Below are 114115 nucleotides of genomic sequence, written 5' to 3' on the forward strand. Positions count from 1 at the left end.
AAGATTCGAGTGCGCGTTCAACGATATCGGCAATCGTGCGATTTTCGCGGCGCGCGAGCCGATGAGCAAGGTCACGCGCCTTGGCACTGCGGACGGACAATTGCGGTTCAGCCATGTTGATCTCCTATGGCAGCAATATAAGCCTCATCCAAGGAGCCATCAAGATGGCATTTGATGGCTTGATAGCAGAATTAATTCATTCTACGCAGTAGCACCATTGCCTTTTCGGCAATCGAAACATCGAAAATCGGCGCTTTTTCGCAACGCTATGCTTTGCCATACTCGCCTCAAGCCGAGATTGAGGTGCCGACGAATGGCCTATGTCATTACCGATCCCTGTATCGACGTTAAGGATGGCGATTGCACGGTCGCTTGTCCCGTCGACTGCATCTATGAGGGCGGGCGGATGTTCTACATACACCCTGGCGAATGCATCAATTGCGGCCTCTGCCTCTCGGTCTGTCCGGTCGATGCAATTTCCTGGGACGAGGAAATCCCGCAGGAGCGGATGCAGTTCAAGGCCGTCAATCAGGATTTCTTCGGCCCCGACGTCACCGACTGGGGCTCACCCGGCGGTTGGGACAAGAACTATACGACAAATCGAGATCACCCGCTTGTCGCCGCCTATGAAAGAGCCTGATCCAGACAGGCGCCAGCATCCAGAATGGATACCGACATGACAGCAGCAAAGATCGGTGGCGTCATCGCAGCCGTACCCACCCCCTTCACCGATAGCGGAACCGTCGATACGGACGCTTTCTTGGAACATGGTCGCTGGTGCCTGGCGAAAGGATGCGACCTTCTCAATGTTCTGGGAACGACGGGCGAAGCGAATTCGCTCTCCTTCCCACAAAGAAGCGCACTCATGGCGACCGCGGCAGCGGGCCTCGACGGCGACAGGATGATGGTCGGCACCGGTACGCCCGACCTCGGAACGACGATCGCGCTGACGCGGCAGGCATACGAGCTGGGCTACGCTGCCGCGCTGATCCTGCCGCCTTACTACTACAAGCCAGTTCCGGACGAAGGGCTTTTCGCCTGGTTCGCCAAAGTCATTCAAGAAACGGTTGAAACGCCCATTGCCGTTTATCTCTACAATTTCCCGCAGTTAACCGGCATAGAGTTCTCCCCCACCCTTGCAGGAAAACTCATCAAAAAATTTCACGAGCGCATTCGCGGGGCGAAGGATAGTTCCGGCAATCTGGACTATGCTCGTCAACTCGCCCAGATTCCCGGCTTTGCGGTCTTTCCGAGCAATGAGGCCGCACTTGCGAGCCCGGAAAAGGACAATTTCGCTGGCTGTATTTCCGCGACCGTCAATATCGACCCGCAATCCTCGGCGCGGCTTTGGAAGAACCGGAGCGATCCCGCGACACTCGATAAGGTCAGGCATCTCAGGCAGGCGATCACCGCTCACCCGCTCATTCCAGCGGTCAAATATCTCGTCGGCAAGCGGACGGGGAATGCGGTGTGGGACAATGTATTGCCGCCTCACCTGACGATCACTGAGGCCGCGCGTCTGGACACGCTGGATGCAATTGCAGCTGAGCTCGCGAGCGCGAGCTAGACAACCGACCTTCTCACCACTGAAAATAGTAACGGCGGATTGCTGCCGACAATATTCGGGCGAGCTGCCTTTCGCGCTGAACGCGGGGCAGATCGGCCCTCGCCTGCTCGCGCAGTTCCCGCCGCGCTTCCTCAAAATCGACGGAGGTCAGACGACCGTTGCGCATGATCTCGCGCCCGCCGACGAATAGCCCTTTGGCGTAGGACGATGTCATGCGGGTCAGCAGCACCTCCGCCTCGTCGATATCGTCGAACAGGCAATCCGCCGTCAGGGCCTCATAATCAATCACCACAAAATCCTGGGATGCCGGTGCGTTGACCACCCTGGCGCCAATATGAATGGCGGCATCGAAAATTTGATCTGCGGTAAACCGGCGCGTCAGCTCTCGCCCGCCATGCAGAAGATAGATGAGCCGCATCTCGCGCCAGAGATCCTGATCGTCGTCAAAGCCGGTGCCGTCGAGGCCGATGGCAAGGGCCGGCCCGTTGTCAGCCACGAGCGAGATCGGCGCAATGCCTGAGCGCAGGCGCAGATTGGCTGAGGGATTGCTGACGAGCTGCACGCCTCTCTCCGCTAGCAGCTCACATTCCGCCGGCTGCAACTGCACGCCATGGGCCACCGCTAGCCGCGGCGAAAGAAAGCCGATTTCATCGAGATAACGAACGACACCCTGCGGAAAGCGGCGATCCAGCCATTGCCGCTGCCGGGGGCTTTCCAGAAGATGCATGTGGATGCGCCGATTGTTGAGCGCGGACGCCTCGGCGATCGCCTCCAGCATGGCGTCGGAGCACCATTGCGGGCCAATCGGCCCGTATTGGACATCGACCATCGGATTGGAATTTGCCGCGGCCACAGCCTCGACGACGGCGATCTGTTCTGCAATCGGCGCATAGGCCGGAATGCTCGGCGACAAGGCCCGCCAATCGTCCTCGCTCAGCAACGGCTTCAATTTCTCCGGCCCGCCGCCATAGGCCCAGGGATCGAAATCAAGCAACGGACAGGACAAGCCCAAACGTATGCCGACATCCCCCGCAGCGCGGATGACAGCGGCGGCTTCATCGCCGAGCCGGTTGATATTCAGCGAGTTGTGGCAGTGCATCGTCGCGCCCACACCCGTTTGCGCAAGGCGCGCGAATGCCACCAACGCCTCCAGATAGGCATCAGTTCGCGGTCGCAGACGCATGCCGGGGATCCAGGCCTCCAGGGCGTCGTCGACGGCGCCGAAATCGAGCGTGCGGATGCCATATCCATGATCATGAGCGTTGACAGGCGCCGGCATCACCAGATCGCCCGGGCCAAGGGCGAGCGATCCGTCCGCGCCTGCGGGAAACCGTGTCGCACCGTCAAATCGCGCCGCAATCTCGTGGCCGGGACGAAGCAGCAGCCTGGCCGATGTCGTCATTTTCTTTACCTCTGGATCACGGCATGGATCTTGTCGCTGAACTTCTTCAGCTCGACGCTCATCGACTCGATCACCACTTCAGTCGCATGGGTAAGCTGGCGCTGACGCGGCACGACGATACCGACCTGCAAATTGTGCAATTGAGAACCGGCGATGTGCAAAGCAACCACTTCGCCGGCCTCGAGTTCTTGTAGAAGGCCAAGTGGCGTGAAGAAGGCAACGCCCTCACCTGACAGGATCAACGGTTTCAGCATCATCTGATTGTTCGTCGCGACCAGCGTGCGGCCAACGCGGTTGAGCGCACCGAGCTCGACGGCGATCATCGAGCTCATGACTTCATTGTCGAGCTGCAAAAGCAGCTTGAACTGCGCGCATTCCTGAAGCGTGGCCGATTTCTGCCGCGCCAGCGGATGATTGCGCGACACTATCGCCATTAGCGGCATCGGAACGCCGTAGACCAGCTTGATGTCGTGGGGCCGGGCAAGATCAAAGGTGACACCGATATCGACGTCGCCTTCCGCTATGAAACGGAAAATGCTGGTGTAATTGTCGTTGCGGATGCGGAAATCCACCGCCGGGTGCCGCTTGTGAAAGCCCATGACGAATTCCGGCAGGAACTGCACTGCGAGACTGTCGAGCGAGGCGATATGGACCCGGCCGGCGCATTTGCCCTGGAGATCCCCGAGATCGGATTTCATGATCTCGTATTTCAGCAGCGTATCCTTGGCATGCTTCAGGACGATCTCGCCAGCCGCCGTCAATCGCAGACCGTCGGAAAAACGTTCGAACAAGGGCGTTCCGAGCTCGTCCTCCAGCTTTTTGATTTGCCGGCTAACGGCCGAAGTCGCGACATGCAGCTCGTCCGACGCCTTGCGGATCGAGCCCGAACGCGCAACTTCTGCGAAGTATTTCAAGATGCTAGCGTGCATGGAAGCCCCTCGATCTGCCGGAAGCTATATCACGCTCATCGTCCCCGCCAAACGGGCGCCCGCTTCTGCTGGAAGGCGGCGACTCCCTCCAACGCGTCCTCGCTTTGCAGCGCCTTGATGAGCGCGGGCGTGCGCAACGCCTGTGCCTCTGCGGGGCTCAGATGACCGGTCCGGTTCACCGTCTGCTTGATCGCGCGCAGCGACAACGGCGCGCAGGCAACGATGTCCGCAACCCAGCGATCGACGGCCGCATCGAGTTCGACGACCGGAACCACCTCGTTGACGACCCCGAAGCCTGCCATTTCGGAGGCGCTGAACTGGCGCCCCGTCAGCATGACGGCCATCGCCCGATTGAAAGCGATCTTTCGCTGCAATAGCACCATGCCGCCATCCAGCGGCATGCGCCCGACGCGGGCTTCCGGCAGGCCAAAGCGCGCCGTCTCCGCCGCAATGACGATGTCGCAGCCGAGCACCATCTCGAAGCCGCCGCCAAGCGCGAAGCCGTTGACGCGGGCAATGATCGGCACATCGAGAGACCGGCGAAACGCCAACCCGCCGAAACCGTTCACCCGGCTCGCCGCCCAATAGTCGAGGCCGGAGCTACCGCTTCCGCCCTTCAGATCGGCGCCGGCGCAAAAGGCTTTTTCTCCCGCTCCGGTCAGGACGACGCAACTGATGTCGTCGCGCGCTTCGATCTCGCGCCAGATCGTCTCCAGCTCCTGCTCCGTCGCAGCGTCGACCGCATTCATGCGGTCGGGACGATCCAGCGTGACTCGCGCGACGCGATCTTCGACGGAAAACCCGACGCTCATGCCGCATCTCCCTGCAGCCTGCCGAGAGAGCCGAGGATTTCGTCATTATGCTGGCCGAGCTGCGGCGGTGCTATACGCACTTTCACCTGCGCCGCCGACATGTCGATCGGCGAGCCAATGAGGCGGATTGGTCCAGCTGCCGTTTCGCCAGCCTCGAGGATCATCTTGTTGATGATCGTCTGCTCGTCCCTTAGCGCCTCGGGAAGCGAACGCACCGGCGCGCAGAGGATATCGACGCCTTCCAGCCGCTCAAGCCAATGCGCCGTCGTGTTCTTCGCGAAATTCTCGCGGAAAATCGCCTGCAGCTCCGGCCGCCGCGCCATCTGTGAATCGAAATCCTTGTACTGCGACAATTGCGACAGATCCTCGATTTCCAGCGCGTTGCAAATATCCTGCAGCGGATTCTGCTTGAAGGCGCCGACCATGACGATAGCGCCGTCGGTGGTTTCAAACACGCCGGTCAACGGGAAGGCACCCCAGTTGAGGTCTCTCTGACGCATCAAATGCGTCGTCCCCTCCTGCATCTGCATGGCGAGCATGGAATTATACAGGCTGACGGCGACCTGCTGGCCCTCGCCGGTCTTGTCGCGCTGCAGCAGCGCCAGAAGAATGCCCTGAACCAGATGCATGCCGGCTGAATAATCGGCAAGTGGCGTGGCGTAGATCGAGGTCGGGTGGCTGCTGTCCGACTTGCGGCGCATGACGCCTGACACGGCCTGCGCCAACACGTCTTGGCCGCCCTTGTGCTGATAGGGGCCAGTCAGTCCGAAACCGGTGCCGACGGCGTAGATCAGCCGCTTGTTGATCTTCTTCAGGTCCTCGAATCCGAAGCCCATGCGCTCCATCACACCCGGACGGAAGTTGTTGACGACGACATCGGCCGTTTCCAGCAGCGTGAGCACGGTATCGCGCGCTTCCGGCTGCTTGAGGTCGAGCGCCAGGCTCTTCTTGTTGCGGTTCAACGAGCAGAAGACCGGGTTATTGAGGCCGTCCGGGTCGGAGCCGAGCGACCAGCGGGAGAGATCGCCGATACGTTCCTTCTCGACCTTAATGACTTCGGCGCCATAGTCGGCCAATACCTGCGTGCAGGACGGTCCCAGCATGACCTGGGTAAAATCGATGACACGAATGCCGTCGAGGGGAAGAGTGGTCATTCTGCGGCCTCCAAATAGGTAGCATTTTCGGACGGTACGTCGCCGGGATCGGCCCCCTGCGCCCGCATTTGTTTCTGAATTGCCTTGACGTCCGCCTCGCGTACGGTCGTCCCGGCATTGAGTGCGACAACGGCGGCAACGCCTGCAGCCTCGCCCATGGCCATGCAGGGCGGAATTTCGCGGCTGGATTTCTGCGCCTGCGGCGTTGCCGAATAATGCCGGCCGGCGACGATCAACTGGTCGATCTCCTTCGGCAGCATTGCCCGGTAAGGCGTGTAGTAGTCGCGGCCACGGCAGACGGTGTCGGCAAAATGCCGCCTGGTCATCACATCGTCTTTCGTCACGACATAGTCGCCTTCCAAAAGCCGGGTCTGGCGCACGCCGGTCTGCGGTGCGAAATCGACGACATAGGCATTCTCGAAGCCCGGTATCTTTTCACGCGCAAAGTCCAGCAGGCGCGCAATGCGGGCCCGTCCCTCCAGCTCCGCCTGGGTCAAATCCTCGACCTTGAGGCCGCTCAGCTTCGGCATATGCGGGCAGTTGAGCCAGACGACACCAGGCAGCGGCGTCTTCAACCACCAGAAAGACCAGCACCCACCGATCAGACGCTTGGCTTCATGATCGACCAGCTTGAAGGCTTCCGGGTCCTCACGCTCGAACCGCTCGGCAGCGTCGGTATCGACACCGCCCCACCGAGAAACCGTCGTCAGAATGAAGTTGGATTCGACATGCGAAGCGCCGGCGCTGGCGGCGACATCGAGGTCTCCTGTCGTGTCGATGACGACATCACCCAAGATCGCTTCCATGCCTGCCTTTGTCTGGCAGATGACGCCCTTGATCGTCTTGCCTTCAATGATCGCCGAAGAAAACCAGCTGTGAGTCCTGAGCTTGACGCCGGCAAGAGCCAGAATGTCGTAGGCGGCACGCTTGAAGCCGTCGGGGTCGAAAGCAGCGGAAAAGCAGATCGGATGCGGCATGGATGGCGTATGGAAGTCGAATAGCCCCCAGCGCGCCCAGCGCTGCCATGCTTCCGGAGTATCGCGGAATTCGATCAGGCGATCGCGATCCGTCGGCGTGACACACAGGCCCCAGGCCTTCATGCGCTCGATCATTTCCATGCAGATGCCGCGCACGGTGATTTCGAGCTCATTGATCATATCGTCGAGCACCAGCACCATGCCGCCGGCAGCGAGACCGCCGACATAGGGATAGCGTTCCAGCAAGGTGACGCTGGCGCCATTGCGGGCCGCCGATACTGCCGCCGAGATCCCGGCCGGCCCGCCGCCGACCACGACGACATCGGAGCGATCGACCACTTTGATGTCGCGCGCAGGCTGATGGATTGTCTCAATCATTGTCGTTTCCTCCTAGTTGCGCCTGCTCAATGAGATCCAGCCGGCTTCCAGCGCACCACCTTTGCCTCGACGGCCGAAACAAGGGCGAAGAGGATCACCGCCAGAAGGGCTGCGATCACAACGGTTGCGTAGAGAAGGGGCGAGCGGAAATTATAGGTGGCCTCGATGATCAGCGCGCCGAGGCCGAAACTCGAACCGATCCATTCAGCAACGATCGCGCCCATGACGCTGCTGGTTGCCGCGATCTTCAGAGCGGCGAACAGGAAGGGCAGCGAGCTCGGAAAGCGGACTTTCCAGAGGATCTCCGCATTGGTGGCCGACAGAACCCGCATCAGGTCGAGCATGGCAGGACTCGCAGCCCGCAATCCCTGGACCATGTTGACCAGCGTCGGGAAGAAGCAGATCAGGCCGGCAATGATGATCTTCGGCGCCAGACCATTGCCGAAGATCAGCACGAGGATCGGCGCAAGCGCGATGATCGGGATCGCCTTGATGAAGACGGCGATCGGATAAAATGCCTTTTCCGCCGTCGTGCTATGCACGAACCACACCGCCAGCAGGATGGCGACGAGATTGCCGAACAGGAACCCGAGGGCCGCCTCGAGTAGGGTCGGCAGGAAGTTCCGCCATAGCGTTGCGGCATTGTCGCGGAATGCGAACACGACATCGGCCGGGCTCGGTGCCATGAAGGTCGGGATCTTGAATATCCAGATCACCAATTGCCAGAGCACGACGAGGCCCAGTCCAGCCAGGATCGCCGGCAGGTTTTTCGACAGGGTGCCAACGGTGGCGTCAAGAATGACCACCTTGCGCGGCGTGGATGCGGGCTCGGAGCGGGCGCCGGAAGAGACCACATTGCTCATAGGCATTCCTCCAGCAGAGCGCGCAAATGCGCCGTCACCTGAATGAATTCCACCGTATCCCGCATGGCGAGCGACCGCGGATAGGGAAGATCGACCTTCATGAACTCCTTCACCCGCCCCGGATGCGCCTGGAGCATCAGCACATGCTGGCCAAGGAAAGCCGCTTCAGGGATGGAGTGAGTGACGAACACAATCGTCGTACCCGTTTCCTGCCAGAGCCGCAGCAGTTCCTCATTCAGCTTGTCGCGCGTGATCTCGTCCAGCGCGCCGAAGGGCTCGTCCATCAGCAGGATACGCGGGCGGGTGACCAACGCCCGGGCGATGGCGACGCGCTGGCGCATGCCGCCCGAAAGCTCGTGCGGCAAAGCGTTTTCGCGCCCCTTGAGACCGACCATCGCCAGCAGCTCCGCCGGGTCGGCGAAATCGCCAGCAGCATGCCTGCCGACCTCTGTCGGCAGGCGGACATTGTCGATGACGCTGCGCCAGGGCAGCAGGGTGGCGTCCTGGAACACGAAGGCGAAATCGCGGCCTTCGCGCGCCTCGCGCGGCGAGCGCCCGAGCACCGAGATCGAGCCGCTGCTGATATGCACGAGATCGGCAATGCAGCGCAGCAGCGTCGACTTTCCGCAGCCTGAGGGGCCGAGCATCGTCACGAACGCCCCCTCGGGGATATTCACCGACACGTTGGAGAGAGCGGTGATCTCGTTGTCCTTGTCGCCAAAGCGGATGTCCAGATTGGCGACGGATACGGCGAGCGGCGATCCGGCTGGCTGCGGATCGGGCCGTTTGATGGTGGCGGCGGCGGTCATGACCGTTCACCCGACCTGCTTGCGGATATCGGCCGTCGCATCGAGAATGGCAAAGCTCGCGACGTCGTCGACAGAAGGAACCGTACCGGTGAACTGCTTGAGATCGGCATAGGCCTTGATCTGTGCTGCCCAATTGTCCCTGTTCATCGCCCCCCAGCCGAATTGCTTGGTCGTGTCGCCGAAGGAGAATTTTGCGATCGGCCCGACAGCTTTTAGTTCGCTTGCTTTGTCGAGGTTGGGATAAGTCTCGACCAGCATGTCGACGGCTTCTTCCGGGTGGTCGCGGACATAGCCCCAGCCCTTGGCCGCTGCCGTGGTGAAGCGCACCAGCACATCGGCATGTTTGTCGAGCTGTTCGTCGGTAGTGTAGTAGACGTTGGCATAGAGCTGCAGCCCGGCGTCCCAGAGCATCATATCGACGCGGTCGTCGCCCAGGACCGAAAGGGCATTGGTGTTGGTGACCCAGCCGGTGACGGCGTCGGCCTGGCCGGTCAGGAGCTGGTTCATATCCGAACCCATATTGACCATCTTGACCTGATCCTCGGCGATGCCGTTCTTGGCAAGCAGCGCGCGAAGCAGGATGAAGGCCGTCGGCTGCGTGGCGATCGTCTTGCCGATCAAGTCCTTCGGCTCGCGGATCGGCGCTTTCTTCAGTGAAAAATAGGTGAAGGGGTGTTTCTGGAAGCCGGCGATAAAGGCTTTGACCGGAATGCCGGCCGAACGCGCCAGCATCACCGATGGGCTGGAAGAGATTTGTCCGAGCGTCGATTGACCCGCGGCGACACCGGCCACACCATCGACATTGGGGCCGCCCGGAACGATCTCCAACTCGACGCCCTGCTCCTTGAAGAAACCCTTCTTCTGCGCGACGACTTCGCCGATCACGCCGTTGGACACCAGCCAACCCAGTTGCATTTTCACCTGCGCGACGTCCTGGGCAAGGCCCGCGCGGACGCCGATCAAGGTTTGTGCTGCGGCCAGGCCGCCCACCGTTGCGACATTGGACATGAAGCGACGGCGATTCATCATGAAATGAGACATAATAGTTCCCCTATTTGTTCCCTCGGCCCGACTTTATCATCGTTTACCGCAGCTCTTTTGCCGAATGCCCAGGAGGATGAGCAATTTTCGCGTTCTAATAAAGAACAATTATTCGCTAGATGAGTTGCCGAAAAGGCAACAGTAGAACAAGAACCATTTGCCGGGCGAGCACAAGCGTTTAGTCCGCCAATGCGTTCGAAATCGGCGGATGAGCTCGTTTCCCGATCTCGGGCAGAAACGGACGCTTGCTTTCGTCCCTTCCTAGTCCGATGGTATCGTTGCCGGCCGTCGGCTGAAGGAAAAGGGCGTCGCATAAGGCACGACGATCATGGCCGCCTGAAAGAGCATAGTGATGAATTTGCGTAATAGGACGCTCAGCGCGTCGGGATTTCATTCACCAAAGCGCGGCATCATCGACGTTTTGGATGACGTGCTGATCGAGATCGATGCCGAGGGTGTGATTACCGCCCTTCACCGTCACGGCGATCCGAATTACCGGACCATTCGTGACGCCCGCGATGCATCCGGCGAACTCGTGACCCTTCCGGCCGGCTTTTATATCCTGCCCGGCTTTGTGGATCTGCACGTGCATGCGCCGCAATACCCGCAGCTCGGCGATGCGCTCGATGTACCTTTGGAAGTCTGGCTGCAGAAATATACTTTCCCACTGGAGGCACGTTATCAGGACGACGCCTTCGCACGCCGCATCTATCGTTTGCTGGTCGATGACCTTCTTGCCAACGGCACGACGACGGCGCTTTATTTCGCCACCATCCACCAGGAGGCGACGCGGGCGTTGGTCGATATCTGCGTGGAAAAGGGCCAGCGCGCCCTGATCGGCAAGGTGGCGATGGACAATACCGACGAGTGTCCGGACTACTACCGCGACCGATCGACGGAAGAGGCGCTCGACGGCACGCGCGCGTTGATCGACTACGTGCGTGGACATCCACAAAATGGCGAGGGACGCGTCCTGCCGGTCGTCACGCCGCGCTTCATTCCCTCCTGCACCGATGCGACGCTTGAAGGCCTCGGCGCTGTCGCCAGGGAATGCGGCTGCCATGTGCAGACCCATTGCTCGGAAAGCGACTGGGCGCAAGGCTATGTGCTTGCCCGGCATGGCATGACGGATACGAACAGCCTCGATCGCTTCGGCCTCCTCGGCCGCAAGACGGTCCTGGCGCATGCGAATTTCCTGACGGCGAAGGATATGGAAACAGTCCGCGCGCGCAAAGCCGCCGTCGCGCATTGCCCGCTTTCGAATGCGTATTTCGCCAATGCCGTCTTTCCGCTGCGCGCCGCGCTGGAAAAGGGGCTGCATGTCGGTCTCGGCACGGATATTTCCGGCGGCCCCAGCGCTTCGATGCTAGAGAACGCCCGAGGCGCTATCCTGGCATCGAGGATGCTGCAACGCGGTGTCGACCCGAACCTTCCGGCCACTGCACGCGCGACGTTCGGGCCCGCACAGATCGATTTCCGCGATGCCTTCCATATCGCGACGACAGGCGGCGGCGTTGCGCTCGATCTACCCGTCGGGCAATTCACGCCCGGCTATCAGTTCGACGCCGTGCTGATCGATGCCGATGCCGAGAAAGGCACAGTGCGGCTGTTCGAAGACCGCGACAAAGGCGAGCGCATTCTGCAGAAAATTATTTATACCGCATCGAGGCCAAACATCGCGGCCACCTGGGTCGGCGGCAGCAAAGTTTGAGGGCGGGCTAGGCCGCGTTGCTGGCGCACCGCTGCATCCCGCCGGGAGCCAAACGCTCAATTCTTGAACACAAGGCAAGCTCCGCCGTTCTGGCGGACTTGAGTGCAAACCGCATCCGCCTCGGCACGTGTCTGCCGGCCGATGCGCGCCGCATATCGGATGCGGAAACCGAAATCGGCGTTGCGCTGGCGCACGATAAGCGGCTTTTCTTCACTCAGCGGTGCTGGAAGCTTAGCGACGCTCTCGGAGAAAAGGTCGCGGACGGTACCGAGCTGGAGATTCTCTGCAAGTTGAGCGCCCCAGGGCGCCCAGGGCCGCTCTTGTTCCAAGGCGATTTGTTTCAGCTTGCGGCTGCCGGCAAGCGCCATACAGGCCTGTGCAAAAGGTTTGCCCTTGTCGAGTTCCAGCGCGACCGTATCAGGCGGGTCATCCTTCCATTGCTCGACCGTATGCGCCGTAATGGCAATCACGTAGCTGCGCGTCTCGTAGGGGAGGTTGCCGGAGCTGAGAAAATTTGCGAGGCCGTTTTCGCCGGCATTATAGGCCGCCGCCGCCAAGCCGAGATTGCCGAAACGGTTGCGCAACTCGTCCAGATAAGCTGCCGCTTTACCCAGCGCCTCCAGCAGGTCGTAGCTGTCCTGAACACCGCGGAGTCTTGCCGTTCCCGGCATGAATTGGGCAATGCCCTGCGCGCCCTTCGGGCTGACGGCATCGGGGCGAAACGTGCTCTCGCGCCAGATAAGCCTGGCAAGATAATCCGGCGGCAGATGATTGGCACGGGCGAAATAGTCGATCGCGTCACAGAGATCGCGATTGTAACTTTCCTTGCGAATACAAAGTGTTTTGCCGGTCTTGGTTACCAAAGGTCCGGAAATGCAGGCCGGCGGCGCAACGCTCCATTCGGGCTGGGCACTCGCGGGACAAGCGGCCACAACCACGAAGCCGAATGCAATGATGAAATTTGTGGCCTTTCCGACAAGGCTGGGCCGATGCTGGTTGCCTGCCATCCGTGCGAAACCCGTTGGACACCGTCAAATCGCTAGAGCATCTTATCCGCTTTCGGGTGGAACCACCCGAAAGCGGATAAGATGCTCTAGTTTCAAACGACTAGAGCAACCTTTGTGTGTTCAAGTGAACGCACGTCACTCTAGAGTGCCGCTCTTGATAGCATCTACGAGCGATCACGAAAACCACCAAGGCTGTGAGAGGCTTCCCAGCTCAATGATCGGAGCGCCTGGAGCAATCTCGGTAATCCGCTTCAGGGCGCAGCAAAAACGATGCTGGCATCACTGACAGTGGCGACATGCGAATAGGCGGCCTGACTTGCCGCTTGGGCATCGGCCTGCAGGATGGCGGCGACGATGACGTCGTGCTCCTCGAAGGATATGGAAAGCCGGCCCGGAAGCCGGAACTGCGCACGGCGAAACGGCGCAAGCCTGGCCCGGGTTTGCGTCACCAATTCGAAAATATGGTCGTTGTGAGCACCGCGATAGAGCTGGGTGTGAAACTCGGTGTTGTAGGCGGCATAATCCTCTGCGGCTCTGGCATGCACGAGCCGGAGGGAAGCGTGGTGCTCAAGCTCGAGGGCGCGACGCTCATCGACGGTCATTCGCTCTGCTGCCAGGCGCGCGCAGATGGCCTCGAGTTCCGCCATCGCTTCGAACATTGAATGCAGATAGGCACCGGTCACATTCGTCACGACAGCGCTGCGGTTGGGTTCGCGGCCGACGAGGCCCATGGCGCCAAGCTCACGCAGCGCCTCTCGCACCGGCGTCCGCGATACGTCGAAACGGCTTGCCAGCGATATTTCGTCGAGTCTCTCCCCGGGAACGAGCGCACCGGTCACGATCATATCGGCAATTGCCCGCACCATCTGTTCGACGGTCGTTCCGGCTCTGACGATTTCTCTGCGCTTGACCTGCTTCACCGCGATGCACTTGCCCCGATTTATAGCATACAGATCTATGCGCCGGCGCCGCAAAGTCAATTCTGGCGGCTGGCGCAGCTATGTAGCGGCAAAGGCTTAGCGTTAGGGCCTGTTACGCCCGGAAGGTTTTCCCGAGTTCGGTGTCGGACAAGTTGTAATAGTGACGGAAATTATAGACCAATGGTGACCATTTGTTCGGATCGATATGATCACTACCGTCCTTCAAGAACTCTTCCGAGGCATGCACTTGCAAGATCTCGACAACAGCAACGAGGCCGCCTCCAAGTTCCGCCAGTTTTTTTCCGCCCATTTCGTGGAGCGACAAGACGCGGGCTTCCATTTGAACGGGGCATTCTGCGGCCCGCACAGGGCGAACCGACTCGCTGTCGAGCCTGGAAAATCCCGCAGCAGCAAATTTGTCCTTCTCGGTCCTGAACTGCTTAGATTTCAGTTCGGGTACGGGGTCTCTACCCGTCAGCGGTGCGAGCTTTTCGACCATCTGCCACATTGAGGGAGAAGGAAGGTTTACGACGCATTCCGCGTGCCGCGCGAGATTCTCCGCGAGCTTGGCATCATTCAGCAGGCCAAGCGACATCGTCCAGCCAAGCGCCCAAAATGATGAAATCGGCGACAAATTCGTCGAGTTATCCTCATTCAAGCTACTGATCAGTGCGACAGGGGTCCCAAAATAGAGAATTTTTGGCTCAACGGTTCTCACTTCGTCCTCCTGAAACAGGATGCGTTGAGACCACCATAAGCGATTTTCGCTCGGCAATGGTTCGATTAGGATCGAAGTATGATTTCCGCTGAAGCTGGCCTATTCGGCGAGGCGTCCGCCGCACATCGGCGTCGGTACGCCTGTTGTTCCCGGGAAGCTGATCGGGAGGCCTCTCAAGACTCGCACGGCCAAAAACGCGAAGCATTCGGCTTCGACAGCGTCGCCACGCCAGCCAAGCGTTTCCGCCGAGATCGGCTCCACGCCGGCTCGGGTCTTGAGCATCGACATAATGGTCGGATTACGGCGGCCGCCGCCGCTGACCACCAGTTTTTTCGGGCGACGGGGCAGCAGGTCCAGCGCCTTGCCGACAGCGGACGCGGTGAAGGCGGACAGCGTCGCCGCGCCGTCTTCTGGGCCGAGCCCATCAGCCATGGAGGCGCCGAAGTCGAAACGATCCAGCGATTTCGGATAGGCTGCACTGAGATAGGGGTGTTGCAGCAGCCTCGCGAGCCTTGCCTCATCGACCGTGCCAGCCCGGCCGAGCGCACCGTCCCTGTCCATCTCGCCAAGGCCGTGGGATCCAACGAAATCATTGAGCGGCGCATTGGCCGGCCCGGTGTCGAAGGCGACGAAATTGCCTTCGCCGTCCGACCAGGTGATGTTGGCGACGCCGCCAAGATTGAGGATGGCGGTATCGTCTCCAGCTCCGGCGCGGCGCAGCAGGGCGGTATGATAAGCAGCCGCCAAGGGCGCGCCCTGACCGCCTGCGCGCACGTCGGCGGAACGGAAGTCATAGGCGACCTTGGTACCGAGGATGGAGCGCATCAATTCGCCGTCGCCAAGCTGGCGCGTATCGCCGAGGCGACCCTCCTGCGGTGCCCGATGCAGCACGGTCTGGCCGTGGAAACCGACTACCCCGATGTCGGCCATGGTCAGGCCATAGCTTTCGACAAGTTCCTTGACAGCGGCCGACTGCGCGCGCGTCAAGGCCTCCTCGGCTCGCTTGAAGATTTCCGGCTCAAGCCCGTTGAAATTCCAAATCCGGGCCTGCGCCAATGTCTCTTCCAGCAATGTCCTGATCCATTCCGGATAAGGCGCCAGCACATAAGGACCGAACTCCTCGACCCGCTCGCCATCCGTCTTCAGCAGGGCGACATCAATATTGCCGTCGAGAACGGTTCCGGTCATCAGACCGACTGCCCAGATTGGTTCCATGATCAAGCTCCTAAGCTCTATTGACGAGATCGCCGACGGTTTGGCGAAGCGCCGCGATCCCACTGTCGAAATGGCGGGTCGGATGAATGCGGTTGGTGAGCAAGGTCCAGGCCCTGCCCTGATCGAAATCGATCCAGAGACCAGTACCGGTGAAGCCCGTATGACCGATCGTACCTGGCGAGCAAAAGTTGCCTCCGGACCAGCCGTCATAGGGCCGCTCCCATCCATGGGTGCGTGTCGCCGACAACGGCGTGCGCATTAAAGCGATCGAGCGTTCGGCGGCGCCGGTCCCAGCGAGCAACCCCTCGGCAAAATCAAGGATCGAGCCGGCCGTTCCAAACAAACCGGCATGACCGGCGCCCTGCAGAGCCGAACAATTATCATCGTGGACTTCACCCGAGAGAACACGGTGACGCCAGGTGCAATCCTCCGTCGCGGCTGCCTGATCGGGCGCGGCAGAAAAGGCGAAGCCCGGTCCCGCATCCATGTCGCGGATCGTCTGACCCGTCAGGCGCTCCAGCGCAAAGCCGAGCAGAATGAAGTTGATGTCAGAATAAACAGGCGGACCGGCCCGCCACTCACGCTGCAGAATGAAGGCGCGCAGCAGGTCGGGATCGCGGCCGTAGGTATAAAGCGGCTCGACGGCGGGAAAGGGCGTCTGATGGCCGAGGCACTGGCGAAACGTCACCTTCCGCTCCCAGGCAGCCGCATCATATTGGCGCAGATCCGGCAGCAGCGAAATCAGCCGTGCATCGAGATCGATCGTACCCGCTTCCGCCAAAGCTAGAATGCGCGGCGTTGTGAAGATGACTTTGGTGAGGGAAGCCAAATCGAACCACGTATCGGCGAACATTGGCCGCGTGACCGGGATCTTCTGTGCCAAGCCAACCGCACGGACCATCCGGTTGCCGTCGCGATCGATCATGCCGAGCACGCCGCCGGGAATGCGTCCGGCCGCGACGGCGGCTTCAACCGGCGCGAACGCCTGATCGAAACGCTGTACGAATTCCATATTTCCCGCTGCCGTCATGCTCCCCTCCCCGTCGCGTCTCTCTCAAGCTTCCGCCTGGGCCATGTGATCCGGAGCAAACCGGCGCCATTCCGGCGCAGCCGGCTCGAAGCCGAGCGGGCGCACCAGTGAGGGGACCTGACGCGTATCCAGCGCAAAACTCTCCCGCCGGCGGTCGACCGTCGGAACCGCCGAGATCAGCCGCTTGGTGTAGGAATGCTTCGGCTGCGACAGCACCGACGCGGCATCGCCGATCTCGACGATCTGGCCGGCATAGATCACCGCGATCCTGTGTGCGATCCGCTCGACGACGGCCATGTCATGCGAGATGAAAAGGTAGGCAAGCCCATACTCGCGCTGCAATTCGATCAACAGGTCCAGGACTTGCGCCTGAACGGAGACGTCCAGCGCCGAGACGGCCTCGTCCAGCACAAGAACCGAGGGATTCAACATCAGCGCCCGCGCAATGCACAGCCTCTGGCGTTGTCCGCCCGAGAACTCATGTGGATAGCGCTCAAGGCTATTCTCGGGCAGGCCGACGCGCTTCAGCAACGTGACCATTCTGTTGCGCGTTTCGCCCGATGCACGGCCGCCGGCGGCGATAATGGGCTCGGCCAGGATGCTATCGACCCGAAGTCGTGGGTTGAGCGAGGCATAGGGATTCTGAAACACCATCTGCACGGCACTCGTGCGATCAGCCGTCTTCCCGGCACTCGCAGTAAACGTCCCGCGGGTCGACTTCACCAATCCGAGGATTGCCCGCGCCGTGGTGGATTTGCCCGAGCCGCTCTCGCCAACAATCGCCAGCGTTTCGCCTTCCAGCAGATCGAAACCGACGCCCTCGACCGCATGCACCTCGCCGGTCGGACGGCGGAAAAAGCTGCCCGATACCGGAAAGCGAACAGTCAACCCATCGACCTTTAACGCCGGCGTGGGTTTCTCGGAGTCGTCACGGCTGAAATCCGAGCGCGCCGCGCGGCCCGCCGAAAAATGGGGGACGGAATGGAGGAGATGCTGCGTATAAGGATGGCTGGGCTTATCGAGGATCTGGTTTAGCTCGCCTTGTTCGACTGCTCGGCCTGCCTGCATCACCATGACCTTATCAGCGATGCCTGCAACGAGGCCGATGTCGTGAGTGATGAAAATCATCGACATGCCGGTCTCGCGCTTCAGCTCGGCAAGAAGCGCCATGATCTGCGCCTGCACCGTCACATCCAGCGCCGTGGTCGGCTCGTCGGCGATCAGCAGGCGCGGATTGCAGGCGAGCGCTGTCGCGATCATCACACGCTGCAGCATGCCCCCGGAAAGCTGGTTCGGGCAATATTTCAGCCGCCGCGTGGCATCGGGGATTCGGACACGATCCAGCGCATCCTTTGCGGCGGCGGTCGCCTGACGGCCGGTCAAGCCGCGATGCAGGCGGAAACACTCTTCGATCTGTGTGCCGATGGTCAGCACAGGATTGAGCGAGGTCATCGGCTCCTGGAAGATCATGCCGATCTCGGCGCCACGGATTTTCGTCAATTCCGCTTCGGTTGCCGTCGTCAGGTCGAGAACGCTGTTATCGGTCCGCTTTAGCTTGATCGAGCCACCGATGATGCGGCCACCGCCGAAATCGACGAGACGGTTGATCGACAGCGCGGTCACCGATTTCCCCGAGCCGCTCTCGCCGACAATCGCCAGCGTCTCGCCGGCGGCAAGATCGAAGCTGACGCCGTGGACGATCCTGTTGGCCTCCGGATTGCGGCCAAAGCCCACTTGCAGATCGGAAACAGAAAGCAGAGGGCTCACGGATTGGACCTCCGCATCTTCGGATCGAGAATATCACGCAGCGCATCGCCGAGCAGATTGAAGCCGAGGATGCTAATCATGATGGTGAGGCCTGGGAAGATCAGCAGCCAAGGTGCGGTCTCCATCAGGTTGCGGCTGTCGCTGAGCATCAGTCCAAGCGAAGAGGCCGGCGGCTGCGTACCGAGGCCCAGGAAGCTCAAACCGGCCTCAGTTAGAAGCGACCAGGCGAGCGCCAGGGTAATCTGGACGGTCAGTGGTGCAACAAGGTTCAGCAGCAGATGCCGTGTCAGTATATAAGGCTTGCTGCTGCCGAAGGTGCGGGCCGCATCGACGAAATCGCGCGATTTCAATGATAGCGCCGGCCCGCGCACCACGCGGGTAAAGATCGGCGTGTAGACGATGGCGATAGCGGCAACGCTGGTCCATGTGCCGGGACCAATGATGGCGATGATCAATAGCGCAAGGAGGATGGCCGGGAATGCCAGCAGGACGTCCATAGTACGCATGATCAGCCCGTCCCATCGCTTTCCGAACCAGGCGGCCGTCAATCCGAGCACGGTGCCGATGAGGCTTGCGACCGCGACAGAGAGGAAGGCGACGATGAAGGATTCGCCAATGCCGCTCATGAGCCGGCTCATCACATCGCGCCCGAGCAGATCGGTGCCCATCCAAAATGCGAAACTTGGCGCATGAAGGCGGTTCAAGGGGCTCCGCATCACCGGATCGTGCGGCGTTAGCCCCAGAGTGCCGAGAATGGCGAGAATGACATAGACACCAACGATCACGCCACCGATGCGGCCGCTCGTATGCCCGAAAATGGCCTTTCCAATGCGCATCAACCCTCTCCCAGACGAACGCGCGGATCGACCGCGACATAGGCAAGGTCGACGAGAAGATTGACGATCATGAAATTGAAAGCGATGAACAGGACGCAGCCTTGGACCAGCGCATAGTCACGCTGTTGGATCGCATCCAGCACCAACCGTCCGAGACCGGGCAGCGCATAGATCTGCTCGACGAGCACGGCTCCGCCGAGAAGATAACCGAATTCCACGCCGCTCAGCGTCACGACCGGAATGAGCGCGTTGGGCAGCGCATGGCGCCAGATGACGCCGCGGGACGGCACGCCGCGACTGCGGGCGGTGCGGACATAGTCATCGCTCAGAACGTCCAGCATTGCCGAGCGTACGACGCGTGTGACCGAGGCTGCAAAGGCAAAGCCGAGCGTCAGCGCCGGCAGGATCATCTGGCCGAGATTGCCGAGCGGATCCTGCAGGAACGGAGTGAACGCGCCCATGGTCGGCAAGACGCCAAAACCCGCCGAAAGCGCATAGATGATAAGAAGGCCGAGGACGAAATTCGGTGTGGACTGCCCGACGATGGCGACGATGCGCACGGCAAGATCGGACAGCTTTTCGTTTCGTGTCGCAGCGAAGACGCCGGCAGGCAGGCCGATCAGCAGGGCGATCACCATGGAGAGCAGCGCAAGCTCGAGCGTCAGCGGAAATCGCTCGAGGATGATGTCGAGCACCGGCTTGCCGTAGGTGACGGAAATGCCGAGATTGCCCTGCAGTACGCCGAACAGCCAATGCCAGTACTGCACGAACCATGATTGGTCGATGCCGAAATAGACTGCGAGGGCCTGCCGCTGCTCGGGCGTCAGCAGGCCGGCATTGGTTCCCAGCATCGCTGTGATCGCGTCACCCGGCACCAGCCGGATGGCGACGAACACGAGGACGGACACTCCCAACATGATCAGTGGGAATGTCGTCAGCCGGCGTGTCAGGTAACCCATGGAACGTCCTCTAGAGCAATTCCAGGAAAAGTGCGAAGCGGTTTTCTGTCCGGAATTGCGTAAAAACAAAAGGTTAGAGCGGTTCTGCACTTCATGAAAAGTTGAACCGCTCTAGAACCTGGTATCCGTTACTTGATGGATACCTTGCTGAGACCGAAGAGAGAGCCCGTCGGCGTCGGCACGAAGCCCTCGACGTTCTTCTGCTCGGCCGTGTAGCCGTATGCCGTATAGAGCCAGATCCAGGGCGAGACTTCGGCAATATGCTTTTCGAAGTCGGCGAAAATGACCTTGCGCTTCGCCGGATCGGTTTCGACACGGCCCTTCTGCATCTGACCGTCCAGCGTATCGTCGATATAGTTGGCGACCTTCTGCAGGTTGCCCGTCTTCGTCCAGTAGCGGTTATACATGGAATAGGGATCGGCGCTTCCGCCGTTCAGCGCCACCGCCATGTCGAAATTGCCTTTCAGCCAAGCGTCGACATAGACGTTGAGTTCCATCACCTTGATATCGAGCTTGATGCCGATTTCGGCGAGCTGCGACTGGATGACCTGGGCTTCGGCGGTCGCCGTCGGCGGCTCGCCGGTGGCGGCGATCACGGTTGCGGAAAAGCCGTTAGCAAAGCCCGCGTCGGCCATCAGCTTCTTTGCCTTCTCGACATCGCGCTTGTAGCAGAAGAGCTGGCTCGGATCAGTCGCATAGAGGGGCATAGTCAGCGGGCCGGTCACCTTGCCTTCGCCGAGCGCTGCCGTGTCCAGCACGTCCTGCCGGTCGATGGCGCAGGAGATCGCCTGACGCACGGCAAGCTGATCCATTGGCTTGCGCGACGGGTTGAGCTGCAGGACGTTATAGGAAAGCACCGGCGTCCGGGTTAGTTGCAGCTTCGGCTCCTTGGGAACGAGCGTCGCCACCAGCGGGTCGTTCAGAAGCGCAAAATCGATCTGGCCAGTACGAAGCGATGCCAGGATTGCCGTTTCATCCGGGAGGACGCTGACGTCGATGCCATCGACGCCTACCGTGCCGCCGGCCCAGGCCTTGTTGGCGCTTAGGACTTCCTTGGAATTCGGAACCCAATTCTCGAGCTTGAAGGGACCGGAACCGATCGCCTTCGTACCGATCGAGCCGGCGGTGATTTCGCTTGCCGGAACGATGGCGGCGTTGAGGCTGGTCATCGACGTCAGGATCGGAACGTCAGGCTGCGACAGATGGAAGACCACGGTCGTCGCATCGGGCGTATCGATGCTGGCGATCGAAAGGAAATTGGCGCGGGCGGCGGCACCTGTCGCCTGATCGAGAATGCGCTGGAACGATGCCTTCACGTCAGCCGAAGTGACGGCAGCGCCGTTCTGGAACTTGGCATTCGGATTGAGCTTGAAGGTCAGCTCCTTGCCATCAGCCGAAAACTGCCAGCTGTCGGCAATGGCGGGCACGATCTGCAGATTGCTGTCGAGCCGGACGAGCGGCTCATAGATCAGCTCCAGCAGGCGAATCGAGGAAAAGGCAGTCTGCTTGTGCGGATCAAGCCCGGTCGCGTCCTGGGACCATGCAAGGCGCAGCGTTGCCGCGTATGCCTCCGTAGAAACCGACGCCATGCCGAGACCCGCCGCCACCGCGACACACGAAATCAACTTCCTTGCAAAATGCCTTTTCATTCTTTTCTCCCTCTGAGCGTCTTAACGCTTCCCCGGCCGGTTTTGGCCGCTTTCATTAAAACCGTTGCTGCCGCAACGTAAGTTCATGCGGTCTTCGCGCTGATTGCCCTCCGCAGAAATCCACCAGCGTTTTGCAATGCCGCGCGGGCTTCTTCAATGCCCATCCCGGTAATTTCCATGAGAATGGCGAGTTTGACATCATTGCCTGTCTGGTCGAGCGCTCGGCGTGCTTCTTCCAGCGTGCAGCCAGTCGCCTGCATGACGATCCTGGAAGCACGGGCGACCAGCTTCTTGTTACTCGCATGCACGTCAACCATCAGATTCTGATAGCTTTTGCCGATCCGGATCATGCTCGCCGTCGTCAGCATGTTGAGTATGAGTTTCTGCGCCGTACCCGACTTCAGCCGGGTCGACCCCGTCAGGATTTCCGGACCGACGACGGGAGAAATCGCAAGATCGGCAATTCCGGCTATAACGGAATTAGGGTTGCAGGACAGAGCGACGGTGACCGCACCGACGCTCTTCGCGTAGTTCAACCCACCGATGACGTAAGGCGTGCGACCGGAGACGGCAATGCCAACTACAACGTCCGCAGCGGTCAGAGCAATGTCCTGCAAGGCTTGCCGCCCCTGCTCCGGATCGTCCTCGGCTCCTTCGATTGAGCTTTGCAGCGCAGCCGGGCCGCCGGCGATCAGGCCGATCACCATGCTTGACGGCACGCTGAAGGTCGGCGGGCATTCGGATGCGTCGAGGACGCCAAGCCGGCCGCTGGTGCCGGCGCCCATGTAGATCAGGCGGCCGCCCTTCTGGAAGGCCGCAACGATCTGGTTCACGGCAGCGGCGATTGCCGGAATGACCTTCTCGACCGCAGTGGGGACGGTCTGATCCTCATAATTGATTTCGCGCAGGATATCGAAGGTCGACAACAGATCGATGTGCATCGTGTTCGGATTGCGACCCTCGGAAACCAACTGCTCCAGTTCGGATATCAACCTTTGTTCGCTCATGTGCCTGCTCTCGAAATTGTGCTTCGATACAACAAATCAGGGATGGCAAGCTCGATCGATGACGATCGGGCAGGCCGCAGCAGCTTTAATTTTCAACGCAACAGAAAGCTGGTCATCAGCCCACGCAGCCGGCCTTTGCGGCTCGTTCGCTGCGAGTTTCCCTGTTTACTTTTCTTAACATTATGTCCATTTATTCCGATCGTCAATCGCTGTAGGAATAAAATATTCCAAATTCGATGTGTCAAACCGGTGATGCGCGCGACCGCCATTTCAGCGGCTGCAGACCGACTTCCTTGCAAGGATGATGGCGCCCAAGACGGCATCCCCGTCGATGGGTTTCAGGCGGCGGCGGACGTCCGGTGCGAGCCACGGCTCGAGCGGACTCGACAAGCCGCCAAGCAGGGAAACGCGAGGTGCGCCCTTGTCAAAAAGCGTGCGGATCAGCGTATCAACGTGTTCGGCCGCGCTCTGGACGATGCGCCGCCCGGCCGCATCTCCCTGGTCTGCGTGGCGCATCACCATCGGCGCCAGAGCGGCGTAGTCCGTTGCAGAGGCACGGTCCATCCAGGCGACCGCTTCCATCGGATCATTCTGAAAGCGCTGCATGATTTCGGCCAGCAGGGCCGTCTTCTCCTGGCGACCGTCATGCGCGCGCAGTGCAAGCTGCACCGCCTTCAGTCCGAGATATGCGCCGCTGCCCTCGTCGGAGATCGGAAAGCCATATCCGCCGACCCGCAGGTGGCGCCCTTCGACAAAACCGAGCCCAATCGATCCCGTCCCGGCAATGACGATCGCGCCGTCACGACCCGAATGGGCGCCGAGACAGGCGCCCTCGCCGTCACTGACGAAATCGATGCTGGCAAAAGGATGATTTATGCCTCGCAATGCCTCAAGCGCGCCCTTCCGCCCGATCCCCGCGAGCCCAACGCCTGCGTGAATCCGCTTGACCTCGGGCGCGCTAAGACCGGCCTCCTCAATAGCCGCTCCGAAGGCCCTCGCAATGGAAGCCCAGGCTTCGTCTATTCCGAGACGGGTGGTTGCGGGGCCGGACAGTCCCTGACCCAATACTGTGCCGGCCGCATCCTCGATTCTTGCGCGACAACCAGTGCCTCCGCCGTCGATACCAAGAAAATAGCGCGCGCTCATGACGTCAGCCGCTCGATATCTGCGCCGCATAGGCGGAGCTTGCGATCCAGTTGCTCATAGCCACGGTCGAGGTGATAGACGCGGTTGATGATGGTTTCGCCCTCCGACACCAGCGCCGCGAGCACCAGAGAGACAGAGGCGCGCAGATCGGTCGCCATGACCTGTGCGCCTCGAAGAGGCGCGCCGCCCCGCACCAACGCCGTGGTGCCCTGCAGCTTGATGTTGGCGCCGAGACGCATCAATTCCGGCACATGCATGAAGCGGTTTTCGAACACCGTCTCGCGGATCAGCGAGGCGCCTTCAGCGCAGCAGGCGAGCGCCATGAACTGTGCCTGCAGGTCAGTCGGAAAACCGGGATAGGGTTCAGTAGTAATATCGGCGCCCTTGAGCGGACCATCCCTCGAAACAACCAGGCCGCGGTCGCTCGGCCAGACGCTGACGCCCATGGCCTCCAGCGCCTGCACAACCGAAGCCAGGTTCTCCAGTCTGGCGTGGATCAGTTCAAGCTGGCCGCCAGTGATCGCGGCTGCAACTGCGTAGGTACCGGCCTCGATCCGGTCGGAAATGCCATGATGCTTGGCGGGCTGCCACGTCGTGCTGCCTTCGATCAGGATGCGGTGCGTGCCGGCGCCCTCGATGCGGGCGCCCATGGCGCCGAGACAGGCAGCAAGATCGGCCACCTCCGGCTCGCGCGCCGCATTCAAGATCTCCGTCTCGCCCTTGGCCGCGCATGCCGCCATCATAGCCGTCTCGGTCGCGCCGACAGATGGGGAGCTTAGAACAACGCGCGCGCCCTTCAGCCCGCCAGGGGCCGATGCGACGATTAGGCCATTCTCGATCGCAACGTCAGCCCCGAGCGTCGCCAGCGCCTTGATGTGCATGTCGACCGGCCGGGCGCCGATGGCGCAGCCGCCGGGCAAGGAGACGCGGGCATGCCCGAAGCGCGCCAGCAGCGGTGCCAGCACCAGCACGGTCGCCCGCATACGCCTCACTGTGTCGTAGGAAGTTTCCTTCGAGACGATGGCGCTTGTATCGATGATCGTGCCGTGCGCCGCACGGTTCACGACGGCGCCATGAAGCGTGACGACACCGAGCATGTTCTCGACATCGGTTACAGCGGGCAGGTTCGTCAATTCCAGCGGATGGGGACTGAGCAGCGCCGCCGCGATTTGCGGCAAGGCGGCATTCTTTGCGCCGGAAATCGTCACAGCGCCCTGCAACCTGTTTCCGCCTGATATCCGCAATCTGTCCATGATGTGAAACCCGTCAAGGAGAGGGGTGAAGGAGCAGACGTCAGCCCTCTGCTTCTGGCTCAAGATTATTCGGTCATTCCGCCATGTCAACGTAAATTGGAATTTTTTATTCCAATCGTTCTCTGCTATAAGGTCCATGGCCGACGGAGCGAAAGCATGGTTGCCCAGTCTCGGCCGGATGATATCTTGTGGCTCGATTGTGTCGACGCGTGAACCGGCCTCCACGGCCTGAAGGGGCGGATGTCTATCTTAAAGAAAATCAGCGCGAAGCTCGAAGGCATGGCGCCTGCCGATCGTCAGATCGGGCAATTCATCGTCGAAAATCCCGACCAGATGCTGCGTCTGTCGTCCGCTGCGCTTGCCGCCGAGACCGGTCGCAGCCAGTCGAGCGTCGTCAAATTCAGCCAGAAACTCGGCTACGCCGGCTACCAGGAGCTGAAGCTCGCAGTCAGCGAGGCCAAAGCCCAGGAATGGCAGGCCCCAACGGGCATGATCCACGGGACTATCGAAGTGGACGACGGCTATCTGACCATCCTGCAAAAACTGCTTGGCAGCAAGCTGCAGGCCATGCAACAGACGATTGCCGTCAACAACGAACTCGATATCGACAAGGCGCTGAAGGCGCTTTACGAAGCGCGCCGCATTCATCTCGCCGGCGTCGGCGCCTCATCGCTGGTCGCTCGCGACTTTTCCTATAAGCTGATGAAGCTCGGGCGCAATGTGCTGCACGACAGCGACAGCCATGTGCAGATGGCCAATGCCTCGACACTTGGCGCCGACGACCTCCTGTTCGCTCTCTCCTATTCCGGCACCAGCATCGAAACGCTGCGAATCGCAGAACTTGCCAGCCAGCGAAACGCGACCGTCATCGCCGTGACCGGTCTTCAAGACAATCCGCTGGCCCATGTCGCCGATATCCGCCTCTATACTGTCGGCGATGAAGACCGCGTCCGCTCCTCGGCCATCACTGCGCGCGACGCCCAACTGATGCTGACCGACCTGCTGTTCATCCTTTTGATTCAGAGGCAGCCCGACGCCAACGATTACGTACATAATAGCGAAGCGGCCGTCTCGGTGCTGAAGGCCAAGCAACTGTCATAGAAAACCTCTATACGGCCAGGCAAGTTATCGGGCAGATCCCGTCGATTGAAATTTAAAATTGATACTTATTAAAATGCAACCATAACCTTGGTTGCAGTGACATTCCCGCAACATAGTCGATTGTTGCGCGCAATGATTGTCATTTTACTGTATCTATCATTGTTGCAAAATTGAGAATCTGTATATTCCAGGTCGCGGTTAGGGACCGCTACCCGAAAGGGTTTACGAAACGGGACCGGGGTGGGGACGTCGATTTTTCGGCGCGACAACCCGTGCCCAATCGAGAATAGATTGGACTTACTATGAACATTAGAACGCTTCTTCTCAGCTCCGCGGCGGCGCTCGCCGCCGCCTCCGGTGCGCATGCCGCCGACGCCATCGTTGCGGCCGAACCGGAGCCTCTTCAGTACGTTCGCATTTGCGATGCCTATGGCACGGGATATTTCTTTATTCCGGGTACCGAAACCTGCCTGAAGGTCGGCGGCGAAGTTCGCTCCGAAGGTGAATGGTATGACGCTTACAGCCCGACGAACCGCGTCGGCACGCTGTGGCATACCCGCGCCGAACTCAATCTCGATACCGCAACCGATACCGAATACGGCCCGCTGAAGACCAACATGGTCCTACGTTGGGACTGGCAGGAAGGCGGCACCACCGCCACGAAACTGCTGTTTGCCAATATCAGCCTGGGCGGCTTCACCGTCGGCAAGCTCGATTCGCAGTACAACCTCTATGCAGGCTACGCCGGCGACGTCATCAACGACGACGTGATCTGGGACGGCCCATACGAACTCAACCAGTTGACCTATAACTACGACGCCGGCAACGGCTTCACGGCGGTCATCTCGCTCGAAGATTCCAACTCGGCCGGCGACAGCGATGCCTTCGACGGCGCCTGGGTCACGTCCAAGGCCAACCACTATGCTCCGAACGTCGTTGCCGGTGCTGGCTACAAGTCGGGCATCTGGGGCGTCAAGGTTGTTGGCGGCTATGACTCGATCGTCGAAGAAGGTGCCATCAAGGCCCGCGTCGACGCCGACTTCGGCGCTTTCTCGGCATTCTTGATGGGCGGTTGGAACACCGACGGCGACAAGCTGAACCAGTATGCCGGCTCCAACCTGTCGGAAGATTCCTGCCCTCCGGGCCGAGGCGATCTTTGCGGCTGGGGTGACTGGGCTGCCTGGGGCGGCGTCTCGGTTCCCTTCAACGACAAGCTGAAGTGGAACCTGCAGGTCGCCTATACCGACTCCAAGATCTTCGCCGCAACCACGAACCTGAAGTTCAATCCGGTTAAGAACCTCCTGATCGAACCAGAAGTGTCTTACACCAACTGGGATTCGATCAACGAAGATCAGTGGGCCGGTATCCTGCGCTTCCAGCGTAGTTTCTGATCAGATTGACCTCCGATCAGTAAATGGGGATTGGTCCGGTTTCCCTGCCGGACCTTTCCTTGCCGCAGGTTGAGGGACACTTCAGCTTTGCAGTGTTTCGAGGCTCTTGGCAGCCTTGGGACAGAAATCGGCCGCATGCAATTCCTGCTGCTCGATTTCCTTCAATTGAGAAAGCGCGTCCGCGATCGTCAAGCCGTTGAGCGCTCCCATCACCGCAAATTCCGCCCGGCGCGCCACACTTTCGAATAGCACCGCGATATGTGTGCTCACAGGACAGCGGCACGGCACGTCATCGCGTGCGGCCCATAGCCGTTTGTCGAAAATGACTGAGCTATAGACGTCGTGAAGGGTGATTTCGTTCGCCGGTCGTCCTAGACGGATGCCGCCATTCTTCCCAGCCGACGAGATCAATATTCCGCTTTGGCTAAGCGGCACGAGCAATTTCCGAACAAAACTGGGATTGGAGCCGAGACCAGCGGCCAATTCAAAGCTTGTACACCGTAGGCCGTCCCGGTTGTGAACGGCTATAGTCAATACCATCTGAAATGCCGTCGGAAACCGAGTGTCTATCATTAAATTTTTGCAGCCTAGCCTCGCCTAACGATCCAGTGTCGCAGTTAAATGGCAAAATAGCCCGCTGTAAAGTAGAACAAATGCTCTTACAGACTTTGCCACCAAAACGAGAGATTACTGCACCGCACAGAATTAGGTGCGATGCACACAAAAATACTTTCAATCGGCGCAAAGCTCCGCGAAATCGATTTCAATCTCCGGAGTTATACGCAGGACAATTGCCGCTTACGGCTTGACGCCGTTGAGATGGCTTTCGAGGAAATGCAGATTGTCCTGTCCCCAATAGAGTTCGCCATCATGAAGGAATGACGGAAAGCCGAAGACGCCGTTCTTGATGGCAAACTCACGATCCGCCGCCCACTTGCCCCGCACATCGACGTCACCTTCCCGCTTCGAAAGCGCGTCGCCATCGAAGCCCGCAGCGGTGGCGATCGCCTTGCGCACTTCGGGATTGCCGATATCCTCGCCGCGGCCCCAGAACGCTTCCTGCAGGACCTTGGTCAAGTCGAGCCACGGCTCGCCGTCGAGATAGGCGGCGATGACCATAAACGCTGCCGGTGCCGGATCGGCAAGCGGCGGGCGATTTTCCAGAAGCAGATTCTTGCCGCGGAAACCGGCCCAGCGCTTGAGATCCCGCTGCCAATATTGCCGACGGGCTTCGGGTCTATTGCGTGAGAAGATGCCGCCATTCTCTTCGACGACGGTGGTGAGATAAGGCCTGATTTCCGCGCCCGCCTTTTCGACGAGATCGAGAAATGGCTCAAGGCCGATATACGACCAGGGCGAGCCGATGGAAAAAACATAATCGATAATTTTGGTCACTGTCTGCCGCGTCCCGTGAATGATGATGAAACCCCGTAGATTTTGACCAGCAAGGCGAAGGATACGCAAGCGCCACGGCGCAATTTCCATAACGATATCGTTACCCGGCTCGGGAAGATGCGGGCTGTACTCCGCGATCCCCAGGACATAGCCTCCGGCCCCGATTGCAACCTATCTGGAGAAATTCCCATGGACTTGGGTCTTGGCGACAAGGTCGTTCTGATTACCGGCGGGTCGAAGGGCATCGGTTATGCCTGCGCCAGCCTGTTCCAGTCCGAGGGCGCACATGTCGCCATTTGCTCGCGAGCGCAACCCAATATTGACGCAGCTCTCTCCCGTCTTCCTGGAGCCCATCCCATGGCTATGCCGCCGACCTAACTTCCGACCGACAGGCCCTGGAGGTCGTCGACAAGGTCGAAAACGACGTCGGTCCGATCGATATTCTCGTCAATAGCGCCGGTGCCGCCATGCGCACGCCGGCGCAGGACCTGACCCCATCCGCGTGGCGGGCGGCAATGGAGGCCAAGTATTTTTCCTACATCAACGTTCTGGACCCGGTCATCAAGCGCATGGCGACGCGCGGCTCGGGCACAATCGTCAATATCATCGGCAATGGCGGCAAAGTCGCCTCGCCGACCCATCTCGCCGGCGGTGCAGCCAATGCCGCGTTGATGCTCGCGAGTGTCGGCCTCGCCAATGCCTATGCCAGCCAGGGCGTGCGTGTCGTCGGCCTCAACCCCGGCCTCACCGAGACGGAACGCGTTGCCGAGGGCATAAAGGCCGAGGCCAAGCTCGCCGGCGCCACCCAGGAAGATGCCTTGGCCGCCGCCCTGCGCCGCATCCCTATCGGCCGCATGGCAAGTCCGGAAGACATCGCCAATGTCGTCGCCTTCCTGAGTTCGCCCAGGGCAAGCTATGTCACCGGCGTCGTGATCAGCATGGATGGGGCGCAGGTTCCGACTGTGGTCTGACAGCGGCTCCCTGTTACGCAGCTGATTTCCAATCAAGCCCGATATCAAGGGTCGGTGCGCTATGCGTCACCCAGCCGACGGAGATCAGATCGACGCCGGAGGCAGCAATTGCCGCAGCCATCGAAGGCGTGACACGGCCTGACGCCTCGGTGATTGCCCGTCCGGCAACGATTCTCACAGCCTCGTGCAGCTGATCGGGCGTCATGTTGTCGAGTAGCACGGCGTCGACGTTCTCATCCATGGCTTCGCGAAGCTGTTCGAGCGTATCCACCTCGACCTCGATCTTGACCATATGGCCGACGCCGGCCTTGGCGCGCCGGATCGCCTCTGCGACGCCACCGGCGATCGCGACATGATTGTCCTTGATCAGCACCGCGTCGTAGAGCGCAAAACGATGGTTCATGCCGCCGCCGGCCCGGACCGCATATTTCTCAAGGGCTCGCAGCTCTGGGGTCGTCTTGCGGGTGCAGACGATCGATGCCTTCGTGCCGCTGACGGCTTCGACGATACCGGCCGTCACCGTCGCAATGCCGGAGAGATGGCCAAGGAAGTTCAGCGCCGCGCGCTCGGCCGTCAACAGGCCACGGGACGGGCCTTCGATCGTTGCAATCAAGTCACCGGCATAGACCCTTGCACCATCGTGAAGGTGGCGGGTCATGACCGTTCCGGGATCGACAAGCTGGAAGGCGAGCTCCGAGACATCAAGTCCGGCAATCACCCCCGGCTGACGGGCCACCATGGCGACGCTGGAGCGATGATCCTCCGGGATGACGGCGGCAGACGTGATATCGCCGGCAAGGCCGAGATCTTCCAGCAGGGCATTGCGTACCAGCGGCTCGACAACGAGGCGCGGAAGGGGAATGAGGGTCATATCAGGCGCTCCTGGCGAAGGAATAGGGAATGACGGACCGGGCGATGTCCAACACGTCTGGGAGGCGCATCGTCCGGCGTTGCGTCTGCTGCAGCTTCAGCGGAAAATCCGTTCGCGCATGAGCACCGCGCGACTCCGTCCGCAGGCTGGCGAAAACAGCGATCAGCAACGCGACGATGGCGGGATCGGCGGCCGGCCCCTCGCTTTCGGCAAGCGGCAGAAGCGCAGCAATCGCTCCCTGAATGGCGCCGGCATTGCGAAGAACGCCGAGATGACGCGAGACGATCGGCCGAACAAGCGAGGCATCCGGAGCCGGCGAACGGGCGTGGTCCGAAGGCGCGTTTGCGGGGCTTGCCGGGACGCCGGCGATGTCCCGCGCCGCGCGTATGCCCATGACAGCAGCCTCCAGCAATGAATTGCTGGCGAGTCGATTGGCGCCGTGCAGGCCGGTTGATGCGGCCTCCCCCGCCACCCAGAGGCCGGAGACGGAGCTGCGGCCGTTCACATCAGTCGCCACGCCGCCCATGTGATAGTGAACAGCGGGGCGCACTGGTATGAGCTCGCGCGACGGATCAATGCCGGCCTCGCGGCAGAGCGCATCGATGACGGGAAAGCGGGCGGCAAAGCGGCTGCCGAGTGCTTCGCGGGCGTCGAGAAAAACACGGCCGCCGCGCGCGATTTCCGCACTGATCGCTCGGGCGACGACATCGCGCGGTGCCAGTTCCCCACGGGGAACCAACGCCATGAAGCGCTCGCCTTTCTCATTGACGAGCAAGGCGCCTTCGCCGCGCACGGCTTCGCTAACCAGTGCCAGCGGCCGGCGGCGGGAAGCAAGTGCCGTCGGGTGGAACTGCACGAATTCCATGTCGGCCAGAAGCGCCCCAGCTCTCGCCGCAAGTGCGATTCCCTGACCGAAATTGCCGACGGGATTGGTTGTCGCATCAAAGAGGCCGCCAATGCCACCGGTCGCGAGCAAGACGTGGGAGGTGGGCAGAACGGCCATCCCCTTCGGTGTCGCGCATAGCAGGCCGCTGATCCGCTCGCCATCCACGAGCAGCCGCCGCGCCTCATAGGCTTCAAGCACTGTAATGGACGGCGTGTTGGCGACGGCCAGCACCAGCGCCCGAACGATCGCCGCGCCGGAGCCGTCGCCTTCGGCATGAACGATACGGCGGCGCGAATGGGCGGCTTCGAGGCCAAGCGACAGCTCACCTGTGCCATTTCGATCAAAGCGGACACCCGCCCGCTCTAGAGCTGAAATCGCCGCCGGTGCTTCGGCGATGATGCTTGCGGCCACTGCCGGATGGCAGAGCCCGTCGCCGGCGGCGAGCGTGTCGGCCAGATGCAGCTCCGCGCTGTCATCCGCTCCCATGCCGGCGGCGATGCCGCCTTGCGCCCAGGCGCTCGACGTCTCGGCGCCGAGTGCAGCGCGGGTGACGACCACGGCCGGTTGCGGCGCCAGTGTCAGCGCTGCCATCAGCCCGGCGAGACCGCTGCCGACGATAACCACGCGATCTGCGAGTTCGTGAAGAACCTCGGTCATATCGCCAACATCCTTTCCACGGCGCGACGGGCCGCGACGGCAATTGTCGGATCGACGGTCACTTCGTGCTGGTTTTCCTCGAGTGCCTTGCGGATGTTGCCAAGCGTAATGCGCTTCATGTGCGGGCAGAGATTGCAGGGCCGGATGAACTCGACATCTGGATGATGGACGGCGACATTATCGCTCATTGAACATTCGGTCAGCAAAACAACGCGCGCCGGGTGCTTCTTGCCGACATAGTCAGACATGACGGCGGTGGAGCCTGCAAAATCCGCCTCCTTGACGACGTCCGGCGGGCACTCCGGATGAGCAAGCACCGTTACGCCGGGATAATTTTCGCGTAGCTGGCGCACATCGTCGGCGGTGAAAAGCTCATGGACCTCGCAATGTCCATGCCAGGCGATGATCTCGACATTGGTCTCGCGCGCCACGTTCTGCGCCAGATACTCGTCGGGGATCATCAGCACCTTGGGAACGCCGAGCGATTCCACCACCTGCTTGGCATTGCCTGAAGTGCAGCAAATATCTGATGCCGCCTTCACCGCAGCGGACGTGTTGACATAGGTGACGATGGGAACACCCGGATGCGCCTGGCGCAGCAGGGCAATGTCTTCCGGCGTGATCGACTCAGCCAGCGAGCAACCGGCGGCCATGTCGGGGATCAGCACGGTCTTTTCCGGATTGAGCAGCTTGGCGGTCTCGGCCATGAAATGCACGCCGGCGAGCACGATGATGTCGGCGTCCACGTCGATCGCCTTGCGGGCAAGCGCCAGGCTGTCGCCAACGATATCGGCGACGCCGTGGAAGATCTCCGGCGTCTGATAGTTATGCGCGAGGATGACGGCATTGCGGCGCCGTTTCAGCTCGAGAATTGCCTCGACATCATCCTGAAACGTCAGCCATTCGGCTTTCGGAATGACGCGGCTGACACGATCATAGAGGGAGGATGCGGATACGGGGTAGTTCATGACCGGCTCCTTATTATACTCAACTTGAGTATATCATACGCAAATAGATATTCTCGTTATGAGCATATGTCAATTGCGGGAGAGTGGCAATTTTGTTCCGGCGAGTTCACGCTCTTCAAGGACGGCGCGACGGAAGCGGAAGAGTTTGGCCGGGCGGCCGCCTGTCTCGCTTTCGGTTGCGCCGGTTTCCTCCACCAGCTCCTGCTGTTCAATCAGCCGGCGGAAATTCTGCTTGTGCAGTGTCAGGCCTGCCAGAGCCTCGACGGTGCGCTGCAGTTGAAGGAGCGTGAAACTCTCCGGCATCAATTCGAAAACGACAGGACGATATTTGATCTTCGCACGCAGCCGCGCCATACCGGTCGCAAGGATCCGCCGATGGTCGGCAAACATCGGCCGGCCGGTATTGCGCTCGTGTGTGCAGTGCGCCTCAAGGACAAACCCGGCCTCATAAAGAAGCTCATAGCGCTGCAGGACGAGGTCTTCGTTCCAGGCGGTACCGTTCAAACCAAAGGTAAAATCGGCGCGGCGCCGGCGCTGCTCATGCCGAGCTGGATCGCCGGCGATCCAGATATTCAGTCGCCCGACAATATCGTCGAGTACGGACGGCCGGCCGTGGCGATGGTCTTCCCAGGGGAAATATTCGTACCAACCATGCCATCCCGGCCTGCCGCCGCCGGGGGCCGCCTGCTCGCGCACCAGGCCGAGATAGCTGATCGAGATCGTTCTGCCGCCAAGAATCTCGTTGTTCCGGTCGCGATCGGCAAAAGTATAGAGCTGCTCCAGATATCCGACGGGATGCGCCGTCTGTTCCTGCACCCATTCGCGAAGACCGGTTTGTAATGTCCGATGCCCGAGCTCGAACGGTCCCGACGGCAATGCATCGCCGGACCGCACCGTCATAACCCTGGGATCGCCGCCGGTGACGGCCGTCAGAACCGCGATCAATTCGGCATGCGCAAGTCCGATGGTCACGGCGACTCCATGTCTTGTTTTCGAGCTGATCTTTTCTCGCATGAAGCGCCGCCGAAGCCAATGCAGAGTTCGGTCACCGGACGTCTCACGGCATCTTGGAGCCTGGAAAACCCCTTCAATGCCGGGATGCGCGCTCGCAAAAGACACTGGAAGCGCGCTATTGATATATTGATGCATTAGTGCTTTAGTGGGTGAATATTTGATGCCGGCCTTGCCGGACTTGGGAGGATATTATGAGCAATACCGCAATGCGGGAGCAGGCGAGCCCCGCCATGATGCGAAAGGTGGCGATCGCCTCCTGCATCGGCACCACTGTCGAGTGGTACGATTTCTTCATCTACGCCACGGCCTCGGCATTGGTTTTCAACAAGCTGTTTTTCCCGAGTTTCGATCCGCTCGTCGGCTCGCTTGTCGCGCTAGGCACCTATGCCGCCGGCTTCTTCGTGCGCCCGATCGGCGGCCTGTTGTTCGGCTATCTCGGCGACCGCTACGGCCGAAAGAGCGCGCTCGTGACCACGCTTTTGATCGTTGGTATCGCCACTTTCGTCATCGGCCTGATGCCGACGTATAACAGCATCGGCATCGCCGCCCCGTTGATCCTGCTTTTCATCCGCATGCTCCATGGCTTCGGCATTGGCGGCGAACAGGGCAACGCCATTCTCATCATGTGCGAGCATGCGCCCGCCAAAAGTCGTGGCTATTTCGGCTCGTGGGTACAGACGGGCGCGCCAGCCGGCTTCATTCTGCCGCTTGGCATCTTCGCGGTATTGACGACGACGCTGTCGGATGAGGCGTTCATCAGCTGGGGCTGGCGTATTCCCTTCCTGCTCAGCCTCGTGCTGATCGGCGTCGGCATGTATATCCGCCTGCAGCTGACGGAATCGCCGCTGTTTCTGGAAATGCGCAAGCGCCGCGCAGAAGACCCGCATCCGCTGGTCGAGATCGTCAGCAAATATCCGCGTTATCTCGCCCTCGGCTGCGGCACCAAGTTTGCCGAAAGCGTTGCCTTCACCAGCTTTGCCGTGCTGATCACCGCCTATGCGACCAGCCGCGGCGTGCCGCGGCCGGTGATGACAACCGCATCGCTCGTGGCAATCGTGCTGGAACTGGTCAGCATGCCGTTTTGGGGCGCCCTTTCCGATCGCATCGGCCGCAAACCCGTCTATATCATGGGTGCGGCGACCGTGCTTCTGGCAAGCTTTCCCACCTTCGCGCTGATTTACTATCGCGTCGACAACTACATCTGGGTCGCCCTGACGGCGGCGCTGGCGATCGGCCATAGTGCCATGTATGGGCCGCAGGCAGCCTACTTTGCCGAATTTTTCCCGACGCGAATCCGCGCCAGCGGCGTCTCCTTCATCCAGCAGATCGGGGCGCTGATCGGTTCGGTCGGGACGCTTGCCGCCGGTTGGCTGCTGGCGCTCCTGAACGGTGCGCCCTGGGCGCTCGCCGGCTTCATCGCGATCGGCTGTGTTATTACCATCGCCTGCACGGCGGCGCTGCCGGAAACGGCACCACGCCTCGGACGATGGAAAGACCTCATTGACGGTTTGACAGCGGGCGATCATGCAGAAGCTCGCGGCCAGCGCGCATAAGTAAGAGACAAAATGATATCAGCATTCGAAATATTCTCCGACCGATGGGGTTTTCTTGGCGAAAGCCCCATCTGGTCGGAGGATGGCAAGTGTCTCTGGTGGGTCGATACCGAAGGCTGCCGGCTGCTGCGGACGGACGCGGCATCGGGCAAAACCGAGGTTTGGGGTGCACCGGAAGCTGTCGGTTGCATCGCCCTGCGGCCGGATGGGATCCTGTTGGCAGGTCTTGCCAGCGGCATTTTTCTCTTCGATCCGGCAAACGGCCGTTTCGATCCGGCCTGTTCGCCGGAGAGCCGCACGGATGTTCGCTTCAACGACGGCGCGCTAGATCCGAGAGGCCGTTTCTGGGCAAGCACCATGCACCTGGAGCTCACGGAACCCGCAGGAGCCGTTTTCTGCATCGAAGCCGATCTTGCCCACCGCCGGCTTTTCGATGGCCTGTGGACGCCGAACGGGCTCGCTTTCGATCCCGTTCGGCACCGCATGTATTTCTCGGATTCTCATCCGACCGTGCAAACCATCTGGGTCTGCGACTATGATCTCGCCACGGGAACGCCAAGCAATCGCCGCGTCTTTGCGACGACGCATGATTTCGCAGGCCGGCCCGACGGTGCGTTCATCGATGATAACGGCATCTACTGGATTGCCGGCGTCGGTGGATCGCAACTTCTCCGCTTCGCACCATCAGGCGAAGCGCTGGAACCGGTATCCTTTCCAGTGACGCATCCAACCAAGATCGTCATGAACAGAGCCAATCCTCGCTCCGTTTTCGTGACGACCAGACGGACGGCCCCGGAGGAGGAAAAGCACGCCTCTGGGCATGTGCTGCGGGCGATGTTGCTGTGATCGCAATCAAGTAGCCGCTATCTGCTAACGTAATCCGGATATTTTTCGCAAATGAGATCGATGATCGACAGCGTGCCGGAAAGATGCTTGCGAAGCGCCGCCACCGCCTGTTCCATATCCCCTGACTGGACAGCATCGACGATGGCATGGTGATCGGCGATGACCTGCTGCTGTTTGCCCGGCATCGGCAGGTTCAGCATGCGAAGCCGGTCGAGATGGACGCTCTGGCGGCGGACGGTTGCCCAGAGTCCCAATATGCCCGCCCTTTCGAAGAGTACGCGGTGGAAATCCTTGTCGAGACCGTCGAATAGATCGTAGGTCTCCGGCGACATGACATGCTCCTGCCGCACCAAAACATGCCGCAAAGCCGCCGCCGTTTCCTCAGGCGATTCGGCCGTCAGCCGCCGGATGGCCTCCAGCTCGATCGACAAACGCAGGAAATGCGCCTCGACGGCGTTGCCGATATCGATCCTCGCCACGACAGTCGCATATTGCGGATAGACCTCGACCAGCCCCTCTTCCTCAAGCCTGATCAAGGCGTCGCGAACCGGCGTCTGGCTGACGTTGAATTCGCTCTGAAGCGAGATGCGCGACAGAACGGTAGTCGGCGGCAAACTCATTGAAAGAATACGCGATCGCAGGATTTCCAGGATCTGCGGCGCGACCTGGCGGGAGCGGTCCAAGGCGAATTCTTTGCGGTTTACTTTCACTGGCTACCTTCCTGATCGAGAGCATCAGCTCATAAAGCACAATTTAGGGCTTGATGCACTGATACATTAGTGCTTTAGTCAATTTGTGTAAACGCGATTTCACGGGTTTGCGTCATTTGGGAGGATTTAATGAGAGGATTTCTTCGTGGCATGACCGCGGTCGGCATGATGCTGGCCGGTGCGTTTTCGGCCAGCGCTGCTGAAAAAACCGATATTTCGATCACGCGTCAGCCAGGCATTCTTTATCTCGTCAGCCACGTCATGGAGACGCAGAAGCTGATCGAGAAACGCGCCGAGGCCGACGGCCTGCCGGGTGTGAAGGTCGAATGGCGCACCTTCAGCGGCGGTGGCGCGCAGACCGATGCGCTTCTCGCGGGCAGTGTCGACATCGTCAATACCGGTACCGGCAATCTGCTGCTGCTCTGGGATCGCACGAGAGGCAAGGTCAAGGGCATTGTCACAAATTCCGCCCAGCCGGTCATCATGGTCTCGCGCGATCCCCGCATCAAATCTCTGAAGGACATTCAGCCAAGCGACAAGATCGCCGTGCCGACGGTCGGAGTTTCGACGCAGGCAATACTGCTGCAGATGGCGGCCGCGCAGATGTATGGTGACGATCAGGTACACAAGTTCGATGCCAACACGGTACAGCTTGGTCATCCTGACGCGATGGCGGCGCTTGCAAACCAGAACCATGAGGTGAAGAGCCATTTCTCGGCCCCGCCTTTCCAATATCTGGAACTCAAGCAGCCGGGCGTTCATCAAGTTGTCGATTCGCGCGATATCATCGGCGGTGAACTGACCCAGGGCACCTTCTTCACGACGACACAATTCGCCGGCACAAACCCGACGATCATCAAGGCCGTGCGCGAAGCAACGGCCGACGCTATCGATGTGATCAAGAAGGACCCCAAGACCGCAGTCGAGGCCTACAAGACGGTGAGCGGCGACAAGACCAGTGTCGACGATCTGCTCGCGATCCTGAACCAGCCGCACATGATGGAGTTCCGCATGGATCCGCAGGGGACCATGAAATTTGCGGCGCACCTCTACAAGATCGGAACCTTGAAGACGATGCCCAAGGCCTGGACCGACTACTATCTGCCGGAAGCGGCGGATCTGAATGGCAATTGAAGCCGGAGGGCGGCGCGAATGCCGCCTCTCGATCTATCTCTTGGAGGAGCCGATGCTTCAGGCAAAAATCGCAACCGACACAATGACGACGGAAAGGGCAGCGACCGCCGCACCGCTCTTGAACGTCGACAAAGTGACGCTTCGCTACAAGACGCCGAACCTTTTGATCACTGCCACCGAAGAGGTCAGCTTTTCGGTCGCCCGGTCCGATCGCTTCGTACTCCTCGGACCATCCGGTTGCGGAAAATCGACGTTGCTGAAGGCCATCGGCGGCTATCTGACGCCGACGGCGGGCCGCATCGAAATCAAGGGGCAGCCAGTCAGGAAACCGGGCGCCGACCGGATGATGGTCTTTCAGGAATTCGACCAGCTCCTGCCTTGGAAGACCGTCCTGGAAAACGTCATGTTTCCGCTGACGACCGCCCGCCGCCTACCGCGCGCTGAAGCCGAAGCCATCGCCCGAGATTATATCGAGAAGGTGAAGCTCACCCGCGCCGTCGATACTTATCCGCACATGCTTTCGGGCGGCATGAAGCAGCGTGTGGCGATCGCGCGCGGCATGGCAATGCAACCCGATATCCTGCTGATGGACGAACCCTTTGCGGCGCTCGATGCGTTGACCCGCCGGCAGATGCAGGATGAGCTTCTGCAGCTCTGGGAGGATACGCGTTTTACCGTCATCTTCGTCACGCATTCGATCGCCGAGGCGATCAAGATCTCCAACCGAATCCTGCTGCTTTCGCCGCATCCTGGCCGTGTCAAGGCCGAGGTCCGCAATGTCGAAGCTGTCCGCGACGACACTGCCGCAGCGGCGAAGCTAGAGCAGGAAATCCATCACATGTTGTTTGCCGAAGCAGGACATAGGGAATAGGCCATGAGCGCACCGCAGATCATCCTCGGGGCCGAAAGGGCTGAACCCGCAGGCCACATTGCTGCTGTCGAGCAGAAGCTCGGCACCATCGAACTTCTTTGGCAATCGAGCCTCTTCCGCAAGTCGCTGCTGATCGTCGTCCTGGCCATCATCTGGGAGACCTATGCGCGCCATCTGGACAATCCACTGCTTTTCCCGACGCTCAGCGACACGCTGACGGCGCTCTATGATCGCTTCGCGGACGGTGTGCTGCCGGAACGCATCTGGACGACACTGAAGGTGCTCGTGACAGGCTACGTGACCGGGACGGTCCTGGCTGCTGTTTTGACCGTTGTCGCGATCAACACACGGATCGGCACCGATTTTCTCGAAACCATGACGGCGATGTTCAACCCGCTGCCGGCGATCTCGCTGCTGCCGCTCGCCCTCATCTGGTTCGGGCTAGGGCCGGCGAGCCTCGTTTTCGTGCTCGTGCATTCCGTTCTCTGGGCAGTTGCCCTCAACACGCATGCGGGCTTTCTCGGCGTTTCGCGCACCCTGCGCATGGTCGGGGCCAACTACGGGCTAACCGGACTTTCCTATGTAATTCGCATTCTCATCCCGGCTGCCTTTCCATCAATCCTGACGGGATTGAAAATCGGCTGGGCCTTCTCCTGGCGTACATTGATCGCCGCCGAACTCGTCTTCGGCGTTTCTTCCGGCCAAGGCGGGCTCGGATGGTTCATCTTCGAAAACCGCAACCTTCTCGACATACCGTCGGTCTTCGCCGGCCTGCTGACGGTCATCGTCATCGGCCTCATTGTTGAGAACCTGGTTTTCCAAACGATCGAGCGTCACACCCTGCAGAAATGGGGCATGAAGGAATGAAGTTTCATGCGGATTCGTCTCCTCGGCCAATAGTTGAATATAAGGTCATAAAATAATGAATGCCAAAAGGAAATCGGCAGAATTGCGCAGCGCCAAATGGTTTGCGCCCGACGACCTCAGAAGTTCCGGACATCGTTCGCGCACCATGCAGATGGGCTACGCGCCGGAAGAATGGGCGGGTAGGCCGGTCATCGCCATCCTCAACACCTGGTCGGATGCCAATCCCTGCCATGCTCATTTCAAGCATCGTGTTGAAGACGTGAAGCGCGGCATCTTTCAGGCCGGCGGCTTCCCTCTCGAACTGCCGACGCTGTCGCTGTCCGAAAGCTATGTCAAACCGACGACCATGCTCTATCGCAATATGCTGGCGATGGAAGCCGAAGAGCTGCTGCGCTCGCATCCGATCGATGGCGCCGTGCTGATGGGCGGTTGCGACAAGACCACGCCGGGTCTCGTCATGGGCGCGCTCAGCATGGGCCTGCCAATGATCTACCTGCCCGCCGGCCCGATGCTGCGCGGCAATTACCGCGGCGAATATCTGGGCTCCGGGTCTGATTCCTGGAAATTCTGGGACGAGCGCCGCGCCGGCACGATTTCGGAAAAAGAATGGGTGGAGGTCGAAGCCGGCATTGCCCGCTCCTACGGTCACTGCATGACGATGGGCACGGCGAGCACCATGACCGCAATCGCCGAGGCGTTGGGCCTGGCCTTGCCTGGCGCAAGCTCGATCCCGGCCGCCGACTCCAACCACATCCGCATGTCGTCAGCCGTCGGTCGCCGTATCGTCGAGATGGTCTGGGAAGACCTTATACCCTCGAAGATCGTCACGGCCGCCGCCGTTGGTAACGCCGTCGCTGTTGCGATGGCAACGGGCTGTTCCACCAACGCCGTCGTGCATCTGATCGCGATGGCGCGCCGCGCCGGTGTCGACCTCACGCTGGACGACCTCGACAAGGCTGGCCGCACCACGCCGGTGCTTGCCAATATCCGGCCGACCGGCAAGGCCTATCTGATGGAAGACTTCTACTATGCCGGCGGCCTGCGCGCGCTGATGGCGAAGCTCTCCTCCAAGCTTGATCTCTCCGCGTTGACCGTGTCCGGCGTTACCCTCGGCGAAACGCTGGAGGGCGCCAAGTGCTACAACGACGACGTCATCCGCTCGCTCGACAACCCCGTCTATCATGAAGGGTCGCTTGCGGTTCTGAAGGGCAATCTCGCGCCGACCGGTGCCGTCATCAAGCCGGCCGCCTGCGATCCGCGTTTCCACAAGCATCAGGGACCGGCGCTGGTGTTCGACAGCTATCCGGAGATGAAGGCGGCAGTCGATGATGAAAATCTCGACATCACCCCCGACCACGTCATGGTGCTGCGCGGCGCTGGCCCGCAGGGCGGCCCGGGCATGCCCGAATGGGGCATGCTGCCGATGCCGAAAGCGCTGCTCAAGAAGGGCCATCGCGACATGCTGCGCCTGTCCGACGCCCGCATGAGCGGGACGAGTTATGGCGCCTGCATCCTGCATGTCTCCCCGGAATCGCACATCGGCGGCCCGCTGGCGCTGTTGAGGAACGGTGACATCGTTCGCCTCGATCTCGAAGCGCGACGGATCGATATGTTGGTGGACGAAGATGAATTGCAGCGGCGGCGCGAAGCCTGGGTCAAGCCCGCGGAAAAATTCGGCCGCGGCTATGGCTGGATGTTCGCTCGTCATGTGGCGCAGGCCGACACCGGCTGCGACTTCGATTTTCTGGAAACCGGCTTCGGGCCGGCGCCCGGCGAACCCGATATTTATTGACCACAAGGGACGATATCATGAGCAATTACGTGTTGAGCAGCGAGACGCGCAACAAGTTGATGGGCGTGGCGACGCCGACGATCGCCACAGCGCTCTTCAAGCGAGGACTCCGCAATCAATTCATCCAGGATGTACACCCGCTGTCGCCGAAGAAGGCGAACATGGTGGGCCAAGCCTTTACGCTCCGCTACATCCCTGCGCGCGAAGACCTGAACACGCTCGACGTCTTCCGCAACCCGGAGCATCCGCAGCGCGCCGCTGTCGAAGCGTGCCCGCCCGGCGCGGTTCTGGTCATGGATAGCCGTAAGGATGCGCGCGCCGCGTCAGCGGGCTCGATCCTGATATCGCGGCTTCAGGTGCGCGGGGTGGCTGGCGTGGTGACCGATGGCGGCTTCCGCGACAGCCCGGAAATCGCCAATCTCGAAATCCCGGCCTATCACCACCGCCCGTCCGCTCCGACAAACTTGACGCTGCACCAAGCGATAGAAATAAATGGGCCGATCGGCTGCGGCGATGTCGCAGTTTTCCCCGGCGACGTTCTGGTCGGCGACAATGAAGGCGTCATTGTTATCCCGGCTCACCTCGCCGACGAAATAGCTGATGAGACCGTTGAGATGACGGCTTACGAGGACTTCGTCACCGAGCAAGTGCTGAACGGCGCCACCATCATCGGCCTCTATCCGGCAACCAGCGATGAGCCGAAGGCCAAGTTCGCCGAGTGGCGGAAGCAGAAAGGCCGCTGATCGGCGTTTTCAGCTTCGCTAAAGCGCTAAACACATCCCGCCGCCAATCGCAGCGGCGGGATCTATGATTCGAGAAATGATTGGATAAGAATGGCTTATCCCGCCCAGCTCATTCGATTCAGGAAGAAGCTTTCATTGGGCGTCGGCTGGAAATTCAGCGCCTTGGCTGCGCCGTAGATCGCGTCCATCTGATAGAGTGGCACCGTGGGCACCTGGTCTACGACAAACTGGCCGATCTTTTCATAATCCGCCAACCGCTTCTTTTCGTCCGACGAAGAACCTGCCTCGTCCAGCAGGGCGTCGATCTCCGGTTTGTCGACGATCGCCCAGGTGCTGCCCGAGTGGAACAAGTAATTCAAGACGCCATCTGCATCCTGGCACGCGCAGGAATTGGTGCTGATCGCCAAGGCCGGAGCACCTGCCGCGCCCTTCTGGATGAGCTGCAGGAAGGTCGGCGTGTCGACCTGCGAGATCTCGACGTCAAAGCCGACCTCCTGCAATTCCTGCAGAATGGCTTCGGCAACGCGTTGGTCGAAGAAGGCGCCGACGGTCAGCTGAAACTTCGCCGGCTTGCCGGCACTTGCGATCAGGGCCTTCGCCTTATCCGGATCATAGGGTAGCCCGGTAATCTTGTCGTTCCAGCCGAAATGCGCGGGCGTCATCATCTGACCGACCGGCTTGTCGAAGCCGCCAAGGATGCCCTGCGTAATGCCCTCCTTGTCGATGGCATAGGCGAGCGCTTGCCGCAACTCCAGTTTGTCGAAAGGCGGCTTGTTCGGATTGATGCGGATAAAGGCCATTCTTTCCGTCAGTACCGGCACAGCCTTGACGGTTTGCGATCCTTCCAACTGCGCCGCCTGGTCTGAAGACAGTGCACGGGCGAAATCGGCGACGCCCGCCTGCAGGTCCGCAAGCCGGGTCGAAGCATCCGGCACGGCGCGGAACACGGCCTGCTCGAACGGACCTTTGTTACCCCAGTAACCGCCGTAACGGACAAGCGTGACGGAAACACCGCGATCCCATTTGACGAACTTATAAGGACCGCTGCCGACCGGTGCCAGATTGAACGCCTGATTGCCGACCTTCTGCACCACATGCTCGGGAACGATGGAAAGCTTGGTCAACTGCGCCAGCAGCGCCGGATATGGCGTCTGCAATGTCAGCGTGACTTCATGATCACCGGAAACCTCGGCCTTTGCGATCTTGGCAAACTGGCTGAGCTGCGGGCTCGCCAGCTTCGGATCGATGATGCGATTGACGCTGAAGGCAACGTCCTCGGCGGTCAGCGGCGTGCCATCGTGAAAAGTCACGTCGCCGCGCAGAGTAAAGGCGACCTTCGTATCCGACAGGCTCTTCCAGGAGGTGGCGATCTCCGGAACGATCTTGCCGCTGTTGTCGCGTGTGACGAGATTGTCGAAAATGTTGCGATAGACGAAGTAACTGTCCGGGTTCCATTGAAGCTGCGGATCGAGCGTTGACGGCTCGTTGACGAGATCGACGACAATCTGCTGCTTTTCGGCAGCCTGGCTCGTTATCGCGGATGAGAGAAGGGCAAAGCCAAGAGCGGCTGTGAAAACAATAACCTTGCGTAGCATCATCATCTACTCCTTTAGGATTTTGGCGCTCTCACGTGGCATGCAGCGAAATGGCCGCCCTGCTGGAGGGCCTCAAGCTCGGGAGAGATCGTTCGGCAGATAGGCACGGCGATAGGGCATCGGGTCGAAAAGCGGCAGCCCGTCGGCGGATTGGCAGGGCTCGGCAAATCGCCTTGCAGGATGATGCGCTGCCGGTGGCGCTGCGCTTTCGGGTCAGGCAGCGGCACGGCGCTGAGCAACGCTTCGGTATAGGGATGAACCGGGTTCGCGAAAACCTCCGCCGTCGATCCGGTTTCGGCGATCCGGCCGAGATACATCACGGCAACGCGGTCGGCAAAGTGGCGCACGACCGAAAGGTCGTGCGAAATGAACAGATAAGAAAGACTCAGACGCTGCTGCAGTTCGAGCAGCAGGTTCAAGATCTGTGAGCGGATCGACACGTCGAGCGCCGAAACCGGTTCGTCGAGGATAAGCAGCTTGGGCTGCAGCGCGATGGCGCGGGCAATGACGATACGTTGCCGCTGACCGCCGGAAAAGGCGTTGGGCTTACGATCGGCATGGCTTGGATTGAGCCCGACAAGCTCCAGCAACTCCGCGACGCGTCGCCGGCGTTCTTCCCGCGTGCCGACGCCGTGGACGATCAGAGGTTCGGCAATGCTCTCACCAATGGTGAGCTTGGGATTGAGCGCCGAAACCGGATCCTGGAACACGATCTGGATATCCCTGGAAAGATCGGCGCGGCGCACCGAGGCGTCGCTGGTGACATCCTCCCCATTGAAGACGATCCTGCCCGATGTCGCAGGCTGCATCCCGAGGATTGCCGCGCCGAGCGTCGACTTGCCACAACCGGATTCACCGACCAAAGCCAGGCTTTCGCCGGCCGCAATATCGAGATCGACACCATCGACCGCCTTCAGCCAACCGACCGGCCGGCCGAGGAAACCACCGCGGACCGGAAAATGCACACGAAGATCGCGTACGGAAAGGAGCGGCGCAGTCATGCGAGCCTCCCGATCAGGTCCTGGTGCCAGCAGGCGGCGCGGCGATCCGTGCCGGCGGCCGCAAGCGGAGGCGTTTTCCGGCACTGCTCATCAGCCAATGGGCAGCGCGTCGAAAACCTGCATCCCTCCGGCCAGAAGCCGATATCCGGGACCGCTCCGCTGATGGTCGGCAACAGCGTCTTGGCCTCGCCATCGAGCCTTGGAATGGTCGATAGCAACATGCGCGTATAGGGGTGCCTCTGCTCGTCGAAGATTGCATCGACGGAAGCCTCTTCCACGATCCGGCCGGCATACATGACGGCGACTCGGTCGGCGATATCGGCAACCACGCCCATATCGTGAGTAATCAACAGGATCGCCGTGCCGGTCTCGGCGCGCAGCCGCTTCATCAGCTCCAGGATCTGCGCCTGGATCGTCACATCGAGCGCGGTCGTCGGCTCATCGGCGATCAGAAGCCGCGGCCGGGTGATCAAGGCCATGGCGATCATCGCCCTCTGGCACATACCGCCGGACAATTCGAAAGGAAACTGATGGAAACGCATCGCCGGCTCGGGAATGCCGACCTCACCGAGCATGGCGATCGCCTGCCGCTGCGCCTCCTTGCCTCCAAGCCCGCGGTGGACGACCAGGCTTTCGGCGATCTGTTTGCCGATCGGCATCAGCGGATTGAGCGATGCAACGGGCTCCTGAAAGATCATCGCCATCTCATCGCCGCGCAGGCGCTTCATAGCGGCGCTGTCGAGTTCGGTCAGTTCCTTGCCGTTCAGCCGGACCGAGCCCTTTTTTCGTGCGGCAACGCGCGGCAACAGGCCCATGACCGAAAACGCCGTCATCGATTTTCCGCAACCGGACTCACCGACCAGCGTGACGATTTCACCCGCACCGACCGAGAAGCCGACGCCATCGACGACAGGCTTGCCGCCGATTGAGATATGCAAATCTTCCACGGTCAGAACCGGCGCCGTCATCTCGGGTTCGCCTCCCGAACGGCAGCCCATGGATTCTTCGGGTGGACCATTCCGATATTGACGCCCTCCCGGCGCAGAACCGCCGAAGGGACAGCGAAATTGACGGGATAGAGGGTATCTTCGATAATATCGACGTTGAACTCGGACCCGACCGCGGCAGCAACATCGGATGCTGCAGCCCGGTTGACGCGGATCGTCCTGCCGCTGGCATCGATACGCGGGCTGTGCAGCGCCTTCTCCAACGACAAGCCGTAAGCCGCGACAAAGGCGAGGATCTGCGTCACGGCCGGAACGATCTGCCGGCCGCCGGCAGCACCCAGCGCCAATTCCGGCACGCCATCGCGCGTTGCAACGACAGGGCACATATTGGCAAGCGGTCTGCTTGCGGGCGCGATCGAATTGGGCTGGCCCGGACGCGGGTCGAACCACATCATGCCATTGTTGAGCGCAAAGCCCGCCTCCGGCACCACCACCTTCGAGCCGAAGCGCGACAGGAGCGTATTCGTCAGCGCAACCATGGTGCCATCGCCGTCGACGACGCTGATATGGCTAGTGCAGCTTTCGCCCGCGGCATGTCCGAGATGCTTGAGGCGATATTCACTGGCACCGCGGATCGCGCGGGCAAAGGCCAATGCCGCCGCCCCACCAAAGGGATCGTCCTTCGGCAGGCTGGCGTCCAGCTCTGCCAGTGCCGTGCAAAGCGTCGGACCGCCCGACAGGCCGGGGATTGCATGGACGATCAGGCCCTTATAGTCCTGCGTCAACGGCGCCAGCCAGCGCGGGGCATAGCCGGCAAACTCCTCTCTCGAAAGCACCGAACCGCCGCCGGCGAGGCCCGCAACCAGCAGTGCGGCGATCTCGCCCTCGTAAAAATCGCGCGGCCCGGCCGCTGCCAATTTTTCCAGTGTCCTTGCCTTTGCCTTCATCGGCAGAAAAGCCTTTCGCCCACCCTCCGGTACGCGCGGTGCGCGGCCGTTGTGCAAGAACAAGTCTGACGCCGCCGGAAACTGCGCCAAATTGGCGCCGTCGATCGCCAGCGCCAGCGCGGCATACCAATCGAGCTGTAAGCCTCGATGCGCCTGCTCAATGGCCGGGGCCAGAGCATCAGCCCAGGAAATGGTGCCGAAACGGGAAAGAGCTTCGGCAAAGCCGGCCACCGCTCCGGGCACACAGATCGACCCATAGCCGATCAGGTTACGGTCACCCTCGACCGACGGCCAATCGAACCAGTCGCCGTCGCGACCCGGTACGAGCGGATAACCGGCGGGATCGAGTGCTGCGGGCGAGATCACGTTGAAGTCGAGAACATCGACCGCACCGCTGCCGCCCTCGGCTCGAACCATGAAACCGCCACCGCCGATACCGGATAGCCATGGCACCACCACGCTCAAAACCAGTGCGGTGGTGACAGCCGCATCGACGGCATTGCCGCCTGCCGAAAGCACAGCTGCTCCTGCCTCCGCCGCAAGCCAATTCTGGCAGGCGACCATGCCGTGTTTGCTTCGCGTCTCGCGCTTGCCGATCTGCCAGGTCTCGTTCATTTGCGCAATCCAGAGTGATTGGGGCCAGATCGAGGACCAAACCGCAAAGGGCCGATTGCGGCGGGAATGGCAAGCTCGACCGCGAAGCGCCCCTTATTACGGGATGCTACATGGTGACGGGCGATGTCTGCGGCGGTGGCGACCCAGCTCGAGGGCTCGGCGGTGATCGCATCGAGCAGCTTTTCGAGCATGGCAATCCGTTGCGCCCGACCGGATATCCAGTCGTGAATGGTCAACGTGAACAGCCCGCCGAAGCGATGCAGCGTGCGCCATTCCGTCAGCCAATCGTCCAGCACCTGAGCGCCGGCATAGGGTGCCCAGCGCTCATTGCCGCTATTCTCGAACTTGAAGAAGATCGCGTCATCTATCGCCCACTGCACGGGAATCTCGACCACCCCGTCAATTTCATAGGGATGATCGAAGCCCATAAGAGACGAATCGTAAGCAAGGCCGTTGCGGCGGATTTCGGCCAACATGTGCGGTGTCATTTCCCAGGCAGGCGAGCGGAAACCCACCGGCTTTTGCCCGGTCTGCGCAACGAAGAGCGTCAGGCTGGCGTCCAGCGCAGCACTGAATTCCTCATCGCCGATGTCGCCGACGAGCTCGTGGAAATATCCATGCAGCCCGATCTCATGGCCGGCCTCGATCAGCGCCGGCAACAGATCGGGATCGGATTCGGCAATGACTGCAGGCACATAGAAGCTTGCCTTCACGTTGTATCGAGCAAAAAGATCGAGGATGCGCGTCATGCCCGTTCGGAGGCCGAAGCGGCGGATTTCCAATCGCGATAGGCGATTGGAGATACCGTCCCGCTGCTCCCACAGAAAGGGAGCGGTCGCATCGACGTCGACGCTCAAGAGCACAGCGCTTTTCTTGCCGACCGGCCATTCATAGGCCGGGAAAGGCGAAAAGCTGCTGCGAGGCTCGACCACATCCTGCGTCATGACGCTTTCCTCTCAAGAGCTTACAGCGGCTTCTTCTTATCTTGATAGACGGCGAGCGAACCGATGGAATTGCCGCCATCGGCCGCCAGCGTCGCTCCGGTGATGTAGGCGGCGGCATCCGAGGCAAGGAATAGCACCGCGTTCGCCGCATCGCTCGGCTGCGACGGACGGCCAAGCGGAATATTGCCGAGCACATTATCGATGTGTTCCTGCGTCAGATGGCTGACCTTACTGCCGGCCGCGAATCCGGGCTCGACGATGTTGACCCGGATACCGAACTCCGCGAGCTCGATGGCAAGGCCCTTGTTCAGCCGGTCGAGCGCCGTCTTGGAAACGCAATAGGGCACCACGCTGCGCCGCATCTTTCGCGATGCGCCGGAGGAGATGTTGACGATCGAACCCTTGACGCCCTGATCGATCATCTGGCGCGCAATTCCCTGCGACAGCAGGAAGGGAGCGCGCAGATTGATGCTGAAAATCTTGTCCCAATCGTCGGCGTTGATATCGAGGAGGAAGCCGGACGGATAGATGCCGGCATTGTTGACCAGAACATCAGTCGCACCCCAGTTTTCGGCAATGAAGGCGAGCAGCGCCTTGATGTCGCCATCGGAGGTCAGGTCTGCTGCGAATTGCAGATGATTACCCTCGCCGAGATGGGAGGCCGCAGCCGCAAGCCGCGCCGGGTCCTTGTCGGTCAGCAGGACACGGGCGCCGGCGCTTGCGAAAGCCTGCGCGATCCAACCGCCGAAAATGCCCGCCGCACCGGTGACGACAACGCGCTTACCTTCGAAGTCTGGTGAAAAATCAACCATGTGATTCAATTGCTCCGTGGGTCGAGGCGATCGCGTAGGTGATCGCCGATGAAATTGACGGAAAGGACGAGAAGAAAGAGCGCAAGGCCGGGCGTGACCGAAAGCCACCAGGCGGTCGCAACATAGTTGCGCCCTGTCGAAAGCATGGCGCCCCAGCTCGCCGTCGGTGGCTGCACCCCGAGGCCGAGGAAGGAAAGTCCTGCTTCGAACAGCACCATCAGCCCGAATTCAAGCGTCGCCACGACGATGAGCGCGCCGGCGATGTTGGGCAGCACATGCCGCCACAGCACCCGAAACCACCCTGCCCCCATGAATCGGGACAGGCGCAGATAGGGCATATTGGCGACCGTCAGGGTCTGTCCGTAGGCGACGCGCGCATAGCGCGGCCAGCGGGTCAGCGCCAGAACCAATACGACATTCAAAAGGCCCGGCCCAAGCACCGCAACCGTGATGATCGCCAGCAAAATAGCGGGCACCGACAGAACGATATCGACCAGACGCATGATGAATGTCTCGGTCCAGCCGCGATAGAAAGCCGCAAGCATGCCGATGACGCATCCCGAGACGCCCGAGAGCAGCACCGAAGCAACCGCAACGAACAGCGAGACCCGAGCGCCGTAGATCAGCCGGCTCAGCGTGTCGCGTCCCAGCTCATCCGAACCGAAGAGATAGAGCGTATTGCGCACCACCGTGCCAGGCGGCTTCAGCCGTCCCAGGAGGTTTTGCGTATTCGGGTCGTGCGGCGCAATCAACGGCGCGAAGATCGCCATCAGCACGATCAGGATCAGGATGACGACCGAGAGGACAACGCCAGCGGGCATGCTGCGCACGAGCCTCGCCGATCCGCCGAGAGACACCATACTCATGCCTGCCTCCCGGAAAGACGGATGCGCGGATCGATGACACTGTAGAGAATATCGGCGAGGAGATTGAGCAGAATGGCGGCGGCCGCGCCGATCAGCACGACACCTTGAACGATCGGAAAATCCCGCGCACTGATTGCCTGTATCGTCAACTGGCCGAGACCGGGCCAGGCGAACACGGTCTCGATAATGATCGCGCCGGTCAGCAGATTGGCGATCTCGAGCGCCGATATCGTCACCAGCGGCACGGCCGCATTACGCAGCAGATGGCGCAGGACGATGCGCGTCAGCGACAAGCCCTTGGCATGGCCGGTGCGAACATAGTCCTTCTCCAGCTCATCCAGAACGGAGGTGCGGGCAACACGGGCGAAAGTCGCCATCGACAAAAACCCGAGCGCGAAGGCAGGCATCAACAAGCTTGTTACGCCGCGTGCCCCAGAGGTCGGCAGCCACCGCAACAATACGCCGAATAGCATGATGAGAAGAATGGACGTCCAGAAGGTCGGCATCGACTGACCGATCAGCACGAAGCTCATTAGCCAGCGCGATTCCCAGGAATGGCGGCGCACCGCGATGACAATGCCGATCGGCACCCCAAGACCAAGCGCCACCACCAACGCTCCTGCCGCCAGCGACAATGTATAGGGCACGCGACTGCCGATGATATTCAGCACCGGAAGGTTCTGAACATAAGACTGGCCGAGATCGAACCGCAGCAGACCCGCCAGAAAATGCAGATATTGTAGATAAAGCGGCTGATCGAAGCCGAGCGCCGCACGCATGGTGTCGATATCCGCCTTGCTCGCGTCCGGCGGCACCAGCAGCAACACTGGATCGCCGGTCAGGCGCTGCAGGAAAAAGACGAGCGTCACCACACCGAACAGAGCGATCACGGCCTGCAACAGACGCTTGGCGATGAATGCAGGCACGTTTTACTCCCATCGGTTAGAAATCATAAGAAACCGGCGAGGCGAGCTAACTCGTCCGCTTCGGATTGGGCTCGTTTTTGGATAAAACTGTTGTGGGAAACTCAGCGCCCATCGGTGCCCTCGATTTTTTTGGCGCAGGCTCGACGGCCGCAACGTCCGATTCCAGAAACCGCGCTTGGGCGAACCTCGCAAAGCTTTCGCAGGCCTCGGCCAGAAATTCGCGTGCAGCTTCGATCCGGCCCACGCGCTTGGCCTCGACAAACGCACTCCAATCGATGAGCGGGAACTTCTGAGTGCCGCTCACTTCGAGGAACCCGATATATCTATCCGATTTATCCCACAGATTTTCGAGCCATCCGGCGATCAGCGGCGCCTTGAGGTGCATCGCCAGCAGGTGCTTCAATTGCCGTTCGTAACGCCGCGCCAGGACAATCTGTTCATCCAGGCCTGCGACATGCGCGGCCGTCAAAGCCGCCTGCATATCGCATAGCGTCTCCATGCGCATGAACTCTTCAGCCGGAAGTTCGACATCTGCCAGCAATGACTCCAGTTGACGGCGACCGAGGATCACCTCGCGCAAGCCGATGGCAGTTATCGGCGTAACCTTCCAACCGCTGCGCGGCTGAGAGACTACGAAGCCGGAATGGGTCAGCCGGACAAGTGCCGCGCGCACGATGCCGCGGCCCAGCCCATGCGCCCGGCAAATCTCTACTTCGGACAAGCGCTCACCGGCGGTAAGCGCTCCGGAGATGACGGCATGCTTCAACTTATTTTCGGCTATCGAAACCGAGTCAGGCATGCCGGTCGGCAAGAAAGGGCTTTGAACATCGAACATAGAAATGAAACTAACATCTCAGTTTTGTGAACTGAAGTGTCACATTTGCGCAAGCATGCCGTATTGCGGACTTTTTTATCGGGATCGACATCTCTTGGGGAAAAAATGATTGGGATGCGCAGTGGGAGGGCAATGAAGCCGAATTCCTAGCTGATCCGGCAGCTCATTCAGCATCGGCGCAAGTCGCACGATTTGATCGCTGACGCGGTATCGCTATGCTTTTGTCGATTAAATCTTGGTCGGCACGTTTTCAGAAAGGATGTGCATTCATGAATGGATTACCAGCCTTCAAGACCGGAAAACTGCGGGCCGAATTCGGCCATGTCAAACCCATCGAGGATCTCGAAATCCCGTTCGGCATCATCGAAGGCTCCGAGTCCGGCCCGACACTGCTGATCACCGCTGGCGTTCACGCTTCCGAATTCTGCTCGATCGAAGCCGCAGTTCGGCTCATGCAGACGAAACCGGAACAGATCAAAGGCACGCTCGTCGTCCTGCCGATCCTCAATATCGAAGGTTTCAGCAAGCGCAGCATCTACGTCATGCCTCAGGACGGAAGAAACCTGAACCGCATGTTTCCGGGCAATCCCGAGGGGACGACCGGCGAGCGGCTGGCGAACTGGCTCATGACGAGCGTCTATCCCCAGGTCAATGCCTATATGGATCTGCACGGTGGCGACCTGGACGAGAGCCTTGCGCCATTCACGATCTTTCCGGCAGGCTGCGAAAAATCCAAGGCGTTGGCCGAAGCTTTTGGTCTGCCGATCGCCGTCGCCTCCAGCCGGCCCGGCAACAGCGTCAACGGAGCCCGGCAAGTCGGCGTCCCCAGCATCCTGCCAGAAATCGGCGGCAATGGCCTATGGAATGAAGATACCGTCGGCCTGATGGTCGCGGGCATCCATCGTGTCATGCAGCATCTCGGCATGATCGCCGACGCGCCCAGGCCTGCCAAGCGGGAACCGATGAACATCTTCACCATGTGGGTTCCGACCGCCCCGGTCACCGGCTTGTGGTATGCGAAGAAGGAGCTTTCCGAGACTGTCGCCAAGGGCGAGACGCTAGGCGAAATCCGCGATGTTTTCGGCAAGGTCCTTGCAACCATCACCTCTGAAAATGACGGTTTCATCCTCTACCGAATGTCGAGTCTGTCGGTCAATCAGGGCGAAGCGCTGCTTGGTGTCGGCGTCGCCGTCTAATCAAGCCCTTCCTTGTGGAAGTCGCTATTGCGAACGACGACGGCAGAAGGCGGCTGACGATCGGTCAGCCTGGTTGACGTGAAAATGGAAGACTATACGATCGCCGGCGCAGCTCACCACAGCTCATCCCGCTCTGTCGAACAGTCCGTATCATTCGTCAGATTGACCGATGTCGTGCCTTACGAGCTGCTGAACCGGTAGGTCTACCGGCATTGCGGAGGAGCACTATGACCGAAGAATCGATCGCCATTTCCTACGGGCGGGGCCATCTGCCATTGACACTGCCGGAAAAGGCGAAGGCTACGCTGATCCGCAAACGGGCACTGCCGAAACTACCCGACTCGAAGGCCGCGATTGCGGCAGCCCTCAGTGCGCCAGTCGCTTCGCCGCCACTCACCGAGCTGGCAAAAAACCGGGCGAGCGCCTGCATCCTGATCTGCGACATCACGCGGCCCGTGCCGAACCGGCTGTTCCTGCGGCCGATGATCGAGACGATGGTCGCCGCCGGCATTCCGATCGGGGCCATCTCGGTGCTGGTCGCGACCGGCCTGCACCGGCCGAACCTCGCCGATGAACTCTCCGAACTCGTCGGCGATCCCTGGGTGCTCGAAAATGTCCGCGTCGAGAACCATTATGCCCGCGACGAGGCCGCCCACGTCGATCTCGGCTTTACGAAAACCCGGCACACACCGGTCAAGCTCGACCGGCTGTTCGTCGAGGCTGATCTCAGGATCGCCACCGGCTTGGTCGAGCCGCATTTCATGGCCGGCTGGTCGGGCGGCCGCAAGGTGATCGCGCCTGGCGTTGCCCATCACGAGACCATCCGCACCTTCCACTCGGCCCGCTTCATGGAGAACCCGTTAGCGGTCCAGTGCAATCTGATCGGCAATCCCCTGCATGAGGAGCAGCTGGAGATCGTCCGCATGCTCGGCGAGGTCTATGCGCTCAACACCGTGCTCGACGAGGACCGCGACCTCGTCTGCGTCACCTTCGGCGAGATCATCGCCAGCCACCAGGCTGCCGTCGATTTCGTCAGCGCCGCGACACAGGTGCCGCTTGCGCGGAAATATTCGACCGTCGTCACCTCGTCGGCCGGCTATCCGCTCGACAAGACCTATTACCAGACGATCAAGGGCATGGTGACGCCGCTCGACATCCTGAAACCGGGCGGCACGTTGATCATCGCCTCGGAATGTTCCGAAGGCTTTGGCTCGCCGGAGTTCCGCAAAGCGCAGGCGAGGCTTGTCGAACTCGGCCCCGAGCGCTTCCTGGCGACGCTGACCGCGAAAAGCCTTGCCGAGGTCGACGAATGGCAGACCGAGATGCAGCTGAAGCCGATGCGGCTCGGCAAGGTCGAACTCTACACCACAGGCCTTGCCGGCGAAGACCGAACCTTGACCGGCGTCGCGATGATCGACGACATCAAGGCGGCGATCGACCGCAGCATCGCAGCAAGCGGCGATCCCAATGTGGCGATCATCCCGGAGGGACCCTATGTCGTTCCCCGTTATGCCGCCTGAGTCTGCCATGATATCGGAATGTCTCGAACTGCATCTCGACCCTCTTGGTGGTATTGCGGGAGATATGTTTGCCGCTGCCCTGCTCGACCTGAGGCCCGACCTGGAGGCGGAGTTGAGGCGGGCGCTTGCGCTCTGCCCGCTGATGGAAGATGTGGAATTCGAATTTGCCGCTCACAATGATGATGTGCTGACCGGTCACCGCTTCCTCGTGCGTCGCGACGGCGACAGGCACCTCGCCGAAGGACGGCATCATCATCACCACGATCATCACCATTCACATGACCATGATCACGACCATGATGAACATGGTCACGCGCACGGCAGCCACCACCACACCCATTGGAGCCTGATCCGCGAAGCCCTGATTGCGTCCAAGCTCGACCGCGACACCGTAAAGCATGCCATCGGCATCTTCTCGCGGCTCGCTGAGGCGGAGGGGAAAGTGCACGGCGTCGAGCCCGATGCCGTTAGCTTCCACGAGGTGGGCGCCTGGGATTCGATTGCCGACATCGTTGCTGCCGCATGGCTGATATCGCAATTTGATGCCGTCCGTTGGACAGTCGGCCCGCTGCCGCTCGGTGGCGGCCGCATACGCACAGACCATGGCCTGCTCCCCGTTCCGGCGCCGGCGACAGCCCGCCTGCTTGAGGGCTTTTCCACGATCGACGATGGCATCGGCGGCGAGCGCGTCACGCCAACCGGAGCCGCCATTCTCGCTTATCTCTGCGACCGGACATCGCCGCCGCCAAAGCCCCGAACCCTGACGGGCTCCGGTTACGGTTTCGGCACGCGGCGGCTGCCGGGCATCAGCAATTGCCTGCGTGTCCTGGCTTTCAAAAGCGCTGAACCCGCCACCGGCCTGGAAAGCCAGATCGCCGTTCTGGAATGCGAAATCGACGATCAGACGGGTGAAGACTTGGCGCAGGCGGTCGAACGGCTGCGGAGTCAGAAAGGCGTTCTCGACATCATCCAGGCGCCGGTCTTCGGCAAAAAGGGCCGGATGATGACGCATTTGCGCGTTCTTGCCGAACCTGCGGCACGTGACGAAATCCTGGCAGGCATTTTCGACGAGACCACCACCATCGGTATCCGTCATTCGCTTGTGCAACGCAGCACCCTGCCCCGGCAGGCGATGACGGCCGCAGCCGACGGCCGGACGCTGCGGCTGAAAGTCGTTGACCGCCCCTCGGGCCGCACTGCCAAGGTGGAAGCCGACGATCTCACCGATGTAGCCGGAAGTGCGGCCCGCAATGCGCTGCGCCATATGGCTGACACTGCCCTCCAGAAAGATCAAAAGGAAGACTGATGCGCGCTGCCCTCGAAGCCGTTCTCACCTCGCTCGGGCCTTCCGCCGTCGCCGTCAGCGGCGGAGTCGATTCCATGACGCTTGCCGTCTTTGCCAACCGGCTTCTCGGCAATGAGCACATCACCATGATGCATGCCGTCTCGCCGGCTGTGCCGCCAGAAGCGACCGAACGCGTCAAGGACTGGGCCAAGCGTGAAGGTTGGACGCTGCGCATTCTCGATGCCGGCGAGTTCGGAGATAGCAACTATCTCAGCAACCCAGTCAATCGCTGCTTCTTCTGCAAGAGCAATCTCTATAGCGCGATTGCCAGCCTATCCGATCGGCAGATCCTCTCCGGCGCCAATACCGACGATCTCGGCGAATACCGCCCAGGCCTCGATGCCGCCCGTGATCACGGCGTACGTCATCCCTATCTCGAGGCGGGCATCGACAAGAAGACGGTTCGCGCGCTTGCCCGCGACTTCGGCCTCGGCGGCCTTGCCGAACTGCCGGCCTCTCCCTGCCTCTCTAGCCGTGTGGAGACAGCGATTGCAATCGATCCCGAGATGCTGAAGGCGATCCATGGCGTGGAACGTCTCGTCAATGAGAGGCTGGCGCCGAAGACGGTCCGTTGTCGCATCCGTCGTAGCGGCCTGGTCATCGAAATGGATCCCACGAGCCTCGCAAACGCCGATGGCGAGCAACGCGATACTCTATCGCGTTCCATCGCCGGTTTGCTGCCGGCTTCCCTTTCCGGCAAGCCTATCGGCTTCGAGCCATACCGCAACGGCAGCGCCTTCGTGGGAGTGAAATCGTGACCAGCGAGGATGTCGTTTTCGATTTTGGCCGCGCCGGCCGTATCGGTCTTGACGAGTCGGTGTTCTGCGCCGGCAAGAGTGCCGGGCAGATCGCCGGCATCCTCGAAAGCGCGAGAGAGCGCGACGCCGGGCTCCTGCTGACGCGGTTGGACGCGGACAGACTGACGCAACTGCCTGCCGAATTGCGGGAAGCGATCGACTATTGCGCTCTGTCCCGCACCGGCTTCTTCGGCCCGCTCCGGCCGGTCGCGATGTCAGGCAAGATAGCGATCGTCGCAGCCGGCACTTCGGATGCGCCCGTCGCCCGCGAAGCGGCGCGTACGCTGCGCCACGCAGGGATCGAAGCGACCATCGTTACCGATGTCGGTGTTGCCGGTCTCTGGCGGCTGATGGATCGGATCGAAGACATCCGCCGCCATCCAATCGTGATCGCCGTTGCCGGCATGGATGCGGCATTGGCAAGTGTGCTTGGCGGCCTCGTCTCCAGTGCACTGATCGCCGTCCCGACATCGGTCGGCTACGGTGCGGCGGAGGGTGGCCGCACCGCGTTAAACGCCATGCTCGCAAGCTGCGCAGCCGGCATCACGGTCTGTAACATCGATAATGGCTATGGCGCCGCCGCCGCCGCCATACGCATTCTGAACAGCTTCACCGCGCTGGCGGACGAATCCGTGCAGAGCTGACAGTCTTAGCTCTCGAGTTCTGCGGCGCTTCTGCCCAGCATGCAAAGAAAGTCGACATCGTCGCCGATCAAGGCGTCGATAAGCCCATCCTTGATGCAGCGACGGATCAGCGGCAGCCGGTCACGGCCACTTTGCCAGAACACAGCAAGCTTTTCAGGAAGGGGTAGGCTCAGACGTACCGCGATCCCAGCTTCCTGGAGAGCCTCCGCGTCGGCGCGGTAGAAATAATTGAGCTCAAGCGAAACGCCGTCGATGCCGCAGGTGCGCATTGAATTGACGAGATCCAATGGGCGATGATGGATAATGGCTTCCGTTTGCAAGCGCGGTTCGATTTCCTTCACTCGGCGCAGATCAAGATGATCGAAGGAGGAAATAGCAACATGGCCGAACGCATCCATTTCACGTAGCGTGGCGATCATGACATCGGCAAGGCGATCGGCGCGCTCCCGCTCCTTCATCTCGATAGCAAGGCGCGTGTCGGTCTGCTTGGCCCAGGCGACCACCTCGGCAAGTGTCGGTGCACGTGTACCGGCAAAGCGGGGATCGAATTTCGCACCCACGTCCAGGGCCAGAATATGATCGAGATCATGATCACCAACGAAACCCCAGCCATTTGTCGTCCGGTCCAAAGTGCGATCGTGCATGACGACGATCTTTTCGTCGCGGGTCAGCATCAGATCGATCTCGCATTCATTGGCACCGGCATCCACGCCCTTCTGATAGGCAAGGATCGTGTTCTCGGGAAAGTGCCGGCTGAAGCCGCGATGGGCGGCAATGCGGAGCGATCCTTGACGGGCGGCGTGAAGAGGCAAAGGCACGGGAAATCTCCTTAGGTTATGGGAAGGCTTTTTGAAACTCAGTGCAGCGTCGGATCGAAGGCGTCCCGCAGGTAGTCGCCGATGAGGCTAATCGAAAGAGACAGCAGGAAGATCGCGATCCCCGGCAAAGTCGATATCCACCATTCGGTCATCACGTAGTCGCGACCGGCGCCGACCATGCTGCCTAGGCTGACCATGGGCGGCTGGATACCGAGGCCGAGGAAGCTCAGCGCAGATTCCTGCATCAGAATGTCGGGCAGAACGACAGTCAAATTGACGAAAACCACCGAGAGGATGTTGGGCAGGACGTGCATGACGGCGATGCGTGCCGTGCTCGCGCCGTTGCGTTTCAGCGCCGCGACATAGCCTCGTTCCAGCTCCAGGCCAGTCATGGTGCGGACGAGCCGGGCATAGCGCTCCCATCCATAGAGGCCGAGCAGCGCCATGAAGAGCCAGAGATTGTCACCGAAGAAGGCGAGCACGGCGAGCGCGATGATGAGGAACGGCATCGAGGCCTGGAAATCCACTGCGACGCGGATCAGCATATCGGCAAGTCCGCGGCGAAACGCTGCGAGGAGGCCGAGCGTCGTGCCGAGCATCAAGCTGATTGCCGAGGCGCCGAGCGCGATCAGCAGGCTGGTGCGGACGCCATAAAAGACGCGGCTCAGAATATCGCGCCCGAGTTCGTCGGTGCCGAGAACATGCTTGATAGTACCTCCGAACAGGAAGGGCGGCGCCTTTCGAGCATGAAGATCAATCTGCGCAAAACCATAGGGCGCAAGCACATTGGCAAAAATCGCGAGCACGATGAAGGTGACGAGAACGACCAGGCAAATCGCGGTCGTCGCGTCCAGCCGCACGCTGCGCGGCAATCTATCGGCTTTCGTTTCGGTCAGACCGTCAATGCCGGTCGCTGCATTCGCCATGGTCATCCCTTTCGAAAACGCGGATCAGGCAGCCGTCCGATGCCGCAGGCGCGGATCGGCGAGAATATAGAGAAAGTCGATCAGCAGATTGGCGCTCACCATGGTGGCGGTAATGAGGATGACGATGGTCTGCACAATGTTGAGGTCGCGCTGTGCCACGGACGAAACCAGAAAGCGGCCGACGCCCGGCCAGGCATAAACCGTTTCGACGATCGCCGCGCCGCCGATCATCCCGCCGACCAGGAAACCGAGCATGGTCAGGAGCGGCAGAGCCGCGTTGGGCATCACATGCTGCAGCAACACGGCCCGCTCGCCGATCCGCTTGGCGCGGGCTGCCAGAATGTATCGCTGTCCCAATACCTCCAGCACGCTGGAGCGCACGAAGCGGGCGATGATGCCGGCGTTGGCAAGGCCTATGACCAGAACCGGCATGACGAGATGCGCCGGCGTCGATCCGCCGCCGCTCGGCAACAGACGCAGCGACACGGCAAAGAGCTGGATCAGAAGAATAGCGATCAGGAAATTCGGCAGGGAATGCGTCAGGACCGCCAACCCCATGACGAGGCGGTCGATCAGGCTGCCGCGGTTCTGCGCGGCCAGGATGCCGAGCGGTACGCCCGCGCCGAATGCCACCACCAGAGCAGCACCCATCAGTTCGAGCGTCGCCGGAACCTTGGAGAGCACCAGCACCAGCGCGTTCTGCCCATTCTGCAGCGATGTGCCGAAATCGCCACGCAGAAGATGGCCGAGATAGGAGAGATACTGAACGTAAAGCGGCTGATCGAGGCCCCATTGCTGACGCATGAGTGCCACCACCTCGGGCGGCGTCTCGATGGGCAGCAGCGAATGCAGGGGATCGCCGCTGACGCGCAGGATGATGAAGGTGAAAGTAATGGCGAGGAAAAGCGTGACAGCAGCCCTGAGGAGAGAGCGCATGACGGCCTGGAACATGGCGGATCTCCTTCAGAGCGTTTCGAGAATCGTGCTTGCCTGACGCAATTTCTGCCGCCTACCGCGCGGGACGGCGGACAGAAGTTTTGCGGTGTAGGGATGCTTTGGGTTTGAAAAGACCTCTTCCGTCGGACCAGTCTCGACGATCTGTCCCGCCTCCATGATCGCCACCCGATGCGAGACATGTCGGACGACCCGGACGTCATGGCTGATAAACAGCAATGACAGGCCGCGGGTACGCTGAAGTTCAAGCAGGAGATTGAGAACCTGGGCCTGCACCGACACATCGAGCGCTGAGACCGGCTCATCGCAGAGCAGAATTTGCGGTTCGACGACCAAGGCTCGGGCAATAGCGACGCGCTGGCGTTGGCCGCCGGAAAGCTGGTGAGGAAATTTTTGCAAGGCCGAAACCGGAAGGCTGACGGCCTTGAAGGTCTCGGCAGTGCGCTCGCGGCGGCTTGCGGCGTCGCCAATCGCATGGATCGCCAGCGTCTCCAGCATCTGATGCCCAACGGTGCGGCGCGGATCGAGCGCACCCAAGGTATCCTGCGAAATCACCTGCAGATGTTTTGCCAGCCCGCGCCGGTTCGGCTTCATAAGGTTGCCGAAGGACTGGCCGAAGAGTTCGATGTCCCCGGAAGCCGGAACCCGGTCGCCGCAGAGAAGCGAGGCAAGCGTGGACTTGCCGCAGCCCGATTCTCCGACCAGGCCCAGCGTCTCGCCTGACTTCAGCTCAAGGTTGACATCCCTGATCGCATGGAAGCCTTTGGTTCGCCGTGGCCATATCGTAAAGCCGGGCGAATAGGAAAATTGCAGGTTACGGGCAGCGAGAGCGGTATGCGTTCCACTCCCATTCAGCGGTGATCTTTCCTCAGATATCATGGACGCTCCATGGATTGAAGCAGGCGAGCGAGGCCGCGCCCGCGATCAAAGGCGGAACCGTCGTCGCGCACTGCGTTTCGGCGCGCGGACAGCGCGGCGCGAAGGCGCAAGCGGAAGGTGCTGCATCATGCAGTTTTAGCTCGCCCGGAATATCCGCCAGCTTTTCCAGCGGAGTTCCGTGTCCGGGCATCGCTTCCAGCAACAGCCGCGTATAGGGATGACGGGGGCTGTCGTAGATGTCTTCGGTGCCGTTGATCTCGACCAGCGATCCGGCATACATCACCGCGATGCGATCGCAGACCTCGGAGACGAGATCGAGATCATGGCTGATGAAGATCATGGGGATGCCGCGTTCGCGCACCGCCTTGACCAGCAGCGCCACCACTTGCGCCTGCACTGTGACGTCGAGCGCCGTGGTCGGCTCGTCGGCGATGATCAGCCGTGGCTGCATGGCCAGAGCGGTCGCGATCATCACACGCTGACACATGCCGCCGGAAAACTGCGCCGGATAGGCATTGTAGCGTGTCTCGGCCTGCGGGATGGCGACCTCCGCAAGGAGCCGCAGCGCCTCGGCCTTCGCTTCCGCCGCGGACATGCCGGCGCTCATTGCGGCCTCGGCGATCTGCGAACCTATGGTGCGCACCGGATCGAGGCAGGAGACCGGCTCCTGGAAGATCAGGCCTATGGAGGGGAGTTTCGAGCGCGCCATCCCGCCGAGCTCGCCGACATCGTACATGGCGTCTTCGAATGAGATGGCCCCCGTCGCACTCGCCGTTGGCCCTAGCAGGCCGGCAAGTGCAAGACAGGTCACGCTCTTGCCCGAGCCGCTTTCCCCGACGATGCCGAGGATTTCACCCTCGGCAAGGTCAAAGGAGACATTGTTGACCGGATAGGACCGGCCAGCCCTTGTCCGAAAGGTCACGCTCAGATTGTCGACCGAGACGATGGGAGTGGCCATCGCGGACGGCTCAGCTCTTCTGCTCTTCAAAGGATAGGCTGCCGGCGCCGAGATCCATCTGGAAGGCCGGCAACGGCTGCCACTTGATACCGTCACGGATGCCGTAGAAGACGGCGTTCTGATGCAGAACCGTCTCGCCCGGGTCGTTCCATTCGATCAGTTGCAGCATGTCGCGGAATATCTTGGCGCGTTCGGCCGGATCGACGGCTTTTTCCATCTTGGCGCCGAGAGCGTCGAAATCCGCATTCTGCCAGATCTTGAACGAGCTCAAAGAACCGGCCGAGCCAAACTGCGTGTAGAAGGAAATATAGGGATCCGGGATTTGCGCGGTGCTCGACCAGTTGCCGGTCGCGCGGCCGGGCGCATTTTCAAACAGCTTGCCGCCTTCGACGAACTTCATCTTGGCATTGACGCCGATCGCCTGCCACATCGCGACCACGGCCTGTGTGACCGGATTTTCCGCCGTGTAGTAATTGTTCTGCGAGCGAACTTCGATTTCCTCGCCGTTGTAGCCGGCGTCCTTGAGGAGCTTCGCGGCCTGGTCCGGATCATATTTATAAGCCGGATAGTCCTTGAGATAGACAGGGCCATAGAGCTCGAACTGCAGGCCGTTCGGCACCCGGGTGCGGCCGTTCCAGATCGAGTCGACGATGGCTTGCCGGTCGATGGCAAGGATGAGGGCCTGGCGGACGCGCGGATCCTTCAGCGCCGGGTTGGTCTTGTCGAAATAGAGGATGCGGTGGTTCGGAACCGGACCGCCGACGATCGAGTGACCAGGGCTGCCAGTGACCGCTGAAAGCTGATCCGGCGGCAGGTCGGTGGCGATGTCATAATCGCCGGCGAGAAGGCCAGCGATGCGCGAGGAGACTTCCGGCACGATGCGCAGGGTCACGCGCTTGGCGGCCGGCTTGCCCCGGAAAGCCTGATCGTGGGAGACGAGAACCACGTTTTCGTTCGTGGCAAAGCTCTCGACCTTGTAGGGACCGGCGCCGATCGGCTTCTGGCGCCATGTCGTCCAGTTGCCACCGTTCTTCTGCCAGGCATCCTTGCTGATGACGACGGCGGCATAGCATGCCAGGCGCTGCAGGAAGATCGGATCCTGGAACTTGGTGATGAAACGCACCGTCAGCGGATCGACCACTTCGACGTGATCGAGGCTGGTGAAGCTTGTGAGATAGACCGGGTAGCCGGGCGCATTCTTGTTGAGCAGGCGCTCGGGACCAAACGAGAAGGCGACGTCTTCCGCGGTCATCTCCCGCCCGTCATGGAAAATCACGCCGGGACGCAGCTTCATTTCCAGAATGGTCGGCGAAACCCAGGTCCAGGAAGTCCCGAGATTGGGCTTTACGGAGAAATCGCCTCGCATGTCGATGGCGAGAACCGTTTCATGGATCGAGTAGTTGTTGCGGAAGGCAACATTGCTGGCCGCATCGACCGGCTCTTGCGAGGTCGGGTTCTGCTGAACGGCAATGCGAAGTTCGGGCCTGACGTCGCCTGCATCGTCCGCGGCCGCGGGGAGCGCCGGTACCAAGGCGGAGAGGCCGGCCGCGGCTCCCATGAGCAAGGTCGTGCGGCGGGTGACGGCCGTATAGAGGCCGGTGAACGCGTTTTCGGACATCAGCAGACTCTCCTGTTGGTGTTGCTCAAACGTTTGCGCAACAGAAAAAGCACGACCTGCGGTGAAAATTGCTTTTTTCAACTACGCAGGAGGAATGTGCTGCAGGCTAGGGAAATCCGATGACGCACGTATGACAAGTTCAGGCGGAATAAGCCGCATCGGTCGCATGGCGGCACGGGCATCCGCCGAAAGGTTCGTCAATTCAACAAGCAGATCGAGCGAAGCTTCGCAAAGAGAATCCGTCGGTTGCGCCACCGTCGTCAAAGGCGGCGACCAATAGGCCGTGTCGGGCACATTGTCATAGCCCACGACGGAAATATCGTCTGGAATCTTTAGACCCAGCTCCCGCAGCAGCGCCACGACCTCGATTGCCAGGCCGTCGCTTCCGCAGATTAACGCGGTCGGTCGTGCTGACGGGACTGCCAACAATCGACGGAATGCCTCGCGATCGATGTCCGCCCTTTCGAAGGAAATGACCTCCCCTTCCATGCCGGTCGAGCCCTCGCGGATCACCTGCTGGAAAATTGTTCGGCGATCACTGAGGGCGAGCCGGCTTACACGGTAGACAAAGGCAATATGGCGGTGTCCGAGCGCCATCAAATGCTCGAACAGCAAACGCATGCCGAGCCGGTCATCGGTCAGCACGGCCGGCGTCGGGCCGGTAAGGCCCCCACAGAGGGTGACATGCGCCTTGCCCATTCGGTCGAGATGCTCACACAGAGCTTCATGGCCGGGAAGATCGCTGACCATAATCACACCATCGAAAAAATCGTCCTGGAACAGGTGAAGCTGCCCCGCGATTTCGCCGGCATCGGCCTTGGCCTGCGCAACCAGCAGTTCCACCCCGCGCCGCTGCGCCACCGCCTGCAATCGACTGGTCAGATGTGGCTGGTAGTGCCCCGAGAGGCTGCCGACGATCGCACCGAAGACGCCCGTCCGATGGGTTCTGAGCGAGGTCGCCAGCCGGTTGACGACGTAGCCGGCATCGCGCGCCGTCGCCTTGACGCGTTCCTGAGTTTCCAAGCTGATGCGCGCATCATCCGCACGATCGTTCAAAACGCGCGATACCGTCGCGGCTGAGACCCCCGCTAGCCGCGCGACTTCCAGAATTCCGATTCTCGCCCGAGTTTTCACATCTCCCCCGAAGCGCTCTTCTGCCGTGTGGCGACAATGGCGAAACGCTACCGCCGGGGCAAGCCGTCAGCGTCAATATCAATCGCGCTCGCCGAGAGCGAGTCACGTGGATACGGCCTCCAACACCATCAAGACCAACAGGTAGACGGGTTTATGCCTTTCTGGAAAATCAGTTTCACCGGACTTCACGGGCGCAACTTCGTGTCTCCGCGTTGCCAATCGGCAGAATGCCGGTCTAGCTAGGAACAACCGGCGCGGTGCCCAACCGGCTGTGTTCACCATAAGAATTTGATATCAAGGAGTTGCAAGCCCATGCCCGTCACGCGCGAAACCCTGATCCTGTCCCATGCCGGCGCAATGCAGGCTCTTGCCGCCGCGATCGCCCACGCCGAGAAGATCGGTATCCCGCAGTGCGTCTTCATTGTTGACGCGAGCGGCGAAACCATTGCCAGCATCCGGATGGACGGGGCGAAATATCTGAGCATGCACACGGCTCGCGCCAAGGCCCGCACCGCCGCATCGAGCAACGCGCCGACGGGTACCATGTCCTTCGAATTCGGTACCGCTGCCGGCATCGCCTCGCAGGGCGGCGTCACGCACCTGCCGGGCGGCCTGCCCATTCGTTTCGGCAGCCGGCTCGCCGGTGCGATTGGTGTCGGATCGGGCACGGGCGATCAGGATTTCGAAGTCGCGCGCGCTGCGCTCGCTGCCATTGGAGCCGATGCCGTTTAAGGCAAGCCTCCCCTCAGTCCGGCCATTTGCGAACGTTGCTTGTCGATCTCTGCGGCACCAGCATCGCGTCGGCCGGTTTTTCCCTGGCTGACAACAGCGAATGAAGTTCGCGGGCAACGGTCTCGGCTTCTCCCGGATGAAGATTGCAGGGGTCGAGGAAGAAGTGTCCGCGTTCGACTTCATGATTGCGGACAATGATCGGCATCTGAGCCCGGGCAAGAGCGGCGGCAAGCCCGGCCGCCGTAAAGCCGCTCTCGGGCCGCACGTTGATTTCCAGCCTGTCCAGGGGATTGCTGGTTGGATCGGGAACAATGATGGCTTCGATGCCTGCAAGCCCCTCCAGCGTGTTTTTCCATAGGTCCAGCGCCGCCCGCTCGTGGCGGCGGATACCGTCATGGTCGCGTTGCTCCCATGCCTCAAGCGCCGCCATGACACCGGCGATGCTCTCCTTGCCGACTTTCATTCCGCGTCCGATCCCCCGGTTCTGCAAGAAGGTGGAGCGCACCAGGTCCTTGCGGCCGGCGACGATACCGGTGGTCGGGCCGCCCAAAAATTTGTGCCCGCTGTAGACGACGATATCCGCACCCTGCTCCAGGAAGATCCGCAAATCATATTCGGATGCGGCATCGACGATGACAGGCACGTTCCTGGCATGGCAGATAGCCACGAATTCCGGCAGGGAGAGCATGCCGTATTGCACCGTATGATGCGAAACCACGTAGAGGGCGGCGGCAGTGCGGTCGTTGATCGCGTCGGCGACGTGATAATCGTTGACGACGCTGACCGTGCCTGCCGCAATGACCTTGCCGCCGGCGAGCCGCACCGCCTGATCGATATTGCCGCCGAAGCTGACCATATGGCCGATCTGGACGATGACCTCGGTCTTCAGCCCCTCGGTCCGGTCCGGAAGATTCTCGATTGCCAACAGGTTGTCGCCGGTGATCGCAGCGGCCAGCGCCAGGCTGATACCGCTCGCACAGGACGCAGTGACAAAACCAGCTTTCCCACCGGTAAGGCGCGCGATCACCTCGCTCGCGCGCCGGTGCAGATCATCCATCTCCACGAATTGCGAGGCGATTTCGCTCATCGCCTTGATTGCCTCGGGTACGATGATTGACGCACCCAAGGCAGTCATCGTGCCGGAGACGTTGATGATGGGGCGGAGATTGAGCCGTTCTCTGATCGGCTGTTCGGAGCCTTTTGTAGTCGCAACCATATAATCGGGGCCTTCTAGCTATGAATTTCGATAATTGCTTCGATTTCGACGGTGATATTGTTCGGCAGCGAACCGACGCCGATTGCCGCGCGTGCATGCATGCCGATGTCGCCAAACACGTCGACGAACAGATCCGAACAGCCGTTGATCACCTTCGGGTGTTCGATAAATTCCGGAGTCGCGTTGACGAATCCCAATAGTTTCACGACCTGCTTGACCTGGCTTAGATCGCCAATGCCAGCCGACAAGGTCGACAGGATATTGAGCCCCGCCAGCCGCGCATGCTGGTAAGCAGCTGCCACATCCACATCTTGCCCGACCTTGCCCGTATGGAGCGTGCCGTCGGCATCCAGAGGCCCTTGTCCCGAGATGAACAGCAGGGGACCACTGCGGACGAAATTGCGAAAATTGCCGATTGGCGTCGGTGGTGTGAAGAGCTCCAGGCCGAGAGCCTTCAACCGATCGTGAGGCGTCATCTCCATGCTCCCGTTCGATCTCAGACGGCCGGGGCCGCGTGGAAGCGGGACAAGAAAGCCTTCAGCCGCTCATTCTCCGCCACAAGCGTCGGAAGATCCTTCGGCGCGCCCTGAGCGGACACTTTTCCATCGGCCATGAACACGATGCGGTCGCTGGCATCCCTGGCAAAGGCGATCTCATGGGTAACCATCAGCATCGTCATGCCCTCCTCCGCCAACTGCCTGACGACATCGAGAACTTCGTTCACCAATTCCGGATCGAGCGCCGAAGTGATTTCGTCAAGCAACAGGATCTTGGGGTCCATGGCGACCGCGCGGGCGATGCCGACACGCTGCTGCTGACCACCCGACAATTCCGACGGTAGATTGTCGATGCGGTGTCCGAGGCCGACACGATTGAGCCAATGTTCGGCTATCTCCCGCGCTTCCTTCTTTGACTTGCCGCGGACCTTCTGAAGGCCGAGCATCACGTTTTCCGCCGCAGTCAGATGCGGAAAGAGGTTGAAGCTCTGAAAGACCATGCCCGTTTCGGCGCGCATGCGCGCCAGGTCCTTCTCGCCGCGGCGCTGCTGATTGGTGCCGTCTCGATAGCCGACTTCGACCCCATCTATCTGGATCGAGCCGCTGTCGTAGCTTTCGAGAAAGTTCACGCAGCGCAGGAGCGTGGTCTTGCCGCTGCCCGAAGGGCCGATGACCGAGACGACCTCGCCTTTCGCAACATCCATGTCAATCGAGCGCAGCACCTGCACGGGTCCAAACGCTTTGGCGACATTGCGTATTCTAAGGAGCGGCAGGGCCGATTGGGTATTGTTCATGACGGTCATTCCCTGATGTAGGAGTAGCGGCGCTCCATTCTCCGGCTCAGGCTGGAGAGACTGTAATTGATCGCGAAATAGATGAAGGCTCCAAGAAGGTAGAGCGGCATGGCCTCATAGGTCCGGCCGATCACTTCGTTGATCGACTGCATGAGGTCGACTATGCCAAGCAGCGAAATCAGAGCACTTCCCTTCACCGCATCGGTCACACCATTGATCCAGGGCGGCAGAAAGCGGCGGGTCGCCTGCGGAAAGATGACGTAACGCAGGCGCTGAACGAAGGTCAGGCCGATCGACATGCCGGCCTCCATCTGTCCCCTAGGAATGGAGAGGACAGCCCCGCGCACATATTCGACGACCTGGGCCGATTTGAACAGCGTCAACGCGACGACACCGGCCCAGAAGGCGACGATGTGCAGGCCGAGCGCCGGGAAGCCGTAGTAGACGATGAAGATGAGGACGAGGATTGGTATGCCTCGGATACAATCGCTGAAGAAGCGCACCGCCAGCTTGACCGGCCAGGGACCATAGATCAGCCCGACGCCGAAAACGATGCCGATGCCGAGCGAGAGCGCGACGACGATCGCGGAGACCCAAAGCGTGATCAGCAGGCCTTTCAAGAGGAACGGCAGAGCATAGACGATCGCAGCCATTCTAGCGCTCCACCCTGAAATGACCTTCCAGCCGACGCAGGCCGAACAGGATGAGATAGCCCGTGACGAGATACATCACGGTCGTGATGATATAGACCTCGACGATACGGAAGGTGTTGAAATTGATCCATTGCGCGCCGTAGGTGAGCTCCGGAACAGCAATGACCGAGGCGACCGATGTATCCTTGAAGAGCGAAATGAAGGTGTTGGATAGCGCAGGCAGGGTAATGCGCGTCATCGTCGGCAGGCGGACATAGAGGAGACGCTGCAGTGGTGTCAGCCCGATCGCCTTGCCGGCATCGATCTGGCCGCGTGGTACCGCTTCGAGGCCGGAGCGGAACACTTCGACGAGATAGGCACCGGCATAGACCGACAGGGTAATGACGAAGGATGTTGTCGCGCTATAGGCAATGTTTACCGCGGTCGGCAGTCCGTAAAAGACGAGATAGACGAGCAGAATGAGCGGCACATTGCGGATGAACTCGACATAAGCAGCGATGAAGCCGCGAACAATTTTGCCGGCCGATACGTACCAGATGGCGAGGACGAGCCCTATCAAGGCACCGATGGCAATGGAAATGACCGCCAGCTCGAGGCTGAGCAGAAGCCCGCCCCACAGCTTGTCGATGTGTCGCCAGATAAGATTGAAATTCAGATGATAGCCCATGCCGGCCGTTATCTCCCGCGATGCGATCGATATCTGCTGCGGTGCCAGCGCCAGCCGAGGCCGCGCTGGCACCGTTCAGATCAGATGGTCGGGAAACCCGGCTTGCGCACCGGCGCATCCAGGCCGAAATATTCCTTGAAGGCGGCGTCATAGAGCGCCGATTCATGGCCGAACATCGCGGTATTGAACGTCGTATTGACGAAATATAGCCAGTCGAGATCGCCCTGACGGACTGCGGCGCCATAAAGCATGCTGTTCCACTGCTTGCCGGCGTCGAAATAACGATCGGGCGTTCGCGAGGCGAGCCAGCGCACCGTCGACAAATCGACTGCGGCCGCATCTGCGCGCTTGGCTTCCAATGCCTGAATGACGTTGGCCTGTGTGTCGATCTGCAGGACCTGCGCATCCGGCAGAACGAGGTGAACGGTTTTTTCCGCGTCGACGTTCTGGAGAATGGAAATGCGCGTGCTACCGCCGCCGGCGAGCAGCTTATCGAAAGTCTTGTTGTCGGCATCCGGACGGGTCAGCAGAGCCACGCCTTCCACATAATAGGGCCGGGAGAAGTTGATGAGCTGCGCACGCTGCGCCGACATCGTCATGAACTGGATGGTGATGTCGACCTTGCCGGTAACAATGTTCGGAATGCGCTGCTGTGCGTCCTGCTTGACGAATTCGACCTTGGTTTCATCGTCGAACAGACCCTTGGCAAGAATGCGGCCCATGGTGATGTCCATGCCGACCAGTTCGCCGGCATCGTTCTCGAAATGCCAGGGAGCGTTGGTGCTGCCGGTGCCGACAATCAGGTGGCCGCGATCGAGCACAGTGCGTAGCAGGCTGTCGCTGGCGGCCTGAGCTGCCGCCTCTTCGCTGCTGGCCATCAGGCCAACAGCAGTGCCGACCGCCAGGCCACCCAGGCCCAGCTTCAAAAAATCACGACGCTGCGAAATATCGTTCATGTAAGCCTCCGCGTTTGAGATAGAGTTCCCGTTATCGAGCTTGTTTTCCAAGCTTTTGTCTTATATATAAGACACGTTTCTTATATTTAGGACGATATACCGATTTTGGCGCTGGCGCAATGCCAGAGCGGCAGCAATGGAGCATTTCTGGCATGGTTTCGAACGGCGACGGTGCGCGAAAAACCCGCGAGGCCCACGGACCCCGTGAGCGCGGTATCGATAGGGTCTTGAAATTGCTCGCCTATCTGAACAAGACCGGGCAACCGGTGCGGCTCGCCGACCTGTCGAAAGCAATCGACGCGCCGCGATCGACCATCTATGACCTCGTCGGCATCCTCTCGGATGCGGGTATTCTGGAGACGAACGGCAGCGACAATAGGGTCTATTTCGGCAAGCTGCTTTATCTCTATGGCACGCGCTACCTGCAGGAAAACGACATCATTATTCGCGGCAGGGAAGCTGTCGAGCGGCTGTCGAAACAGACGGGCGAAACGAGCGAGCTCTGTGTGCGCCACAGGAACAAGCAGGCGATCGTCCATGCCGCCCCTGGCTCGCGCCCGCTGCGCATCAGCTCTGAGATCGGATCGCAGGTACCGATCCCTTGGACTGCATCGGGAAGGCTGCTGCTGTCACATCTGTCCAAGGAAGAAATCGGCAAATTGCTGGAGGAAGGCGATTTGACGCTTCCCGACGGACGTTCGGTCGACCTCGACGATTTCGCACGCGAATGCAGTGAGGCCAAAGGAAAGGGATTGATCGTCACCACAGGGCTAATCAACAGCTTCACCCAATGCATGGCCGCCCCCATCTGGAACTCGAACGGCATAGTCGAAGCGACGATCTGTTTCGTCCTGCCGATCGATGTCTCCGAGGATCATAAGACGGCTCTGGGCGCAGAGCTCGTTCGCACGGCAGAAGCCCTTTCAATCGGCAACAGCTATCTGGCCGCCGCACAATAAGGCGTCGACGAGATCTACTGCTCCCTTACCAATTTAAGGACAAGCTGCTGGAGATTGCCGCCGTCGCTGAGCTCGGTTTTGTCGAAATCCCGGGCTCGCTGCCGCTGTTTGTTCGAGATCTCGGACAGGCGCGTCGTCAGATCGGCCCTGATTTTACGGCAATCCGGATCATCCGCGGCGGATAGGCCGACGCTTACAGCCTCGATCTCCTTCACCATGTCCTTGATCATCTCGCCATGCACGAGCTCATGTTTGCGCACGCCAGCGATGAAGGTCTCCCAACTTCTCCGGGTCGAGGCCGGCAGCTGCTCCGCAGGCTTGGGCAATGTATAGGTGATGATCAGCTTCGGCTGCGCCGAGACGAGGACGCAGGAACCTTCCTGAGGCTCATACTTCCTCGTCCAGGTCAGCTTGAAACCCGTGTATGCGATAGCGCGAACTTTGCTTCCCACCTCCGGGCCTCGTCCACCGATCGACTCATAAAGTTCGGCGCCGGATTTCCCCGTTATGGCATAGATCTTCACCTTTTCGACTGCCTGCCATTCCGCATGTGCCGCCATCGGCAAAGATACGAGAAAGGCCGCCAGCAAGCAAAATCGAACGCCTGCCCCCATGCAAATCCCCCAAAAACGATGCCCTCGTTAGCGGCGAAACTACCGGCTGCAGGTTCTGCTTTCAATCGGGCTTTAGTCACGAATGCAAGAGTTCCTCAGCCTCCTCTCGGCTCATATCGAAAATCGCCTTGCCGACCTCAAAGCCGAATCCGTTACGGGCGAATGCAGCCAGTTCCTTCGCCTTTCGCTTCTCATCGAGCTCATTTCGCCGAAACGGGCCGAAGCCGCGCTTACGGGCAAAGATGACGGCGGCGAATACGTCGTTGGTCGCATCCAAAGCCGTCGCCACCGTATCGCCGTCTATGCCGTTCGCAGCGAGCTTGTAGGCGATGGCCTTCCTCGATTTGCCGGAGCGGACTGCGGATCGAGTGCTGACTTCGGCATAGGCGACATCGTCAAGCGCCTTCTGGTCGTAGGCGAATTTGACGGCGAAATCAGCGACGGCCTGGATCTGCGCGTCGCTGATGCCTTCAAACTTCTGCTTCGCTTTTCTCGCGATCGCGTCGAACAACTGCTTTTCAGTCATCATCTTGCGTTCAAGACGATAGATCGTCGAATTGCGCGCCCAGGCCAGCATACGAGTGGTCGGAGTTTGGTCCATGGGCGGAGAAGCGTTCAGATTCGGCGAAAGAGAGATTCGGGGCGCGAACGTCTTTACGTTACGCACCCTGTTTTCGCAATGAATTCCCCCTTTCAGGTACGAAACCGCTGACCAGATCCTTCCATTTGCCGAGGCGCGGCGCCGTTTCCGGAAGGATAGCGGTCGCAATGATCGTGATCACGCAGCCGCCTGCGATGAAGGCCGCAAGAGCCCATGGGGCGCCATGGCCGACTTCCAGCAGCCATCCCGCCGCCAGCGTGCCGACGGAGCCGATGAGTGCACCGATCTGTTGAACGAAGGAGACGCCGCTGGCGCGAACCGATGTCGGAAAGAACTCGGAATAGAAGGCGGCCTGTGGCGCGTACATTGCGCTATGGCCAATGGCGAGCGCGGCCGTGAGGGCGATCCAGATGAGATCGTCGGCCCGGTAAAAGACGAAGGCAAAAGCCGGGAATGTAGCCAGCAGAACAGAGGCGGCGCCAAGAATATAGACCGGCCGCCGGCCGATCCTGTCGGACAGCGCGCCGAAGAGCGGCAAGGTGACAAGCTCCAGAAGGATTGCGATCAATGTAGCGTTCGTCATTGTCGGACGGGGCACACCGCGGCTCGTCGCATAGGCCACGATCAACACAGCGAAACTGGTGAAGGTAATGCTCTCCGCGAGTTTGCTGCCGCAGCCGAAAAGAAGCAGCCGCGGATATTTGCGCAGCACTTCGACAACCGGATGCGGGTCCTCGGCGTTGCGTTTGCGCATCTCCAGGAACAGCGGCGATTCTGTCAGTGACAAGCGGATATACATGCCGATACCCACCAGCAACAGGCTGAGGAGAAAAGGAATGCGCCAACCCCATGACAGGAAGTCGCTCTCCGGCAGCACCGATGTCAGGATGGCGAAGATGCCGAGCGGCAGGATGAAACCGGCAGGCGCCCCCATTTGGACCCAGGAGCCAAAGAAACCCCGGCGCTTGGCTGGAGCGTGTTCGCACATGATCAGAATGGCATTGCCTTGTTCGCCGCCGATGCCGAAGCCGTGCAGCAGTCGGATGAACAACAGTGCCAGCGGCGCGGCGATACCGATCGTATTATAGGTTGGCATCAGCCCGATGATGAATGTTGCGATGCCGACGATCATAAGTGTGGTGACGAGCGCGCTCTTGCGTCCATAGCGGTCGCCGAGATAGCCGAAAATAATGCCGCCGATCGGCCGCACGACGAATCCGGCCGCATAGGTTCCAAGCGCAACCAGCGAGCCGACCAATGGATCGAAACTCGGAAAGAACAGCTTGTTGAACACCAGTGCCGATGCTGTGGCATAGCTGAAGAAATCATACCACTCGACGGTCGTTCCGATGCAGGAGGCCACCGCCACCTTGCGCAGCATGATGGCATCGGCCTTCTCATGCGTTCCATTACTCATATCTTCCTCCAATCGCGGCATCCAGCCGCTCTGGTGACAGAGCTAAGGCATTAATGCATTACTCTATCGACTAAAAAAGCACATTCGATCCCGCGTTTGAGACGCAGGGGGTGCAGCGAAAAACGACGACTGAATGCCGGGGTTATTCCGCGAAGAAATCCGCATTTTCGGCGGCGATGCGCTCGATAGCGGCGAAAGCGGTGCGCAGATGGGCTTGCATCACCTTGGTTGCGCCGTCCGGATCGCCCGAGACCACGCGATTGACCAAATCCTCATGTTGACGAAAGATCATCTCCAGCCAATCGATCCGCTCGAGCGAAAGATAGCGAAGACGGTCTAGGGAAACTTTTGCCGACGCGATCATGTCCCAAACATGGGGATGCCCGGCAATCTCCATCAGCGCGCGGTGCATCGCCTCGTCGGACAAGAAAAAGCCGATGTGATCGCCCTTGCCGATCAGCCGGCGCTGATCCTCCAGAAACCGGTGCAGCCGCGCTTCCTTATCCGCAACGGGTGACGTGGCAGCCTCGGCGACGGCGCTGCATTCCAGCATTTCGCGCACGAACTGCGCGTCCCGAACCGCGCTGATCTCGATCGGCGCTACATAGGTGCCGACCTGCGGCACGACCACCAGAAAGCCTGCATCGGCAAGTCTTTGAAACACCTGCCGAACCGGCGTCCGGCTCAAGCCGACTTCGTCCGCGATCCGTGTTTCCGAAATCGCCGCGCCCGGTCGAAGTTCGCCGGTCAGAATACGCATATAGAGGACGTCATAGAGGTCCTTGATGCTCATCCTGGGGCGGATTGGTGATACGGCCATCGGTTCAATGCGCCTCTGCTGTGATGGTGCTCAGGAAACGCCGCGCCCGTTCGCTGCTCGGATTCGCGATCAGCGCGCGAGGCTCTCGGTCTTCCACGACCTTGCCTTCGTCCATGAATATCATTCGCGTACCGACATCGGCGGCGAAACGGATTTCGTGCGTGACGACTAGCATTGTGCGACCCTCGCGAGCAAGGTCGCGCATGACACCGAGAACTTCGCCGACCGTTTCGGGATCGAGCGCGGAGGTCGGCTCATCGAACAACAGGATATGCGGGTCGGCGCAAAGCGCACGGGCGATCGCCACGCGCTGCTGCTCGCCACCGGACATCTGCGCCGGATAGGCATTCATCCGATGGGACAGGCGCACGCGCTCGAACAGGGCTTTCGCCCGCGCTTCGACCGTTTTCCGGTCCTGCTTGTGTACGACGACCGAAGCGAGCACGACATTCTGCAGGGCCGTCAGATGCGGATAAAGATTGAAGTGCTGAAAGATCATCCCGATCCGACGGCGAACGCCCGTTATCGCGCTGCGCTCGTGTGCGAGCACCGGGCGCCCCTCGAAGCGGATCTGCCCGCCCTGAATATCCTCGAGCCCGTTGACGCAGCGCAGCAGTGTCGATTTCCCCGTGCCGGAGGGGCCGATAAAACAGACGATCTCACCCGGCTGCACCTGCATGGAGATACCGTCGAGAATGGTGCGCTTGCCAAACCGCTTCACCACATTGTCGAATTCAAGAACTGCCTGCGTCATTGTCCGCCTCCCGCGAGCATAAGCTTCGTTCCGACGTTGTAGCGCCGCTCAAGCACGCCTCCCGCCAGCGAGATTCCATAGTTGATGAGGAAATAAAGGACGCCGAGGAGCAGCAGCGGCGCGAAACTGCCGCCAGTGCTTTCGCGAACCAGAAGACCGGTCTTGGTCAATTCGACATAGCCGATGATCGAGGCAAGCGACGATTCCTTCAACGTCGTCACATAGACACCGACCGAAGGTGGCAGGACGACCCTCAGCGCCTGCGGGCCGACCACATGCCGCATGGTCTGGGCAAAGGTCATGCCGGACGATTGCGCCGCTTCCCACTGTCCTCGCCCGACGCTCTCGATGCCGGCGCGCATGACCTCTGACATCGTGGCCGTGGCGTGCAGCGCCAACGCAAGCGTCGCCGCCGTGAACGTCGAGATATCGACGCCGAACATGACCGGTAGGCCGAAATAGGCGAAGAACAGCACGATCAGGATCGGAATGGACCGAAAGAATTCGACGAAAAGCAGAGCTACCACTCTGAGCAGCCACCAGCGGGACGTCCGCGCCAGCGCCACAAAGCCCCCGGCGACGGCGCCGATCATCAGCGCCAGCCATGACAGCCAGATCGTGAGCGCGGCGGCCTTCAGAAAAAGCGGCAAAAACGAAAACAGGTCATGATTCATCGGCGCACACCATTATCCCGGAAAAGCATGCGGCCGATCGCAAGGCGCATGAGGTTCACCGCCTGGCAGAGAACCAGATAGACGCCCGCCGCCACCAGGAAGGTTTCGAAGAAGCGGAAGGAGGTGGAGCCGACCGTCTGCATCCACGAAGCGACGTCCTCCACGGCAACCGCCGAGGCGAGCGATGATGCAAGGATGACTGCGATCACCTGATTGCCGAGCGGGGCGTAGATGACACGAAAGACCTGCGGCAGAATGATATAGCGATAAGTCTGGACGGGGTTGAAACCCTGTGCCCGCGCCGCTTCGAATTGGCCGTGCGCGATGGCGACAAGCCCTGCACGGATGATCTCGGCCATGTAGCCGGCGCTGTTGAGCGTCAATCCGATCAACGCGGCGGTGAAAGATGAGAAACGCAATCCCATGGCGGGAAGCGCGAAATAGACGATATAAAGGATGACCAGGAGCGGCGTATTCCGCATGATCTCGACATAGGCAACAGCCAAGACGCGCGAGAGCCGGCTCTGGCTGCGGCGCATGATCGCCAGTCCGCAGCCGATGATCACGCTGAAGATGATGGCCAGAATCGAAAGGTTCAGCGTGGTCTGTGCGGCATCCCAGAGCAGCGGCAGATATTCGCGAATGCTGCGAAACTGGAGCGTATAATGCATGGTCCTCTCCGCCAGGTTCTCTCTGCGGGATGGTGGAGCGGCTTACGCCGCTCCCACTCCGATCAATATTGCGCCTGCAGTGCAGGCTGGTCGAAGCCGAACCAGGTCTTGAAAAGTGCCTTGTTGTCACCGGACGCATTGAACTGGTCGACGAACAGGTTGACGACGCGCAACCATTCGGCGTCGCCTGCCGGGACGCCGATGGCAATTTCGGCGCGCGCGAGCGAACCATCGACCTGGCGAAGCTTGCCTGCGTTATCGGCGATGGCCTTCCGATTGTAGAAATCGTCTTCCGCCATCGCGTCGACCTGTCCGGACAACAAAGCGCTGAGTTCGTCGGCCTGGGTGTTGAAACGGACGAGTTGGGCGTTGGGCAGATGGGCCGGCACGGCACGCTCCGCCGTACCGCCGCGCGAGATGGCGACACGGATCTTGGCGGCGTTAGCCTCGTCGATCGTCTTGTAGGGCGCGCTTGCCGGCACAAGCAAACGCATATTGGTCACCACATAGGGGTTGGAGAAGGCAACCGATGTCGAGCGCTCGACGTTGCGGGTGAAATCGGCGATCGTCACATCGACCTTGCCGGTCTGCAGCGACGTCACGCGGCTTGGAATATCTGTAACGACGAATTCCGGATCGACCTTCAGTGCCGCCGCCAGTTTTTTCGCAATGTCAATGTCGTAGCCAACAGGTACGCCGTCAGCGCCGACCGTAGCATAGGGCGGCAGGCTACCGAGCACGGCAACGCGAAGCTTGCCGTTGGAAAGAACGGACTGAAGAATACTGCCGGAATCCGCGAAGGCCGGAACCGAAACGGTTGCAGCTATCGCCAGGCCGCCAAGAAGACCTAAAAATGCGCGTCTCAAAAACATGGATATACCCTCCCAAGGTCATAAGGTTGAATGTTTCCGCTAATCGGGTGCGGTGGTGATCAGGTGTCGAAGGCGAGCTGCACTTTCAGTGTCTGCTCGGGGTGCCGCTCGATGAGATCAAAAGCGGCGGCCGCGTCCGTGGCGGCAAAGGTCTGCGTAATCATCGCCGCCGGCTTGAGGGCGCCGCTTTCCAGCCAGCCGACCACCTCCGGAATGAAGCGGCGATTGAGGCGCGAGCCGACGAGGCTCAATTCCTTGCGGACGATCTCCTGCTGGCTGACATTGCAAGGCGCAGAAGAAAATCCGAGCAGTCCGATCCGGCCGGCAGGCGCCGCCACACGGCAGGCCTCCTCCAGCAGCGAAGGAATTCCGGCGCCGTCGATGACGACCGATGGACCGAGCCCATCCAGTTCTCCGGCAACCATGTCCGGAACGGACTTTTCCAAAGAGTTAAACGCGACGTCGGCGCCGAATTCACGAGCACGCTCAAGGCGCTTGTCGTCGATATCGGCGACGATACAGCGCGCGCCCTTCATCTTCGCAACCTGCAGCACAGTCAGTCCGACGGTGCCAGCGCCGTAGATCAGCACCACATCCTCAGGGCCGCAACCGGTGCGCGACAGCACGTTCGCGGCAACCGCCAGAGGCTCGGCGAGAGCAGCGATGTCGAAGCCGAGGGATGGTGAAACCTTCACCGCATTGTCTTCCGGGACGACCGCCACCGACCGGAAGCCACCGTCGCGATGCACGCCGATGACCTGCAGATTGGCACAGACATTCGACCGACCGATACGGCAGGGATGGCATTTTCCGCAGGAAACAACGGGATCGGCGACCACGCGATCTCCGACCGCCAGGCGCGATACGCCCGCTCCGATCGCCTCAACCGTGCCGGCAAATTCATGGCCAATGATGCGGGGATAAACGACGAAAGGGTTCGAGCCGTGCAGAATATGGATGTCCGAGCCGCAAATGCCGGCCCGATTGACCCGGATCGTGACTTCGCCGGGCGCCAATCCTTCAGCAGAACTCTTATCCTCCAGCGCCAACCGATGAGGCGCGCGTACCGCTATCGCAACCATTTATCCTCCCTGCTCCGACCAACGAATCCGCCTCCAAAGAAGCGGTGAAAGTGAAGCTTGCATACTTGTATCCAAGAACGTAGGGAGGCGCAAGGCCCATTTTTAAGATGCGATCGACAAAGTGCCTCTCGCCTTAGACAAGGGATTTCAGGAGCGAATTTACCCGGTCTCTCCAGACCCTGTTTGCCTGCAATTCCTTGGGGAAAAGCCCCGGCACAGCAAAGAAGGATGCCGTTTCGTCGTCCGTCCGCACTGCATCCGCAGCGGCCTTCAAGAGTTCCCCGGAGCGCGGATCGTCGAGGGTACGGGCCAGTTTGATAAAGGCTATCCACACGGCCGTTGCGAAGGCGAACTCCGCCCCGTCGCTTCCCGAAGAAAGAGCGTCGACGGCGGGCTGGAAGAGGCGCTGCGGGAGTTTCTGCGAACCATCCATGGCGATCTGCAGCGTGCGATGGGCGATGGCCGGATTGGCGAACCGCTCCACAAGCTGATCCATATAGTGGGCGAGATCGATGCCGGGCACCGGATCGAGCGTGCGAACCGCAGCCTGCATATGCCGCCGGACCAGCGCGACATTTTCCGGCACACCCATGACGTCGCGGACGAATTCGAGCTTCTGCAATTGCCCGAGATAGGCGATCAGCGAGTGCGAACCATTCAGCAGCCGCAACTTCATTTTCTCGTAAGGTTCGACATCCTTGACAAAGAGCGCCCCGCCCGCCTCCCAGGCGGGGCGATCGGATACGAAATCATCCTCGATCACCCATTGCGAGAAGGTCTCGGCTTCGATTGACAGCCTGTCCTCCACTCCCAGCAGCTTTTCGGCACGGGCACGGGTCTCGGCCGTCGCGGCGGGAACGATGCGATCGACCATGCTGCATGGAAAAAATACGTTTTCGTCGACCCATGCCGATAGGCCTGGATCGCGGGCGGCCGCCATCTCGGTCACAAGGCGCCGGACGATGCGTCCATTGCTCGGCAGGTTGTCGCAGCAGAGCACGGTGAATGGCCGCTGCCCGGCCGCCCGTCGCCGCGCGAGCCCTTCCGTCAGGTAACCGATGACGCCCATCGGGCGGGTCGGCGATTTCAAATCGTGGGCGATTGCCGGATGGGCATGATCAAGCCCGCCGCCAACGGGATCGATGCCATAAGCCTTTTCGCTGACAGTCAGCGTGACGACATGAACAGCTGGATCGGCGAGCCGCGCAAGGACAGCCTCCCCATCCTCGCTGGCCGCAAGCGCCTCCACGATCGAGCCGACGACCCGGACATTGTCGCCGGAGCGGTCACGCGCAACAACGCTATAAAGGCAATCCTGCGCCCGCATATCATGGGCGATCTCCGTCGACCGCAAGCTGACGCCGACAATGCCCCAGTTTCCAAACGCATGCGCCAGCGCCGCATCTGTGTAAACCGCCTGGTGCGCGCGGTGAAAGGCACCGAGGCCGATGTGAACGATCCCCGGCTTCAGCACCTGCCTATTGTAAGGGGGAGACTGAGTTGAAGCATCTAGTTGCGTGCGAGCAGTCAATCGTTCCATCAGCGGGCCAATCCGTATTGGGGGTGTGACAAGGCGCGCTCGATACCACGCAGTTCCGCGAGGCCCTTCAACCGGCCGATGGCAGGATAGCCCGGCTGAGCGCCGCGCGCCAAGTCATCCAAGATTTCCTGGCCATGGTCGGGCCGCATGAAGATCGTGTGGTCCGCACGCCCTTCGGCCTTCCGTCGCCGTTCCTCCGAAAGGATCGCGGCGATCACCGCAACCATATCGGCATTTCCCTCAAGGTGTTCGTCCTCGAAAAAGGAACCCGGCTGCGCCGTCGTCTCGCGGCGAACATTGCGGAGATGGAGGAAATGGATGCGCGGGGCCAGCCGCCAGATCATCGCCGGCAGGTCGTTGTCGCCGCGCGCGCCAAGCGAGCCCGTGCAGAAAGTGACGCCATTGGCGGGGCTGTCGACGGCCTTCAGGATGTGCGTGTAGTCCGCTTCGGTCGAGAGAATACGCGGCAGGCCGAGAAGCGGCCACGGCGGATCGTCTCCATGCGCGCAAAGTCGCATGCCCAGTTCCTCGGCGATAGGCACGACCTCGGACAGGAAGTCGATCAGATGACCGCGAAGGCGCTCGGCATCGATCGCGCTGTAGCGCGCGAGTTCGGAGCGCAGTTCCGGCAAGGTATAAGCCTCGGCCTGCCCGGGAAGCCCCGCTCCGACGTTACGCGAAAGAATCAAACGCCGTTCTTTCGGCATCTCGGCAAAGCGCTGGGCGGCGGCCTCCACCAATTCCGCGGAATAATCGGTCGCCGCATCCGGCCGCTGAAGGATATGCAGATCGAAGGCGATAAAATCGACGAGATCGAACCGCATGGCCTTTGCGCCACTGGGTGTCGGCCAGCGCAGATCCGTACGGGTCCAATCAAGAACAGGCATGAAATTGTAGCAGACCGTGGAAATTCCTGCCTCGGCCAGGCGTCGCAGCGTCTCGGCCCACGCCTTCACATGCTCTTTCCAATCGCCGGACATCGTCTTGATGCTCTCGGAAACGGGAATGCTTTCGACCAGCTCCCACTCCAATCCGCCCTGCCGGATCTCATCCTGCCGCTTGCGGATTTCCTCCAATGGCCAGGCCACACCGGTCGGAATATGATGGAGGGAGCTGACGATACCGTCTGCGCCAGCCTGAACGGCATCCTTGACGCTGACCTTGTCGATCGGCCCAAACCATCTCCACGTATGCCTCATCCTGATTTTTCCTTTGAAAACTGACGCCACCGAACCCGGCAATATTCACACTCGATTCAAATACACTACCATGGTAATATGTCAACGAAGCTGGTCGGTGAGCGCTGCCACTTCATTGTGATAGAAGCGTTCCACCATGCACCGGAGAACAACATTGGCTCTGACCGATAGACAATCGACATCCCTGCTTGCGATCGATCCGAAGCTGCCGATGGCGCCGCAGATCTATGGCAATATCCGCCAGTCGATCCTCAATCTCCGTCTCGCGCCCAAACAGGCCCTGAGCGAAAAGGAACTCGCCCTCATGCTCGGCGTCAGCCGGACGCCGGTTCGCGAAGCGCTGATCAAGCTCGCCGAGGATGGGCTGGTCGATATCTTTCCCCAGCGCGGCACATTCGTTGCACCAATCCGTGTTTCGGAAGTCCTGGAGGCGCAATTCATTCGCGAAGCGCTGGAAGTCTCCGTTGTCGCGCGCGTGGCCGAACTATCTGACCCCGCTATCAGCGCCCGCCTGCGTGAGAGCCTGGCGCGGCAGAAGCGCGCTGCCGACAACGGCGATTTGGATGGATTCCTGGCGGAGGACGAAAATTTCCATTTCATCCTATCCGTGTCCGTCAACCTGACACGGGCCTGGAAGGTCATCCAGAATGTCAAAGGCCAGCTCGACCGCGTTCGTGTTCTGAGCCTGCCCGAGCCGGGCCACCTGACCGAGCTCTACGAGCAGCATATGGCAATCGTGACCGCCATCGAATCCGGCAATGCTAAGGTTGCCAAAAAACATATGGCCAAGCATCTCCAGCAGGTGTTCCGTACCATCGATTCGCTGTTGGCGAAGAGACCCGAGATCTTCGATTGATCCATTCCAGCCAGAGTAGCGCTGCTTATTTTCCAAACCCACTTGCCGCAGCGGTATGATTGGCTATGGTTGTGGCACGGCCCTGCGTTGAGGCGTGGAGCGCCGAACCTCATTCGATGGCTGGAGGCCGTCTCAAGCACGACATCGCTATAGATCACGGGGCGCTCGCTCTGCCGACCGCTTTGCGGCTCGGGTGCAGGCGCTCCACCAGAGGAGGCAGGAATGGATTATCGCAAGCTCGGCCCTAGCGGGGCCGTCGTCACGGCGTATTGCCTTGGCACAATGACCTTCGGCGCGGAAGCGGACGAAGCGGAATCTCACAGATTGCTGGATGAGTATTTCGCTTGGGGCGGCAATTTCATCGACACCGCCGACGTCTACAGCGCCGGCAGGTCGGAGGAGATCATTGGAAACTGGCTGAAAGCGCGGCCGACTGAGGCGCGACAGGCGGTTATCGCCACCAAAGGGCGCTTCCCGATGGGCGGCGGACCGAACGATATCGGCCTGTCACGCCGGCACCTCAACCAAGCTCTCAATGACTCGCTGCATCGCCTCGGTGTCGAGCACATCGACCTCTATCAGATGCACGCCTGGGACGCACTGACCCCGATCGAGGAGACGCTGCGCTTCCTCGACGATGCCGTCTCTGCCGGCAAGATCGGCTATTATGGCTTCTCCAATTATGTCGGCTGGCATATCGCCAAGGCCGTCGAAATCGCCAAAGCGCGCGGCTATACGCGCCCAGTGACGCTTCAGCCGCAATACAACCTGCTCGTCCGCGATATCGAGCTTGAAATCGTTGCGGCCTGCCAGGATGCCGGCATAGGCCTTCTACCCTGGTCGCCGCTCGGCGGCGGCTGGCTGACGGGCAAATACAAACGCGACCAGATGCCGACAGGAGCGACTCGCCTCGGCGAAAACCCCAATCGCGGCAGCGAATCCTACGCCGCCCGCAATGCACAGGAACGGACCTGGGCGATCATTGCCACCGTTGAAGAGATTGCCAAGGCTCGCGGCGTCAGCATGGCGCAGGTGGCGCTTGCCTGGACGGCCGCACGACCGGCGGTAACCTCCGTCATTCTAGGCGCCCGCACGCCAGGACAACTCGCCGACAATCTCGGTGCAGCGGAACTGACGCTATCGGGAGCGGAGATGGACAGGCTCAATGAAATCAGTGCACCGCAGCCGTCGGATTACCCCTACGGCAAGGGCGGCACCAACCAGCGTCACCGCAAGATCGAAGGTGGTCGGTAAGATATGCAATGATGGCGGAGAGCATTGCTTCTCCGCCATCGGTTTATCGCCGAAACGAAGTGCTTCGTCATGCCAGCGTATTGATCCTCGATCTGATAGCCTCGCCCATCTCACTCGTGGAGGATTCTCCGCCGAGGTCGGGGGTGACGAATAGTTTCTCTTCGATGATCGCTTCGACAGCTTGACGTATGAGCGCTGCCGCTCTGATCGCTTTGGGCTCCCGCTTCTTTCGACCGAGCCAATCGAAAAGCATGGCGCCTGACACAATCATCGCGAATGGATTGGCAATGCCTTTTCCGGCGATGTCGGGCGCAGATCCGTGCGTCGCCTGCGCCATGGCAAGATCCGGCCCGGCACACAGGCCCGGCGCCATGCCGAGCCCGCCGACTAGACCCGCAGCCTCGTCCGAGAGGATGTCGCCGAACATGTTGGTGGTGACGACGACGTCATATTGCTGCGGCTTCATGGCAAGACGCATAGCGAAAGTATCGACCATCGTCTCCTCATATTGGACCTCCGGAAAATCTGCGGCGACGCGCCGGCATTCCTCGGCGAACATGCCGCAGCCGAGCTTGAACACCGTATCCTTGTGAACCGCCGTGAGCTTCTTCCGGCGGCTTTGAGCCAATTCGAACGCGGCACGCGCGACCTTGGACGAGCCACTACGCGTAATGACGCGCACCGAAATCGTCATGTCCTCGCTCGGGCGGAACTCACCCGATCCGGCCACGACATTGCGGTCCGGCTGAAAGCCTTCGTTGTTCTCCCGCACGATCACTAGGTCAACGTTCTGATGCACACAAGGAAGGCTGCGATAGGAACGCGCTGGCCTTATATTGGCATAGAGATCAAAGTGCTTGCGCAGGATCGGGTGCGGATTGATCGTTGATGGACTCTTCGGATAGGCTTGGTGACCGATCGGCCCCAACACCCAGCCATCAAGCTTCGACAGCCGTTCCAATGTATCGGCCGGCATCGTTGTGCCGAGTTCGTCATAGGCAGCGCGGCCGATCGGCAGCGCCGTCCAGGCAACTTCGAGATCGGTCACGGCAGCCGCTGTGCGCATAGCCGCGATCGTTTCTGGGACGATCTCGTGACCGATATCGTCGCCATTCAATATCCCTATACGGAGCATCAGACCGCCTCCGCCTGGCGTGCCTTGGCAACATTCGCGCCGGCGCGGGCGATTTCGGAGGCATCGGCGAGATCGCCGATCTTCCAGGCGAGTTCGAGCAGCGCCGTCGAGCTAGCTTGGCCGAGCACCGGATCGACCAGTCCACGGAATTTCGCTTCCAGATCCGCATTGCTCATCGGCCGCTCCAGGCTGCCGATCGCATGGGCGACATGTTTTTCGAGTACGCGGCCATCCGTTGTCGTCAGCCGTACCCTCACCTCGTCCTCGTGGATGTTCTGGCTTGCGGTGGCGCTCACCCGATCGCGCAACGCGATGACCTTCGGGTCGCGCACCACGTCGTCGTCATATTCGCCTTCGCCGGCCGCGCCATAGATGATCGCGGCGGCGGCGGAATGATAGACGCTGAACTTGCCTTCGAGCCCGGTGCGCGGCGTCTTCTTGCCGGTGAGCTCAAGTACGAGCGGATGGACTTCCAATTCGATCGAGGTGACATCCTCGGCCTTCAGGCCGTATTCGTTGCGAAGCTGCACGCAGCCGTCGATCGCCGGATGGATGACGATGCCGCAGGCGAACGGCTTATAGGTGTTGAGGCTGATCTCAAAATGCTCTCCCAAGCCCTGGGTAATCTCATCGAAATTGCGGGCGGTCGACATCACGTGCGCAAAACCGCGAGGCGCTTCCAGGACGCGATCGGAGCTGGTGAAATTCTGCTTGGCGAGGAGCGCCGCCGTCATGCCGTTTTGTGCCGCCCGGCCCGGATGGAAGCTTTTGCACATCGTTCCGAACATTTCGCGGAAACCCGAAGATTGCGTGCCGGCAATGGCGAGGGCCCAAACCATCTGCTGTTCGTCAAGCTTCAAAAGCTTGCCGACCGCCGCCGCCGCGCCGAAGACGCCGGCCGTGCCGGTGATGTGCCAGCCGATGTCGTAGTGGGCGGGATAGACCGCATTGCCGATCCGGCATTCGGTTTCGACGCCGAGAATGAAGGCATGCAGGAAATCAGTGCCGGAAACCGGATGATGCTCAGCAAAGGCAAGGATGGCCGAGGCGACCGGACCGGCGGGATGGATGATCGTGCGCAGATGCGTGTCGTCGAAATCGAAGACGTGGCTCGAAATGCCGTTCAGAAGCGCGGCATTGAGAATATCGGTCTTTTCGCCGCGGCCAAGCACGGTTGCCTGGCCCGCGCCCATGAATGGCCGCAGCGCTTCCGTTGCGCGATCGAGGGTCTGATGAACTGAACCGCCGACGGCGCAGCCGAGCCAGTTCAGGAATGAGCGCACGGCCTCCCGTTTGACGGCGGCCGGAACGTCTTCCGGCTTCGCCTGAACCAGATAACGCGCAAGAATCCGGGTCACTTCAGTCATGGGCATTCCTTTTCCAAAAAATAATGATGTCTTGGGAGCCGGCAGACGCGCTCGGAAAAAGCCGTTGCCGTTGAAAGTCGCAAGACCGACCGGAGGCCGATCGCGCAAACTGTGGTTCATGACAGGAAGACCCCGCCATTGGCATGGATCGTCTGGCCGGTCAGGTAACGGGCATTCGGACCGGCGAGGAATTGCACCAGAGCGGCCACCTCTTCCGGCCGCCCCCGCCGACCGACCAATGGGGCATGCACCGCATGATGGGAGGGATTTTGCGCCGATGATCGGCCACGCGCCGTTCCGACCATGCCGGGCACGACGCAATTGACGGTGATCCCCTGCGGCGCCAGATCATGCGCAAGCCCGCGCGTCAGCCCGACGATGCCCGCCTTGGCCGTGACCACATGCGCGCGGTTGGCCGCACCCGTGTGAGCAGACATCCCGCCGATGTTGACGATCGCCGCATTGTCGGAACGCGCAAGAGCCGGCTGCGCGGCCTTCGCCATCAGGAACGCCCCATCGAGAATGATGCTCAGCACTTCGCGCCATTCCGAATAAGTGAGATCGGAAAAGGGTGTCTCGCGGCGGATTGCGGCATTGTTGACAATGCAATCGAGCTTGCCGAAGGCGGCGAGCGCGCTTGCGACCAGCCGCTCTGCCCCCTCCTCCGTCGCGACATCCGCCAATGTCACGATCGCGTGGCCGCCGCCGGACACGATCTCCGCTGCGACGGCTTCCGCTTCCACCCGAGAGCTAAGGGCATTGACCACGACGGCGGCGCCGGCAGATGCCAGGTCGAGCGCGATCTGACGGCCGATGTTGCGGGCAGCACCCGTCACGATGGCGACGCGGCCTGCGAGGCTCTGTTCGCTCACAGCGCAAACTCCTTCACCCGCCCGAGATCCGCGTCGTGGAAGATCGTTCGGGAGAGATCGAGGAAGGCGAGCGCTGTCTCGCGGCTCCAGCCGCCGTAGACCGCATTGTCGACGAACTTCGTCTCGATCTCCTCGACCGTCAGCGGCGCATGCTTGCCGCCGCGCATATAGGGCTGACGGAATTCCACTTGCGAACCATCCGAAAGCGTCGCGAGAAGATGGCCGGTGAAGTTCTTGGGATATTCGTCGTTCGGATCGATGCGATAACGGATTTTCGCCGCAAGCGCCCTGACCGCCGGATCCGCGATGCGTTCCTCGGTGAATTGCGCGAGCCCCGCCTTGCGATCGAGGAAGCCGAAGGCCATGCAGATCGGGGTCGAGAATTTCGCGGCGTAGGGCGTCTGCGGCGCATGCTTGATGGCAAGCGGTTCCCATAGCCGGTGCACCGTCCCTTCGCCGACATCACAGACGATTTCAACGATCTCATCGGCGCCGACGCCCGTCTCGGCGAGCTGGATGGCGCAGTCGATGAACGGTTGCGTCATCGTCCCGCAGGCATAGGGCTTGAAGGCGATGGTCTCCATGACCCAATCTTGACCAAGATCGCGGAGAAGGGCGTCGAAATCCGGTGCACGCGACGGTGCGAACGCATGGAAGAAACCATGCGTGCCCTCCATCACCGTACGAGGACCGAGGAATCCGCCGCGAGCCATGACCGCCGCGCGAATGCCGGATTGGGCGGCGTTGCCCGCATGCATGCGCTTCGTCCAGGTGCCTTCAGCCAGATATTCGATGATGCCTGCCGCCATGCTGCCGGCAATGCCGATCGCCGAGACCGTCTCGCTTTCGCTGAGGTCGAGGCTGGCGGAAACGGCGGCCGCCGCAGCGACCGTGCCGATCACGGCGGTTGGATGGAAACCGGCTGTATGGATTGCCTTCGGTGCAACGAGGCTCAGACGGCAGAGAAGTTCGACGCCGACCGCGACGCCCTTCAGGAGTCTGTCGCCGCTAAGCCCCTCGCGCTCGCAAATGGCGAGCACCGCCGGCACGATGACCGCGCCGGAATGAACCGGGCCGCCCTCGAAGGTATCGTCATAGTCTTCGCCATGCGCGGCGGTGCCGTTGATCAGTGCGGCGCTGAAGGCATCGAAGCCGCCACGATGGCCGATCGCGGTAGTGGCACCCTTGTCGGTCGCGGCAATCGTCGCGGCGACATAGTCTTCATTGCGCGCGGCGATGGCGAGGCCCGCCACGTCGACGATCAACATGCGCGAAATCTCGATCGCCTTTTGCGAAATCCCGTCACGGGAGAGGCCGACGATCCACCGCGCCAGAGTCTCGGCGATGGTGGTCGTGGCAAGAGGGCTATGCTGGTTCACGAGTGGCCTTTCACGATTTGGGACTCTTGCGCAGCCTGGGAGGACGGCGCGGTCTTGTCATTCTTGCGGTGACCGCGGACATGTCCGACGAGGGAGCCGACGATGAAGAGAAGTGCGACGGCGAGTAGGCCTGCCGAAATCGGATCGGTGAGGAAGGTCGAGTAGTCACCGGCCGAGAGCACCAAGGCCCGCCGGTAGTTGGATTCGATCAGGAACCCGAGCACGACACCGAGCACCATCGGCAGGAACGGCAGCCTGAAGTAGCGCATGGCGTAGCCGAGGGCGCCGAAGGACAGCGCGACGCCGACCTGGAACAGACTGTATTCGATCGCATAGACGCCGGAGACCAGCAGCGCGAAGATGAAGGCCATCAGGTAGGACTTCGGCCGGTTCACCAGCCAGATGCAGGGCGGCATGAAGGCATAGCCTGCGACCAGCAATGCGATAACGCTGACGCCAAGGCCGACATAGAGGTCAAACACGATATCGGCATGCTGCACGAACAGCATCGGTCCGGGAATAAGGTCCTGGATCAGGAAGCCGCCGAGCAGGACGGCCGTGGAGTTCGTCCCGGGAATGCCAAGGCTCAGCAGCGGAATGAGAGCCGTTTTGGAAACCGTGGTATTGGCGGTTTCCGGCGCGGCAATCCCTTCCGGGGCGCCCTTGCCGAATTCGTCCTTATGGCGCGACCAGCGGCGAGCTTCGTTATAGGCAAGAAAGGCTGCGACTGTCCCGCCGGCGCCGGGCGTCACACCTTCGATAACGCCGACAATCATGCCGATCAGTTGTGCCGGCCAGATCCGTTTCCAGATCGCTTTGCTGGGGAACTTGATGCGGGCCGAACCCGCATCCGCCTTGTCCCACGCTGGCTCGCTGGCGGTCGCCATCAACTCGCTCAGCGCATAGAGACCGACGAGAACGAGGATCGGCGGAATGCCCGAGAGAAGTTCCGGGCTGCCGAAGGTGAAGCGATTGAGGCCGGTCACAGGATCGGTGCCGATGGCTGCGATCATCAATCCGAGAACGCCTGCCATCAGACCCTTGATCAAGTTTTCACCGGCCAAAGACCCGATGACGCTCAAACCAAGAATACCCAGAGCGAAATAGGAGGTCGGATGAAACGCCAGCGCCAGTCGCGACAATGGCTCCGTCAACAGCACCAGGACAACGAGGCCGAAAATGCCGCCGAGGATACCGGAATAGAGCGAGATACCGAGCGCCTCACCGGCCCGGCCCTGCTGCTTCATCGCATAACCGTCGAGAACGGTGGCAGCCGCCGCATTGGTCCCGGGCGTACGGATCAGAATGGCCGGAATGGAGCCGCCATATTCCGCCCCGAAATAGGCCGACGCCAAAAGCACAATCGCCATCGACGATTGCATGCCGTAAGTGAAAGGCAGGAGGAGCGCCATTGCGATCGATGCGGAGATGCCCGGCATCGAGCTTCCGACGACGCCCCAGGCGACACCGGCGAAGGCTGCGAAGATGATGCCCGGCGTGGTCAGGACATCGAGCAGATGCATGAAAACAGCCATGCCGTCCTCCTCAGATCAGCGACGGCCACAGCCCGGCAGGCTGCGGAACTTGCAGGATTTCAACGAAGATCACCCAGAAAACCACGCCGCCGGCCGCCGCAATCGGCAGCATCCATCGCGTGAGGCGACGTTCCAGATACCAGGCGACGAAGAAGATCAGGAGGGCAAGTGACAGGATATATCCGAGCCAAGGCAGGATCGCGACGTAAGCGGCGCCTATAAGTACCATCCCGGCGGCACGCAATGCGGCGTAACGGTCGCTTTTTGCCGTGTTCTTGCCGGCGCTGACAACGACATGAATGCCGCCGCCTCGTCCCAAAGGCGTGTTTCCGATCAAGAGCAGCGACAGGATGCCGAGCGCGATCGCATAACTGACCGGCAGGCCCTGAGGGCCGACGGAGTCGGCAAGCGTGCTGTGCGGGATGGCCGCTGCGACGCTGTAATAGGCTATGGCGAGCGCGAGCATCATGATGCCGCAAACGAGATCGCGTTTCATGGGACGAAGCCTTTGAACTCGAAGGGAAGGCAGGCGGCGACAATGCCGCCCCGCCTGTTACTGGATGACGCCGGAAGCCTTGAGGAAGGCCTGAGTGTCACTGCCGAACTTGCCCATGAAGCTGACGTACTCATCATGCTTCATGAAACCCGGCTCGAGATTGTTTTCCGTGTAGATCTTTTTGTATTTCGGGTCTTCAAGCAGCTTCGGGATCGCCGCTTCCCAGGCCGCAATGACAGCCGGCGGAAGGTTCTTGGGGCCGGCGAGACCACGGAACTTGACCACCGACACATCGATGCCCTGCTCTTTCGCCGTCTTCAGATCGGGAAATTGGTTCAGGCGGTGGTCGCCGACGACGGCCAGCATGCGCAGCTTGCCGGCATCGAGTTGGGCGCGAATTTCGCCGATTTCACCCACGCCGATATCCAGCGTGCCGTTCAGCACGTTGATCTGCATATCGCCGCCGCCTTCGAAGGTGATGATGGAGGCGTTGACGCCGGTCTTCGCCTTGATCTGTTCGAGAACCTGCCGCTCGAGCGAGGCTGGGTTCGCAGCACCCCATTTGCCGCGACCTTGCTTGGCGGCGGCAATGACATCCTGCAACGTCCGGAACTTGGAATCCACTGACGTATAGATCACCTCCGGATCGTAGAAGACGTTCACCAACGGCTCCATATCCTTGTAGGTCGCTTCCGGCGTGCTGAGCAGAGACGTATAGATATATGTCGGCGTCGTCGCGTAGAACCAGCTACCGTCAGGCGTCGAGGCAGCTACCGTCGACATGGCCTTGGCGCCGCTGCCGCCGGTGATATTTTCGACGACCAGTTTCGGGCCTAGATAAGGCTGGAGATAGGGCAGCATTTCACGCAGAAACACATCGCTGCCGCCGCCGGGGCTGGAATGCGTGACGAGCTTGACGATCGGCGTGGGATATTTTTCCTGGGCGACGGCGGCGCCGAAAGGCACTGCCACGAGTGCAACCGCCAATGAAATTGCTTTAAGTTTAAAATTAATTCCCATGCGATATTTCCTCCCATCGCAATTGGATTTTGAATGTCGCCCCCTCGGCGCCATCCCAGCAAAAATTGAATTAGGCAGTCTTGTCGGCCAGCTCCCTGGCTTTGCTGGGATCTTCGACATTCAGCATTCGATCCTTACCCCGCTGAACGTGGTCGAATGCCGCCTTGAATGCGGCCTCCGGATCGCGCGCCTTGAGAGCATCGACGATCTGCCGGTGCTCCAGGTTCGAGCGCCTAAGGCCGCCGCCATGCAGCAAGCCTCGCGCGCGAAAGAGATGCAGCTCCTTGATCAGAGCCGCATAGTCGTCGACCAGCCGCTTATTGCCGGACCCCTGCAAAATCGCCTGGTGGAACTTCAAATTGACCGGATAATATTCATCGAGCGACCCCTGCTCGACGAGTCTGTCCATCGCATCCAATAGCTCGTCCAAATTGGCGAGGTCGGCTTCGCCCATGCGGGCGGCTGAAAGCCTGGCGGCCAAGCCGAAAAGCGCCGCACGCACATCGTAGACATCCAGGGCTTCCTCTTCGCTGACGCTGCGCACGAATACGCCGCGGTTGGGGATAAGCTCCAGCAATCCGCTCTCGGCAAGCGCTCGGCAAGCCTCACGGATCGGCCCGCGGCTCACCTGAAAGCGCGTGGCAAGCGTGTTCTCGTTCAGCCGCTCTCCACTGGCAAAATGACCAGACAAAACAAGCTGTTCGATCTCGTGCTTAAGCACGCTCGTCATGGACTGGAAACGGAGGATATCGAGGTCGGGTGTCTTCATGGCTCGAAGTCGTAAATCGCATTTCGTAAATTGTCAACGATTTTCGATTTACGAAATTGCCGCGCTTCAGTCGCTTGCTAAAGGTCATTGTGGCCAATAAGAACGATGGCGCCCCTAGCCTCCATTTGCAGACGCCGCACCTACAGAAGGACGCACCCATCATGCGGAACTCGCAAGACCAAAGCCCGACCGCTCTCGGACTGTTTCTCATCTTCGCCCGCATCGGCCTCACCAGTTTTGGCGGCGGGTTGAGCGGATGGTTTCTGCGAGAGTTCGTTCAAATGCGGCAGTGGATGACGGAAGAAGAATTCTTCAACGGGCTGGCCATTTCGCAGGCTTTACCCGGGATCAACATCAAGAACCTAGCCATCTGGATCGGCTATCGTATGCTCGGCCGCAGGGGCGCCGTCGCCGGCTTTCTCGGCATCATCGTCCCGCCCGGGATCGTCATCGTCCTTCTCGGCACTTTGTTCGCCATCTTGATGCGGTTCGATGTCACCCATCTGCTTCTCGAAGGAGCTGCCGCGGCGGCTATCGGATTGTCGCTGTCGATGGGATTGACCTCGGCGTGGCGCGTGCCGCGCAAGGCCATACCGATTGCCCTCATGATCGCCACTTTCGTTGCAATAGGCATCCTGCATTGGCCATTGATCTGGACGGTGCTGGGCGCCGGATCAGTCAGCGTCGCCCTCTCCTATTTCAACGCCTGAAGAGGACGGACCGATGTCAAATCCACTTTGGGATCTGGTGACCGTCTTTGCGCCAATTTCCATCGTGACGATCGGCGGCGGGCAAAGCGCCATCGCCGACATCCACCGTCAGGTCGTCGACGTCCATCACTGGATGACGCAAGCCGAATTCGTCAACGCCTTCGCGATTTCCCGTATGACCCCAGGGCCGGGCTCATTGCTGGCGACCTTGATCGGCTGGCAGGTCGCTGGCTTCTGGGGCGCCGTCGTTGCGACGCTCGCCCTGTTTGGACCGACCGCTTTCCTGATCTACGGCGTCGCCCATGTCTGGTCGCGTTTCCAGGGTGCGCGCTGGCAAATCGCCCTGGAAACCGGCCTCAGACCGATCGCGGCCGGCATGATCCTGGCGGCGACCTATATCCTCTTCAAAGCGATGGATGGGGGGTGGGTCGCCGAAGCTATCGCGCTAGTATCGACTGCGGTTCTCATGTTGACCCGCATCAATCCCCTGCTCTTGCTGGCATGTGGCGCGGGTATTTTTGTGAGCCTGCATGGATTTGCGTGAAACAGACAACACATTGTTCGCAAAGCGCCCGCCTCCCGGCGGGCGCCCTCTTTTTTGAGACTGGTTATGCCTTGAAGAAGGCAAGCAGATCGGCATTGATGACGTCTGCATGGGTGGTGGCCATGCCGTGCGGGAAGCCCTTATAGACCTTCAATGTCGCATTCTTCAGCAGCTTCGAAGACAGAAGCGCCGAATCTGCGATCGGCACGATCTGGTCGTCGTCGCCGTGCATCACCAGCACCGGCACATCGATCTTCTTCAGATCCTCGGTAAAATCGGTTTCCGAGAAGGCCTTGATGCAATCATAGTGAGCCTTGGCGCCGCCCATCATGCCCTGGCGCCACCAGTTGTTGATGATGCCCTCCGAGACTGTCGCGCCCGGACGATTGAAGCCGTAGAATGGGCCGGCCGGAACATCGTGGAAGAACTGGGCACGGTTCGCAGCAAGCGCTGCACGGAAGCCGTCGAACACTTCGAGCGGCAAACCTCCCGGATTTTTCTCGGACTTGACCATGATCGGCGGGACTGCACCGATCAGCACAGCCTTGGAGACCCGGCCGTTACCGCCGTGCTGGGCCACATACCGGGCAACTTCACCGCCGCCAGTAGAATGGCCGACATGAATGGCGCCCTTCAGGTCGAGGTGAGCCACGAGCTCTGCAACATCGGCTGCATAGGCGTCCATTTCATTGCCGGTCGCCGTCTGACTCGAGCGGCCGTGACCGCGGCGGTCATGAGCGATGACGCGGTAGCCCTGGTTCAGGAAAAACAGCATCTGCGCGTCCCAGTCGTCGGCACTCAGGGGCCAGCCGTGATGGAAGACGATCGGCTGACCGGTGCCCCAGTCCTTGTAGAAGATCTCCGTTCCGTCCTTGGTCGTAATCGTGTTGCTGCTCATAATGTCCTTACCTTTCGAAGATTGCTTTGCGGGAGAGGCTTGTGTGTTTTGAGCGAAGGGCATGACGGCGGCCGTAGCGGCCAGGCCGAGCCCGGCCGTCATGACACCACGGCGAGTAGCTTGATTGATCGACTGGCTCATTTCAATCTCCATTAATTTATATCGCACGATTTGTTATCGCGATATACACATATCTAAAGCCAACTCGGATTGCTGTCTATAAAAAAATTATCGCGATATCATTTTTCGTGATAGAGAAAGAAGGCGCGCCAATCGGAAAACATCCATGTCCGAACTAAAACCCGTCCCCTTGGACAACCAGCTTTGCTTTTCGCTCTATGCGGCAAGCATCGTCATCAACCGCACATACAAGCCGATGCTGGATGCGATGGGCATCACCTATCCGCAATATCTCGTCTTGTGTACGTTGGGTGAGAACGATGGGCTGACGGTCGGTGCGATCGCCGATCGGCTCGCGCTGGAATCAAGCACGATCACACCGCCGGTGCAGCGTCTGGAACAAGCCGGCCACGTCGAACGCAGACGCAGTACGATCGACGAGCGCCAGGTCCATGTATGGCTGACAGCGACCGGTCGAGCCCTGTTCAGCCGGAGCAGCTGCCTCGGTGAGACCCTCGTAGAGCGGTCGGGCATGACAGCTGAGCAATTCGAAGCGTTGAACCAAAATGTCCGCGAACTGCGCAAAGTGCTCGCAAGAGATTGATAGCCGGAGTCCATGAAGACGCCCAGCCTACTCGCCACAGGCCCTCACGATCGAGCGATGTGCTCAATGTCCGCTCAGGGACTGTACGAGTTGCAGATGTTTCTGCAACGTCGGCAAGACTTTCGCTGCAAGTTGGGGGACCTGTCTGTTTCCCTCGCCGGCCTTCTGCTTGAACTCGGAAATGACCTTCTCATATTCAGTCACCATGAAGCTCACAAACTCCTTGTCGAACTCGGGACCGGTCAAATGCTGGAGCTTGTCGAGCTCTTGCTGTGCCTCCCTCGCGACACCGCCGGAAACATTCACCTCAAGAGCTGCTGCCAGAGCGGTAGCCTCGTTCTTCGTTTTGCTGTGATCGGTGACCAAGGTCTGGCCGAACGAGCGCACGCCGTCGCTTGCGCCCTTTTGAGCAGCCAACTGACCGAGTGTGATTTCCGCGGTGTCGCCTTTGATGGCATCACTTAGGAATTGTTTATCGCTTACTGCCAATGCCGATGAAGCTATCAGACATCCGGCTATTATTGTTGCACCCGCAAGTAATATTTTGGTTCTCATCGCAACACCCTCGTGATTGAACGCTTCGGCGCCGTTCCACTTAAACAATCATGACTTCGCGTTTGACATCGGCGGGGAAAATTGCCGCGAACCCCTATCCCCGCGGCTTATCTTGTCGTGTCGGTCGTGGCCTTCGCCCGCTTTGCCAATAACCATGTGGGAAGCGACATTGTTCCTGCGATTTTCCTGGAACTGTCGCCGCCGAAACATAACGACGAGCAGCCGGACATAAGCGTCGATACGCAAAGGCTGTCGATCCCAACACCCTGGAACATTTGACCCACAAAGCAGTTGAGATCTGGGATCATCCGAGGGACAAGAGTGGAGAACGGAACCGGATGAGCAAGCAGCAGAACTCAGATGAGACGAAGAGACATCCGCCGACGTTCTCCGCGGAAGACGCCCGTCAGGGTGAAATCATTTTGCGAAGGCGCTGGCAGCGGTGGGTATTTATTGCCGTTCTGGTCGGCATCGTATTGTTGGCGTTTCTCCTGGCACCGAAACTTTGACTACGTCAGGCAGCAATCAAGAGTGATATCGGCGAAGAAGAGGGTAGTCTGCTTCGATGATCAATGGCGTGCTTCTTGATCTCGCTGGGGTCATCTATGACGGTGAAGACCTCATAGCCGGCGCAACATCTGCTGTTGCCCGGCTGCACGAGGCCGGCCTTCCCATCCGCTTCGTCAGCAATACGACGCGCTCAATCAAGCAAGCGATTCTGGATCGACTTGAGAAATTCGGGCTTGCTGTCACGAGCGACGAACTCTTCACTCCGGCACAGGCCGCCCGCGATTGGCTTCGTCGACACGACCGATCGCCCTACCTTCTGATCCACCCTGATCTGGCATCGGATTTCGACGGCCTGGCGGGCAGCCAAGACAAGGCTGTCGTTGTTGGCGATGCCGGCGAGATTTTCGACTACGGAACCCTGAACGAAGCATTTCGGGAATTGATCGAGGGCGCGGATTTCCTGGCGCTCGCACCGAACAGGACGTTCAGGGATGCGGATGGAAAGCTGAGCCTAGATGCGGGTGCGTTCGTCGCGGCGTTGGAATTCGCAACTCAAAGGCGTGCCATTGTCCTGGGCAAACCGTCGGCTGACTTCTTCGTCTCCGCACTTGCCAGCATGCATTGTCCGAAAACGGAAGCCGTGATGGTGGGTGACGATGCGGAAACCGATGTCGCAGGCGCCTTGCGGGCTGGACTTTCCGGTGCGCTGTTGGTCCGTACCGGCAAGTACCGCCGCGGCGATGAGAAGCGTTTCAAACCGCAGCCAACAGCAACGGTGAACGATATCTCCGCCGCCGTCGAGTGGATCATCGCCAATCGTAATATCTAGCCGAAGGCCATAGACGATTGGGCTGAAAACGCCACGTTGCGTCCTAACCTACATCGCCGGTACGAACTTCCAAAACACGCCCTCGAAGCGTTCCGGATAATATTTGAATTCACACTCAAAGCGCCGTCCATAGGCTTCGGCGTTATCGAGGGCCATCTTGCTGACCGGGTTCATTCCGGTGCCCGGGGCAAACCAATCCTCAAGCAGGTCCTCAGGCACATAGGCGCCGATCCGGAGCGGAAGTTTGGTCAATACGTCGTTCATCTCTTCGGGAGGCATTGTCTTCTCCAACTTGTAACGTCGCTGGTATCGGACATCGCGAGCCGGAGAGATTAGCTCCGTCGTTGGGCGACGACAGGATACCTGTGCCCACTGATAGGGAGCTCCGCCCAGGGGCGGAGCCGTCTGCTCAATTTGCAGTATAACGCGTTGTCCGCAAAGACCCCGAATTCGGCCGCGGCATCGCATGGCGAGGCGCCAAAACTGCCGGCATATCTGCCTCCAGGCATGCGGCGACAAAAGCCTCGCGCGCGACGATCGGGGGAATCGCGCCATTCAATGTTCCGCGGCATGTCTTCACAGCGCGGTCGTACGGCTCACCATTCCGGAGAGGCCACTCATTTTCGAGGAAATCCAGCGCATCATATGCGCCGGCAAAGCTCCGTTCCAGACCACATTGCAATCGAATGGTAACGGGCCGTGTCCAGGGAACGCTATTGATCAGCATTTTCTTCCTCCTCGAATGCTGCCCGAATCACCCTGTTAGAATATTGCCGAGTCTCTCTTACGTTCAAGGGATTGCCAATGGCATTTGGAGGTCCATCCCCTTCCTTCGAGTGCGAGCCATCGATCTCCATCCGCATGTCGGCCATAAAGTCCTCTAACGAAAAGCCTGGGACGACATGTCGTCCCAGGCCTCTGCATGGAGGATCCCAGCCTGATCATCTTGCGGACCGCGGAGCAATGTTCCGCAGGCAAACGCGCATCGTTCCGAGCTTCGGTAGCGCTCCGCTATTGATCGACCACCGAGCCGTCGACATGAAGACGGGTGTGCATCTTTCGGGGGCGGTACGGATATTTCTGTGCCGCGTCCGGCCGCAGAGTAATGCCGATGCCGGGTTCGTCGCTGATCGTCAGGAAGCCCTCGCCATCGTGTTGCGAGGCGCCGGCGAGGAAACTGTCGGTATCCGGGCGCTTGTCCGTAACGTCCCAGGTATCGTTCGGGAATTCCTGCATCACGAAGTTCGGCGCCGTCGCGGCAATCTGGAGGCAAGCGGCCGTCGACACGGCGCTCAACGGATTATGCGGCACCACACCGACATGCGACGCCTCGGCAAGGGCGGCGATCTTGCGGGCCCCGGAAATGCCGCCGACGATGCAGACATCGGGGCGAACCATCTGCACGGCATTGCGCGCCAGAAGCATCTGGAACTCCCACAATGAGGTCATGCGCTCGCCGGTCGCGATCGGAATGCCGATCTTGTCGGCGACATAGGACATCTCATCGAGATTATCTGGTGTGACCGGATCTTCCATGAACAACGGCAGGAACTCTTCGATGCCCCGGCCAAGCTGTACAGCTTCGAAAGGCACCATTCTTCGATGGATCTCAATGCAGAGATCCATCTCACGCCCCGCAATCTTGCGGTATTCGCGAACCGTATCGATGGCGTCACCGATCTTCTGCGCATGCGTCTGGAAAAATGGCACCTCGCGACGGGAATCGAGAAAAGGCGTCAGGTGACCGACGGCGGTGAAACCCATTTTCTTGGCATTCTCGATGCCGGTGAAAAGCTCTTCCTTGGTCTCCCCGAAGACGTGATAATAGGCGCGTGCCTTGTCTCGCACCTTGCCGCCGAGAAGGGCGTGCACCGGCGCTTCGTAGTGCTTGCCGGCGATATCCCAAAGAGCGATATCGATGGCGCTGATTGCGGCCATGATCGCCGAGCCACGGAAATGCGCCCAGCGATACATATATTGCCAGTGATGTTCGATACGCAGCGGGTTCTCGCCCAGGAGATAGTCCTTGAAGCGGGTCACCGCGCCGGCCGTGGCCTCATGAAATCCCCAGGCGCCGCCCTCACCCAGACCGACCAACCCGTTGTCCGTGCGGATTTCGACGAAGAAATATTTGTCGATAAAAATGCTCTCGATGCTTTCAATGCGCATGTTCAATCCTTTCATACTGTTTCGTCCGCAGGGCATGCGGCTCACTATTCCGGGATGATGATGACGTCGTCGGGTTCGATCCGGACGCGGATGGTGTCGCCGATGACGGGAGGCCGGCGCGCCGGCAGTTCGGCGCGTAGCGTCACTTCGCCCAGCAGCAAACTGCAGGTGACGAGCGGGCCAAGAAAACCGAGGGTTTCGACACGCGCATCGAAGCAATTCGCGCCCGTCTCGTCGTCGCGGATACGGCTGATGCTTTCGGCGCGGATACAGGCGAGAACCGGACCTGACGCGCGAGCGTCTTGCCCGCGCGAAAAATGCCCTGCCACAATCACACCGCCGGGGAGCGACACCTGCGCCGACCGATCACCAGCCGAGCGAATGACCGAGGCTTCAACGATGTTGGCATTGCCGATGAATTCGGCGGCGAAGCGGCTCGCTGGCCGTTCGTAGAGGTCGCGCGGCGTGCCTGACTGCATGATCCGCCCATCCTTCATCAGGATGATGCGATCGCTCATCAGCATGGCTTCGGACTGATCGTGGGTTACGTAGAGCGAGGTCTGGCCCAGCCGGCGCTGCAGTTCCACCAATTCGAAGCGCATCCGGTCCCGCAGGCCGGCATCGAGATTGCTCAGCGGCTCATCGAACAACAACAGCCGCGGCGAGGTGACGACGGCGCGGGCAAGTGCCACGCGCTGCTGCTGCCCGCCGCTCAGCTCCGTTCCATAACGGCCGGCAAAACCATCAAGGCCGACGATTTTAAGCGCCTCGCCAACTTTCCTCTCTATATCGGCAGAGGTCTCGCGACGAATGCGCAGCCCATAGGCGACGTTTTCGAAAACCGACATATGCGGCCAGACCGCATAGGATTGGAAGACCATGTTGATGCCGCGCTTGTCGGGCGGCACATCGCGACCATCCGCCGCCATGATCGCTTCGCCCAGGCGGATGGTTCCGCCCGAAGAGCCTTCGAGACCGGCAATGCATCGCAACGTCGTCGTCTTGCCGCAGCCACTCGGGCCAAGTAGCGAGACGAACTCACCGTCCTCGACCGTGAAGGAGATATCGCGGACGGCAATCACGGCGCCATACGCCACGACAAGATCTTCGACCTTCAACTTGGCCAATGTGACTTCCTCGCTTAAGTGGCCTGCGACAGCTTCACGCGCAGCACGAAACGCCCGATGAAAATGCCGGCGCCAAGGATCGCGGTTTGCAGGAGGCCGATGATGGTAGCGTTCTGGACATTGCCGAATTCGAGGTAGTCCCAGGACATGACCGACAGCACCTTATTGCTCGGTGAGGCCAGCAGGATCGCGGCACTGATTTCGCGGATCGAGAAAATGAAAACCAGGATCCAGGCCGACAGCACGCCCGGCTTGATCAGCGCAAACGTGATCTTGCGTGCCGTATGCCAATGCGAGCCGCCGCAGACCGAGGACGCTTCTTCCAGCGACTTGTCGATCTGGATCATCGACGTGTCGATCATCCGGTAGGCGAAGGGGATGTACGAGGCGACGAAGGCGATGACGAGAATCCAGATCGTGCCGTAGGCGGGCGTCATCAGGTAGGTCCAGAAGATGCCGGTGCCGAAGACGATGCCCGGCACGGCAATCGGGAACATCGCGATATAATCGAGAATGTCGCCGCCCCTCACCCGCAGGCGGCGAACCGCATAGGCAAGGACGATACCGAGCGCGACGCAAAAGGTGGGAGACAGGATGCCGACCAGCAGCGTGTTCCAGATCGACTGCTGAACGGAAACCGATCCGAGAACCGCCCTGAAATTGGCAAGCGTGAAGTGAGCATCGAGGATCGACGACGAGGTGAAGCTGGTGAAGGCAACGTACAGCAGCGCCAGATAAGGCAGGACGATCGCGAGTACCACATAGGCCAGGATGAAGACCAACGCCGCGAACTGCCAGCCGCGAAGCCGAACGAGCCGGGCGCGGTACCCCCTCGCCGTCACGGTGACGAAACGGGTCGCAACCCGTGAGGCAAAGCGATAAAAAGCCACGCCGATCAGCGATATCCAGAAAAGCAGCGTCCCGATTGCCGCCGCCCGCGAATAGTCGAGCGGAAACGTTGCAACAGCGCGATAGATATCGACGGCGAGGAACGGCATTGCCTGCGTGCCGCCGAGAGCGGCGGGAATGGAAAAGGTGCCGCAGGTCAGCACGAAAACAAAGAAGAAGGCCGAGATGATGGCCGGACGCACGATCGGAAGCGTGATCTTATACGCGGTCGTAAACGTGCCGGCACCGTTCAGATAGGATGCCTCCTCCATGGAGGGGTCCATGCCCTTCAGCGCCGAGGATACCGTCATATAAGCATAGGGCACGTTGTAGAGGGCCATGATCAGGATGACGCCGGTGGCGCTGACGACGTTGATTATGGCGCCCTGGATACCGAGGAGGTCGCGGGCCATCACATTGATGAGGCCGGCATTCGGCGAGGCCAGGATCAGCCAGGCGAGAGCCCCGACGAAAGGCGAGAGATAGAGCGGCGCAATCACGCATTGCTCCATGAAACCGCGTGCTCGGATGTCTGTCCGCGACAACAGCCACGCAAGCGCGATCCCGACAAGGCAGGCGATCAGCGAAACGAGAAGCGACGCACCAATGGTGACGGAAAGCGTCTTCAGATACGGCAGCGTCGTATAGACGGCCTGCAGGCTCCTCAGGGAAAACTGCGCACGCGGATCGACGAAAGTTCCCGTCCGCATTGCGCCAAGGAACATCAACAGGATCGGCAGCAGCACCAGCACGATCAGCAAAATGCCGAGCGCGAGCGGCAATGCCAGCCCGCGCCGGCTCCGCAGGCCCTCGGCGCGACTGACCGGGATAACCTGAGTTTGCGTTTGCGATATCGACACGTCCCTACCTCACCGTCCGAAAATTTGGTTCCATTCGGCGATGATGGGTTTGCCCGGATCGACGTAGCCAGGATCGTTCAGATAATCGAGGTAGAGGTCCGTGGGATCGGCATACCAATCCTCCTTGTACCAGTCGCCCTTGCTCGCCTTGCGGCCGTCGACGGTATCTTCGCGCGCGGAGGCGACGCCGGAGAGCTTGAACCACTCGGCCTGCCCCTCCGAACTTGCGGCCCATTCCTGAAAGAGTTTTGCTGCGTTGGAGTGCGGCGCATGGGCGGAAATGGCCTGGACCGTGAGATTGGCCGGGGTCGGCGACGGAAAAACCCAGCGGATCGGCGCGCCCTTGAGATAGAGATTGCCCATATCGCTCTGCGACGCCTGATCGACGATCGCATGTTCGCCGGCGCCGACCCGGTCATACATCGGCGATTTGCTTTCGTAGATCTGCGGCTTCAGGGCAGCGATCTTGGCCTCGTAAGCGGGACCGTACTGGTCGCGCTTGCCGCCCAGAAACATATAGACGAAGGAATAGCTGCTGCCGCCGGATGCCGGCGTCGAGGTGGCCATGCGGCCGGTCCAGCGCGGATCGGTCAGGGCTTGCCAGCCGCCCTCGCGGATCAATTTATCCTCCTCCGGCGTGACCTTTTGGGAGTTCCAGGCAATCCCCATCGCGTTGACGAAGATGGTGTACCAGATGCCCTCCTTTTTCATCGACGGACGAATGCCTGCGCCCGAGGGAGGCGTATATTCGCCGATCAACCCCTCGTCATGGGCCGACTCGATGAGCACCGTATCCGTGATCTGGATCACATCGGCGATATGCTGCCCGACGCGCTCCTCCGTCAGCCACCGATCGAAGAGCGGATAGCTGGGACCGCGAACATTCTGCGTGCTGATGCCATATTTCTTGGTGAAGGCCGACGTCCAGGTCGCCGTGATGTCGATCGCAGTCGTGTGATAGTAGGTCAGAGTTCCCTCGGCCTTGGCGGCGGCGATTAGATCGGCGTCGGGAGCTGCTTCAGCCAGAGCGCGGCCCGGAAAAGGTAGCGCGGCGGCAGCGGCTCCCATTGCACCCAGTTGAAGCAAATGTCGTCGGGAAATCTCCCGACGGAATCCGGGCACGCCGTTATTATCGGTCGTCATTCGCATTCCTCCCTGACAAGACGACGGGCTCCTCCCCATCGCCGCTTGCTATCCTATATTTGCGCAAATATAGGATGAGTCAACGCTTGATCGGCAGATTTGCGCAAATATAGGATTTCGTGCAAAGGCCCGACTATTCGTTTATGATTGGCGCTCGAACAGAGAAAGGACTGATTGATGAGGGTGAGTTCCAAGAGTTTGGCCAGTATACCTCCGCTCAATGAACCGGTTTATCTGCGTGTCAAACGAGCGATCGTGGCCGATCTCGTCTCAGGAGAGTTCTTGCCCGGCATGCATCTGACCATCGACACGCTGACGACGCGCTACGGCGTCAGTCATATGCCGATCCGGGAAGCGCTGCGGCAGTTGGAGGGTGAAGGCATCCTGATCTCGCTCGCTCATCGTGGCTTCAAGATCGAATCCGTCACCGAGGATTACATCCGCAACATCTACGACATCCGTGTCGGCATCGAATCCCTGCTTGCCCATCGGGCAGCCGAGCTGGCGACGGATGAGGACATCAGCGACATCAGACATTTGCATGAGAACCTGTCCGCCCTGATCCGCAGCGGCGGCGGCGTGCCGGCTGCGCTTGAGAACGTCAAATTCCACAAGCGGATCTATGCCATTGCCCGCAATCCAGAGGCCGAGCTTATTCTGGAAGGACGGACCCGCGTTGTGCGCAGCGTCGGCGACGGCTTCGGCGGCTATACGCCTGATGTTTTCGAAATTGTCATCGCCGAGCACGAAAAAATGGTTGTGGCCCTCGAACGAAAAGACCCGAAAGCCGCGGGCGATGCCGTTTTCGATCACGTCACCGCAGCGCGCGACCGCCTCTTGGCAAAGATGGCAGAGACCCATAGGTTCACGTCCGACGCCGCCCCGCAAACCGGAACGCAGCCATCCCGCGGCATAACAGACCAGACCCTTTGACGATCGATAAGAGCTCAAGAGGATATCATGACCATCAAGTCCGCCCGCGTCACCGCCTATGCTGCGGCGTATGACGAACCGATCACCAACGGGCTTTATACCTACACCCATACGCAAATCGTGGTTGTCGAGCTGGAGACAAAGTCCGGAGTCGTCGGCCTCGGATGGACGCATGGCGGCAAGATCGTCTATGAGGCGCTTCGGGAAATTGCACAGCTCGTCGTCGGGCAACCGCTCAACACCGAGCGGATCTGGAAACTCATCTACCAACCGAAGCTGTTCGGTCGTCGCGGCCTAGAAACCCGCGCTCAGAGCGCGGTCGATATCGCGGTGTGGGACGCGATCGGCAAGGAATGCGGCCGATCCATCCATCAGATGCTGGGCGGCTATCGCGACACGGTGCCCGCCTATGTCGCGGGCGGTTATTACGGCAAGGGCAAAGGTCTTGACGGCCTGCAGAAGGAAGTTTCCGACAAGGCGGCAAAGGGCGCCAAAGCGATCAAGATGAAGATCGGCGCCGTGCCGCTGGCCGAGGATTTCGCCCGCGTCGATACGGTCATCGAAGCGGTCGGCCCTGGCGTTTCGGTCCTGACCGACGCGAACAATGCCTATAATCGCCTGGACGCCCTGAAGATGGCCCGCTTTCTCGAAGAACGCGGCTGCTTCTGGTTCGAAGAGCCGCTTTCGCCGGAAGACAATGCTGGTGCTGCCGACCTCGTCCGCCGGACGGATATCCCGATCGCGCTCGGCGAAAACGAATATACGATCACCGGCTTCCGCGACCTGATCACCGCGGGCGCCGCGGATGTTCTCAACGCCGACGCGCAAATTCTCGGCGGCATCACCGAATGGCAAAAATGCGCGCACTATGCCGACGCCAACCATGTCCCGGTTGCGCCGCACGGCGACCAGGAAATCCACGTCCATCTGGTTGCCGCCGTGCCGAACGGGCTGATCGTCGAATATTACGACAACAGCCTCAATCGCCTGAAGGACGCGATGTTCCACCAGCAACTCGAGGTGAATGCCGACGGCTCCATCAGCGCTCCGACGCGCCCCGGTCTCGGTTTCGACCTCAACCACGCCGCATTGGAGAAATTCAGGGTCGAGGGTTGATGCACCAATTTGCCCACGACGATGTCGGCGAGGACCTTAGGATTGGCGGATGTGACGTATCGTCAGGCGTTTCAGTTCTTCGACATCGCCGGCGCGCTAAAGCCCTGAAGCCCGCCATCAAGAAGCGCGACCTCCCGTGCTCGCCTGTTCAAGCAAAGCAAGCAAACCTTTGAGAATATCCGTCGGCGATGGCGGGCAGCCTGGAATATGGAGGTCTACGGGTATAACTTTCGAAACTCCGCCGATGACGGCATAGCTGCCCGCGAAGCAGCCGCCGTCGCGGGCGCAGCCGCCGAGTGCGACGACCCATTTTGGAGCGGGCGTGGCGTTATACGTCCGCTCCAGTGCTTCCCGCATGTTCTTCGTCACCGGCCCGGTCACGAGCAGTACATCGGCATGACGTGGCGAGGCGACGAACCGGATACCGAAGCGCTCTATGTCATAAAAGGCATTGCTCAGCGCCTGCATCTCCAGTTCGCAACCGTTGCAGGATCCGGCATCGACGGCGCGGATCGACAGGCTGCGGCCGAGCCGCCGGCGGGATGCGGCGCCGATGCCGGCGGCGAGTTCCTCCATCGCCGCATCGGAAGGCGTCGGCGCGGGTTCCGTCAGCGGCAGGCGGATCAGGTTTTCGAAGAGGAGCTTTCGCATAGGACCCTGCCCTCAAAGATCATGACCGGAGTAGGAACAATTGAACGACTTGTTGCAGAGCGGGAAATCGGCAACGATGTTGCCTTCGATCGCCGCTTCCAGCAGCGGCCACTGAAACCAGGATGGATCGCGCAGATGGCAGCGTTCGATCCGGCCCCCGGGTGCCAGCCGCAACCAGACCAGTATGTCTCCACGAAAACCCTCGACGAGCGCCATGCCTTCTCGACGTTCGTCTACCGAAGGGATCGCGTTGAGAATCTGTCCCGTCGGAAGACGGTCGAGGATCTGCTCGACAAGCGAGAGGCTCTGCTCCACCTCGCGAATGCGGATCCAGACACGGGCGTTGACATCGCCATCGTTGAGCACCGGAACATCGAAGGCCAGATTGTCATAGGGCGGATAGCGCAAGACCCGCCGGGCATCGAAGCCGCGTCCGGAGGCCCGCCCGACATAACCGCCTGCCCCGTACTCGCGCGCCAGCTCGGCGCTGAGCCTGCCTGTGCCGACCGTCCTGTCCTGCAGCGAGGTGGTGTTGTCGTAGAGCTCGACCAGGGGCGGAAATCGACGGCGGATTTCTGCAAGCAGGCTTCGCAAGCCGGCCGCTCCGTTATCATTGACATCGGTGGTGACACCGCCGGGCACGATACGGTCACGCATGAGGCGGTGACCGAAGGCGGTGTCGGCTGCGCGTAACGCGCGCTCGCGCAGCACGCCGCAATGAGCCAGCATCAGTGGAAAGGCGGCGTCGTTGCAGATGGCGCCGATGTCACCAAGATGGTTGGCGAGCCGCTCCAACTCCGCCATCAGAGCGCGCAACCAGATCGCCCGCGGCGGAGCAACGAACCCTAATGCGGCCTCAACGGCCTGCGAAAAGGCATAGGCGTAAGCGACCGTACTGTCGCCGGACACTCTCCCGGCAAGCTGCGCTCCGCGGGCGAGATCCGCGCCTGCCATCAGCGCCTCTATCCCTTTATGGACATAGCCGAGCCGTTCTTCGAGGCGGACGACCGTCTCGCCATTGGCTGAGAAGCGAAAATGTCCCGGCTCGATGATGCCGGCATGCACAGGGCCAACCGGGATCTGGTGCAGGCCCTCACCCTCGGCACGCAAGAAGGCATAGGGACTGACCTGCGGCAACGCAGCCCCGCGCGCGCCGAGGGGGTGGCGCAGATCCCATCGGCCGTGATCGAGCCACGGCCGGCTATCCGGCAGCCCCCGCGGTTCGAGTCCGGTCAGGTCGCGGATCGCTCGCTCCAACCGGAGCGCCGGCGGATGCAACTGCGCTACGGAAGGATAGCCGGCTGAGTCCAGCTCTTCCAGGCTGAGGACGCCGATCATGCCGGCCGGTTCATCGAGCAAGGCCATGTGGACTGCGCTTGCTGCGCCCCAAAGCCCGAGCAGGCTCAGACGTCCTTCGGACAGTGCGTGTGCCGCCGATGTCCATATATCCGCATCGGCGACGGCGCGCAGCCAAGGAGCGTGGTGTGGGACGGAACGGCCTTTCTCGAGGATGTCACTCAGCGTCAGCATCTCTCCCCCCAAATCATCGAAGAAGGTTGGCGATATGCTGGAACCATGCCACCAGCTCCGACGGCAAATAGACGCCGGCTATAAGCACGAGCACGAGATGAGCATACATGGGCACATAGGACGCCTCGGCGGGTGCCGTGCTGCCGCGTGGCTGCCCGAACACCGCTCCCGTCAGCCGCAACAGCAGGGCACCGAAAGCGACCAGCAATCCGAAGACGAGCGGAATGGCAAGCAACGGCTGCTTGGCAAAAGCCGAGCTGACGATCAGGAATTCGCTCATGAATATTCCTGCGGGAGGCAGGCCGGCAATGGCGACGACGCCGGTCAGCAGGCCCCAGCCGAGTCCCGGATGCGTTTCCGTCAAGCCACGGATAGCGGAGAGCCTTTGAGTTCCCTTGACCTGGGCAATATGGCCGACGGCGAAGAAGATCGCCGACTTGGTCAGCGAATGCATGACCATATGCAATAGTCCGGCGAAATTGGCGAGCGGTCCGCCGAGGCCGAAGGCAAAGACGATGATGCCCATGTGCTCGATCGAAGAATAGGCGAACAGGCGTTTGATATCGCGGCGACGGTAGAGCATGAAGGCCGCGAAAATCAGCGAGGCAAGCCCCATCGTCATCATCAGAGGTCCGGGCGCAAGCGCTTCCGGATTGGCTGACAGCAGCATCTTGAAGCGCAGAACCGCGTAGAGCGCAACGTTGAGCAGCAAGCCGGACAGAACCGCCGAAATCGGTGTCGGCCCCTCGGCATGCGCGTCCGGCAGCCACGCATGCAGTGGCGCGAGACCGACCTTGGTGCCATAGCCAAGCAGCAGAAAGACGAAAGCGACATTGAGAAGCGCCGGATCGAAGGCCGAGGCGTGATCGATCAGGATGGTCCAGACCATGGCATCATAACCTTCGCCGACGACCGGCTGCGCCGCCAGGTAAATAAGAATGGTGCCGAACAGCGCAAACGCGATGCCGACACTTCCGAGAATGAAATATTTCCAGGCAGCTTCCAGTGCTTCGTGGGTGCGGTAGATACCGACCATCAATACGGTGGTGAGCGTCGCAAGCTCGACGGCGACCCACATCAGACCGATATTGTTCGACACGAACGCAAGGTTCATGCCGAACATCATGATCTGATACATGGCGTGGTAGAAACGAAGGTTCGCAGGCGTCAGCCGGCCGGTTTCCAATTCATGCGCGATGTAGCTGGCGCTGAATATGCTGGTGGTAAAGCCCACGAAGCTGTTGAGGACGATGAAGACGATATTGAGATCGTCGACAAGCAGATATTGTCCCGGCGCCGGCCGCGCGGTCACGAACAGGGAGAGCGCGGCAAGCAAGGTCAGCAGGCTTGCGAATACGTTCAGCCGCGCCGTCATCCGATAGCCGGGTAAAAGCGCCAGGAATACGGCCGCAGCGATCGGAATCACCAAGACGGCGGTTACCGCATCAAAGGCTAGGACGGAGGAAAACGCGTTCATGTTCGCCTCTTCCCCTTGAAATCATCAAGCGCGCGGACGTCGACCGTATCGAAGCGCTCTCGGATGCGAAATAGAAAGACGCCGATTACGATGAAGGCGATCAGGATCGAGAAGGCGACGCTGATCTCGACGACCAGCGGCATGCCCTTCGCCCCGGTCGCCGCAAGCACCAGACCGTTCTCGAGCGACATGAAGCCCACGACTTGGCTGACGGCGTTGCGGCGCGTGACCATGATCAGCAGCCCCAGCAGCAAGACCGACAAAGCGAAGGCGAGGTCCTCCCGTGCCAAAGGATCGGCCCCCGGCGTTACCCGAAGCATCACCACCGTCGCCAAAGCGACCAGGCCGATGCCGGCGAGCATGGTGGGGCCGATGCCGACAACGGTTTCAATCTCGCGATGGATGCCGAGCTGGCGGATCATGCGATGGAGCACCACGGGGATGACCATGGCCTTGAAGACGAGAGCGATCGCCGCCGTGACATAAAGATGCGGGGCATCGTGGACGAAAGCCTGCCAGGCCACCGACAGGGTCAATATCAAGGAATGCAGAGCGAAGACGTTGAGCAACGCGTAGAGACGGTCCTGATAGAGCATCATCATGCTGACCAAGACCAGGCCGCCGGCAAGCATGTGGGCTATGTCGAAGACCGGACCGTTCATCACAGGCTCCTCGAGACGAATCGCAGTAGGGTTGCAAGCAGGCCGAGCATGAGCGCCGCGCCCAGGAATTCGGGTACCCGGAAGACCCGCATCTTCGCGGTCGCGGTTTCGAACAGGGCAAGGAGAACGCCGCCAACCGCAAGCTTGGCGAGATAAGCAAAAATGCCCTCCAGGTAGGCGACGGGCTCCTGTCCCGGCACGGCGAGCTTCCATGGGACGAACATGCAGGCGATCAGGGACATGTAGAGCAGGAGTTTCAGGGATGCCGCCAGCTCGATCATCGCGAGGTGCCGTCCGGAATATTCGAGCACCATGGCTTCATGCACCATGGTCAACTCCAGATGCGTTGCTGGATTATCGACGGGGATACGGGCATTTTCGGCGATCGCGACCATCACGAGGGCGATCAAGGCAATTGCCAGTGAGACGCGAAGGCCCACCTGCGGGGAGGTCATAAAGGCCGCGATGGTCGAAAGCTGGGTCGAGCCCGCTATGAGGGCAAGCGTGAAGATGATCAGCAGCATGGACGGCTCCGCCAGCGTCGCGATCATCGCTTCGCGGCTCGATCCGATGCCGCCGAAGCTGGTGCCGACATCTATGCCGGCAAGCGCCAGGAAGAAACGCGCGCTGCCAAGCAGCGCGATGATTGCGATCAGATCCGCCATCCAACTGAAAATGAGGCCGGTGGCGAAAGTCGGGATGATAGCGGCTGCAACCCAGGTCCCGGCGAAGATCAGATAGGGCGTTATCCTGAACAACCATGACGCATTCTCGGCCAGGACCACTTCCTTGCGCAGGAGCCGCAGGATGTCACGGTAGGGCTGGATCATGGAGGGCCCCCGCCGACGCAGCAATCGCGCCTTGATCAGACGGATGAAACCGGTCAGCAGCGGCGCAAGCAGCACGACCAGCGCCATCTGAAAAGCCTGAACAAGAAGAGCTGAAATCACGACCATAGCGCCAGCACCAACAGCAGGAAGACAAGCGCGAGGAAAACCAGGCTCAGATAACGCCGGATCGTCAGGAATTGCAGATGGTTGAGCTTTTCGGCCACGAAGCCGACGGCGCCGATGATCGGCAGGTAGAGCTCCTCCCAGATGAGATCATGGGTCTTGACGGCAAAACGCGCCGGGCGGAGATCGCCGGGCGCCGGCATGTCGACCTCTTCACGGGCGCGGAAAACCAGCGTTCCGAAAACACGCCGCACGGGCTGGGCAAAGCTGCTCGCTGTATATTGCGTCGCCGGGCTCGTCTGCGGGAAGCCGCAGTCCCACGCAGGTGCCCGCCGCAGCCCTCGTGAGGCGAAGCGGTGGATGAAATAGGCGGTCAGCGACGCCGAGAATAGGGTGAACAGGAATACGAGAAGGCCGTTATAGGAGCTGCGACTCTCTGCGACCGGCACGATCGACAGCCACGGAATATCCGACTGCACGGGCATCCGCTCTCCGATCATCGACAATGTTATGGGCGCGAGCCCATCGATGACGATCCCCGGCAGAATGCCCGCCAGGAGACACAACGCCGCCAGCACGGACATGGCCGCGAGCGAGAAGCGATCGACCTCCACCGCCCGCTCGGCCACAGCGGTGCGAGGACGGCCGAGAAAGGTCACGCCGTATGCCTTGACGAAACAGGCAGCGGCCAGAGCAGCTGACAATGCCAGCATGCCGCCTACCGCCGGCACGAGAATCTTCAAGCCCCATTGCGGCACCGCAGGGCTTTGCAGAATGGCCTGGAACGCCAGCCACTCGGAAACGAAGCCGTTGAATGGCGGCAGAGCCGAAATCGCGACGCAGCCGACGAGGAAAACGACGCTGGTGACCGGCATGCGATGGATGAGGCCGCCGAGCTTGTCCATGTTCCGCTCACCGGTTGCCGTCAGCACGGCGCCCGCACCGAAGAAGAGCAGGCTCTTGAAGAAGGAATGATTGAGGACATGGAACAGCGCGGCAGTCAGTGCCAGTGCCGCCGCCAGCTCCATACCGTTCGCCTTGAAGGCAAGCGCGAGCCCGAGGCTGACGAAGATCACCCCGATATTTTCGATGGTGCTGTAGGCGAGCAACCGTTTGAGATCGCTCTCCATCAGCGCCTGCAGGATGCCGAGCACAGCGGTCCCGCTGCCGATGATCAGCACCACGATACCCGACCACCAGCTCGGCATGCCGAGGAGGTCGAAGACCACCCGGACGAAGCCATAGACCGCGACCTTGGTCATGACGCCGCTCATCAGAGCGGAAACATGACTTGGGGCAGCCGGATGCGCCAGCGGCAACCAGACATGCAGCGGCACAAGACCAGCCTTGGAACCGGTGCCGAGTAGCAGCAGGACAAGCGCAAGACCAGCCACGAACGGCGTGTGCGCGGATACCCGCATGGCTGCGAAGCTATAATCGCCGGCAGATCCCGCGAGCAGGCCGAAGGCGAGCAGCAGAGCCAGAGTGCCGAAGCTTGCCATGACGATGTAGACGAAGCCGGCCTTCCGATTATCGGCATCTCGATGGTGGGCCATCACCAGCGCCCAGGAAGCAAGCGACATGAACTCCCAGGAAATGAGAAAGGTGAAGGCGTCGTCTGCCAGGATCACCAGGTCCATGCCGGCAAGGAAGGCCGGAAAGAATGGCAGCACGCGATGCGGCGCATGTTCATGACGGCCGTATCCGAGAGCGTAGAGAGCCGAAAGGGCACCGCCGAGATTGACGACCATCAGGAAAAAGGCCGAGAGCGTATCGAGCCGGAAGTGGCTTCCGAGCCACGGCAGGCCGAAAGGAAGAACCAGAACCGGCGCTTCGGCGGAAGGAAGGCCTTCGACAAGATAGGCAAGCGCGGTTACAAAGGCGATGGCGGAGAAAACCAGGCTTGCACAGTAGACAACCTGCATCGACCGCGTCGAACGGATCAACGGCACTGCCAGGGCCGCCGTCCCGAGCAATGCCGCAACGCATAGCAATAAGACGGAGACCGATGTCACGGGTGCCTCCTCGTTGCGCCCGGGGGCACGGAAGGCTCGACCGTACGGCTCTCCGAAGCTTTCATCTTCGCCTTGAGCCTGACCCCTCGCCCGCCATCCAGACTTGTAGCGCCCTCGTTGATCACCTCGACGCCCGCACCATCGAGGGCGGCGAGAAGACGCATCAGAGAGTCGACATTGCCGCGCACGACATCCGCGCTCGCCTCCATTCGCTGGATCGTCGGAACAGAAATTCCCGCCAATTCGGCCAGTTGGCGCTGGTCGATACCAAGAAGGGCCCGGGCGGCCCGCATCTGAGCGGCAGTAATCACGATTCAACCATCGCTTATCTTGCACAGACTCTGATAATTAACGTCTATCATGTGCCTATTGATGTCTGAAATCAATATTCTGATGTGTCAGCGCCATTCTGAGACGAATGGTCGCTTGTTAAGACTCGACGCCTGGGAGTAAGTTGAGATCATTTCATGCACCAAAGGAGTCATTCGTGGCCGGCGAGCGGCGCCACAGGAGTCAGCCGTTGTCGCACGAGATAACGATCCGCCTCGCTCAAGCGCCCGCAAACGAACGTTCCTGCCCTATCGAACCAATAAATTATTCCTGCAAAGCAAGAGAAAAAAGCACGTAGCCGCAGCCCCACCTCTCCCGGCAATCCCGACGCCGTCACGCCAGTAGTTCACACCACATGCTCGTAAGACAGGGTTCTCACCGTAACGAAAAGATCGATCGCGGCCTTGCGGCTTCGCTTGCTGGGATAGCCGGCGCGCTGAACGCATCCGCCTTCTACTCGGTCGGCTTTTTCTCCGCCAACATGACGGGCAACGTCTCCACACTGTCGGATCATCTCGCCCTTGGTCAATGGCTCTCCGCCCTGTTCTACGGCGGTATCGTGGTGGCATTCGTGCTTGGCGCGGCGGTGTCGACGCTTATCGTCAACGAAGGACGTCGCCGTAACGTCCACGCCATTTACGCCTACAGCATTCTGACTGAAGCGGTGCTGCTCGCCCTTCTCGGCTGCGCGGATCTCTGGCTGTTGGCGAGCTGGCGCGTGCCGGTTCTCGTTCCCGGCCTTGCCTTCCTGATGGGCGTGCAGAATGCCGTCGTCACCCGCATCTCAGATGCCCGCGTGCGCACCACGCATGTATCCGGGATGGCCACCGATCTCGGCATCGAGCTTGCGATCGCCTTTGATATCTTATGTGGACGCGAGCCCAAAGCCGAGG

114 protein-coding genes and 2 pseudogenes (2 of these 116 running past the window's edge) are annotated in these 114115 nt (G+C 60.5%); 31 read left to right on the forward strand and 85 right to left on the reverse strand.

Annotated elements, in window-relative coordinates:
• Positions 1-115 carry the 5' end (the start) of a type II toxin-antitoxin system VapB family antitoxin gene (locus tag PY649_RS03155; RefSeq protein ID WP_285866675.1) on the reverse strand. The gene continues 134 nt to the left of window position 1, outside the view, so the window shows 115 of its 249 coding nt (coding positions 1-115); its start codon is at positions 113-115; its stop codon lies off the left edge, out of view.
• Positions 116-313: 198 nt separating this feature from the next.
• Between PY649_RS03155 and fdxA the strand changes: the two genes are divergently transcribed.
• Both fdxA and PY649_RS03165 read left to right on the forward strand, forming a co-directional pair.
• On the forward strand, positions 314-640 hold the full coding sequence (gene fdxA, locus PY649_RS03160) for a ferredoxin (RefSeq protein WP_285866676.1): 327 nt from the start codon (positions 314-316) through the stop codon (positions 638-640).
• A gap of 36 nt (positions 641-676) precedes the next feature.
• Positions 677-1567, forward strand: a complete 891-nt coding sequence (locus PY649_RS03165) for a dihydrodipicolinate synthase family protein (protein ID WP_285866677.1) — start codon at positions 677-679, stop codon at positions 1565-1567.
• Between the two features lie 13 nt (positions 1568-1580).
• On the opposite strand, the gene PY649_RS03170 is transcribed toward PY649_RS03165, so the two are convergent.
• The 8 genes from PY649_RS03170 to PY649_RS03205 are packed head-to-tail and all read right to left on the reverse strand — an operon-like array spanning position 1581 to position 9932.
• Positions 1581-2969 carry an amidohydrolase family protein gene (locus tag PY649_RS03170; protein WP_285866678.1) on the reverse strand — a complete coding sequence of 463 codons (1389 nt, stop codon included), beginning with the start codon at positions 2967-2969 and terminating at the stop codon, positions 1581-1583.
• 5 nt (positions 2970-2974) lie between these two features.
• Entirely contained in the window at positions 2975-3898 is a 924-nt protein-coding gene (locus tag PY649_RS03175; RefSeq protein WP_285866679.1) for a LysR family transcriptional regulator, read from the reverse strand.
• 35 nt (positions 3899-3933) lie between these two features.
• Positions 3934-4710, reverse strand: coding sequence for an enoyl-CoA hydratase-related protein (locus tag PY649_RS03180; RefSeq protein ID WP_285866680.1), 777 nt, complete (start codon positions 4708-4710; stop codon positions 3934-3936).
• Positions 4707-5864, reverse strand: coding sequence for a CaiB/BaiF CoA transferase family protein (locus PY649_RS03185; protein WP_285866681.1), 1158 nt, complete (start codon positions 5862-5864; stop codon positions 4707-4709). The genes PY649_RS03180 and PY649_RS03185 overlap by 4 nt, the downstream gene beginning before the upstream one ends.
• Entirely contained in the window at positions 5861-7219 is a 1359-nt protein-coding gene (locus PY649_RS03190; protein ID WP_285866682.1) for an FAD-dependent oxidoreductase, read from the reverse strand. The genes PY649_RS03185 and PY649_RS03190 overlap by 4 nt, the downstream gene beginning before the upstream one ends.
• Positions 7220-7245: 26 nt before the next feature.
• The gene (locus PY649_RS03195) at positions 7246-8082 is read right to left on the reverse strand and encodes an ABC transporter permease (RefSeq protein WP_285866683.1); all 837 of its coding nucleotides are present in this window, start codon (positions 8080-8082) and stop codon (positions 7246-7248) included.
• Positions 8079-8891 carry an ABC transporter ATP-binding protein gene (locus PY649_RS03200; protein WP_285866685.1) on the reverse strand — a complete coding sequence of 271 codons (813 nt, stop codon included), beginning with the start codon at positions 8889-8891 and terminating at the stop codon, positions 8079-8081. Before PY649_RS03200 ends, PY649_RS03195 begins: the two co-directional genes overlap by 4 nt.
• A gap of 6 nt (positions 8892-8897) precedes the next feature.
• Positions 8898-9932 carry an ABC transporter substrate-binding protein gene (locus PY649_RS03205; protein ID WP_285866686.1) on the reverse strand — a complete coding sequence of 345 codons (1035 nt, stop codon included), beginning with the start codon at positions 9930-9932 and terminating at the stop codon, positions 8898-8900.
• 352 nt (positions 9933-10284) lie between these two features.
• Here PY649_RS03205 and guaD point away from each other — a divergent pair, with 352 nt between their 5' ends.
• Positions 10285-11643 carry a guanine deaminase gene (gene guaD, locus PY649_RS03210; RefSeq protein WP_285866687.1) on the forward strand — a complete coding sequence of 453 codons (1359 nt, stop codon included), beginning with the start codon at positions 10285-10287 and terminating at the stop codon, positions 11641-11643.
• A gap of 56 nt (positions 11644-11699) precedes the next feature.
• On the opposite strand, the gene PY649_RS03215 is transcribed toward guaD, so the two are convergent.
• From PY649_RS03215 to murA, 12 genes are all read right to left on the reverse strand, one after another.
• Entirely contained in the window at positions 11700-12650 is a 951-nt protein-coding gene (locus tag PY649_RS03215; RefSeq protein ID WP_285866688.1) for a lytic transglycosylase domain-containing protein, read from the reverse strand.
• A gap of 251 nt (positions 12651-12901) precedes the next feature.
• Positions 12902-13570 carry a GntR family transcriptional regulator gene (locus PY649_RS03220; RefSeq protein WP_285866689.1) on the reverse strand — a complete coding sequence of 223 codons (669 nt, stop codon included), beginning with the start codon at positions 13568-13570 and terminating at the stop codon, positions 12902-12904.
• A 112-nt stretch (positions 13571-13682) separates the two neighbouring features.
• Positions 13683-14288, reverse strand: coding sequence for a flavin reductase family protein (locus tag PY649_RS03225; RefSeq protein ID WP_285866690.1), 606 nt, complete (start codon positions 14286-14288; stop codon positions 13683-13685).
• 99 nt (positions 14289-14387) lie between these two features.
• Positions 14388-15503 (reverse strand): anhydro-N-acetylmuramic acid kinase, encoded by a 1116-nt coding sequence (locus tag PY649_RS03230; protein WP_285866692.1) that lies wholly within the window; start codon positions 15501-15503, stop codon positions 14388-14390.
• 10 nt (positions 15504-15513) lie between these two features.
• Positions 15514-16533 (reverse strand): serine hydrolase domain-containing protein, encoded by a 1020-nt coding sequence (locus tag PY649_RS03235; protein ID WP_285866694.1) that lies wholly within the window; start codon positions 16531-16533, stop codon positions 15514-15516.
• Positions 16534-16557: 24 nt separating this feature from the next.
• A complete protein-coding gene (locus PY649_RS03240; RefSeq protein WP_285866695.1) occupies positions 16558-18300 on the reverse strand; it encodes an ABC transporter ATP-binding protein in 1743 nt (580 codons plus the stop codon).
• Positions 18297-19136 (reverse strand): ABC transporter permease, encoded by an 840-nt coding sequence (locus PY649_RS03245; RefSeq protein ID WP_285866696.1) that lies wholly within the window; start codon positions 19134-19136, stop codon positions 18297-18299. The genes PY649_RS03240 and PY649_RS03245 overlap by 4 nt, the downstream gene beginning before the upstream one ends.
• Positions 19136-20095, reverse strand: coding sequence for an ABC transporter permease (locus tag PY649_RS03250; protein WP_285866697.1), 960 nt, complete (start codon positions 20093-20095; stop codon positions 19136-19138). Before PY649_RS03250 ends, PY649_RS03245 begins: the two co-directional genes overlap by 1 nt.
• 128 nt (positions 20096-20223) lie before the next feature.
• On the reverse strand, positions 20224-21744 hold the full coding sequence (locus tag PY649_RS03255) for an ABC transporter substrate-binding protein (protein WP_285866698.1): 1521 nt from the start codon (positions 21742-21744) through the stop codon (positions 20224-20226).
• An 83-nt stretch (positions 21745-21827) separates the two neighbouring features.
• Positions 21828-22751 carry an N-acetylmuramic acid 6-phosphate etherase gene (murQ, locus tag PY649_RS03260; protein WP_285866699.1) on the reverse strand — a complete coding sequence of 308 codons (924 nt, stop codon included), beginning with the start codon at positions 22749-22751 and terminating at the stop codon, positions 21828-21830.
• A 270-nt stretch (positions 22752-23021) separates the two neighbouring features.
• Positions 23022-23897 carry a glucosamine kinase nucleotide-binding domain-containing protein gene (locus tag PY649_RS03265; RefSeq protein WP_285866700.1) on the reverse strand — a complete coding sequence of 292 codons (876 nt, stop codon included), beginning with the start codon at positions 23895-23897 and terminating at the stop codon, positions 23022-23024.
• Positions 23894-25150, reverse strand: coding sequence for a UDP-N-acetylglucosamine 1-carboxyvinyltransferase (murA, locus tag PY649_RS03270; RefSeq protein WP_285866702.1), 1257 nt, complete (start codon positions 25148-25150; stop codon positions 23894-23896). The genes PY649_RS03265 and murA overlap by 4 nt, the downstream gene beginning before the upstream one ends.
• A gap of 240 nt (positions 25151-25390) precedes the next feature.
• Here murA and PY649_RS03275 point away from each other — a divergent pair, with 240 nt between their 5' ends.
• Together PY649_RS03275 and PY649_RS03280 are read left to right on the forward strand one after the other, a co-directional pair.
• Positions 25391-26251 carry a MurR/RpiR family transcriptional regulator gene (locus tag PY649_RS03275; protein WP_285866704.1) on the forward strand — a complete coding sequence of 287 codons (861 nt, stop codon included), beginning with the start codon at positions 25391-25393 and terminating at the stop codon, positions 26249-26251.
• A gap of 302 nt (positions 26252-26553) precedes the next feature.
• Complete coding sequence (locus PY649_RS03280; protein WP_285866706.1) at positions 26554-27642, forward strand: porin; 1089 nt, start codon at positions 26554-26556, stop codon at positions 27640-27642.
• An 81-nt stretch (positions 27643-27723) separates the two neighbouring features.
• Here the strand turns inward: PY649_RS03280 and PY649_RS03285 are convergent, their stop codons facing one another.
• Together PY649_RS03285 and PY649_RS03290 are read right to left on the reverse strand one after the other, a co-directional pair.
• Complete coding sequence (locus PY649_RS03285; RefSeq protein ID WP_285866708.1) at positions 27724-28215, reverse strand: RrF2 family transcriptional regulator; 492 nt, start codon at positions 28213-28215, stop codon at positions 27724-27726.
• A 225-nt stretch (positions 28216-28440) separates the two neighbouring features.
• Positions 28441-29037 (reverse strand): 2-hydroxychromene-2-carboxylate isomerase, encoded by a 597-nt coding sequence (locus PY649_RS03290; protein WP_285866710.1) that lies wholly within the window; start codon positions 29035-29037, stop codon positions 28441-28443.
• Between the two features lie 189 nt (positions 29038-29226).
• Between PY649_RS03290 and PY649_RS03300 the strand changes: the two are divergent.
• Positions 29227-30008: pseudogene (locus PY649_RS03300) on the forward strand (SDR family oxidoreductase).
• 13 nt (positions 30009-30021) lie between these two features.
• Here PY649_RS03300 and nadC read toward each other — a convergent pair.
• From nadC to PY649_RS03320, 4 genes are all read right to left on the reverse strand, one after another.
• Positions 30022-30879, reverse strand: a complete 858-nt coding sequence (gene nadC, locus PY649_RS03305) for a carboxylating nicotinate-nucleotide diphosphorylase (RefSeq protein ID WP_285866713.1) — start codon at positions 30877-30879, stop codon at positions 30022-30024.
• A 1-nt stretch (position 30880) separates the two neighbouring features.
• Positions 30881-32422: an L-aspartate oxidase gene (locus PY649_RS03310; protein WP_285866715.1), complete on the reverse strand. Its 1542-nt coding sequence runs from the start codon at positions 32420-32422 to the stop codon at positions 30881-30883.
• Positions 32419-33390, reverse strand: coding sequence for a quinolinate synthase NadA (gene nadA / locus PY649_RS03315; protein WP_285866717.1), 972 nt, complete (start codon positions 33388-33390; stop codon positions 32419-32421). The genes PY649_RS03310 and nadA overlap by 4 nt, the downstream gene beginning before the upstream one ends.
• Before the next feature lie 69 nt (positions 33391-33459).
• Positions 33460-34362, reverse strand: a complete 903-nt coding sequence (locus tag PY649_RS03320; RefSeq protein WP_285866718.1) for an NUDIX hydrolase — start codon at positions 34360-34362, stop codon at positions 33460-33462.
• A 233-nt stretch (positions 34363-34595) separates the two neighbouring features.
• On the opposite strand from PY649_RS03320, the gene PY649_RS03325 reads away from it, so the two are divergent.
• Both PY649_RS03325 and PY649_RS03330 read left to right on the forward strand, forming a co-directional pair.
• Complete coding sequence (locus PY649_RS03325) at positions 34596-35957, forward strand: MFS transporter (RefSeq protein ID WP_285866720.1); 1362 nt, start codon at positions 34596-34598, stop codon at positions 35955-35957.
• Positions 35958-35969: 12 nt separating this feature from the next.
• On the forward strand, positions 35970-36803 hold the full coding sequence (locus PY649_RS03330) for an SMP-30/gluconolactonase/LRE family protein (RefSeq protein ID WP_285866721.1): 834 nt from the start codon (positions 35970-35972) through the stop codon (positions 36801-36803).
• Between the two features lie 17 nt (positions 36804-36820).
• Here the strand turns inward: PY649_RS03330 and PY649_RS03335 are convergent, their stop codons facing one another.
• Positions 36821-37513, reverse strand: coding sequence for a GntR family transcriptional regulator (locus PY649_RS03335; protein ID WP_285866723.1), 693 nt, complete (start codon positions 37511-37513; stop codon positions 36821-36823).
• Positions 37514-37642: 129 nt separating this feature from the next.
• Between PY649_RS03335 and PY649_RS03340 the strand changes: the two genes are divergently transcribed.
• The 5 genes from PY649_RS03340 to PY649_RS03360 all read left to right on the forward strand — a co-directional run bounded on the left by PY649_RS03340 (position 37643) and on the right by PY649_RS03360 (position 42920).
• Positions 37643-38647, forward strand: coding sequence for an ABC transporter substrate-binding protein (locus tag PY649_RS03340; protein WP_285866724.1), 1005 nt, complete (start codon positions 37643-37645; stop codon positions 38645-38647).
• 82 nt (positions 38648-38729) lie between these two features.
• On the forward strand, positions 38730-39518 hold the full coding sequence (locus tag PY649_RS03345) for an ABC transporter ATP-binding protein (protein WP_285867182.1): 789 nt from the start codon (positions 38730-38732) through the stop codon (positions 39516-39518).
• Between the two features lie 3 nt (positions 39519-39521).
• Positions 39522-40385, forward strand: coding sequence for an ABC transporter permease (locus PY649_RS03350; RefSeq protein ID WP_285866725.1), 864 nt, complete (start codon positions 39522-39524; stop codon positions 40383-40385).
• A gap of 55 nt (positions 40386-40440) precedes the next feature.
• Entirely contained in the window at positions 40441-42177 is a 1737-nt protein-coding gene (gene araD, locus PY649_RS03355; protein WP_285866727.1) for an L-arabinonate dehydratase, read from the forward strand.
• A gap of 17 nt (positions 42178-42194) precedes the next feature.
• Positions 42195-42920, forward strand: a complete 726-nt coding sequence (locus tag PY649_RS03360; protein WP_285866729.1) for a ribonuclease activity regulator RraA — start codon at positions 42195-42197, stop codon at positions 42918-42920.
• 95 nt (positions 42921-43015) lie between these two features.
• Here PY649_RS03360 and PY649_RS03365 read toward each other — a convergent pair whose 3' ends face one another.
• The 10 genes and pseudogenes from PY649_RS03365 to PY649_RS03410 all read right to left on the reverse strand — a co-directional run.
• Positions 43016-44518 (reverse strand): ABC transporter substrate-binding protein, encoded by a 1503-nt coding sequence (locus PY649_RS03365; RefSeq protein WP_285866730.1) that lies wholly within the window; start codon positions 44516-44518, stop codon positions 43016-43018.
• A gap of 11 nt (positions 44519-44529) precedes the next feature.
• On the reverse strand, positions 44530-45516 hold the full coding sequence (locus PY649_RS03370) for an ABC transporter ATP-binding protein (protein ID WP_285866731.1): 987 nt from the start codon (positions 45514-45516) through the stop codon (positions 44530-44532).
• Positions 45513-46484 (reverse strand): ABC transporter ATP-binding protein, encoded by a 972-nt coding sequence (locus tag PY649_RS03375; protein ID WP_285866732.1) that lies wholly within the window; start codon positions 46482-46484, stop codon positions 45513-45515. The genes PY649_RS03370 and PY649_RS03375 overlap by 4 nt, the downstream gene beginning before the upstream one ends.
• Complete coding sequence (locus tag PY649_RS03380; RefSeq protein ID WP_285866733.1) at positions 46481-48025, reverse strand: gamma-glutamyltransferase family protein; 1545 nt, start codon at positions 48023-48025, stop codon at positions 46481-46483. The genes PY649_RS03375 and PY649_RS03380 overlap by 4 nt, the downstream gene beginning before the upstream one ends.
• Positions 48022-48969, reverse strand: coding sequence for a polysaccharide deacetylase family protein (locus tag PY649_RS03385; RefSeq protein ID WP_285866734.1), 948 nt, complete (start codon positions 48967-48969; stop codon positions 48022-48024). Before PY649_RS03385 ends, PY649_RS03380 begins: the two co-directional genes overlap by 4 nt.
• A gap of 20 nt (positions 48970-48989) precedes the next feature.
• Entirely contained in the window at positions 48990-49781 is a 792-nt protein-coding gene (locus PY649_RS03390; protein WP_285866735.1) for an SDR family NAD(P)-dependent oxidoreductase, read from the reverse strand.
• A gap of 5 nt (positions 49782-49786) precedes the next feature.
• Positions 49787-50641 carry an ABC transporter permease gene (locus PY649_RS03395; RefSeq protein WP_432761321.1) on the reverse strand — a complete coding sequence of 285 codons (855 nt, stop codon included), beginning with the start codon at positions 50639-50641 and terminating at the stop codon, positions 49787-49789.
• 2 nt (positions 50642-50643) lie between these two features.
• Complete coding sequence (locus PY649_RS03400) at positions 50644-51573, reverse strand: ABC transporter permease (protein WP_285866737.1); 930 nt, start codon at positions 51571-51573, stop codon at positions 50644-50646.
• 46 nt (positions 51574-51619) lie between these two features.
• On the reverse strand, positions 51620-52153 hold the full coding sequence (locus PY649_RS03405; RefSeq protein ID WP_285867204.1) for a hypothetical protein: 534 nt from the start codon (positions 52151-52153) through the stop codon (positions 51620-51622).
• A gap of 33 nt (positions 52154-52186) precedes the next feature.
• Positions 52187-52408 (reverse strand): annotated as a pseudogene (locus PY649_RS03410) (GntR family transcriptional regulator); the annotation flags it as partial.
• A 269-nt stretch (positions 52409-52677) separates the two neighbouring features.
• On the opposite strand from PY649_RS03410, the gene PY649_RS03415 reads away from it, so the two are divergent.
• The 5 genes from PY649_RS03415 (at position 52678) to larB (ending at position 57910) form a co-directional block, all read left to right on the forward strand.
• Entirely contained in the window at positions 52678-53604 is a 927-nt protein-coding gene (locus PY649_RS03415) for a succinylglutamate desuccinylase/aspartoacylase family protein (protein ID WP_285866738.1), read from the forward strand.
• 227 nt (positions 53605-53831) lie between these two features.
• Positions 53832-55124: a nickel-dependent lactate racemase family protein gene (locus PY649_RS03420; RefSeq protein WP_285866739.1), complete on the forward strand. Its 1293-nt coding sequence runs from the start codon at positions 53832-53834 to the stop codon at positions 55122-55124.
• Positions 55099-56430 (forward strand): nickel pincer cofactor biosynthesis protein LarC, encoded by a 1332-nt coding sequence (gene larC / locus PY649_RS03425; protein ID WP_285866740.1) that lies wholly within the window; start codon positions 55099-55101, stop codon positions 56428-56430. Before PY649_RS03420 ends, larC begins: the two co-directional genes overlap by 26 nt.
• On the forward strand, positions 56430-57227 hold the full coding sequence (gene larE / locus PY649_RS03430; protein ID WP_285866741.1) for an ATP-dependent sacrificial sulfur transferase LarE: 798 nt from the start codon (positions 56430-56432) through the stop codon (positions 57225-57227). Before larC ends, larE begins: the two co-directional genes overlap by 1 nt.
• Positions 57224-57910, forward strand: coding sequence for a nickel pincer cofactor biosynthesis protein LarB (gene larB, locus PY649_RS03435; protein WP_285866742.1), 687 nt, complete (start codon positions 57224-57226; stop codon positions 57908-57910). Before larE ends, larB begins: the two co-directional genes overlap by 4 nt.
• A gap of 5 nt (positions 57911-57915) precedes the next feature.
• Here the strand turns inward: larB and PY649_RS03440 are convergent, their stop codons facing one another.
• The 7 genes from PY649_RS03440 to PY649_RS03470 all read right to left on the reverse strand — a co-directional run bounded on the left by PY649_RS03440 (position 57916) and on the right by PY649_RS03470 (position 65197).
• The gene (locus tag PY649_RS03440) at positions 57916-58728 is read right to left on the reverse strand and encodes a glycerophosphodiester phosphodiesterase (protein ID WP_285866743.1); all 813 of its coding nucleotides are present in this window, start codon (positions 58726-58728) and stop codon (positions 57916-57918) included.
• A gap of 38 nt (positions 58729-58766) precedes the next feature.
• Complete coding sequence (locus PY649_RS03445; RefSeq protein WP_285866744.1) at positions 58767-59654, reverse strand: ABC transporter permease; 888 nt, start codon at positions 59652-59654, stop codon at positions 58767-58769.
• A gap of 24 nt (positions 59655-59678) precedes the next feature.
• On the reverse strand, positions 59679-60605 hold the full coding sequence (locus tag PY649_RS03450; protein WP_285866745.1) for an ABC transporter permease: 927 nt from the start codon (positions 60603-60605) through the stop codon (positions 59679-59681).
• A gap of 12 nt (positions 60606-60617) precedes the next feature.
• Complete coding sequence (locus PY649_RS03455; RefSeq protein WP_285866746.1) at positions 60618-61487, reverse strand: ABC transporter ATP-binding protein; 870 nt, start codon at positions 61485-61487, stop codon at positions 60618-60620.
• Entirely contained in the window at positions 61477-62445 is a 969-nt protein-coding gene (locus PY649_RS03460) for an ABC transporter ATP-binding protein (RefSeq protein WP_285866747.1), read from the reverse strand. The genes PY649_RS03455 and PY649_RS03460 overlap by 11 nt, the downstream gene beginning before the upstream one ends.
• A 10-nt stretch (positions 62446-62455) precedes the next feature.
• Complete coding sequence (locus PY649_RS03465; protein ID WP_285866748.1) at positions 62456-64063, reverse strand: ABC transporter substrate-binding protein; 1608 nt, start codon at positions 64061-64063, stop codon at positions 62456-62458.
• A gap of 81 nt (positions 64064-64144) precedes the next feature.
• A complete protein-coding gene (locus tag PY649_RS03470; protein WP_285866749.1) occupies positions 64145-65197 on the reverse strand; it encodes a LacI family DNA-binding transcriptional regulator in 1053 nt (350 codons plus the stop codon).
• A 312-nt stretch (positions 65198-65509) separates the two neighbouring features.
• On the opposite strand from PY649_RS03470, the gene PY649_RS03475 reads away from it, so the two are divergent.
• A complete protein-coding gene (locus PY649_RS03475) occupies positions 65510-65929 on the forward strand; it encodes a GlcG/HbpS family heme-binding protein (RefSeq protein WP_285866750.1) in 420 nt (139 codons plus the stop codon).
• Between the two features lie 13 nt (positions 65930-65942).
• Here the strand turns inward: PY649_RS03475 and PY649_RS03480 are convergent, their stop codons facing one another.
• The 6 genes from PY649_RS03480 to PY649_RS03505 are packed head-to-tail and all read right to left on the reverse strand — an operon-like array spanning position 65943 to position 70712.
• Positions 65943-67145, reverse strand: coding sequence for an aminotransferase class V-fold PLP-dependent enzyme (locus PY649_RS03480; protein ID WP_285866751.1), 1203 nt, complete (start codon positions 67143-67145; stop codon positions 65943-65945).
• 14 nt (positions 67146-67159) lie between these two features.
• Entirely contained in the window at positions 67160-67621 is a 462-nt protein-coding gene (locus PY649_RS03485; RefSeq protein WP_285866752.1) for a RidA family protein, read from the reverse strand.
• Positions 67622-67641: 20 nt separating this feature from the next.
• Complete coding sequence (locus PY649_RS03490) at positions 67642-68436, reverse strand: amino acid ABC transporter ATP-binding protein (protein ID WP_285866753.1); 795 nt, start codon at positions 68434-68436, stop codon at positions 67642-67644.
• A 5-nt stretch (positions 68437-68441) separates the two neighbouring features.
• A complete protein-coding gene (locus tag PY649_RS03495; protein WP_285866754.1) occupies positions 68442-69089 on the reverse strand; it encodes an amino acid ABC transporter permease in 648 nt (215 codons plus the stop codon).
• 1 nt (position 69090) lies between these two features.
• On the reverse strand, positions 69091-69828 hold the full coding sequence (locus PY649_RS03500) for an amino acid ABC transporter permease (protein WP_285866755.1): 738 nt from the start codon (positions 69826-69828) through the stop codon (positions 69091-69093).
• An 8-nt stretch (positions 69829-69836) separates the two neighbouring features.
• Positions 69837-70712 carry a transporter substrate-binding protein gene (locus tag PY649_RS03505; protein WP_285866756.1) on the reverse strand — a complete coding sequence of 292 codons (876 nt, stop codon included), beginning with the start codon at positions 70710-70712 and terminating at the stop codon, positions 69837-69839.
• Between the two features lie 152 nt (positions 70713-70864).
• Here PY649_RS03505 and PY649_RS03510 point away from each other — a divergent pair, with 152 nt between their 5' ends.
• Complete coding sequence (locus PY649_RS03510) at positions 70865-71671, forward strand: IclR family transcriptional regulator (protein WP_285866757.1); 807 nt, start codon at positions 70865-70867, stop codon at positions 71669-71671.
• 14 nt (positions 71672-71685) lie between these two features.
• On the opposite strand, the gene PY649_RS03515 is transcribed toward PY649_RS03510, so the two are convergent.
• From PY649_RS03515 to uxuA, 11 genes are all read right to left on the reverse strand, one after another.
• The gene (locus PY649_RS03515; RefSeq protein WP_285866758.1) at positions 71686-72285 is read right to left on the reverse strand and encodes a DUF922 domain-containing Zn-dependent protease; all 600 of its coding nucleotides are present in this window, start codon (positions 72283-72285) and stop codon (positions 71686-71688) included.
• Between the two features lie 76 nt (positions 72286-72361).
• Positions 72362-72886, reverse strand: coding sequence for a recombination regulator RecX (gene recX / locus PY649_RS03520; protein WP_285866759.1), 525 nt, complete (start codon positions 72884-72886; stop codon positions 72362-72364).
• Between the two features lie 58 nt (positions 72887-72944).
• Positions 72945-74303 carry an MFS transporter gene (locus PY649_RS03525; protein ID WP_285866760.1) on the reverse strand — a complete coding sequence of 453 codons (1359 nt, stop codon included), beginning with the start codon at positions 74301-74303 and terminating at the stop codon, positions 72945-72947.
• Between the two features lie 142 nt (positions 74304-74445).
• Entirely contained in the window at positions 74446-75123 is a 678-nt protein-coding gene (locus PY649_RS03530) for a GntR family transcriptional regulator (RefSeq protein ID WP_285866761.1), read from the reverse strand.
• Positions 75124-75127: 4 nt separating this feature from the next.
• On the reverse strand, positions 75128-75877 hold the full coding sequence (locus tag PY649_RS03535) for an amino acid ABC transporter ATP-binding protein (RefSeq protein WP_285866763.1): 750 nt from the start codon (positions 75875-75877) through the stop codon (positions 75128-75130).
• The gene (locus PY649_RS03540) at positions 75874-76551 is read right to left on the reverse strand and encodes an amino acid ABC transporter permease (RefSeq protein ID WP_285866765.1); all 678 of its coding nucleotides are present in this window, start codon (positions 76549-76551) and stop codon (positions 75874-75876) included. Before PY649_RS03540 ends, PY649_RS03535 begins: the two co-directional genes overlap by 4 nt.
• Positions 76548-77222 carry an amino acid ABC transporter permease gene (locus PY649_RS03545; RefSeq protein ID WP_285866767.1) on the reverse strand — a complete coding sequence of 225 codons (675 nt, stop codon included), beginning with the start codon at positions 77220-77222 and terminating at the stop codon, positions 76548-76550. Before PY649_RS03545 ends, PY649_RS03540 begins: the two co-directional genes overlap by 4 nt.
• A gap of 62 nt (positions 77223-77284) precedes the next feature.
• Positions 77285-78094 (reverse strand): transporter substrate-binding domain-containing protein, encoded by an 810-nt coding sequence (locus PY649_RS03550; protein WP_285866769.1) that lies wholly within the window; start codon positions 78092-78094, stop codon positions 77285-77287.
• Between the two features lie 59 nt (positions 78095-78153).
• Positions 78154-79176, reverse strand: a complete 1023-nt coding sequence (locus tag PY649_RS03555) for a Zn-dependent oxidoreductase (RefSeq protein WP_285866771.1) — start codon at positions 79174-79176, stop codon at positions 78154-78156.
• A 133-nt stretch (positions 79177-79309) separates the two neighbouring features.
• Entirely contained in the window at positions 79310-80719 is a 1410-nt protein-coding gene (locus PY649_RS03560; protein ID WP_432761322.1) for a mannitol dehydrogenase family protein, read from the reverse strand.
• Positions 80716-81915 carry a mannonate dehydratase gene (uxuA, locus tag PY649_RS03565; RefSeq protein ID WP_285866775.1) on the reverse strand — a complete coding sequence of 400 codons (1200 nt, stop codon included), beginning with the start codon at positions 81913-81915 and terminating at the stop codon, positions 80716-80718. The genes PY649_RS03560 and uxuA overlap by 4 nt, the downstream gene beginning before the upstream one ends.
• A 154-nt stretch (positions 81916-82069) precedes the next feature.
• Between uxuA and PY649_RS03570 the strand changes: the two genes are divergently transcribed.
• Positions 82070-82771: a GntR family transcriptional regulator gene (locus PY649_RS03570; protein WP_285866777.1), complete on the forward strand. Its 702-nt coding sequence runs from the start codon at positions 82070-82072 to the stop codon at positions 82769-82771.
• A 222-nt stretch (positions 82772-82993) separates the two neighbouring features.
• Positions 82994-84025: an aldo/keto reductase gene (locus PY649_RS03575; RefSeq protein WP_285866779.1), complete on the forward strand. Its 1032-nt coding sequence runs from the start codon at positions 82994-82996 to the stop codon at positions 84023-84025.
• 67 nt (positions 84026-84092) lie between these two features.
• On the opposite strand, the gene PY649_RS03580 is transcribed toward PY649_RS03575, so the two are convergent.
• The 8 genes from PY649_RS03580 to PY649_RS03615 form a co-directional block, all read right to left on the reverse strand.
• On the reverse strand, positions 84093-85160 hold the full coding sequence (locus tag PY649_RS03580; RefSeq protein ID WP_285866781.1) for an isocitrate/isopropylmalate dehydrogenase family protein: 1068 nt from the start codon (positions 85158-85160) through the stop codon (positions 84093-84095).
• Complete coding sequence (locus PY649_RS03585; protein ID WP_285866782.1) at positions 85160-86527, reverse strand: MmgE/PrpD family protein; 1368 nt, start codon at positions 86525-86527, stop codon at positions 85160-85162. Before PY649_RS03585 ends, PY649_RS03580 begins: the two co-directional genes overlap by 1 nt.
• A gap of 116 nt (positions 86528-86643) precedes the next feature.
• On the reverse strand, positions 86644-87399 hold the full coding sequence (locus PY649_RS03590; RefSeq protein WP_285866783.1) for an SDR family NAD(P)-dependent oxidoreductase: 756 nt from the start codon (positions 87397-87399) through the stop codon (positions 86644-86646).
• On the reverse strand, positions 87396-88778 hold the full coding sequence (locus PY649_RS03595; RefSeq protein WP_285866784.1) for an MmgE/PrpD family protein: 1383 nt from the start codon (positions 88776-88778) through the stop codon (positions 87396-87398). Before PY649_RS03595 ends, PY649_RS03590 begins: the two co-directional genes overlap by 4 nt.
• Positions 88775-90313 (reverse strand): tripartite tricarboxylate transporter permease, encoded by a 1539-nt coding sequence (locus tag PY649_RS03600; protein ID WP_285866785.1) that lies wholly within the window; start codon positions 90311-90313, stop codon positions 88775-88777. Before PY649_RS03600 ends, PY649_RS03595 begins: the two co-directional genes overlap by 4 nt.
• A 10-nt stretch (positions 90314-90323) precedes the next feature.
• Entirely contained in the window at positions 90324-90809 is a 486-nt protein-coding gene (locus PY649_RS03605; protein ID WP_285866786.1) for a tripartite tricarboxylate transporter TctB family protein, read from the reverse strand.
• Positions 90810-90866: 57 nt separating this feature from the next.
• Positions 90867-91829 (reverse strand): Bug family tripartite tricarboxylate transporter substrate binding protein, encoded by a 963-nt coding sequence (locus PY649_RS03610; RefSeq protein ID WP_285866787.1) that lies wholly within the window; start codon positions 91827-91829, stop codon positions 90867-90869.
• A 70-nt stretch (positions 91830-91899) separates the two neighbouring features.
• Entirely contained in the window at positions 91900-92598 is a 699-nt protein-coding gene (locus PY649_RS03615; protein ID WP_285866788.1) for an FCD domain-containing protein, read from the reverse strand.
• 161 nt (positions 92599-92759) lie between these two features.
• Between PY649_RS03615 and PY649_RS03620 the strand changes: the two genes are divergently transcribed.
• Both PY649_RS03620 and PY649_RS03625 read left to right on the forward strand, forming a co-directional pair.
• Entirely contained in the window at positions 92760-93308 is a 549-nt protein-coding gene (locus PY649_RS03620) for a chromate transporter (protein ID WP_285866789.1), read from the forward strand.
• Between the two features lie 13 nt (positions 93309-93321).
• Positions 93322-93852 (forward strand): chromate transporter, encoded by a 531-nt coding sequence (locus PY649_RS03625; RefSeq protein ID WP_285866790.1) that lies wholly within the window; start codon positions 93322-93324, stop codon positions 93850-93852.
• Between the two features lie 64 nt (positions 93853-93916).
• On the opposite strand, the gene PY649_RS03630 is transcribed toward PY649_RS03625, so the two are convergent.
• Entirely contained in the window at positions 93917-94750 is an 834-nt protein-coding gene (locus PY649_RS03630; RefSeq protein WP_285867183.1) for an alpha/beta fold hydrolase, read from the reverse strand.
• A 286-nt stretch (positions 94751-95036) separates the two neighbouring features.
• Between PY649_RS03630 and PY649_RS03635 the strand changes: the two genes are divergently transcribed.
• Entirely contained in the window at positions 95037-95474 is a 438-nt protein-coding gene (locus tag PY649_RS03635) for a MarR family winged helix-turn-helix transcriptional regulator (RefSeq protein WP_285866791.1), read from the forward strand.
• Positions 95475-95537: 63 nt separating this feature from the next.
• Here PY649_RS03635 and PY649_RS03640 read toward each other — a convergent pair whose 3' ends face one another.
• Entirely contained in the window at positions 95538-96077 is a 540-nt protein-coding gene (locus PY649_RS03640; protein WP_285866792.1) for a DUF4142 domain-containing protein, read from the reverse strand.
• A 33-nt stretch (positions 96078-96110) separates the two neighbouring features.
• On the opposite strand from PY649_RS03640, the gene PY649_RS03645 reads away from it, so the two are divergent.
• From PY649_RS03645 to PY649_RS03655, 3 genes are read left to right on the forward strand one after another with little or no spacing between them, the layout of a single operon-like run.
• Positions 96111-96308 carry a hypothetical protein gene (locus PY649_RS03645; RefSeq protein ID WP_285866793.1) on the forward strand — a complete coding sequence of 66 codons (198 nt, stop codon included), beginning with the start codon at positions 96111-96113 and terminating at the stop codon, positions 96306-96308.
• Between the two features lie 59 nt (positions 96309-96367).
• Positions 96368-96538 carry a hypothetical protein gene (locus PY649_RS03650; protein ID WP_285866794.1) on the forward strand — a complete coding sequence of 57 codons (171 nt, stop codon included), beginning with the start codon at positions 96368-96370 and terminating at the stop codon, positions 96536-96538.
• Between the two features lie 56 nt (positions 96539-96594).
• On the forward strand, positions 96595-97368 hold the full coding sequence (locus PY649_RS03655) for a TIGR01458 family HAD-type hydrolase (RefSeq protein ID WP_285866795.1): 774 nt from the start codon (positions 96595-96597) through the stop codon (positions 97366-97368).
• A gap of 48 nt (positions 97369-97416) precedes the next feature.
• Here PY649_RS03655 and PY649_RS03660 read toward each other — a convergent pair whose 3' ends face one another.
• The 6 genes from PY649_RS03660 to PY649_RS03685 form a co-directional block, all read right to left on the reverse strand.
• A complete protein-coding gene (locus PY649_RS03660) occupies positions 97417-97647 on the reverse strand; it encodes a hypothetical protein (RefSeq protein WP_285866796.1) in 231 nt (76 codons plus the stop codon).
• Between the two features lie 130 nt (positions 97648-97777).
• A complete protein-coding gene (locus tag PY649_RS03665) occupies positions 97778-98095 on the reverse strand; it encodes a DUF982 domain-containing protein (protein ID WP_285866797.1) in 318 nt (105 codons plus the stop codon).
• A 284-nt stretch (positions 98096-98379) separates the two neighbouring features.
• Entirely contained in the window at positions 98380-99537 is a 1158-nt protein-coding gene (locus PY649_RS03670; RefSeq protein WP_285866798.1) for a mandelate racemase/muconate lactonizing enzyme family protein, read from the reverse strand.
• A gap of 44 nt (positions 99538-99581) precedes the next feature.
• Positions 99582-100664: an ABC transporter ATP-binding protein gene (locus PY649_RS03675; RefSeq protein WP_285866799.1), complete on the reverse strand. Its 1083-nt coding sequence runs from the start codon at positions 100662-100664 to the stop codon at positions 99582-99584.
• 14 nt (positions 100665-100678) lie between these two features.
• Positions 100679-102412 (reverse strand): ABC transporter permease, encoded by a 1734-nt coding sequence (locus PY649_RS03680; protein ID WP_285866800.1) that lies wholly within the window; start codon positions 102410-102412, stop codon positions 100679-100681.
• 9 nt (positions 102413-102421) lie between these two features.
• Complete coding sequence (locus tag PY649_RS03685; protein WP_285866801.1) at positions 102422-103555, reverse strand: ABC transporter substrate-binding protein; 1134 nt, start codon at positions 103553-103555, stop codon at positions 102422-102424.
• Positions 103556-103732: 177 nt separating this feature from the next.
• Between PY649_RS03685 and PY649_RS03690 the strand changes: the two genes are divergently transcribed.
• A complete protein-coding gene (locus PY649_RS03690) occupies positions 103733-104488 on the forward strand; it encodes a GntR family transcriptional regulator (protein ID WP_285866803.1) in 756 nt (251 codons plus the stop codon).
• Positions 104489-104515: 27 nt separating this feature from the next.
• Positions 104516-105604: a mandelate racemase/muconate lactonizing enzyme family protein gene (locus PY649_RS03695; RefSeq protein ID WP_285866804.1), complete on the forward strand. Its 1089-nt coding sequence runs from the start codon at positions 104516-104518 to the stop codon at positions 105602-105604.
• Positions 105605-105721: 117 nt separating this feature from the next.
• Here PY649_RS03695 and PY649_RS03700 read toward each other — a convergent pair whose 3' ends face one another.
• The 7 genes from PY649_RS03700 to PY649_RS03730 are packed head-to-tail and all read right to left on the reverse strand — an operon-like array spanning position 105722 to position 113203.
• The gene (locus PY649_RS03700; protein ID WP_285866805.1) at positions 105722-106255 is read right to left on the reverse strand and encodes an NADH-quinone oxidoreductase subunit B family protein; all 534 of its coding nucleotides are present in this window, start codon (positions 106253-106255) and stop codon (positions 105722-105724) included.
• 12 nt (positions 106256-106267) lie between these two features.
• Positions 106268-107785 (reverse strand): hydrogenase large subunit, encoded by a 1518-nt coding sequence (locus tag PY649_RS03705; protein ID WP_285866806.1) that lies wholly within the window; start codon positions 107783-107785, stop codon positions 106268-106270.
• A 13-nt stretch (positions 107786-107798) separates the two neighbouring features.
• A complete protein-coding gene (locus tag PY649_RS03710) occupies positions 107799-109262 on the reverse strand; it encodes a hydrogenase 4 subunit F (RefSeq protein WP_285866807.1) in 1464 nt (487 codons plus the stop codon).
• Positions 109259-109924 (reverse strand): hydrogenase-4 component E, encoded by a 666-nt coding sequence (locus PY649_RS03715; protein ID WP_285866808.1) that lies wholly within the window; start codon positions 109922-109924, stop codon positions 109259-109261. Before PY649_RS03715 ends, PY649_RS03710 begins: the two co-directional genes overlap by 4 nt.
• Entirely contained in the window at positions 109924-110880 is a 957-nt protein-coding gene (locus tag PY649_RS03720; RefSeq protein ID WP_285866809.1) for a respiratory chain complex I subunit 1 family protein, read from the reverse strand. Before PY649_RS03720 ends, PY649_RS03715 begins: the two co-directional genes overlap by 1 nt.
• A complete protein-coding gene (hyfB, locus tag PY649_RS03725) occupies positions 110871-112892 on the reverse strand; it encodes a hydrogenase 4 subunit B (RefSeq protein ID WP_285866810.1) in 2022 nt (673 codons plus the stop codon). Before hyfB ends, PY649_RS03720 begins: the two co-directional genes overlap by 10 nt.
• On the reverse strand, positions 112889-113203 hold the full coding sequence (locus PY649_RS03730) for a helix-turn-helix domain-containing protein (protein WP_285866811.1): 315 nt from the start codon (positions 113201-113203) through the stop codon (positions 112889-112891). The genes hyfB and PY649_RS03730 overlap by 4 nt, the downstream gene beginning before the upstream one ends.
• 374 nt (positions 113204-113577) lie before the next feature.
• Between PY649_RS03730 and PY649_RS03735 the strand changes: the two genes are divergently transcribed.
• A protein-coding gene (locus PY649_RS03735; protein ID WP_285866812.1) for a YoaK family protein crosses the window boundary here: on the forward strand, positions 113578-114115 show its 5' portion. Its footprint extends 209 nt past the window's final position; only the first 538 of its 747 coding nucleotides appear in the window; its start codon is at positions 113578-113580; the stop codon falls past the right edge of the window.

The sequence above is a fragment of the Rhizobium mayense genome, from assembly GCF_030272705.1.
Classification (GTDB): domain Bacteria; phylum Pseudomonadota; class Alphaproteobacteria; order Rhizobiales; family Rhizobiaceae; genus Rhizobium; species Rhizobium mayense.

Excerpts from the sequence above, each read along its gene's own strand:
- fdxA (WP_285866676.1), top strand. The coding sequence starts at position 314 with ATGGCCTATGTCATTACCGATCCCTGTATCGACGTTAAGGATGGCGAT.
- PY649_RS03165 (WP_285866677.1), top strand. The coding sequence starts at position 677 with ATGACAGCAGCAAAGATCGGTGGCGTCATCGCAGCCGTACCCACCCCC.
- PY649_RS03170 (WP_285866678.1), bottom strand. The coding sequence starts at position 2,969 with ATGACGACATCGGCCAGGCTGCTGCTTCGTCCCGGCCACGAGATTGCG.
- PY649_RS03175 (WP_285866679.1), bottom strand. The coding sequence starts at position 3,898 with ATGCACGCTAGCATCTTGAAATACTTCGCAGAAGTTGCGCGTTCGGGC.
- PY649_RS03180 (WP_285866680.1), bottom strand. The coding sequence starts at position 4,710 with ATGAGCGTCGGGTTTTCCGTCGAAGATCGCGTCGCGCGAGTCACGCTG.
- PY649_RS03185 (WP_285866681.1), bottom strand. The coding sequence starts at position 5,864 with ATGACCACTCTTCCCCTCGACGGCATTCGTGTCATCGATTTTACCCAG.
- PY649_RS03190 (WP_285866682.1), bottom strand. The coding sequence starts at position 7,219 with ATGATTGAGACAATCCATCAGCCTGCGCGCGACATCAAAGTGGTCGAT.
- PY649_RS03195 (WP_285866683.1), bottom strand. The coding sequence starts at position 8,082 with ATGAGCAATGTGGTCTCTTCCGGCGCCCGCTCCGAGCCCGCATCCACG.
- PY649_RS03200 (WP_285866685.1), bottom strand. The coding sequence starts at position 8,891 with ATGACCGCCGCCGCCACCATCAAACGGCCCGATCCGCAGCCAGCCGGA.
- PY649_RS03205 (WP_285866686.1), bottom strand. The coding sequence starts at position 9,932 with ATGTCTCATTTCATGATGAATCGCCGTCGCTTCATGTCCAATGTCGCA.
- guaD (WP_285866687.1), top strand. The coding sequence starts at position 10,285 with ATGAATTTGCGTAATAGGACGCTCAGCGCGTCGGGATTTCATTCACCA.
- PY649_RS03215 (WP_285866688.1), bottom strand. The coding sequence starts at position 12,650 with ATGGCAGGCAACCAGCATCGGCCCAGCCTTGTCGGAAAGGCCACAAAT.
- PY649_RS03230 (WP_285866692.1), bottom strand. The coding sequence starts at position 15,503 with ATGGAACCAATCTGGGCAGTCGGTCTGATGACCGGAACCGTTCTCGAC.
- PY649_RS03235 (WP_285866694.1), bottom strand. The coding sequence starts at position 16,533 with ATGACGGCAGCGGGAAATATGGAATTCGTACAGCGTTTCGATCAGGCG.
- PY649_RS03245 (WP_285866696.1), bottom strand. The coding sequence starts at position 19,136 with ATGCGCATTGGAAAGGCCATTTTCGGGCATACGAGCGGCCGCATCGGT.
- PY649_RS03250 (WP_285866697.1), bottom strand. The coding sequence starts at position 20,095 with ATGGGTTACCTGACACGCCGGCTGACGACATTCCCACTGATCATGTTG.
- PY649_RS03255 (WP_285866698.1), bottom strand. The coding sequence starts at position 21,744 with ATGAAAAGGCATTTTGCAAGGAAGTTGATTTCGTGTGTCGCGGTGGCG.
- murQ (WP_285866699.1), bottom strand. The coding sequence starts at position 22,751 with ATGAGCGAACAAAGGTTGATATCCGAACTGGAGCAGTTGGTTTCCGAG.
- PY649_RS03265 (WP_285866700.1), bottom strand. The coding sequence starts at position 23,897 with ATGAGCGCGCGCTATTTTCTTGGTATCGACGGCGGAGGCACTGGTTGT.
- murA (WP_285866702.1), bottom strand. The coding sequence starts at position 25,150 with ATGGACAGATTGCGGATATCAGGCGGAAACAGGTTGCAGGGCGCTGTG.
- PY649_RS03275 (WP_285866704.1), top strand. The coding sequence starts at position 25,391 with ATGTCTATCTTAAAGAAAATCAGCGCGAAGCTCGAAGGCATGGCGCCT.
- PY649_RS03280 (WP_285866706.1), top strand. The coding sequence starts at position 26,554 with ATGAACATTAGAACGCTTCTTCTCAGCTCCGCGGCGGCGCTCGCCGCC.
- PY649_RS03285 (WP_285866708.1), bottom strand. The coding sequence starts at position 28,215 with ATGATAGACACTCGGTTTCCGACGGCATTTCAGATGGTATTGACTATA.
- nadC (WP_285866713.1), bottom strand. The coding sequence starts at position 30,879 with ATGACCCTCATTCCCCTTCCGCGCCTCGTTGTCGAGCCGCTGGTACGC.
- PY649_RS03310 (WP_285866715.1), bottom strand. The coding sequence starts at position 32,422 with ATGACCGAGGTTCTTCACGAACTCGCAGATCGCGTGGTTATCGTCGGC.
- nadA (WP_285866717.1), bottom strand. The coding sequence starts at position 33,390 with ATGAACTACCCCGTATCCGCATCCTCCCTCTATGATCGTGTCAGCCGC.
- PY649_RS03325 (WP_285866720.1), top strand. The coding sequence starts at position 34,596 with ATGAGCAATACCGCAATGCGGGAGCAGGCGAGCCCCGCCATGATGCGA.
- PY649_RS03330 (WP_285866721.1), top strand. The coding sequence starts at position 35,970 with ATGATATCAGCATTCGAAATATTCTCCGACCGATGGGGTTTTCTTGGC.
- PY649_RS03340 (WP_285866724.1), top strand. The coding sequence starts at position 37,643 with ATGAGAGGATTTCTTCGTGGCATGACCGCGGTCGGCATGATGCTGGCC.
- PY649_RS03345 (WP_285867182.1), top strand. The coding sequence starts at position 38,730 with ATGACGACGGAAAGGGCAGCGACCGCCGCACCGCTCTTGAACGTCGAC.
- PY649_RS03350 (WP_285866725.1), top strand. The coding sequence starts at position 39,522 with ATGAGCGCACCGCAGATCATCCTCGGGGCCGAAAGGGCTGAACCCGCA.
- araD (WP_285866727.1), top strand. The coding sequence starts at position 40,441 with ATGAATGCCAAAAGGAAATCGGCAGAATTGCGCAGCGCCAAATGGTTT.
- PY649_RS03360 (WP_285866729.1), top strand. The coding sequence starts at position 42,195 with ATGAGCAATTACGTGTTGAGCAGCGAGACGCGCAACAAGTTGATGGGC.
- PY649_RS03365 (WP_285866730.1), bottom strand. The coding sequence starts at position 44,518 with ATGATGCTACGCAAGGTTATTGTTTTCACAGCCGCTCTTGGCTTTGCC.
- PY649_RS03370 (WP_285866731.1), bottom strand. The coding sequence starts at position 45,516 with ATGACTGCGCCGCTCCTTTCCGTACGCGATCTTCGTGTGCATTTTCCG.
- PY649_RS03375 (WP_285866732.1), bottom strand. The coding sequence starts at position 46,484 with ATGACGGCGCCGGTTCTGACCGTGGAAGATTTGCATATCTCAATCGGC.
- PY649_RS03380 (WP_285866733.1), bottom strand. The coding sequence starts at position 48,025 with ATGAACGAGACCTGGCAGATCGGCAAGCGCGAGACGCGAAGCAAACAC.
- PY649_RS03385 (WP_285866734.1), bottom strand. The coding sequence starts at position 48,969 with ATGACGCAGGATGTGGTCGAGCCTCGCAGCAGCTTTTCGCCTTTCCCG.
- PY649_RS03390 (WP_285866735.1), bottom strand. The coding sequence starts at position 49,781 with ATGGTTGATTTTTCACCAGACTTCGAAGGTAAGCGCGTTGTCGTCACC.
- PY649_RS03395 (WP_432761321.1), bottom strand. The coding sequence starts at position 50,641 with ATGGTGTCTCTCGGCGGATCGGCGAGGCTCGTGCGCAGCATGCCCGCT.
- PY649_RS03415 (WP_285866738.1), top strand. The coding sequence starts at position 52,678 with ATGAATGGATTACCAGCCTTCAAGACCGGAAAACTGCGGGCCGAATTC.
- PY649_RS03420 (WP_285866739.1), top strand. The coding sequence starts at position 53,832 with ATGACCGAAGAATCGATCGCCATTTCCTACGGGCGGGGCCATCTGCCA.
- larC (WP_285866740.1), top strand. The coding sequence starts at position 55,099 with ATGTCGTTCCCCGTTATGCCGCCTGAGTCTGCCATGATATCGGAATGT.
- larE (WP_285866741.1), top strand. The coding sequence starts at position 56,430 with ATGCGCGCTGCCCTCGAAGCCGTTCTCACCTCGCTCGGGCCTTCCGCC.
- PY649_RS03445 (WP_285866744.1), bottom strand. The coding sequence starts at position 59,654 with ATGGCGAATGCAGCGACCGGCATTGACGGTCTGACCGAAACGAAAGCC.
- PY649_RS03450 (WP_285866745.1), bottom strand. The coding sequence starts at position 60,605 with ATGTTCCAGGCCGTCATGCGCTCTCTCCTCAGGGCTGCTGTCACGCTT.
- PY649_RS03455 (WP_285866746.1), bottom strand. The coding sequence starts at position 61,487 with ATGATATCTGAGGAAAGATCACCGCTGAATGGGAGTGGAACGCATACC.
- PY649_RS03460 (WP_285866747.1), bottom strand. The coding sequence starts at position 62,445 with ATGGCCACTCCCATCGTCTCGGTCGACAATCTGAGCGTGACCTTTCGG.
- PY649_RS03465 (WP_285866748.1), bottom strand. The coding sequence starts at position 64,063 with ATGTCCGAAAACGCGTTCACCGGCCTCTATACGGCCGTCACCCGCCGC.
- PY649_RS03475 (WP_285866750.1), top strand. The coding sequence starts at position 65,510 with ATGCCCGTCACGCGCGAAACCCTGATCCTGTCCCATGCCGGCGCAATG.
- PY649_RS03480 (WP_285866751.1), bottom strand. The coding sequence starts at position 67,145 with ATGGTTGCGACTACAAAAGGCTCCGAACAGCCGATCAGAGAACGGCTC.
- PY649_RS03485 (WP_285866752.1), bottom strand. The coding sequence starts at position 67,621 with ATGACGCCTCACGATCGGTTGAAGGCTCTCGGCCTGGAGCTCTTCACA.
- PY649_RS03490 (WP_285866753.1), bottom strand. The coding sequence starts at position 68,436 with ATGAACAATACCCAATCGGCCCTGCCGCTCCTTAGAATACGCAATGTC.
- PY649_RS03495 (WP_285866754.1), bottom strand. The coding sequence starts at position 69,089 with ATGGCTGCGATCGTCTATGCTCTGCCGTTCCTCTTGAAAGGCCTGCTG.
- PY649_RS03505 (WP_285866756.1), bottom strand. The coding sequence starts at position 70,712 with ATGAACGATATTTCGCAGCGTCGTGATTTTTTGAAGCTGGGCCTGGGT.
- PY649_RS03510 (WP_285866757.1), top strand. The coding sequence starts at position 70,865 with ATGGTTTCGAACGGCGACGGTGCGCGAAAAACCCGCGAGGCCCACGGA.
- PY649_RS03515 (WP_285866758.1), bottom strand. The coding sequence starts at position 72,285 with ATGGGGGCAGGCGTTCGATTTTGCTTGCTGGCGGCCTTTCTCGTATCT.
- recX (WP_285866759.1), bottom strand. The coding sequence starts at position 72,886 with ATGGACCAAACTCCGACCACTCGTATGCTGGCCTGGGCGCGCAATTCG.
- PY649_RS03525 (WP_285866760.1), bottom strand. The coding sequence starts at position 74,303 with ATGAGTAATGGAACGCATGAGAAGGCCGATGCCATCATGCTGCGCAAG.
- PY649_RS03530 (WP_285866761.1), bottom strand. The coding sequence starts at position 75,123 with ATGGCCGTATCACCAATCCGCCCCAGGATGAGCATCAAGGACCTCTAT.
- PY649_RS03535 (WP_285866763.1), bottom strand. The coding sequence starts at position 75,877 with ATGACGCAGGCAGTTCTTGAATTCGACAATGTGGTGAAGCGGTTTGGC.
- PY649_RS03540 (WP_285866765.1), bottom strand. The coding sequence starts at position 76,551 with ATGAATCATGACCTGTTTTCGTTTTTGCCGCTTTTTCTGAAGGCCGCC.
- PY649_RS03545 (WP_285866767.1), bottom strand. The coding sequence starts at position 77,222 with ATGCATTATACGCTCCAGTTTCGCAGCATTCGCGAATATCTGCCGCTG.
- PY649_RS03550 (WP_285866769.1), bottom strand. The coding sequence starts at position 78,094 with ATGTTTTTGAGACGCGCATTTTTAGGTCTTCTTGGCGGCCTGGCGATA.
- PY649_RS03555 (WP_285866771.1), bottom strand. The coding sequence starts at position 79,176 with ATGGTTGCGATAGCGGTACGCGCGCCTCATCGGTTGGCGCTGGAGGAT.
- uxuA (WP_285866775.1), bottom strand. The coding sequence starts at position 81,915 with ATGAGGCATACGTGGAGATGGTTTGGGCCGATCGACAAGGTCAGCGTC.
- PY649_RS03575 (WP_285866779.1), top strand. The coding sequence starts at position 82,994 with ATGGATTATCGCAAGCTCGGCCCTAGCGGGGCCGTCGTCACGGCGTAT.
- PY649_RS03580 (WP_285866781.1), bottom strand. The coding sequence starts at position 85,160 with ATGCTCCGTATAGGGATATTGAATGGCGACGATATCGGTCACGAGATC.
- PY649_RS03585 (WP_285866782.1), bottom strand. The coding sequence starts at position 86,527 with ATGACTGAAGTGACCCGGATTCTTGCGCGTTATCTGGTTCAGGCGAAG.
- PY649_RS03600 (WP_285866785.1), bottom strand. The coding sequence starts at position 90,313 with ATGGCTGTTTTCATGCATCTGCTCGATGTCCTGACCACGCCGGGCATC.
- PY649_RS03605 (WP_285866786.1), bottom strand. The coding sequence starts at position 90,809 with ATGAAACGCGATCTCGTTTGCGGCATCATGATGCTCGCGCTCGCCATA.
- PY649_RS03610 (WP_285866787.1), bottom strand. The coding sequence starts at position 91,829 with ATGGGAATTAATTTTAAACTTAAAGCAATTTCATTGGCGGTTGCACTC.
- PY649_RS03615 (WP_285866788.1), bottom strand. The coding sequence starts at position 92,598 with ATGAAGACACCCGACCTCGATATCCTCCGTTTCCAGTCCATGACGAGC.
- PY649_RS03620 (WP_285866789.1), top strand. The coding sequence starts at position 92,760 with ATGCGGAACTCGCAAGACCAAAGCCCGACCGCTCTCGGACTGTTTCTC.
- PY649_RS03625 (WP_285866790.1), top strand. The coding sequence starts at position 93,322 with ATGTCAAATCCACTTTGGGATCTGGTGACCGTCTTTGCGCCAATTTCC.
- PY649_RS03630 (WP_285867183.1), bottom strand. The coding sequence starts at position 94,750 with ATGAGCAGCAACACGATTACGACCAAGGACGGAACGGAGATCTTCTAC.
- PY649_RS03635 (WP_285866791.1), top strand. The coding sequence starts at position 95,037 with ATGTCCGAACTAAAACCCGTCCCCTTGGACAACCAGCTTTGCTTTTCG.
- PY649_RS03650 (WP_285866794.1), top strand. The coding sequence starts at position 96,368 with ATGAGCAAGCAGCAGAACTCAGATGAGACGAAGAGACATCCGCCGACG.
- PY649_RS03655 (WP_285866795.1), top strand. The coding sequence starts at position 96,595 with ATGATCAATGGCGTGCTTCTTGATCTCGCTGGGGTCATCTATGACGGT.
- PY649_RS03660 (WP_285866796.1), bottom strand. The coding sequence starts at position 97,647 with ATGCCTCCCGAAGAGATGAACGACGTATTGACCAAACTTCCGCTCCGG.
- PY649_RS03665 (WP_285866797.1), bottom strand. The coding sequence starts at position 98,095 with ATGCTGATCAATAGCGTTCCCTGGACACGGCCCGTTACCATTCGATTG.
- PY649_RS03670 (WP_285866798.1), bottom strand. The coding sequence starts at position 99,537 with ATGCGCATTGAAAGCATCGAGAGCATTTTTATCGACAAATATTTCTTC.
- PY649_RS03685 (WP_285866801.1), bottom strand. The coding sequence starts at position 103,555 with ATGACGACCGATAATAACGGCGTGCCCGGATTCCGTCGGGAGATTTCC.
- PY649_RS03690 (WP_285866803.1), top strand. The coding sequence starts at position 103,733 with ATGAGGGTGAGTTCCAAGAGTTTGGCCAGTATACCTCCGCTCAATGAA.
- PY649_RS03695 (WP_285866804.1), top strand. The coding sequence starts at position 104,516 with ATGACCATCAAGTCCGCCCGCGTCACCGCCTATGCTGCGGCGTATGAC.
- PY649_RS03700 (WP_285866805.1), bottom strand. The coding sequence starts at position 106,255 with ATGCGAAAGCTCCTCTTCGAAAACCTGATCCGCCTGCCGCTGACGGAA.
- PY649_RS03705 (WP_285866806.1), bottom strand. The coding sequence starts at position 107,785 with ATGCTGACGCTGAGTGACATCCTCGAGAAAGGCCGTTCCGTCCCACAC.
- PY649_RS03710 (WP_285866807.1), bottom strand. The coding sequence starts at position 109,262 with ATGAACGCGTTTTCCTCCGTCCTAGCCTTTGATGCGGTAACCGCCGTC.
- PY649_RS03715 (WP_285866808.1), bottom strand. The coding sequence starts at position 109,924 with ATGAACGGTCCGGTCTTCGACATAGCCCACATGCTTGCCGGCGGCCTG.
- PY649_RS03720 (WP_285866809.1), bottom strand. The coding sequence starts at position 110,880 with ATGGTCGTGATTTCAGCTCTTCTTGTTCAGGCTTTTCAGATGGCGCTG.